The sequence below is a fragment of the Agromyces sp. CCNWLW213 genome (assembly GCF_037199545.1).
Lineage (GTDB): Bacteria > Actinomycetota > Actinomycetes > Actinomycetales > Microbacteriaceae > Agromyces.
In genome coordinates, this window is record NZ_JBBBDX010000003.1 from 170,057 (window position 1) to 278,726 (window position 108,670).

At 71.7% G+C, this 108,670-nt stretch carries 123 protein-coding genes and 2 pseudogenes (1 of these 125 only partly in view); 64 read left to right on the forward strand and 61 right to left on the reverse strand.

Features of this window, described 5'->3' with window-relative positions; genetic code table 11:
- Positions 1–801, reverse strand: the 5' portion of a protein-coding gene (locus tag WBQ80_RS08040; protein WP_336571423.1) for a S66 family peptidase. 252 nt of this gene lie to the left of the window's left edge; only the first 801 of its 1,053 coding nucleotides appear in the window; the start codon lies at positions 799–801; its stop codon lies off the left edge, out of view.
- Between the two features lie 37 nt (positions 802–838).
- Positions 839–1,060, reverse strand: coding sequence for an amphi-Trp domain-containing protein (locus WBQ80_RS08045; protein WP_336571422.1), 222 nt, complete (start codon positions 1,058–1,060; stop codon positions 839–841).
- A gap of 179 nt (positions 1,061–1,239) precedes the next feature.
- Here WBQ80_RS08045 and WBQ80_RS08050 point away from each other — a divergent pair, with 179 nt between their 5' ends.
- Positions 1,240–1,824 carry an RNA polymerase sigma factor gene (locus tag WBQ80_RS08050; protein ID WP_336571421.1) on the forward strand — a complete coding sequence of 195 codons (585 nt, stop codon included), beginning with the start codon at positions 1,240–1,242 and terminating at the stop codon, positions 1,822–1,824.
- Between the two features lie 11 nt (positions 1,825–1,835).
- A complete protein-coding gene (locus tag WBQ80_RS08055; RefSeq protein WP_336571420.1) occupies positions 1,836–2,618 on the forward strand; it encodes a peptidase M56 family protein in 783 nt (260 codons plus the stop codon).
- Positions 2,619–2,820: 202 nt separating this feature from the next.
- On the opposite strand, the gene WBQ80_RS08060 is transcribed toward WBQ80_RS08055, so the two are convergent.
- The 4 genes from WBQ80_RS08060 to WBQ80_RS08075 form a co-directional block, all read right to left on the reverse strand.
- Positions 2,821–3,108, reverse strand: coding sequence for a hypothetical protein (locus WBQ80_RS08060; protein WP_336571419.1), 288 nt, complete (start codon positions 3,106–3,108; stop codon positions 2,821–2,823).
- Between the two features lie 175 nt (positions 3,109–3,283).
- A complete protein-coding gene (locus WBQ80_RS08065) occupies positions 3,284–3,625 on the reverse strand; it encodes a type II toxin-antitoxin system PemK/MazF family toxin (protein ID WP_336571418.1) in 342 nt (113 codons plus the stop codon).
- A complete protein-coding gene (locus WBQ80_RS08070) occupies positions 3,622–3,822 on the reverse strand; it encodes a hypothetical protein (protein ID WP_336571417.1) in 201 nt (66 codons plus the stop codon). The genes WBQ80_RS08065 and WBQ80_RS08070 overlap by 4 nt, the downstream gene beginning before the upstream one ends.
- 109 nt (positions 3,823–3,931) lie before the next feature.
- Positions 3,932–4,288 carry a hypothetical protein gene (locus WBQ80_RS08075; protein ID WP_336571416.1) on the reverse strand — a complete coding sequence of 119 codons (357 nt, stop codon included), beginning with the start codon at positions 4,286–4,288 and terminating at the stop codon, positions 3,932–3,934.
- 292 nt (positions 4,289–4,580) lie between these two features.
- Between WBQ80_RS08075 and WBQ80_RS08080 the strand changes: the two genes are divergently transcribed.
- Positions 4,581–5,132, forward strand: coding sequence for an RNA polymerase sigma factor (locus tag WBQ80_RS08080; protein ID WP_336571415.1), 552 nt, complete (start codon positions 4,581–4,583; stop codon positions 5,130–5,132).
- Positions 5,122–5,721: a hypothetical protein gene (locus tag WBQ80_RS08085; RefSeq protein WP_336571414.1), complete on the forward strand. Its 600-nt coding sequence runs from the start codon at positions 5,122–5,124 to the stop codon at positions 5,719–5,721. Before WBQ80_RS08080 ends, WBQ80_RS08085 begins: the two co-directional genes overlap by 11 nt.
- A 723-nt stretch (positions 5,722–6,444) precedes the next feature.
- On the opposite strand, the gene WBQ80_RS08090 is transcribed toward WBQ80_RS08085, so the two are convergent.
- Both WBQ80_RS08090 and WBQ80_RS08095 read right to left on the reverse strand, forming a co-directional pair.
- Complete coding sequence (locus tag WBQ80_RS08090) at positions 6,445–6,822, reverse strand: hypothetical protein (RefSeq protein ID WP_336571413.1); 378 nt, start codon at positions 6,820–6,822, stop codon at positions 6,445–6,447.
- On the reverse strand, positions 6,819–7,193 hold the full coding sequence (locus WBQ80_RS08095) for a hypothetical protein (protein WP_336571412.1): 375 nt from the start codon (positions 7,191–7,193) through the stop codon (positions 6,819–6,821). Before WBQ80_RS08095 ends, WBQ80_RS08090 begins: the two co-directional genes overlap by 4 nt.
- 69 nt (positions 7,194–7,262) lie before the next feature.
- Here WBQ80_RS08095 and WBQ80_RS08100 point away from each other — a divergent pair, with 69 nt between their 5' ends.
- From WBQ80_RS08100 to WBQ80_RS08110, 3 genes are read left to right on the forward strand one after another with little or no spacing between them, the layout of a single operon-like run.
- Positions 7,263–7,643, forward strand: coding sequence for a hypothetical protein (locus tag WBQ80_RS08100; RefSeq protein ID WP_336571411.1), 381 nt, complete (start codon positions 7,263–7,265; stop codon positions 7,641–7,643).
- A 57-nt stretch (positions 7,644–7,700) separates the two neighbouring features.
- A complete protein-coding gene (locus tag WBQ80_RS08105) occupies positions 7,701–7,946 on the forward strand; it encodes a CopG family ribbon-helix-helix protein (protein ID WP_336571410.1) in 246 nt (81 codons plus the stop codon).
- Positions 7,940–8,287 (forward strand): type II toxin-antitoxin system PemK/MazF family toxin, encoded by a 348-nt coding sequence (locus tag WBQ80_RS08110; RefSeq protein ID WP_336571409.1) that lies wholly within the window; start codon positions 7,940–7,942, stop codon positions 8,285–8,287. Before WBQ80_RS08105 ends, WBQ80_RS08110 begins: the two co-directional genes overlap by 7 nt.
- A gap of 33 nt (positions 8,288–8,320) precedes the next feature.
- Here WBQ80_RS08110 and WBQ80_RS08115 read toward each other — a convergent pair whose 3' ends face one another.
- The gene (locus WBQ80_RS08115; RefSeq protein ID WP_336571408.1) at positions 8,321–9,115 is read right to left on the reverse strand and encodes an alpha/beta fold hydrolase; all 795 of its coding nucleotides are present in this window, start codon (positions 9,113–9,115) and stop codon (positions 8,321–8,323) included.
- A gap of 18 nt (positions 9,116–9,133) precedes the next feature.
- Between WBQ80_RS08115 and WBQ80_RS08120 the strand changes: the two genes are divergently transcribed.
- The 4 genes from WBQ80_RS08120 to WBQ80_RS08135 all read left to right on the forward strand — a co-directional run bounded on the left by WBQ80_RS08120 (position 9,134) and on the right by WBQ80_RS08135 (position 12,495).
- Entirely contained in the window at positions 9,134–9,934 is an 801-nt protein-coding gene (locus WBQ80_RS08120; RefSeq protein WP_337282514.1) for a hypothetical protein, read from the forward strand.
- A 101-nt stretch (positions 9,935–10,035) separates the two neighbouring features.
- Positions 10,036–10,566 carry a DUF2510 domain-containing protein gene (locus WBQ80_RS08125; RefSeq protein WP_336571406.1) on the forward strand — a complete coding sequence of 177 codons (531 nt, stop codon included), beginning with the start codon at positions 10,036–10,038 and terminating at the stop codon, positions 10,564–10,566.
- A gap of 206 nt (positions 10,567–10,772) precedes the next feature.
- Positions 10,773–11,369, forward strand: coding sequence for an RNA polymerase sigma factor (locus tag WBQ80_RS08130; protein WP_337282515.1), 597 nt, complete (start codon positions 10,773–10,775; stop codon positions 11,367–11,369).
- Positions 11,335–12,495 carry a CU044_5270 family protein gene (locus tag WBQ80_RS08135; RefSeq protein WP_337282516.1) on the forward strand — a complete coding sequence of 387 codons (1,161 nt, stop codon included), beginning with the start codon at positions 11,335–11,337 and terminating at the stop codon, positions 12,493–12,495. Before WBQ80_RS08130 ends, WBQ80_RS08135 begins: the two co-directional genes overlap by 35 nt.
- A 177-nt stretch (positions 12,496–12,672) precedes the next feature.
- Here the strand turns inward: WBQ80_RS08135 and WBQ80_RS08140 are convergent, their stop codons facing one another.
- From WBQ80_RS08140 to WBQ80_RS08155, 4 genes are all read right to left on the reverse strand, one after another.
- Positions 12,673–13,173 carry a hypothetical protein gene (locus tag WBQ80_RS08140; protein ID WP_337282517.1) on the reverse strand — a complete coding sequence of 167 codons (501 nt, stop codon included), beginning with the start codon at positions 13,171–13,173 and terminating at the stop codon, positions 12,673–12,675.
- A gap of 202 nt (positions 13,174–13,375) precedes the next feature.
- Positions 13,376–14,545: an ATP-binding protein gene (locus WBQ80_RS08145; RefSeq protein WP_336571735.1), complete on the reverse strand. Its 1,170-nt coding sequence runs from the start codon at positions 14,543–14,545 to the stop codon at positions 13,376–13,378.
- A 171-nt stretch (positions 14,546–14,716) separates the two neighbouring features.
- Positions 14,717–15,271 carry an HIRAN domain-containing protein gene (locus tag WBQ80_RS08150; RefSeq protein WP_336571734.1) on the reverse strand — a complete coding sequence of 185 codons (555 nt, stop codon included), beginning with the start codon at positions 15,269–15,271 and terminating at the stop codon, positions 14,717–14,719.
- 127 nt (positions 15,272–15,398) lie between these two features.
- On the reverse strand, positions 15,399–15,989 hold the full coding sequence (locus WBQ80_RS08155) for a hypothetical protein (protein WP_336571733.1): 591 nt from the start codon (positions 15,987–15,989) through the stop codon (positions 15,399–15,401).
- A 678-nt stretch (positions 15,990–16,667) separates the two neighbouring features.
- Between WBQ80_RS08155 and WBQ80_RS08160 the strand changes: the two genes are divergently transcribed.
- From WBQ80_RS08160 to WBQ80_RS08170, 3 genes are read left to right on the forward strand one after another with little or no spacing between them, the layout of a single operon-like run.
- On the forward strand, positions 16,668–17,306 hold the full coding sequence (locus WBQ80_RS08160) for a hypothetical protein (RefSeq protein WP_336571732.1): 639 nt from the start codon (positions 16,668–16,670) through the stop codon (positions 17,304–17,306).
- Positions 17,303–17,833 (forward strand): RNA polymerase sigma factor, encoded by a 531-nt coding sequence (locus WBQ80_RS08165; RefSeq protein WP_336571731.1) that lies wholly within the window; start codon positions 17,303–17,305, stop codon positions 17,831–17,833. Before WBQ80_RS08160 ends, WBQ80_RS08165 begins: the two co-directional genes overlap by 4 nt.
- Entirely contained in the window at positions 17,830–18,300 is a 471-nt protein-coding gene (locus WBQ80_RS08170) for a hypothetical protein (protein WP_336571730.1), read from the forward strand. The genes WBQ80_RS08165 and WBQ80_RS08170 overlap by 4 nt, the downstream gene beginning before the upstream one ends.
- A gap of 9 nt (positions 18,301–18,309) precedes the next feature.
- Here WBQ80_RS08170 and WBQ80_RS08175 read toward each other — a convergent pair whose 3' ends face one another.
- Positions 18,310–18,657, reverse strand: coding sequence for a hypothetical protein (locus WBQ80_RS08175; protein WP_336571729.1), 348 nt, complete (start codon positions 18,655–18,657; stop codon positions 18,310–18,312).
- A 295-nt stretch (positions 18,658–18,952) separates the two neighbouring features.
- Between WBQ80_RS08175 and WBQ80_RS08180 the strand changes: the two genes are divergently transcribed.
- On the forward strand, positions 18,953–19,423 hold the full coding sequence (locus tag WBQ80_RS08180) for a DUF4304 domain-containing protein (RefSeq protein WP_336571728.1): 471 nt from the start codon (positions 18,953–18,955) through the stop codon (positions 19,421–19,423).
- Between the two features lie 21 nt (positions 19,424–19,444).
- Here WBQ80_RS08180 and WBQ80_RS08185 read toward each other — a convergent pair whose 3' ends face one another.
- From WBQ80_RS08185 to WBQ80_RS08200, 4 genes are all read right to left on the reverse strand, one after another.
- Positions 19,445–19,639, reverse strand: coding sequence for a hypothetical protein (locus tag WBQ80_RS08185; RefSeq protein WP_336571727.1), 195 nt, complete (start codon positions 19,637–19,639; stop codon positions 19,445–19,447).
- On the reverse strand, positions 19,636–19,914 hold the full coding sequence (locus WBQ80_RS08190; RefSeq protein ID WP_336571726.1) for a hypothetical protein: 279 nt from the start codon (positions 19,912–19,914) through the stop codon (positions 19,636–19,638). The genes WBQ80_RS08185 and WBQ80_RS08190 overlap by 4 nt, the downstream gene beginning before the upstream one ends.
- Positions 19,915–20,074: 160 nt before the next feature.
- Positions 20,075–20,443, reverse strand: coding sequence for an SdpI family protein (locus tag WBQ80_RS08195; RefSeq protein WP_336571724.1), 369 nt, complete (start codon positions 20,441–20,443; stop codon positions 20,075–20,077).
- A 160-nt stretch (positions 20,444–20,603) separates the two neighbouring features.
- Entirely contained in the window at positions 20,604–21,344 is a 741-nt protein-coding gene (locus tag WBQ80_RS08200; protein ID WP_336571723.1) for a PH domain-containing protein, read from the reverse strand.
- Between the two features lie 187 nt (positions 21,345–21,531).
- On the opposite strand from WBQ80_RS08200, the gene WBQ80_RS08205 reads away from it, so the two are divergent.
- Positions 21,532–21,951: a hypothetical protein gene (locus WBQ80_RS08205; protein WP_336571725.1), complete on the forward strand. Its 420-nt coding sequence runs from the start codon at positions 21,532–21,534 to the stop codon at positions 21,949–21,951.
- A 108-nt stretch (positions 21,952–22,059) separates the two neighbouring features.
- On the opposite strand, the gene WBQ80_RS08210 is transcribed toward WBQ80_RS08205, so the two are convergent.
- Complete coding sequence (locus tag WBQ80_RS08210; protein WP_336571724.1) at positions 22,060–22,428, reverse strand: SdpI family protein; 369 nt, start codon at positions 22,426–22,428, stop codon at positions 22,060–22,062.
- A gap of 160 nt (positions 22,429–22,588) precedes the next feature.
- Positions 22,589–23,329 (reverse strand): PH domain-containing protein, encoded by a 741-nt coding sequence (locus tag WBQ80_RS08215; protein ID WP_336571723.1) that lies wholly within the window; start codon positions 23,327–23,329, stop codon positions 22,589–22,591.
- A gap of 271 nt (positions 23,330–23,600) precedes the next feature.
- Here WBQ80_RS08215 and WBQ80_RS08220 point away from each other — a divergent pair, with 271 nt between their 5' ends.
- The 3 genes from WBQ80_RS08220 (at position 23,601) to WBQ80_RS08230 (ending at position 25,441) form a co-directional block, all read left to right on the forward strand.
- Complete coding sequence (locus WBQ80_RS08220; protein WP_336571722.1) at positions 23,601–24,050, forward strand: hypothetical protein; 450 nt, start codon at positions 23,601–23,603, stop codon at positions 24,048–24,050.
- A gap of 117 nt (positions 24,051–24,167) precedes the next feature.
- Entirely contained in the window at positions 24,168–24,908 is a 741-nt protein-coding gene (locus tag WBQ80_RS08225) for a hypothetical protein (protein WP_336571721.1), read from the forward strand.
- 29 nt (positions 24,909–24,937) lie between these two features.
- Positions 24,938–25,441 carry an RNA polymerase sigma factor gene (locus WBQ80_RS08230; RefSeq protein ID WP_336571720.1) on the forward strand — a complete coding sequence of 168 codons (504 nt, stop codon included), beginning with the start codon at positions 24,938–24,940 and terminating at the stop codon, positions 25,439–25,441.
- Between the two features lie 36 nt (positions 25,442–25,477).
- Here the strand turns inward: WBQ80_RS08230 and WBQ80_RS08235 are convergent, their stop codons facing one another.
- A complete protein-coding gene (locus WBQ80_RS08235; protein WP_336571719.1) occupies positions 25,478–25,741 on the reverse strand; it encodes a hypothetical protein in 264 nt (87 codons plus the stop codon).
- Positions 25,742–26,127: 386 nt separating this feature from the next.
- On the opposite strand from WBQ80_RS08235, the gene WBQ80_RS08240 reads away from it, so the two are divergent.
- A complete protein-coding gene (locus WBQ80_RS08240; RefSeq protein WP_336571718.1) occupies positions 26,128–27,033 on the forward strand; it encodes an alpha/beta fold hydrolase in 906 nt (301 codons plus the stop codon).
- Positions 27,034–27,304: 271 nt separating this feature from the next.
- On the opposite strand, the gene WBQ80_RS08245 is transcribed toward WBQ80_RS08240, so the two are convergent.
- The 5 genes and pseudogenes from WBQ80_RS08245 to WBQ80_RS08265 form a co-directional block, all read right to left on the reverse strand.
- On the reverse strand, positions 27,305–27,913 hold the full coding sequence (locus WBQ80_RS08245) for a recombinase family protein (protein WP_336571717.1): 609 nt from the start codon (positions 27,911–27,913) through the stop codon (positions 27,305–27,307).
- A 145-nt stretch (positions 27,914–28,058) separates the two neighbouring features.
- Positions 28,059–29,051 carry an ABC transporter permease gene (locus WBQ80_RS08250; protein ID WP_336571716.1) on the reverse strand — a complete coding sequence of 331 codons (993 nt, stop codon included), beginning with the start codon at positions 29,049–29,051 and terminating at the stop codon, positions 28,059–28,061.
- Between the two features lie 11 nt (positions 29,052–29,062).
- Positions 29,063–30,094, reverse strand: a pseudogene (locus tag WBQ80_RS08255) (aliphatic sulfonate ABC transporter substrate-binding protein).
- 66 nt (positions 30,095–30,160) lie between these two features.
- On the reverse strand, positions 30,161–31,027 hold the full coding sequence (locus tag WBQ80_RS08260) for an ABC transporter ATP-binding protein (protein ID WP_336571715.1): 867 nt from the start codon (positions 31,025–31,027) through the stop codon (positions 30,161–30,163).
- 156 nt (positions 31,028–31,183) lie between these two features.
- Positions 31,184–31,654, reverse strand: a complete 471-nt coding sequence (locus tag WBQ80_RS08265) for a GNAT family N-acetyltransferase (RefSeq protein ID WP_336571714.1) — start codon at positions 31,652–31,654, stop codon at positions 31,184–31,186.
- A 120-nt stretch (positions 31,655–31,774) separates the two neighbouring features.
- On the opposite strand from WBQ80_RS08265, the gene WBQ80_RS08270 reads away from it, so the two are divergent.
- Positions 31,775–32,563 (forward strand): DNA alkylation repair protein, encoded by a 789-nt coding sequence (locus WBQ80_RS08270; RefSeq protein ID WP_336571713.1) that lies wholly within the window; start codon positions 31,775–31,777, stop codon positions 32,561–32,563.
- A gap of 49 nt (positions 32,564–32,612) precedes the next feature.
- The gene (locus WBQ80_RS08275; RefSeq protein WP_336571712.1) at positions 32,613–33,449 is read left to right on the forward strand and encodes an SDR family oxidoreductase; all 837 of its coding nucleotides are present in this window, start codon (positions 32,613–32,615) and stop codon (positions 33,447–33,449) included.
- Positions 33,450–33,461: 12 nt separating this feature from the next.
- Here the strand turns inward: WBQ80_RS08275 and WBQ80_RS08280 are convergent, their stop codons facing one another.
- The 6 genes from WBQ80_RS08280 to WBQ80_RS08305 all read right to left on the reverse strand — a co-directional run bounded on the left by WBQ80_RS08280 (position 33,462) and on the right by WBQ80_RS08305 (position 38,797).
- On the reverse strand, positions 33,462–33,911 hold the full coding sequence (locus WBQ80_RS08280) for a hypothetical protein (RefSeq protein WP_336571711.1): 450 nt from the start codon (positions 33,909–33,911) through the stop codon (positions 33,462–33,464).
- A complete protein-coding gene (locus tag WBQ80_RS08285; protein WP_337282518.1) occupies positions 33,908–35,254 on the reverse strand; it encodes a serine/threonine-protein kinase in 1,347 nt (448 codons plus the stop codon). Before WBQ80_RS08285 ends, WBQ80_RS08280 begins: the two co-directional genes overlap by 4 nt.
- A 46-nt stretch (positions 35,255–35,300) precedes the next feature.
- Positions 35,301–36,140 carry an exodeoxyribonuclease III gene (locus WBQ80_RS08290; protein ID WP_336571709.1) on the reverse strand — a complete coding sequence of 280 codons (840 nt, stop codon included), beginning with the start codon at positions 36,138–36,140 and terminating at the stop codon, positions 35,301–35,303.
- 98 nt (positions 36,141–36,238) lie between these two features.
- Positions 36,239–37,759 carry a cell wall-binding repeat-containing protein gene (locus tag WBQ80_RS08295; protein WP_336571708.1) on the reverse strand — a complete coding sequence of 507 codons (1,521 nt, stop codon included), beginning with the start codon at positions 37,757–37,759 and terminating at the stop codon, positions 36,239–36,241.
- Between the two features lie 98 nt (positions 37,760–37,857).
- A complete protein-coding gene (locus WBQ80_RS08300) occupies positions 37,858–38,370 on the reverse strand; it encodes a DUF6328 family protein (RefSeq protein ID WP_336571707.1) in 513 nt (170 codons plus the stop codon).
- Positions 38,371–38,425: 55 nt separating this feature from the next.
- Positions 38,426–38,797 (reverse strand): hypothetical protein, encoded by a 372-nt coding sequence (locus WBQ80_RS08305; protein WP_336571706.1) that lies wholly within the window; start codon positions 38,795–38,797, stop codon positions 38,426–38,428.
- Between the two features lie 104 nt (positions 38,798–38,901).
- On the opposite strand from WBQ80_RS08305, the gene cofE reads away from it, so the two are divergent.
- Genes cofE through fgd form a run of 4 tightly spaced genes read left to right on the forward strand, consistent with a single transcriptional unit; the run spans position 38,902 to position 42,684 of the window.
- Entirely contained in the window at positions 38,902–39,684 is a 783-nt protein-coding gene (gene cofE / locus WBQ80_RS08310) for a coenzyme F420-0:L-glutamate ligase (RefSeq protein WP_442892691.1), read from the forward strand.
- Between the two features lie 53 nt (positions 39,685–39,737).
- On the forward strand, positions 39,738–40,736 hold the full coding sequence (locus tag WBQ80_RS08315) for a TIGR03557 family F420-dependent LLM class oxidoreductase (RefSeq protein WP_336571705.1): 999 nt from the start codon (positions 39,738–39,740) through the stop codon (positions 40,734–40,736).
- Positions 40,733–41,662 carry a 2-phospho-L-lactate guanylyltransferase gene (locus WBQ80_RS08320; RefSeq protein WP_336571704.1) on the forward strand — a complete coding sequence of 310 codons (930 nt, stop codon included), beginning with the start codon at positions 40,733–40,735 and terminating at the stop codon, positions 41,660–41,662. The genes WBQ80_RS08315 and WBQ80_RS08320 overlap by 4 nt, the downstream gene beginning before the upstream one ends.
- Positions 41,659–42,684 (forward strand): glucose-6-phosphate dehydrogenase (coenzyme-F420), encoded by a 1,026-nt coding sequence (gene fgd / locus WBQ80_RS08325; protein ID WP_336571703.1) that lies wholly within the window; start codon positions 41,659–41,661, stop codon positions 42,682–42,684. The genes WBQ80_RS08320 and fgd overlap by 4 nt, the downstream gene beginning before the upstream one ends.
- Positions 42,685–42,772: 88 nt before the next feature.
- Here fgd and ggt read toward each other — a convergent pair whose 3' ends face one another.
- Positions 42,773–44,587, reverse strand: coding sequence for a gamma-glutamyltransferase (gene ggt, locus WBQ80_RS08330; protein ID WP_336571702.1), 1,815 nt, complete (start codon positions 44,585–44,587; stop codon positions 42,773–42,775).
- A gap of 141 nt (positions 44,588–44,728) precedes the next feature.
- Here ggt and WBQ80_RS08335 point away from each other — a divergent pair, with 141 nt between their 5' ends.
- From WBQ80_RS08335 to WBQ80_RS08345, 3 genes are read left to right on the forward strand one after another with little or no spacing between them, the layout of a single operon-like run.
- Positions 44,729–46,039, forward strand: a complete 1,311-nt coding sequence (locus tag WBQ80_RS08335; RefSeq protein WP_336571701.1) for a LolA family protein — start codon at positions 44,729–44,731, stop codon at positions 46,037–46,039.
- Positions 46,040–46,049: 10 nt separating this feature from the next.
- Complete coding sequence (locus tag WBQ80_RS08340; protein WP_336571700.1) at positions 46,050–47,030, forward strand: ABC transporter ATP-binding protein; 981 nt, start codon at positions 46,050–46,052, stop codon at positions 47,028–47,030.
- Positions 47,017–47,934 carry an ABC transporter permease gene (locus tag WBQ80_RS08345; protein WP_336571699.1) on the forward strand — a complete coding sequence of 306 codons (918 nt, stop codon included), beginning with the start codon at positions 47,017–47,019 and terminating at the stop codon, positions 47,932–47,934. Before WBQ80_RS08340 ends, WBQ80_RS08345 begins: the two co-directional genes overlap by 14 nt.
- Here the strand turns inward: WBQ80_RS08345 and WBQ80_RS08350 are convergent.
- From WBQ80_RS08350 to WBQ80_RS08395, 10 genes are all read right to left on the reverse strand, one after another.
- Positions 47,871–48,545 carry an SAM-dependent methyltransferase gene (locus WBQ80_RS08350; RefSeq protein ID WP_336571698.1) on the reverse strand — a complete coding sequence of 225 codons (675 nt, stop codon included), beginning with the start codon at positions 48,543–48,545 and terminating at the stop codon, positions 47,871–47,873. The genes WBQ80_RS08345 and WBQ80_RS08350 overlap by 64 nt on opposite strands.
- A 91-nt stretch (positions 48,546–48,636) precedes the next feature.
- Positions 48,637–49,263: an MSMEG_1061 family FMN-dependent PPOX-type flavoprotein gene (locus WBQ80_RS08355; protein ID WP_336571697.1), complete on the reverse strand. Its 627-nt coding sequence runs from the start codon at positions 49,261–49,263 to the stop codon at positions 48,637–48,639.
- Positions 49,264–49,292: 29 nt separating this feature from the next.
- Positions 49,293–49,775, reverse strand: coding sequence for a hypothetical protein (locus tag WBQ80_RS08360; protein ID WP_336571696.1), 483 nt, complete (start codon positions 49,773–49,775; stop codon positions 49,293–49,295).
- Positions 49,776–49,811: 36 nt separating this feature from the next.
- The gene (locus tag WBQ80_RS08365; protein ID WP_336571695.1) at positions 49,812–52,430 is read right to left on the reverse strand and encodes a N,N-dimethylformamidase beta subunit family domain-containing protein; all 2,619 of its coding nucleotides are present in this window, start codon (positions 52,428–52,430) and stop codon (positions 49,812–49,814) included.
- A 134-nt stretch (positions 52,431–52,564) separates the two neighbouring features.
- Positions 52,565–53,428 (reverse strand): ABC transporter ATP-binding protein, encoded by an 864-nt coding sequence (locus WBQ80_RS08370; RefSeq protein WP_336571694.1) that lies wholly within the window; start codon positions 53,426–53,428, stop codon positions 52,565–52,567.
- The gene (locus WBQ80_RS08375; protein WP_336571693.1) at positions 53,425–54,513 is read right to left on the reverse strand and encodes a putative F420-0 ABC transporter permease subunit; all 1,089 of its coding nucleotides are present in this window, start codon (positions 54,511–54,513) and stop codon (positions 53,425–53,427) included. The genes WBQ80_RS08370 and WBQ80_RS08375 overlap by 4 nt, the downstream gene beginning before the upstream one ends.
- Positions 54,513–55,523 (reverse strand): putative F420-0 ABC transporter substrate-binding protein, encoded by a 1,011-nt coding sequence (locus WBQ80_RS08380; RefSeq protein ID WP_336571692.1) that lies wholly within the window; start codon positions 55,521–55,523, stop codon positions 54,513–54,515. The genes WBQ80_RS08375 and WBQ80_RS08380 overlap by 1 nt, the downstream gene beginning before the upstream one ends.
- A gap of 82 nt (positions 55,524–55,605) precedes the next feature.
- Entirely contained in the window at positions 55,606–56,685 is a 1,080-nt protein-coding gene (locus WBQ80_RS08385) for an NAD-dependent epimerase/dehydratase family protein (RefSeq protein ID WP_336571691.1), read from the reverse strand.
- 69 nt (positions 56,686–56,754) lie between these two features.
- On the reverse strand, positions 56,755–57,819 hold the full coding sequence (gene cofD, locus WBQ80_RS08390; RefSeq protein ID WP_336571690.1) for a 2-phospho-L-lactate transferase: 1,065 nt from the start codon (positions 57,817–57,819) through the stop codon (positions 56,755–56,757).
- Positions 57,820–57,888: 69 nt separating this feature from the next.
- Positions 57,889–58,878 carry a zinc-dependent alcohol dehydrogenase family protein gene (locus WBQ80_RS08395; RefSeq protein ID WP_336571689.1) on the reverse strand — a complete coding sequence of 330 codons (990 nt, stop codon included), beginning with the start codon at positions 58,876–58,878 and terminating at the stop codon, positions 57,889–57,891.
- Between the two features lie 110 nt (positions 58,879–58,988).
- Between WBQ80_RS08395 and WBQ80_RS08400 the strand changes: the two genes are divergently transcribed.
- The 5 genes from WBQ80_RS08400 to WBQ80_RS08420 all read left to right on the forward strand — a co-directional run bounded on the left by WBQ80_RS08400 (position 58,989) and on the right by WBQ80_RS08420 (position 64,372).
- Positions 58,989–60,338 carry a phosphoribosyltransferase family protein gene (locus WBQ80_RS08400; protein WP_336571688.1) on the forward strand — a complete coding sequence of 450 codons (1,350 nt, stop codon included), beginning with the start codon at positions 58,989–58,991 and terminating at the stop codon, positions 60,336–60,338.
- A gap of 237 nt (positions 60,339–60,575) precedes the next feature.
- Positions 60,576–60,860 (forward strand): hypothetical protein, encoded by a 285-nt coding sequence (locus WBQ80_RS08405; protein WP_337282519.1) that lies wholly within the window; start codon positions 60,576–60,578, stop codon positions 60,858–60,860.
- A gap of 4 nt (positions 60,861–60,864) precedes the next feature.
- Positions 60,865–61,224 carry an Ig-like domain-containing protein gene (locus tag WBQ80_RS08410; RefSeq protein ID WP_337282520.1) on the forward strand — a complete coding sequence of 120 codons (360 nt, stop codon included), beginning with the start codon at positions 60,865–60,867 and terminating at the stop codon, positions 61,222–61,224.
- 56 nt (positions 61,225–61,280) lie between these two features.
- A complete protein-coding gene (locus WBQ80_RS08415) occupies positions 61,281–62,159 on the forward strand; it encodes an LLM class flavin-dependent oxidoreductase (protein ID WP_336571686.1) in 879 nt (292 codons plus the stop codon).
- A gap of 152 nt (positions 62,160–62,311) precedes the next feature.
- Positions 62,312–64,372 (forward strand): elongation factor G, encoded by a 2,061-nt coding sequence (locus tag WBQ80_RS08420; protein ID WP_336571685.1) that lies wholly within the window; start codon positions 62,312–62,314, stop codon positions 64,370–64,372.
- 133 nt (positions 64,373–64,505) lie between these two features.
- Here WBQ80_RS08420 and WBQ80_RS08425 read toward each other — a convergent pair whose 3' ends face one another.
- A complete protein-coding gene (locus tag WBQ80_RS08425; protein ID WP_336571684.1) occupies positions 64,506–65,900 on the reverse strand; it encodes an aminotransferase class I/II-fold pyridoxal phosphate-dependent enzyme in 1,395 nt (464 codons plus the stop codon).
- A gap of 262 nt (positions 65,901–66,162) precedes the next feature.
- On the opposite strand from WBQ80_RS08425, the gene WBQ80_RS08430 reads away from it, so the two are divergent.
- From WBQ80_RS08430 to WBQ80_RS08470, 9 genes are all read left to right on the forward strand, one after another.
- Entirely contained in the window at positions 66,163–67,011 is an 849-nt protein-coding gene (locus tag WBQ80_RS08430) for a nitrilase-related carbon-nitrogen hydrolase (protein ID WP_336571683.1), read from the forward strand.
- 24 nt (positions 67,012–67,035) lie between these two features.
- The gene (hydA, locus tag WBQ80_RS08435; RefSeq protein ID WP_336571682.1) at positions 67,036–68,472 is read left to right on the forward strand and encodes a dihydropyrimidinase; all 1,437 of its coding nucleotides are present in this window, start codon (positions 67,036–67,038) and stop codon (positions 68,470–68,472) included.
- 8 nt (positions 68,473–68,480) lie between these two features.
- Positions 68,481–69,497, forward strand: a complete 1,017-nt coding sequence (locus WBQ80_RS08440; RefSeq protein ID WP_336571681.1) for a TIGR03842 family LLM class F420-dependent oxidoreductase — start codon at positions 68,481–68,483, stop codon at positions 69,495–69,497.
- Positions 69,494–70,498, forward strand: coding sequence for an ABC transporter permease (locus WBQ80_RS08445; protein ID WP_442892690.1), 1,005 nt, complete (start codon positions 69,494–69,496; stop codon positions 70,496–70,498). Before WBQ80_RS08440 ends, WBQ80_RS08445 begins: the two co-directional genes overlap by 4 nt.
- Positions 70,495–71,379, forward strand: a complete 885-nt coding sequence (locus WBQ80_RS08450; protein WP_336571680.1) for an ABC transporter ATP-binding protein — start codon at positions 70,495–70,497, stop codon at positions 71,377–71,379. The genes WBQ80_RS08445 and WBQ80_RS08450 overlap by 4 nt, the downstream gene beginning before the upstream one ends.
- On the forward strand, positions 71,379–72,191 hold the full coding sequence (locus WBQ80_RS08455) for an ABC transporter permease (RefSeq protein ID WP_336571679.1): 813 nt from the start codon (positions 71,379–71,381) through the stop codon (positions 72,189–72,191). The genes WBQ80_RS08450 and WBQ80_RS08455 overlap by 1 nt, the downstream gene beginning before the upstream one ends.
- Before the next feature lie 133 nt (positions 72,192–72,324).
- Entirely contained in the window at positions 72,325–73,485 is a 1,161-nt protein-coding gene (locus tag WBQ80_RS08460) for an ABC transporter substrate-binding protein (protein ID WP_336571678.1), read from the forward strand.
- Between the two features lie 106 nt (positions 73,486–73,591).
- Positions 73,592–74,911 carry an aspartate aminotransferase family protein gene (locus WBQ80_RS08465; protein WP_336571677.1) on the forward strand — a complete coding sequence of 440 codons (1,320 nt, stop codon included), beginning with the start codon at positions 73,592–73,594 and terminating at the stop codon, positions 74,909–74,911.
- Positions 74,912–74,984: 73 nt separating this feature from the next.
- Positions 74,985–76,523, forward strand: coding sequence for a CoA-acylating methylmalonate-semialdehyde dehydrogenase (locus tag WBQ80_RS08470; protein WP_336571676.1), 1,539 nt, complete (start codon positions 74,985–74,987; stop codon positions 76,521–76,523).
- Between the two features lie 119 nt (positions 76,524–76,642).
- On the opposite strand, the gene WBQ80_RS08475 is transcribed toward WBQ80_RS08470, so the two are convergent.
- Positions 76,643–77,110, reverse strand: a complete 468-nt coding sequence (locus WBQ80_RS08475) for a CinA family protein (protein WP_336571675.1) — start codon at positions 77,108–77,110, stop codon at positions 76,643–76,645.
- 56 nt (positions 77,111–77,166) lie between these two features.
- On the reverse strand, positions 77,167–77,955 hold the full coding sequence (locus tag WBQ80_RS08480) for an enoyl-CoA hydratase/isomerase family protein (protein WP_336571674.1): 789 nt from the start codon (positions 77,953–77,955) through the stop codon (positions 77,167–77,169).
- Between the two features lie 49 nt (positions 77,956–78,004).
- On the opposite strand from WBQ80_RS08480, the gene WBQ80_RS08485 reads away from it, so the two are divergent.
- Entirely contained in the window at positions 78,005–78,871 is an 867-nt protein-coding gene (locus WBQ80_RS08485; protein WP_336571673.1) for a restriction endonuclease, read from the forward strand.
- Between the two features lie 11 nt (positions 78,872–78,882).
- Here WBQ80_RS08485 and WBQ80_RS08490 read toward each other — a convergent pair whose 3' ends face one another.
- The gene (locus WBQ80_RS08490; protein WP_336571672.1) at positions 78,883–79,845 is read right to left on the reverse strand and encodes a LysR family transcriptional regulator; all 963 of its coding nucleotides are present in this window, start codon (positions 79,843–79,845) and stop codon (positions 78,883–78,885) included.
- A gap of 137 nt (positions 79,846–79,982) precedes the next feature.
- Here WBQ80_RS08490 and WBQ80_RS08495 point away from each other — a divergent pair, with 137 nt between their 5' ends.
- The 9 genes from WBQ80_RS08495 to WBQ80_RS08535 all read left to right on the forward strand — a co-directional run bounded on the left by WBQ80_RS08495 (position 79,983) and on the right by WBQ80_RS08535 (position 88,451).
- Complete coding sequence (locus tag WBQ80_RS08495; protein ID WP_336571671.1) at positions 79,983–80,105, forward strand: hypothetical protein; 123 nt, start codon at positions 79,983–79,985, stop codon at positions 80,103–80,105.
- A 184-nt stretch (positions 80,106–80,289) separates the two neighbouring features.
- On the forward strand, positions 80,290–81,690 hold the full coding sequence (locus WBQ80_RS08500; protein WP_336571670.1) for a threonine/serine ThrE exporter family protein: 1,401 nt from the start codon (positions 80,290–80,292) through the stop codon (positions 81,688–81,690).
- A 55-nt stretch (positions 81,691–81,745) separates the two neighbouring features.
- Entirely contained in the window at positions 81,746–82,315 is a 570-nt protein-coding gene (gene pyrE, locus WBQ80_RS08505) for an orotate phosphoribosyltransferase (RefSeq protein ID WP_336571669.1), read from the forward strand.
- Positions 82,312–84,984, forward strand: coding sequence for a septum formation family protein (locus WBQ80_RS08510; RefSeq protein ID WP_336571668.1), 2,673 nt, complete (start codon positions 82,312–82,314; stop codon positions 84,982–84,984). The genes pyrE and WBQ80_RS08510 overlap by 4 nt, the downstream gene beginning before the upstream one ends.
- 1 nt (position 84,985) lies before the next feature.
- Entirely contained in the window at positions 84,986–85,957 is a 972-nt protein-coding gene (locus tag WBQ80_RS08515) for a ribokinase (RefSeq protein ID WP_336571667.1), read from the forward strand.
- A complete protein-coding gene (locus WBQ80_RS08520) occupies positions 85,954–86,901 on the forward strand; it encodes a nucleoside hydrolase (protein ID WP_336571666.1) in 948 nt (315 codons plus the stop codon). The genes WBQ80_RS08515 and WBQ80_RS08520 overlap by 4 nt, the downstream gene beginning before the upstream one ends.
- A 10-nt stretch (positions 86,902–86,911) precedes the next feature.
- On the forward strand, positions 86,912–87,061 hold the full coding sequence (locus tag WBQ80_RS08525; RefSeq protein ID WP_336571665.1) for a hypothetical protein: 150 nt from the start codon (positions 86,912–86,914) through the stop codon (positions 87,059–87,061).
- A gap of 13 nt (positions 87,062–87,074) precedes the next feature.
- Positions 87,075–87,734: a M23 family metallopeptidase gene (locus tag WBQ80_RS08530; RefSeq protein ID WP_336571664.1), complete on the forward strand. Its 660-nt coding sequence runs from the start codon at positions 87,075–87,077 to the stop codon at positions 87,732–87,734.
- Between the two features lie 9 nt (positions 87,735–87,743).
- Positions 87,744–88,451, forward strand: coding sequence for an NUDIX hydrolase (locus WBQ80_RS08535; RefSeq protein WP_336571663.1), 708 nt, complete (start codon positions 87,744–87,746; stop codon positions 88,449–88,451).
- Between the two features lie 36 nt (positions 88,452–88,487).
- Here WBQ80_RS08535 and WBQ80_RS08540 read toward each other — a convergent pair whose 3' ends face one another.
- From WBQ80_RS08540 to WBQ80_RS08555, 4 genes are all read right to left on the reverse strand, one after another.
- A complete protein-coding gene (locus WBQ80_RS08540) occupies positions 88,488–89,285 on the reverse strand; it encodes an HAD-IIA family hydrolase (protein WP_336571662.1) in 798 nt (265 codons plus the stop codon).
- A 62-nt stretch (positions 89,286–89,347) separates the two neighbouring features.
- Positions 89,348–89,692, reverse strand: a complete 345-nt coding sequence (locus WBQ80_RS08545; protein ID WP_336571661.1) for a UBP-type zinc finger domain-containing protein — start codon at positions 89,690–89,692, stop codon at positions 89,348–89,350.
- Positions 89,689–91,335, reverse strand: coding sequence for an FAD-dependent oxidoreductase (locus WBQ80_RS08550; protein ID WP_336571660.1), 1,647 nt, complete (start codon positions 91,333–91,335; stop codon positions 89,689–89,691). The genes WBQ80_RS08545 and WBQ80_RS08550 overlap by 4 nt, the downstream gene beginning before the upstream one ends.
- Positions 91,336–91,395: 60 nt before the next feature.
- Positions 91,396–92,055 (reverse strand): metal-dependent transcriptional regulator, encoded by a 660-nt coding sequence (locus tag WBQ80_RS08555; RefSeq protein WP_336571659.1) that lies wholly within the window; start codon positions 92,053–92,055, stop codon positions 91,396–91,398.
- A 158-nt stretch (positions 92,056–92,213) separates the two neighbouring features.
- Here WBQ80_RS08555 and WBQ80_RS08560 point away from each other — a divergent pair.
- Positions 92,214–92,717 (forward strand): annotated as a pseudogene (locus WBQ80_RS08560) (rhamnogalacturonan lyase family protein); the annotation flags it as partial.
- An 84-nt stretch (positions 92,718–92,801) separates the two neighbouring features.
- Here WBQ80_RS08560 and WBQ80_RS08565 read toward each other — a convergent pair.
- From WBQ80_RS08565 to WBQ80_RS08575, 3 genes are read right to left on the reverse strand one after another with little or no spacing between them, the layout of a single operon-like run.
- Complete coding sequence (locus WBQ80_RS08565) at positions 92,802–93,713, reverse strand: metal ABC transporter permease (protein WP_336572146.1); 912 nt, start codon at positions 93,711–93,713, stop codon at positions 92,802–92,804.
- A 2-nt stretch (positions 93,714–93,715) separates the two neighbouring features.
- Positions 93,716–94,501: a metal ABC transporter ATP-binding protein gene (locus WBQ80_RS08570; RefSeq protein ID WP_336572145.1), complete on the reverse strand. Its 786-nt coding sequence runs from the start codon at positions 94,499–94,501 to the stop codon at positions 93,716–93,718.
- On the reverse strand, positions 94,498–95,412 hold the full coding sequence (locus WBQ80_RS08575) for a metal ABC transporter substrate-binding protein (protein WP_336572144.1): 915 nt from the start codon (positions 95,410–95,412) through the stop codon (positions 94,498–94,500). The genes WBQ80_RS08570 and WBQ80_RS08575 overlap by 4 nt, the downstream gene beginning before the upstream one ends.
- Positions 95,413–95,586: 174 nt before the next feature.
- Between WBQ80_RS08575 and WBQ80_RS08580 the strand changes: the two genes are divergently transcribed.
- From WBQ80_RS08580 to WBQ80_RS08590, 3 genes are all read left to right on the forward strand, one after another.
- Complete coding sequence (locus tag WBQ80_RS08580; RefSeq protein ID WP_336572143.1) at positions 95,587–95,892, forward strand: hypothetical protein; 306 nt, start codon at positions 95,587–95,589, stop codon at positions 95,890–95,892.
- Positions 95,893–95,967: 75 nt separating this feature from the next.
- Positions 95,968–96,648, forward strand: a complete 681-nt coding sequence (locus tag WBQ80_RS08585) for a TrmH family RNA methyltransferase (RefSeq protein ID WP_442892697.1) — start codon at positions 95,968–95,970, stop codon at positions 96,646–96,648.
- Positions 96,649–96,704: 56 nt separating this feature from the next.
- On the forward strand, positions 96,705–97,349 hold the full coding sequence (locus WBQ80_RS08590) for a TetR/AcrR family transcriptional regulator (RefSeq protein ID WP_336572142.1): 645 nt from the start codon (positions 96,705–96,707) through the stop codon (positions 97,347–97,349).
- A 9-nt stretch (positions 97,350–97,358) separates the two neighbouring features.
- Here WBQ80_RS08590 and WBQ80_RS08595 read toward each other — a convergent pair whose 3' ends face one another.
- Positions 97,359–97,766, reverse strand: a complete 408-nt coding sequence (locus WBQ80_RS08595) for a DUF2256 and DUF3253 domain-containing protein (protein WP_336572141.1) — start codon at positions 97,764–97,766, stop codon at positions 97,359–97,361.
- A gap of 91 nt (positions 97,767–97,857) precedes the next feature.
- On the opposite strand from WBQ80_RS08595, the gene WBQ80_RS08600 reads away from it, so the two are divergent.
- Together WBQ80_RS08600 and WBQ80_RS08605 are read left to right on the forward strand one after the other, a co-directional pair.
- Entirely contained in the window at positions 97,858–98,877 is a 1,020-nt protein-coding gene (locus WBQ80_RS08600) for a magnesium and cobalt transport protein CorA (protein ID WP_336572140.1), read from the forward strand.
- Between the two features lie 16 nt (positions 98,878–98,893).
- Positions 98,894–99,262 carry a DUF4440 domain-containing protein gene (locus WBQ80_RS08605; RefSeq protein WP_336572139.1) on the forward strand — a complete coding sequence of 123 codons (369 nt, stop codon included), beginning with the start codon at positions 98,894–98,896 and terminating at the stop codon, positions 99,260–99,262.
- Positions 99,263–99,304: 42 nt separating this feature from the next.
- Here the strand turns inward: WBQ80_RS08605 and cls are convergent, their stop codons facing one another.
- From cls to WBQ80_RS08625, 4 genes are all read right to left on the reverse strand, one after another.
- A complete protein-coding gene (cls, locus tag WBQ80_RS08610) occupies positions 99,305–100,777 on the reverse strand; it encodes a cardiolipin synthase (protein ID WP_336572138.1) in 1,473 nt (490 codons plus the stop codon).
- A 140-nt stretch (positions 100,778–100,917) separates the two neighbouring features.
- The gene (gene argG, locus WBQ80_RS08615) at positions 100,918–102,345 is read right to left on the reverse strand and encodes an argininosuccinate synthase (RefSeq protein WP_336572137.1); all 1,428 of its coding nucleotides are present in this window, start codon (positions 102,343–102,345) and stop codon (positions 100,918–100,920) included.
- Between the two features lie 81 nt (positions 102,346–102,426).
- Positions 102,427–102,663 carry a helix-turn-helix domain-containing protein gene (locus WBQ80_RS08620; protein ID WP_336572136.1) on the reverse strand — a complete coding sequence of 79 codons (237 nt, stop codon included), beginning with the start codon at positions 102,661–102,663 and terminating at the stop codon, positions 102,427–102,429.
- Positions 102,664–103,161 (reverse strand): DUF2975 domain-containing protein, encoded by a 498-nt coding sequence (locus WBQ80_RS08625; protein ID WP_336572135.1) that lies wholly within the window; start codon positions 103,159–103,161, stop codon positions 102,664–102,666.
- A 97-nt stretch (positions 103,162–103,258) separates the two neighbouring features.
- Here WBQ80_RS08625 and WBQ80_RS08630 point away from each other — a divergent pair, with 97 nt between their 5' ends.
- From WBQ80_RS08630 to WBQ80_RS08640, 3 genes are read left to right on the forward strand one after another with little or no spacing between them, the layout of a single operon-like run.
- Positions 103,259–104,146: an NAD(P)H-hydrate epimerase gene (locus tag WBQ80_RS08630; RefSeq protein WP_337282521.1), complete on the forward strand. Its 888-nt coding sequence runs from the start codon at positions 103,259–103,261 to the stop codon at positions 104,144–104,146.
- Between the two features lie 2 nt (positions 104,147–104,148).
- The gene (locus WBQ80_RS08635; RefSeq protein ID WP_336572133.1) at positions 104,149–104,697 is read left to right on the forward strand and encodes a DUF3151 family protein; all 549 of its coding nucleotides are present in this window, start codon (positions 104,149–104,151) and stop codon (positions 104,695–104,697) included.
- A 1-nt stretch (position 104,698) separates the two neighbouring features.
- Entirely contained in the window at positions 104,699–105,985 is a 1,287-nt protein-coding gene (locus WBQ80_RS08640) for an adenylosuccinate synthase (RefSeq protein WP_336572132.1), read from the forward strand.
- Here WBQ80_RS08640 and WBQ80_RS08645 read toward each other — a convergent pair.
- Positions 105,982–106,782, reverse strand: a complete 801-nt coding sequence (locus tag WBQ80_RS08645; RefSeq protein WP_336572131.1) for a hypothetical protein — start codon at positions 106,780–106,782, stop codon at positions 105,982–105,984. The genes WBQ80_RS08640 and WBQ80_RS08645 overlap by 4 nt on opposite strands.
- Before the next feature lie 141 nt (positions 106,783–106,923).
- Complete coding sequence (locus tag WBQ80_RS08650) at positions 106,924–107,145, reverse strand: hypothetical protein (RefSeq protein ID WP_336572130.1); 222 nt, start codon at positions 107,143–107,145, stop codon at positions 106,924–106,926.
- 164 nt (positions 107,146–107,309) lie between these two features.
- Between WBQ80_RS08650 and WBQ80_RS08655 the strand changes: the two genes are divergently transcribed.
- Both WBQ80_RS08655 and WBQ80_RS08660 read left to right on the forward strand, forming a co-directional pair.
- Positions 107,310–107,975: a GNAT family N-acetyltransferase gene (locus WBQ80_RS08655; protein WP_336572129.1), complete on the forward strand. Its 666-nt coding sequence runs from the start codon at positions 107,310–107,312 to the stop codon at positions 107,973–107,975.
- 65 nt (positions 107,976–108,040) lie between these two features.
- The gene (locus WBQ80_RS08660; RefSeq protein ID WP_336572128.1) at positions 108,041–108,604 is read left to right on the forward strand and encodes a hypothetical protein; all 564 of its coding nucleotides are present in this window, start codon (positions 108,041–108,043) and stop codon (positions 108,602–108,604) included.
- The last annotated feature ends 66 nt before the right edge of the window (positions 108,605–108,670 follow it).

Genomic DNA, 108,670 nt, shown 5'->3' on the forward strand with positions numbered 1-108,670 from the left:
CGCGTCGAGCACGCCGCGCTCGCCGAAGGCACGGACCCACCGCGCGACCTGGCCCGCCGACGGGAGCTCCTCGCTCGTCTCGAGCAGCAGGACGGCGCCGGCGAGGTCCTCCGTCAGCGGCATCCGACCGGCCAGGGCGAGCTGGTCGACGACCTCGAGGCATCCGCCCCAGGTCGGGCCCTCGACGGCGCGCTCGGGACCGGCCCACGCCCACGGCTCGGTCGGCTCGCGCTCGCCGAACTCGACCAGGGCTCGCGGGTCCGTCCAATCGACGCCGAAATCCTCCGATTCGCCGGGCTCGGTCAGCTCGATCACCCCGCCGTCGAGGAGCGCCGCGCGGAGGGACACCCGGTGCACCTCGTCCACATGCGGTCCGGGGCCGAGGTGCACCTGCGTCGATCCACCGTAGAAGCTCGGCACGCCCACCGACCAGAGCAGGTTGTGCAAGCTGGTGTTGTCGCTGTACCCGAGGAAGGGCTTCGGGTCCGCCGCGAGCGCGTCGGCGTCGACATGCGGCACCACCGTCACCTGGTCGTCGCCGCCGATCGTCGCGATGACCGCGCGGATCGACGGATCGGCGAACGCCGCGGTGACATCGGCCGCGCGGGCCTCGGCGCTCGCGCCGAGCTGCCGGGTCGTCGGGAACTCGACGGGCACGAGGTCCGTGGTCGCCGCGAGCCGCTCCAGCGCCCGCTCGTGGATGCGCTCGGACGCGGCGGGTGCCGCGAACGCCGGGGACAGGACGGCGATGCGGTCGCCGGGCCGGGCTTTCGGGACGTGCGGGAATCGTCGGGCGCTCATGCCCTCGATCAAATCAGTCGGCGGCGCGGCCTACCCATCACCAGGTGAGCTCGACCTCCAGCTCGTTCTCGCCCTCGTCGCCGATCTCCACCTCCACCTTGAGATCGACCTGGTCCGGGACGTGCACGGTGATCCGCCGTCCCGCGCGATCGAACTCGATCGAGTTGTTCTTCGCCAGGGCGTCGGCGAGGAGACGGAGCTTGGCGGCTGCCTCCTCGCGGCTCATCCGTTGGGTGTCGTCGATGTCGAACAGGTCCATGGTGTCTCTCCTCGGTGGCGTGTTCTCGACCGTAGCGACCTCCGACTGCCGCGCACCAGCGCTCGGCGTGGACGCCGACGCGCTGCTCGGGGACGATTCCTCAATGAACGCCGTCGGGCTTCTCCGGGGCAGTGACCGTCGGTGTGCAACATCTTGTCGAGTGCCGGACACTTCAGGGTATGGAGCGTGAGGTGTCGGAGGCCGTGTTGTGGTCTCGCGCGCTTCGTGGCGATGGTTCGGCGCTGGGCAGGGTGTTCGACCTGCATGCCGATCGGGTGTTCCGGCATGTGTTCGCGGTGCTGCGGAATGTGCATGATGCGGAGGACGCGACGGCGGCGGCGTTCCTCGAGCTCTGGCGGCGGCGCGCTGCGGTCCGGGTGATCGAGGGTTCGGTGCTGCCGTGGCTGCTGGTCACCGCGGCCAACTGCGCCCGCAACCTGGACCGATCCCGCCGCCGCTACCGGGCCCTGCTCGGTTCGCTGCCCCGCGGCGAGCACAGCCAGTCCGCCGAGACGTCTGCGTTCGCAGGCCTTCCCCTGGTCGAGACCGTCGATGGGGATCTCGCGGCGCAACTGCGGTCGCTGCCACGGACGGAGTACCTGCTGCTGATGCTGACCGCGGTCGAGGGGTACTCCACCAGCGAAGCCGCCGCTGCGGTGGGAATCACGGCATCCGCAGCCCGGACCCGGCTGTCCCGGGTCAAGGCCAGGCTCCGTCCCGCGCTTGCGTCTTCGCGGACGCCGATCGGTGAGGAGGTCGGATGATGCCACCGGTCATGTCCGAGGAGTTCCGGCAGGCTCTTCGCACCGAACTCGTGCACCGCGCCGAACACGCCCAGGCGGACACTCGGACCCGCCACTGGCGGTGGACCACCGGTGGCACGCTCGGGGTGCTGCTGGCCGGCGGCGCCACGTTCGCTGCCGCGGACCTGTTCAACCAGCCCGGCGCCCCGGTCACCTCCACCGTCGCCGAGGAGGTCACGGTCACCGGAATCGGAACCCGGACGATCGACCTCGGGCCGGCTCCAGAATCCGCGACCGGCGTGTGGGTCGACATCCGGTGCCTGACCGCCGGCACCTTCGAACTCGGCGGCGGCGGTGCTGCGCTCGGCTGCACCGACGCGGACGCCGGCACCGAACAGGGCCGGGCCTTCGGGTCGTTCCCGATGAGCGTGCTGCGCGGTACTACGTTCACGTTGACCGCCGACGCGGACGCCGAGTGGGAACTCACCCTCGCCTACGTGAAGGAAGAACTCACCGACTGGGCCACCAACGAATCCGGTCAGACGTACGGCGCCGAGAACCCCGACGGCACCCCCGACCTGATCGCCGTCGTCGCAACCAATGGACGCGAAGGCTACGTGTATCGCGCCGAACTCGAGGAAGCCAACGGCACCGCCGCCGCGCGTGAATTCACTTCACCGGAAGACGCGATCAGGTGGCAGGAGGAACGCGCCGGCAAGACCTTCACCGTCCCGGTCTACGAAGCCGACGGCACCACCCAGATCGGCGAATTCGTGATCGAAAGCGGAGTCGGCGCGGTCATCGGCCCGGAGTAGTCCGCCTCGGCCACTCGGGATCCCTCAGCGGGCCGTCGCGACGATCGTTGCGCTCGCGCTTCGCGCGTGAGACGGTCGGGCGTGGACTCTTTCGTTGTGTGGAACACCCTGGTCCTCGGAGGCGCTGCAGTCGCAGCGGCAGGGATCGTGGCTGTGGCCGTGTGGGTCAGAAGCCGCAAGCGCCAGTCCTGATGGGATCGCTTTATGCGAGATGCCCGATGGCCTTGAGGACGTCGCCAAGCCACACCAGTTCCCACTGGACGGATGCATCGTCCCGCTGGAGGTTCTCCCAGGACTCGGTGAGCTGGCCGACCGTGAGTTGCGGTGCGGCGCCCAGCACGTCGTAAAGCTCGGGGAACGGCACCGAGTAGAAGAAGTCCTCCGGCAGGGTCACCGCCTCGCCATGCGTCGCTTCGAGATCATCTAGGAGTCGAGTGACCGTTTCGCGAAGCGCGGCGACTTCGATCCGCAGGCCGTTCCATGTGTCCACGATCCGAAGGTAGTGCGCGCTGTCGAATCTCGACGCCCGCCGCCCGGTAGCCGGTCCCAATCAGATCCAGTTCCGAAGTGTGGACGGTTTCTGCGGGTGCGCGGCAGTCGACACCCGCAAGGACTGTTCGTAACCGTACTTCGGCCGCCCGGTACACGGTCGTTCTCCGGACGTTCTATGGCGCCCGTGGTGGCATCACGTCTTGGACGCCGAGATAGTGGGCGAGTGCCGAGTCGACTTCGGCAAGTTGGTCTCGGGTGAGGTAATCGACGGGGTCTCCGACGACGTAGTCGACGTCGATCGAGCGGATCTGGTCGACGAGCAGCTTCGTTGGGCGGCCCTCGATCTCCAGCTCGGGCCGGTGGATAGAGCTTCCGGCCGAGGTCGAGGTGGGCACGACGGTGACAACGGACAATGGCGAGTCTGACGGTGATACGACGAGTCCGAGCCGTCTTCCGCCCTGCTCGTGTCCGCGGGGGCGACCCAGGTCGATCCGGTAGACGGCGCCGCGGATCACCAGGCCTCAGGCTCCGCGTTGAGGTTCTCGTCCTTCAACGTGTCAGCGTCCGCGCGGAACTGCTCCAGCCAACGCTCGTGATCCAGCAACCGGAGCGCGCGGCGGAGCGTGTCGGACGTGCTCTCGCCAGGCTGCGCGGCCTCGCGGAGAATGCGCTCATCGTCCTGCGTGGGACGGAATCCGATCGTGGTACCCATGACTTCATGCTATCGCGTGTTCAACAAATGTTGAACAGCTTGGCCGGATCCAGCACCGCCCACGGACGATCCCTCATTGAGGATTGCGCGTGCACATGCCGGATGCGGGTCAGCCTCGCCCAACGCGCTCGGTGAACTCCTCGGCGCTCAGCTCCGGAGGTAGCGCCAGCAGGAAGTGCTCGCCTTCAAGCGGTTCGGCAACGGCCACCGCAGAAAGCACCTCGCCCCCGACTTTGATCACCAAGCGAGCGTCGTCTCCAGCCTGCGCGGCGTTGGTCGTGGCTGACTCGAGGAGTTCTGCACCCTCGCTCGTGAGCGTGACGTCGACAGCGTTGCCCGCCTCCTCGCCGGCGGCCGCAACGGACTCGACTCCAGCCCGCGAGAAACCTGCATCGGGCACCACCACGTACTCGCCATTCACGTCGACGCACTCCGACGCGGAGTCTGCAGCGCAGGTCTCCGACACGGCACCGCTACGGCTGTTGCTTGCGACCCCGCACGAGCCGCGCCACGAGCGCGATGAGACCGACGACAGCCGCCGCGGCAACGAGCAGAACGACGCCAGCGGTGATGAGCAGCTCGTTGCCAAACATGGGAGTCACCTTATCCGCCATAGTCATGTCGGATCCGCAGACTGTGCACCCCCGGTCCTTCAACGAAGCAACGGCGAGGCGTGACCTGCGACTGGGCTCAAGTGGTTCTGTTCGGATATGTCATGATCGGGCGCCGGTCGACATTGCCTAGTCGAGGAGGTGCCGATGAGCCTGACCGATGAGACGGAGTCGGAACTGCTTCGGCGAACGGTCGAGGGTGACCGTCGAGCGTTCGAGGTGCTGTTCGACCGTCATGTGCGCGCCGTCACCCGGTATGCGTGGGCGCTGGTCGGCACCCGGCAGGACGTTGAGGAGGTCGTACAGGACACCTTCCTCGCCGGCTGGCAGAAAGCGGCCCGGATCGGACTCCGCGGGGAGTCGCTGCTGCCGTGGCTTCTGGTGACCTGTCGGAACCAGTCGCTCAACCTGCTCCGGCGGCGCCGTCGACACGCCCACGACTCTCTCGAGGAGGAGCGGTTACTGCGCCGGCTTGCGTCGCATGAGGACGAGAACTTGGCGCGGGCCCGACTGGAACTGGTGGTCACCGAGATGGACAAGCTGAACGAACTCGACCGGCGCATCTGCGAGTTGTGCCTGGTCGAGGGGCGCTCGTATCGGGAGGCGGCGCAGCTGGTCGGGAAGAGCGTGGCCGCGGTCGGCAAGCGCCTGGAGCGGTCCCGGCTTCGATTGAGAAGGGCGGTGGAAGGTGAGTACTGAACAGCAGGAGACGGGTGAACGGCCGATCGCGCCGTCGGATGCGGTGCTCGACGAGATCGTGTCGGCGGTCAAGGCCAGCACGTTCGCGCGTCTCGCACCACGACGCCGGACATTCCGGATCGGGTTGGCTGGGATCATCACCGGCACGATCGCCCTACTCGGGGTGGGCGCTGCCGGCGGCGCGATCGCGACGAACCTGATCAGTTCGCAGGCCGACGCCGTCTCCATGGTGGTCGCGTGTCTTGAGTCACGGGGGTGGGATCCGACCGTGCACGATGACGGCGTGTCGTTCGAGGGGCCGGCCGAGATGGGCGCGGCGTTCGCCGAGGACAGCCGGGAGTGCAACGAGAGCGTCGGGCCCGAACCCCGAACACTCAGCGAGGAAGAGTTGGATTCGGTCTACCAATCTCAGCTTGCGGTGCGGGAATGCCTCATCGACCAGGGGCTCGACCTTCCTGCGCCGCCACCGCTCGATGAGTACACCGCCGGCGGTGGCGCCTGGAGCCCATACCTCGACCTCGACGAGTCCGTGGGAGTCGAACGGTTCGCAGAACTCGACGCGACCTGCCCGCAAGCCTCGCGGTGGTGACGGAGGCCCTAACCAAGCGGCGCGGCTACTGCCGCGTTCCCGAGTAGCCCGAGGCTGTAGAGGACGATCAACGCAGCGATGATGATCACCGTAAGAGCGATGACCATGACGAAGGTCTTCCTCGGCATGGCGTCAGTCCATCACAGCAAGAGGTAGTTCGCGCTGGCCGAAGCACCGCAGTCCACGGAATCTCGGCCGCTGATCGGCGCCGTTCTGCATCCGGCGACGCGCCCGGTAGCCGGCCCGCCGACGATCGCTATGCGGGCAGTGACCGTCGGTGGGGCGTTGCGGGTGACGTCTAGGGCGTGTCTCCCAATTTGGGGCGCGGCGCGGGTGGTGCCGCCTCGCGAGATCAGGTTTCGGATTGTCAACAGTGAGACCTCGGGCCCGACCGTATGGATGCCGGCTTCAGCGGTCCCAGAACCAGTACGATTGAGCCGACATTGGTGCCACCGTGGCGGGAGGTTGGCTACGCTCTGTGGCCCCGTCTTGATCGAAGAGCGGCGTTAATGAGCATGGTTAGGCCACTCAAGATCAAGGTGACCATCACCCAGAAGACCGCTACCTCTAACGGTGGAATTCCGGGCTCGACCTGTCCCTCATCGAGCTGGTACGCGCGAATGATCACGAGAATCCCGAGCGCGGCCGCGCAGAGGCCGCCGACGCCGATGAGGATCCAACCGATTCGCTTCATTCCGTCTGCCCCTATCAGTTGCACCAGTGTTACGCGATGGTCGAGGCCCAGCCGCTGTAGTTGTACCGGCTCTTCTCCAGGTTCCAGGAATCTGGCTTCAGCAGAGCGTAGATGGCGTGGAGGTCCATGTCGAACAGGACTTCGGGGCCGGCGCATAAATCGAGTTGTACCCCCGGCGAAAGGACGACTGAGAAGGTTTCGTTAAGCGCGGTACGCTCTCCCAAATCCTCTTCCAGGACGGGGGCATGATCGCTCGCCCAGATCGCTGTGGCTCTGTCTCCTGTGATCGCCGCGAGGACGACCGGCCAGTCCTCCGCGCTTGATTCCTCGATCCAACCGTCAGGAAGAACGACGGCGTCCGGGCCGAAAGCTACATGGAGGTCGTCGGCGCGAAGTTCGGCGGTCACGAGGGCAGTCTCTCGCAGATCAGGTCGGCGCCGCCCGAAAGCCGGTCCGCCAGCGACGCACGGACGATCCCTTGACGGACTCGATTGCGACGTGCGCGGGCTCGGTAGTGTGGCGCCATGCAGCGGATGCGTCCAGCCCTACTGACCGCGCTGATCGTCTCGGCCCTTCTCGCCGCCGGCGGGATCGCGCTCTTCGCAATCACCAGCCGCATGCCCGTGTCGTTCGGGTTCGTCGCGTACGCGCCGCTCACCGGCTCGTGGTTCGCACCGGACGGTTCATCGTCCTGACGACGCCTGCGATCATCGCCGCCGTCATCGCGGTGGTCGGCGCCGTCGGAGTCGCCGGCACGGCCGGCTTTGCCATCGGCCACGGCCGCAGCCGCGGGCGCGCCGAATAGGCGATCCCTCAACGCGACCGCTGCCTGAGACATCATGGCTCCATGAGCTTTGATGTCTATCTGCAGGACTTCTCGGATGAACCTGCGGATCGCAGTGCGTCGGTTGGGCGCCGGGTGCTTGCGCCGCTCCTTGACGCGGATGGAGAGAATCTCGTGACCGCCGACGGTTCGGTTGCGGTGTATGGGGCAACCGATGCGCCGCTGGAAGGGCTGATGTTCAATCACATCGAGGGTGACCGTGCGTGGGATGTCATCTTCGACGCTGCGGTGGCCGGCGACTGGGTGATCATGCCAGTCGGTGCGCCGCTGTGTATCGTCCGCGACGAACAGCGAAAGTCGGTGCCGAACGAGCTCAAGGACGAAGGGATCGTCCTCGTGCGCTCCGGAAGCGAGTTGCGCGACGCGGTGGTGACAGCCGGCTGAACCGCTCGGCGACGATCCGTCAGTGACACTGGCGGTATGACTGGTTATACTCGGAACATGAAGACCGCGATCTCGATTCCCGACGGCGACTTCGAGCGCTTCGAGCGTGTCGCAGCCCGGCACGGCATGAACCGCTCGGAGTTCTTCCGGCGCGCGGGCCGTCGTTTCGTCGAGGAGCTCGAGGGTGAAGCAGAGCTGACCGCCCTGGCCGACGCAGTGATCGAACGCGTCGGGCAGCCCTCGGCAGACAGCCCCTTCCTGCCTGAGTCCGAGCGCAACATGCTCGAGGCGACCGAGTGGTGATCGCCCATGGCGACGTGGTGTGGGTCGACTTCGGCTCGCCACGCGGATCGGAACCGGCGAAGCGACGACCCGCCGTCGTCATGCAGGAAGACTGGCTGCTCGCCACGCAGATCGCCACCGTCCTGGTGGTACCGCTGACGTCGAACGTCGCGCTCGAAGCATTCCCGGGCAACGTGCTCGTGCCCGTCGACGCATCCGGGCTGGGCAAGGACTCGGTAGCGATCGTGTCCCAGGTCGGACCGGTCAGCCGGGAGTTTCTCGAACCGTTTCCCGTCGGCCACGTTCCAAGCTACGTCCTCTCGAAGATCGCTGAGGGCATCCGCCTCGTCATGGGGATCTGAGCGACGACGACGAGGGTGACTCGCACCGATCCCTCAGCGAGAACTGACGAAGTCGACGAGGACAGCGCTCCAATCGTCGAACGTATCCAGGTGCGCGTCGTGCGATCCCGCATCGAGGTCAACCCGCGTGACGTTCCTTCCGCGCTCCACGAACCGGGATTTCTGCGCCTCCGTGAACATGCCGGACTCGGCGTAGACGACGAGCGTCGGCGCCTCGACTCTTGCCCATTCATCCCAGCGAGGCACGGCGACTTCAGCGAGGATCGCTACCATCACGTCGGGGTCGAACCGGGGATGCAACCCATCGGCACGCTCTTCCAGATCGTCGATCCAGGCGCGCTGCAGCGGTCCGTCCCCGAGGAACTCTTGTGCCGTAGCCCGGTCGCGGAACGGCACCGGCCAAGACCGGAAGTAGTCCCCGAGAGCTTCGCGCTCCGCAACCGTCCCATGCCCTTCGGCGCCTTCCAAGAGGACGAGCGAGCGGACCAACTCCGGGTGAGCCGCGGCGACGAGCATCGCGGTATGCGCGCCCATCGAGTGGCCAACCAGGTGCACCGGCTCCGACGTCGATGCTCGGATCACGGCAGCGACATCCCTGACGAACGCATCCCGCGTCACGCTGGGCGGGATCCGGGTGCTCAAGCCGTGTCCACGCTGATCGATGAGCACGGCCTTCCGCCCGGTGAGCGCTTTCGCCGTGGCGACGAACTCTCCGCCGCTTCCGGCCAGTCCGTGCAGGACCACGACGGCGGGCTCCTCACCAGCCCCGACTCGATACGCGACCGTGCATCCGTCGTCCGCAGTCACCGAATGCATGGCCAGGTCCATGACTCGAGCCTACGGATCGTGGCCCAGACGATCGTCGTGTGCGAAAGCGGGTCGGCCGGAGGAGTAGCCCGTTGGCGGCCTGCGTCTGTCGTGAGGCAGGCTGTCCAGGTGCCCCCTATCAACCAGAGAGCCGCGTTGGCCGCCGACCCGGACACCGCTGCGTCGATCCTGCGGGAGCTCGCATCCGACGCCTCTCCAAAGGTACGCGAGGCCGTCGCGAGCAATCCGGCTACCCCTGCCGATGCGCTAGAGATGCTGGTCGCTGATTCAAAACCCATGGTGCGCTGGGCGGTCGCGACGAACCCCAACCCGCTCGCGCGGCCCATCGCGATCGCTGCGTCAGATGCGCACACGCGCGAACTGGCGGCCGCACGCGGTGACCTCGATTCCGAAGACCTCCGCCGGCTTGTCGATGATCCGGTCCGAAGTGTCCGGCTGCAAGTGGCGAATGTGACGACCGACGCCGAGCTCGCACGCCGTCTTGCCCGGGACCCGGATCCACGGATGCGCGCGATGATCATCCACAACCACGCGCTGCCGGACGCCGAGGTAGAACGCCTCGCGCACGATCCGGTGGCCTCGGTTCGATCGTCGGCTGCAGCCTCACGGCGGCTCCAACCCGAGACGCTGACGACGTTGGCGACCGACAAGTCCGCGGTCGTCCGGTGGCACCTGCTAGTGAATAATCCCGAGCGGATCGATCTCGCACGCGTGATCGTCGATGACCCCGACGAGATGAATTCCAACCAAGCGAAGGCGCAACTCGCGAGCCCACGACAGTTCACAGCCTTCCTGGGGCCCATCGACCTAGTCGAGTAGCCGACGGCTCGCAAACGGTCCGCCAGCGACGCCCGGACGATCCCTCACTGAGACGAGGGCCACGGCCTAGCCTCGGCGTACGAGAAGGTACGGTTCATGGCATGACTGGGGTCGATCGCGAGAGGCTCGAGCCTGGTGCGATTGCGGCGGGTTGGTATGAGGACCCGGAAGCGCCTGATCTTGAGCGCTGGTGGAACGGCACCGAATGGTCTTACACGGAGCTCCGACCCAGACGCGAGGACTCCGAGCTTGTGGCGTACGTGAGGCGCTACCGGGACCTCGATCCGACGTCTCCGACGAACTGCCTCGCGGTGTCGGCGCTGGTCCAGGCAATGATCGCCCTTGCGGTAACGGTCGTGTGTTGGGCCGTCGCGGTTGCCTTGCCTACTGCGTTGTCGACGCTCGTCGGCTCGACGTCCCTGATCGCCACGGCAGGGGTCGCGGTCCTCGTCGGCGTCTGGTCGGCCGCCCTTGGAATCATCACGTTCCGCAACGCACGCCGGAACCAGAACCGGCGCTTAGGGCATGCCGTCGGCGCGATCGTCATCGCGGTTGCCGCTGTCTTGGGTGCGGTCGCGCTGCTGATCGCGCACGCACCCGCCTGGTGGGCAGACTCCGGCCTCGCCGGGTGAACGCGGTTCTTGGGCGCGAAACGACGTATCGAATCCGGAGAGCGACTCGACGCGCCCACGATCCCTCAACGAACGCCATCGGTTCGCCTGGGATGAGGGCCCGGTGGCAGCGCATCGCTGTGTTCGGCGGGCCAGTCGGTTGAGGCTGGGGCTGAGATGCAGAGTGGGATCGTGAACTCGATCGCGCTGATCCGACAAGACCTGATGTGAGCGACGATGACGAGGTTCTCGAGCGGTCGGTCGATGAGCCGGCCGTGTTCGCTGAGCTGTTCGACCGGCACTCGGGCATGGTGCACCGGTACGTCGCGCGTCGAATCGGGGTCGGGGTAGCCGACGACATCCTGTCGGAGACGTTCCTGGTCGCGTTCGAGCAGCGCGAGCGGTTCGATCCGTCGCTGGGGAGTGCTCGGCCGTGGCTGTTGGGGATCGCGACGTTGCTGATGAAGCGTCACGCGAGGTTGGAAGCGCGAGCCTGGCGGGGCATGGTCGCCGGCACGGCCGCACAGATCGTGCCGGACGCGATCGAGCTCGCGAACGATCGCGTCGACGCGGCGCGGATGTCGCGGAAGCTTGCGGCCGCGCTGCGGTCCTTGCCGGCGCGCGACCGGGACACGCTGCTGCTGTACGCCTGGGGCGACCTCGACTACGAGGGCGTGGCTGCCGCGCTTGAGGTGCCGGTCGGCACCGTCCGCTCACGCCTGAATCGGGTCCGCCGCGTCCTGCGAGCCGCGGCCGGACGTTCTGCAGATGAAGAACCGGAGATGGACCATGGACGAGTTGACCCTGCTCCGCAACGCGCGTAGCGACGTGCCGCCGCCGAGCGAGGCGGCGTTGACCAACGCCCGCGCGGCACTGTTCGATCGCATCGCACTCGAGGTCGACCCGGGCGCTCGCACCGCGCGTGCCCGCGCCGCGGGTCGGACGCGCCGGCTGGTCCGGCACCGGCCATGGCGCTCCGCCGGGTTCGCCGGTATCGGCACCGTCGCGGCCGCCGGGCTGATGGCAACGCTGGTGATGACGAACGTGGTCGGCCTCGCCGGGTGGCGAGGCGGCGCGGACGCCGCAGCCGCCGCGGTCCTACAGGAGGCATCCCTCGCCGCCATTCGGAGCGCCGACCCGGTGGTCGCGCCTGGCCAGTATCTGAAGGTGGAGACCACGGCCGTCTACGGCGCCACGGTCGTCGACGAGGACGGCACTGCCGCCAGCTACCTCACGATCACGGACGAGGACCTGTTCATTCCCGCCGACCGGAATGACGAGTGGATTTGGTTGCGTCCGCTGTCGCGCCCGTACCAGACGTTCGGGCCGGAATCCGAGCGGTTCGCGGCCGCCTCGTGGGAAGGCGTGGTCGCCGAGCGTGGTGAGGACTACGGCGAACACCTTCGCGCGCCCGGCGGCGAGTTCTACGGATCGCCGAACCTGAACGACCCGGAGTCGCTTGCCGACCTGCCCCGGGACCCGCACCGGCTGTTGAACCACATCTACCGCACCACGATCGGGCAAGGCCCCTCGCCTGACGGGGAGGCCCTGGTCTGGATCGCTGACCGTCTTCGGATCGGCGCCATCCCAGCCGACCTGCGAGCGGCGATGTACCAGGCAGCCGCGTTGATCCCCGGTGTCACCGTGACCGAGGAGCAAGCAAACCTCAACGGCCGCACCGGCATCGCGATCGGACGTCTCGAGGGTGCGAACGGTCTGCGCCAGGACCTCATCATCGACCCGGACACCGGGCTGCTCATCGGCGAACGCGAGGTGCTTGTCGAGGACCCCGGCGACAGCACGTTCCCGATCGGCACAGCAATCGCGTGGACCGCCGTCGAGACCTCGGTCGTCGATTCCGCCCCCGCCGGCGGCACACCCAACGGCGCCCTCGATGACCAGGGATGCACCTCGACCGGCAACGGCTCGTTCGCCTGCCCATCCAACTGACCCGGCTGAGAGGAATCACCATGACCCACGCGATCGATCCCGCCACAGCAGCCCTACCGCCGACGCAGCCGATCGACATCAGCGCCTACCTCCCCGACCCCGCCGACGAGCCCAGCGGCTGACCGATTCACGGACGATCCCTCATTGAGGATTGCGCGTGCACATGCCGGATGCGGGTCAGCCTCGCCCAACGCGCTCGGTGAACTCCTCGGCGCTCAGCTCCGGAGGTAGCGCCAGCAGGAAGTGCTCGCCTTCAAGCGGTTCGGCAACGGCCACCGCAGAAAGCACCTCGCCCCCGACTTTGATCACCAAGCGAGCGTCGTCTCCAGCCTGCGCGGCGTTGGTCGTGGCTGACTCGAGGAGTTCTGCACCCTCGCTCGTGAGCGTGACGTCGACAGCGTTGCCCGCCTCCTCGCCGGCGGCCGCAACGGACTCGACTCCAGCCCGCGAGAAACCTGCATCGGGCACCACCACGTACTCGCCATTCACGTCGACGCACTCCGACGCGGAGTCTGCAGCGCAGGTCTCCGACACGGCAACCTCAATGGCTCCCGCCGTCGCGCCCGGATCTGCCGCTCCCGCCCCGCCCGCGCAGCCGCTGAGAAGGAGCACTGCTACTCCGACACCACTGACCTTGCCGACAAGAGATCTCACGGACGACGCCTCCTCATTGAGCACCGGTGCGAGCGCAGGTGCGCGCGAAGCCATCACGCTACCGGTCGGAGGCTCCAGACGGCGGCCCGACCGCGATGCATGTGAGGAACTTCGCACGGTTCCTCCCGCCAGGAAGCCGAGCCCGCCGGAGTGCACGGACGATCCCCTTCTGCGACGAAGGTCGCATCAGGTGCTGTGGGTTGGGTTCGTCGTCGATGGTGGCCGATCAGGCGTCGATTTGTCGTTCGATGAATGCGGCCATCCCTGGCACGGTGAAGGCGACGATGCCGTGCTCTGGCGCGTACACGAGGCCCTTCGCGATGAGCGCTGCACGTGTCGGGCCGAGGCTTCTCGGTTTCCGCTTCAATCTTGCTGCGACTTCACCGGAGGAGCTCCCAGCATCGCCATCCGCAGCCATCGCGCGCAGGTATCGCTGTTCTGCAGGCGTCGCGCGGTCCCATCGCGCACGGAAGAACCCGTTGTCGAGTTGATTGTTGCCTCGCAGGATTCCGATCTGGGCGTCCTGTTTGCCGATGATCGGCCCCTCAGCAACGTTCCACGTCTCCTGCCCGAACTGTTGGAGAAAGTAGGGGTACCGTCCGGAGGCTGCGACGACGAGGGCGACGGCTTCGTCGTGCCAGCCGGCGTCCTCCTGGGCGGCAGGGATCGTGAGAGCCTCAGTAACGACGTCCGGGGCGAGCTGCTCGATCTTTGTGTACTGAAACCGCTCTGCGTAGGACTTTGCTTCGGCAAGGATTCGGGGAAGGCTCGGGAGACCCGCGAATGCGAACAGCACGCGCCAGTTGTCCTGGGCAGCAGCGTGGGCGATGATGCAGAGCGTCGTCAGCTCATCGACCGTCAGGTCCTGGGCCTCGTCGACGAGAATCGCCAGGCCGCTACCTTCCTCTTCGGCGGCGTCAGCCAAGTCATGAACAAGCTTCTTCAGGTCGGTGTCAAGGATTCCCGTGTCGGCGCCGCCACCGGACGCGCCGGCAAGGTCGAGTCCGAAAGTCCACGTCCCCGTCGTGTCGTATGACGCCTTGAAACTCAGGGCCGTCTTCAGAGCCTTCAGGAGTCGTCGGCCGGCCGAGGGACGCGCGAGATCCGAAAGCGGGGCGTACAGGGCCTCCCCCAGAAGCTCCCGGAGGCTCTTGCCGGTCCCCGCCTCGATCTGGGCGACGATCCACCCCTTCTTGGTCGCGGCCCGACGGAACTCAGAAAGCAGCACGGTTTTCCCCACGCCGCGGAGCCCGTAGAGCACGAACGGTTGATCGATGCGGTCAAGTTCGGCTCGTGCGAGCGAGATCGCCCAAGCATGCAACGCGTCATCGCGGCCAACGAGCGCCGCGGGCTTCCTCCCGGCACCCGGGGAGTAGGGATTACGGACCGCATCCATTGCATCTCCGATGTCTAGGAATATCTATGCAAGTATACCGATTCGGTAACCCTTGACAGATTTCACTAGGTTCGACTGTGTCGATCAGCACTCGGGCCAAGGCGCCCGCTGGGCGCGCAGACGATCGCCGAGTGAGACCTTGTTCGTCAGCCCCGGACCGGTATAGCCGAATCACCGCATTCGGCGGACAAGGTGTTCCATGATCGCAGGAGATGAGGCGACGACCTTCGGAGGGTCGGCAGCGATGCCGATCGCTTGCAACTCGTCGCCTCGATCGAGCACCTTTGCGACCCCGGCAGCCATGCCCTTGTTGAAGTACCCGACACGCTGACCGTCCTGATGGATCGCGACAGCGTTCCTGTCGTACGGGTTGTCGGGCTCTCGGACGAGCTCCACAACCCCAATCCTCAGCGCCCTGGGAGCATACGCATCCCCGCGGATCCGGCAACTCCAGATTCCGAGCCCGCGAAGCTGCCTCGTCGCCACGTTGACGAGCTTCCCGGTCGAGTTCTCCGCCAGCCACCATGCACCGCCGTGACGCGTGAAGTACAGCGGCGGCATCCCCTCGGCATCAGCCACAAGTAGCTCGGGCATGAGTTCGGCACGGAGGTACGGTGACTCGTATCCGTCCGGAGGACTCTTCGAGGGCCCCTTCATCGTCGCTCGAACCTCGACCGCCGCTGGCGCCTCAGCAGAACGCTTCTTGAACCAGTCTCTTACCCCCATGCCCGGGAGCGTACAAGCCGACCAGGACGATCAGCGTGCACGCTCGGCGCGTCCAGTTCGAGCGCAGCCGCAGCTGAACTGAGCCCACCGGGTCCTTTGACTCGCCGCAGCACTGATGCGGGACGCTCTACTCCGTGGACCACCAGTCCCACTTACCGTCTTCAACTACGAGGGTGACCGCGACCTCGTCGCCGTCATCGAAGAACGTTGTGCACGGCCACTCTGTGCCGTCATCCAGAGACGTGACGCCGTCGCATATGGTCTCGACGGCACGCCAGGGTGCGTCGTCTTCCGCAGCTTGCTCGTTCCATCGAAGCGTGATGGTGTCCTCTATCTGATCGACATCGCTGGCGATCCATCCAGCTCTGAAGGCGTCAGTGCTGATCACGAAGAGCACACCTGCGCCAAGGACTGTCAGGGAGCCAACCACAAGGGCTGTGATGCCGCCCGCTCTACTTGACTCTGGGCGCCTCGGTCGCGCAACCGCTAACACCCCGAGCGTTAGAACTGCGGCACCAGACAAGGCCAGCATGCTCGGCGCAAGGGACTGGAAGGGCGCGGACAACACGGCCGCGACAGGCGCGACGGCGATGCCCGTAATCGCCCATGCCCTGGTGAAGACCGATCCGTTCGATAGCCACAGCGCGACGAGACCCATCACCAGAGCAACGCCGCCACCGAGAACGCCGATACCAGGAAGAGGGATGCCGAGCGGCACGCTGGCTATCGCGAGTACTCCCGCTGCCAACGCGAGTGCACGCGCACCACTTGGCGTGGGATTCGGCGCGTATGAATTCCACGGCCGTCCGGGCGGCTGGGGTTTCGACCCCGCGTACGGGTTCCACGTCGGATTGGTCGGCGGCGGACTTGTCGGCAGGCTGGTGCTGAACTGCGGCTGGAACAGGTTCCCGACAGCAGGAGGCGCCGGGGCACTTGGAGCGAAGGTCTGCTGATCCGCGGCTCCAGTAGCCCACTGGGGTGAAGCCAACTGGTCCGCTGGCCCCCGTGGGACGGCCGACGCATCGGCATTCTTCGGCGCGGCCAACCATGCCGTGTACGCCCCCTCGAGGCGCCCATGGTCAGCCAGCAGCCAAGAAGCTTGCTCGTCGGTGTACATCAATCCGAGTAGCTGCCGTGCAGCGGGATTCGACATCGCGTTGCGGAACTGTTCTAGATCGGTGCCGCTCACCCGAACGCCTCTCGTCGTACTGCTGTGCTCAGTGACCCCCGGGTCATTTCGAGAGTAGTGGCCAGGTGCCAGTAGTGATCGGTTTGGATCGTCAACCGGGCGCGGAAAAGCATCTTCGACGGCTCGCAGTTTGTTTGATCGGGTCGTTAAGGTTAGGCCGGTTCCGGACATGTACTTCTCGAGGGCAGATCGGACGAAAGGTTCGCGGTGGGACAGCTGGACGACGTGATACGGCGCGCAGCGCCGCCGCCGCTCGGCACGGATGCCGTGCTCGCAGCGGAATCGCAGGAGGTGGCACGCAGCGTGGCGGCGACGGCTCGGCCGCATGTCAGGAAGTGGCGCCACGCGTTCGGCGCGTCAGCGCTCACGCTGGGGTTGCTCGGGCTGGGTGTGACCGGTGCAGTCGCGGGTCCTGCGTTGTTCGAGTGGGTAGGCTGGGCACCGGACGCCTCGGCCCAGCGCACCTTCGTCATCGACGAGAACTCGACGCTTGGACCGTGCGAGGTGGTCGCCCGGGTGGTCCAGGAGGGCGGCGTCACCGAGGATGTCGCGGAGCGACGGACTGAGGCAGCCCGGCGGTTCCTGGCGGAGCAGGACTGGGATGTCCTGACGGCCTCGATCACCGCAGACGACATCGCAGCGGAGATGAAGGCCGAGCAGGTCCACCGGATGGGGGCGAGCGCGGAGGGCGCGGAGCCGCCCGAGGTCTCGGCCGGCCTCGCTGCGAGCATGCTGATGGGCGACCGGATGCGTGACGAGTTCATGCGGGCCGGGCACCTGCAGCCCGGGGTTTCCCTGGAGATGAGTGGGCGCTGTGAGACTCCGGTCGAAGGCCGCGATCAGTGACGGTGGGAGGGGTGCGACCGGGCGGAAGCACGCTGCTGGAGAGCGCGTTCGTCGCGAACTCCGCCGACTTGTTGTCCTACTTCGGCCGGAGGGTGTGCGTGCCGGCCGATGCGGCGGACCTGCTCGGCGAGACGTTTCTCATCGCGACCAGACGCGTTCAACGGATGCCGTCTACGCCGGAGGAAGGACGGATGTGGCTGTTCGGCATCGCCCGCCGCGTGCTCGCGAACAGCAACCGGTCCATCGTGCGTCACGCGAGCCTGGTCGCGAAGCTTCAGGAGCGATTACGCACATTACCGACCGAGCAGCCCGACGTTGAAGCGCTCGACGTTCGAGCCGCCCTCGAAGCGCTCCCGGCGGGCCAGTCCGAGCTCGTCCGGCTGGTCCTGTGGGATGGGTTCACACTCCCCGAGGCCGCTGCCATCCTCGGCGTCAGCGAGTCGACCGCGCGAGGCCGGTACCAGCGCGCCCGAGCCAAACTCGCCGCAATCCTCGGCGAGCAGCGATACGAACGGATCAGCAGATGACCCAATCCATCCACCACTCGGCCGCCGCGGCCCTACACCGACCCCTGCCCCGCCGCACCGGCATAGCCCTCGCCGCCGTCCTCGCGGCATCCGTGTTCACCGCCTGCGCCACAGGGAACGGCGGTGGATCGGAACCACAGCGGGACGACGCCGACGCCGTCACAGCAACGGATGCCTCACCCGAGCCGACTTGGCCGACGATCAAGGAGTCCGGTACCGGATCCACCGTTGTCGCGTTCACGCGCCCCGACGAGCGAGCCCGGTATCTCAAGTTGAACTTCACCTGCACAGCGGGCACCAGCCGCGTAGAGCTCAGGGAGGACCCCCGCGTTCGGATGAGCGGCACATGCGACGGCGGTCAGGGTTACCAGATGAACCTCCCGCCCGGCGTCGACGACCTCCACCTCGACATCACGCTCGATCCCGGCGCGTCGTTCGAACTGCGCGGCCGGTTCACCCAAGAGTGAGCGCCATGGTCAGTCGAGGATCACGGACCAGTTCAGAGCCAGCGGTATCGCAGCCAGCACGGCGAGAACGATGCCAGAGACGAGAACCTTACGATGTCGAGCCTCGACTGCAATCAGTACGGCAAGCAGCCCGATCGCGACTGTGATCAGGACGGCCGTCGTCCATAGCATCGGATCCGTTCCGGGATCGATGGGGTCGGTCGGCGAAGTACCGAAGAGCCGAGCGTTCTGCACACCGATGATGGACAGTCGCACCGCTGCGACCACGGCGGGAACGAAGACACCTGCAACGAACACGACGAACGACAGCAGCCGAGAAAGCTCCGTATCACGTTCCAGATCTAGAGAACCCGCCACACTGTCCCCTTCGATGCACTTCGCCTATGTCTACTAGCAACGGCGTTGACGCGCACCGTTTGAATCATCGACGTCGACTGCAGGCACCGCCCGCGGCGTGCGAATACCGCCCGGTGGCCGGACGTATGTCGTCCACTCTGACGGCTACCCAACCCCACGACGACGCCGTCGCAATTTCAGAGAACGTCTACCGGAACTAAGGCGCCCGGATCACGCATCGGCGACGCCACGGACGATCCCTCAACGGGCATCGCCCGCGGCGGCGAGTCCTCCCCGCTGTATCGTGCGAGACACCATGGTGACGCGGAGAGATCCAGTACAGGCGACGTTTGACGAGTTCGGCGCGAAGCTCGGGCTGGAGAAGCGGGCTCGGACTTGGTATCGCCGTTCGCCCGACGTGGTGAGCATTCTCAACCTGCAGAAAAGCCAGTGGGGGGCGCAGTACTACGTCAACGTGGCGTTCTGGTTCACCGCTTTGGGAGCGGAGGGATTTCCGAATGAGCGTGAGGCGCACGTGAGATCACGCTTGGACGCCCTGCTTGGACAGGCGGATGCAGCGGAGCTGACAGCGTTCCTCGACCTGGATGCACCGATTCGCGAGACTGAGCGAATGGCGGGACTGCTCCGGGTGCTCGACGGCGAGCTTGCACCGCTGTTCGGGACGTTCACCTCGGTCGCCGCGTTCAAGTCTCCCTCCGGACGCGAACTCTTGATGCGCGCCCTGGTTCGCCGCGAGGCGCAGCCGCTCGTCGGTGCGGACACCTGACGCACGACCCGAGGGGATCCCCTATCGCTCTCGGCGCAGGACCCACAGCAGGATCACAATGAAGAGGGCCAGAACGCCCAACCCAGCGAGAAACAATCCCCAGCCCCAGGGTGCACTCGAGATGACCAGCCCCAGTCCGAACAGTGTGATCGACCCGCTGATGACGACGTTGAAGATCGCGCCGTGCTTTGACAACGGGCTGAGATCGAGGTTCATTCGCCACCCCACAGCGACGGCCCCAGCCAGACCGCCACCGCGAACGTCACTAGTGCCAGACCCGACAGGATGAACAGCGTCCCGCCGCCGACGGCGAGCCAACTCACAGTTCGGCCGATGGTGGTCTGCTCGTCTGCCGTGGGATCGATCCTCGTCGCTATCCGAGATCTCCTTCGGATGACGAGTGTGCCGACACTCAGGGCGAACGCCGCGATCGCAAGCAGCCCAATCACCTTCTCGGGGGTGGGGTCAAGGATTGTCGCGCCCAAGCTCATTCCGTTCGGGTCAGTTGCGCGCGGCGAGGAGGAGGCAGCGCACTCAGGTACGGTATCGGAACCGCACCGCCGCTCCATGTCCGGTAACCGGTCCGCCGACGATCCCTCAACGAGATCCCTCAGCGGACAGGTGCGGTTAGCTGGCGCGAGTACGTTCGCACTATCTGATGCCGGCCGCCGCGTAGGCGGAACCCTCTGCGCCGATCTTGAAGATCAGCACCGCTGCGGTGCCTGACGCTCCGCCTGCGATCGTCAACCACCAGCCGAGCCCGTCTTCCGCGCCCGCCAAGAGGCCTGCTCCTGCGAGCAGGGACGCCAGTAGGGCTGGCACCGCAGAGCGGAGAATCCACGGCGCGGCAGCCTTGTGCGCGCGTTCCCAGACGTTTCCGTTGCGGCGCGTCACGCTCGTCGCGACACCGAGCCACCGGTTCGGGTAGAACCGACCTGCACGAACGCGCACGTACATGAAGAAGCAGCAGGCGGCGCCCAACCCAAACCCCGCACAAATGACGAATGCAAGCCGATCCACCGGGAAATCATAGATCGTCGGGCGTCCCGACCCGGACGCCGTTGCGATCCTCGGCCCGCCCTCAGTATCGAGCCCTGGAGCGGGTCGAGGTCCGCTCGCGACGCCTGGACGATCCCTCAGCGCGACGACCGGGAGCAGAACGGCGTCACCTGATCACGGTCTAGATCACTTGCGATACGGGGACGTCCCGCCAGGCTCGGATGACCGCTGCCCCGCGTTCAACGACGTTCGCGTGGGCGTTGCTCGCGTAGAGAACGTGTTGCGTGCCATCGGCGAGCGTGAGCCGCAGGGCACTGTCCACGTCCATACGCAAGAAGAACGTGAACATGAACGACACCCACCAGTTCGCCTCGACGACACGTACGTCGATCACATGTCGCCGTTCAAATCGCTGGGAACGGAAATACCCATGCGCCACGAGCTTCGATGGTGTGAGCTCGACGCCGTGCAGGATGCTCCGCATCACGAGCCAAATCAGCAGGACAGATCCGACCGTGAGCGAGACCGCGATGAGCAAGCCGACGAGGTTTGGCGGAATCGTCGGATTCCAGCCGAGCGCAGTCGGGATCGTGAACGGGACGAACGCACCGAGCAGCCCGCACACCGGTGCGGCGATGACGGTCCAGAATCGCCACCGATTGCCGAGCTCCCATACCACCAGCGGCGCGTCAGCGACCGGTCGCGATGGGTGAGCGAGCACGCTGGCGGGCGGCATCATCAGCGCGAACATCGCACCCGCCCACAACAGGACCACAACGGCGGAAAGCGGAATGTCTGCGCCGAACGCATACTCGCGGCCGCCGACCCCCCACACGAGGATCGCGCGGATGAGGAACCACCCGGATGCCGCCATTCCAACCGCCATGATGAGCGGCGACAAGCGACGCAGAATCCAGTACACCCGCGGAGGTGTGGCCCACTCGCGGCGCCGCACGCGAGCCCTGGTCATCACCCGAGGAGCATACGTCACGTCGAACCGCCCGCCGACGACACGACTTTACGGGATCCCTCAACGCGTCACTCTGGTGCGGGTCGCCCTCCCGCGGCATCAGCGATGATGGCTGTGAGCCAAGCGGAAGGGTCGCATCGTGGAGGTCCCGAGGGTTGAGGCGGCGCTGCGCGCACTCCAGCCCCGACAGGAGGGAGTGAACACTGATCTCGGAATCCGTGACGGCGCCGGATTTCTTCGGATGAGGCGCACTACTGCACCTGAACGATGGGCAGTTGTCTGGACTCCGGGAGACAGGTGGATCGCTCTTGACGTCGATGGTGGCTTCTCGCTGAACCACTTCGATGAGGAGATCACGGATGACGAGCTTCGACGGGTGCTCGAGCAGTACGTCGATATTGGTCTCGCCTACGTCGTCGGAGAAATGGCGCCAACGTCTCCTGGACTGTTCAGAGCGCGCGTGCTTCGCGTGAAGACGGATGCCGGCCATTTCGATCTGCGGCAGAGCATCGCGGCAGCCGTCAAGGACGTCTTCGGGGTAGGCAGAAGTCGGCGCTGAATGCGATCCCGGTTCCGCGCCGACCCGGGACTGTCCGCGCCGCACGGCGATCCCTCAACGAGATCCCTCAGCGGACAGGTGCGGTTAGCTGGCGCGAGTACGTTCGCACTATCTGATGCCGGCCGCCGCGTAGGCGGAACCCTCTGCGCCGATCTTGAAGATCAGCACCGCTGCGGTGCCTGACGCTCCGCCTGCGATCGTCAACCACCAGCCGAGCCCGTCTTCCGCGCCCGCCAAGAGGCCTGCTCCTGCGAGCAGGGACGCCAGTAGGGCTGGCACCGCAGAGCGGAGAATCCACGGCGCGGCAGCCTTGTGCGCGCGTTCCCAGACGTTTCCGTTGCGGCGCGTCACGCTCGTCGCGACACCGAGCCACCGGTTCGGGTAGAACCGACCTGCACGAACGCGCACGTACATGAAGAAGCAGCAGGCGGCGCCCAACCCAAACCCCGCACAAATGACGAATGCAAGCCGATCCACCGGGAAATCATAGATCGTCGGGCGTCCCGACCCGGACGCCGTTGCGATCCTCGGCCCGCCCTCAGTATCGAGCCCTGGAGCGGGTCGAGGTCCGCTCGCGACGCCTGGACGATCCCTCAGCGCGACGACCGGGAGCAGAACGGCGTCACCTGATCACGGTCTAGATCACTTGCGATACGGGGACGTCCCGCCAGGCTCGGATGACCGCTGCCCCGCGTTCAACGACGTTCGCGTGGGCGTTGCTCGCGTAGAGAACGTGTTGCGTGCCATCGGCGAGCGTGAGCCGCAGGGCACTGTCCACGTCCATACGCAAGAAGAACGTGAACATGAACGACACCCACCAGTTCGCCTCGACGACACGTACGTCGATCACATGTCGCCGTTCAAATCGCTGGGAACGGAAATACCCATGCGCCACGAGCTTCGATGGTGTGAGCTCGACGCCGTGCAGGATGCTCCGCATCACGAGCCAAATCAGCAGGACAGATCCGACCGTGAGCGAGACCGCGATGAGCAAGCCGACGAGGTTTGGCGGAATCGTCGGATTCCAGCCGAGCGCAGTCGGGATCGTGAACGGGACGAACGCACCGAGCAGCCCGCACACCGGTGCGGCGATGACGGTCCAGAATCGCCACCGATTGCCGAGCTCCCATACCACCAGCGGCGCGTCAGCGACCGGTCGCGATGGGTGAGCGAGCACGCTGGCGGGCGGCATCATCAGCGCGAACATCGCACCCGCCCACAACAGGACCACAACGGCGGAAAGCGGAATGTCTGCGCCGAACGCATACTCGCGGCCGCCGACCCCCCACACGAGGATCGCGCGGATGAGGAACCACCCGGATGCCGCCATTCCAACCGCCATGATGAGCGGCGACAAGCGACGCAGAATCCAGTACACCCGCGGAGGTGTGGCCCACTCGCGGCGCCGCACGCGAGCCCTGGTCATCACCCGAGGAGCATACGTCACGTCGAACCGCCCGCCGACGACACGACTTTACGGGATCCCTCAACGCGACGGCCGTGAGCGTCGGGAACGGGTGTTGTCACGTTTCCGTCGTGGTGGACATGCCTAAGGTGTGAGCCTTGTTCGTGTGAATGTCCGGGTAGTTCGAGCAGCCGGGGCTGGGATCGCTTTGCTCGCGGCCCTGCTAGCGACGGTGGCTGCCTTTATGAACTTCTTGATTCCCGCGACGAGTCGATGGGGCTGCAGCGAGGCCATTGGCCAGACGTGGGAGTTCTACTGGCAAGGTGTCGGATTCATGCTGACCGGTGCGGCGCTCTGGTGGTCGGGTCGCGCGATGGGGTGCGGCGTGCGCTGGGTCGCAGAGCTCGCAACGGCGATCGTGGTGGTCATCGCAGTGCTCGCCGCGCTGACATGGGGGTTGTCCACACTCGAGTTCACCGTTCCGGATCAGGGCCCCAGATGTCCTGGCGGCCGCCCCGTCGAGGTCTGGGTGGCTGTGGCGCTTCTCGCACTGGGTCCGTTCCTAGCGATCTTGATCGCGGCGGCGACCGTCTCCGCAAGAAGGTTGCCCTTCTGGGCAAGGCTCGTGGTCGGCGGAGCTGGCGTTGTAGCGCTGGCCGTGTTGCTCGGAGCCGTTCTGGAGCCCACACGGTGACCCGAGTTTCAGTCCGGCACACTGGAATCTTCCTCTCTGTAGAGTGCGAAGCTCAGCCGATCCCCTATGAGAGCCGGCGGGCTGTCACGTTCCGCGGTTTCCCCGACATGGAGAGGTATGACCGACACCGAAGATGATGCGGACGCGAGGATCCAGGCGCTCGGGGCACTTCGCTTGTCCCCGCCCGTTGCCCGGGAACTTGGCGAGCTGACCCGGGCCTTCGAGGATCCGCGGCTGCGCGCATCGCTCGATCGTGCAAGCCGTCGCGAACGCACGGTGGTCCGGGCGCGAAGGATCATCGCCGGAGCGGTCGTCGCGTTGGCAGGGGTGGGCCTCGCAGTGCCAGCGGCAGCTTTGACATCTTGGCTGGCCAGGACAGGCGAGTTCGGAAACCCGGCGGTCAATACCGAGGAAGACGCCACCGAGTGGATCGACCTTCGCGCACCGGATGCACCCGAGGTGGTGGTCGAGGCATATCCCGCCGAACTGCGCCTGCCCGAAGGTGTTACTCCGGAGGACGCCATTGCCAGCGTCACCCGGGTCTTCGAGAAGATGAGTGACGGTTTCGCGCAGGAGGGGCTGATGACCTCGACCTACGAGAACTTCGCTCTCTGCGCATGGACCGCGGACTGGCTCGACGCCGACGCTGATGCCGACTCTGCGCGGGGGAACCGCGCCGCGGACTGGCTGTCCGATCCGGCGAACTACCCAACCATGGTCTCGCAGGACATCACCGGAGACATCGTCGCCTCGATCCTCGAGTACACCGCAGCCGGGCGGGCCGGCCAGATGGACTCGGTGAGCCAGCTCTACAAGGTGGCGTCGTGTAAGGGGTTGCTCGAGGGAGTTGAGTGGTGACGGCCGACGCGGTGAAGGATTCACCTTCCGTGACCGCCACCTTCGACGACAACACTGAGCAGTTCATCCGATCGGTCGCAAGCGACCTGCTGGGCTACTTCGCTCGCCGGGTCAGCCCCGCTGAGGACGCCGCCGACTGTCTCTCCGAGACTCTCCTTGTCTTGTGGCGGCGCCGTGATCGACTTCCGATCGAACACGACCAGCGGCGGGCATGGAGCTTCGGCATCGCCCGAAACGTCCTCAACGCTCACCGCCGCACTGCCGCGAAACGGCTCGCGATCACCGAACGGCTGCGCACTGAGCTTCGACAGCACCCGATCGCACCGGCCAGCGATGACGACCGGGCCATCACCGCGCTAGCGTCGCTCTCGCGCCGCGACCAAGAGCTCATCTGCCTGATCGCCTGGGAGGGCTTTGGCGTCGCCGAGGCAGGCGCAGTGCTCGGACTGCGCGCCGACGCAGCCAGAGCGCGCTACTCGCGAGCTCGACGACGCCTCCGCGCCGAACTCAACGAACGCCCGAGCGTCCGATAGCCGGTCCGCTCGCGATGCACACCCGATCGTCAATCGCTACGCATTCGGGAGCGTCGGCACCACTCCAAAGATGAGGAGTGCGCCCCACAGTGCAGTGGAGAGTCCGGCAACGATGTAGATCACTCCCATCGTTCTGTACCAACGCTCGAGGCCCTCGACCGACGTTTCTCCGTGGACCATGCGAAGGAATCCGTTGCGGTAGTTCCTTCGCGCCAACGCGAGTGCGCGCCAACGCATCCACGCGCCAACCCCGATGATCAGACCGGGGAAAGCGATCGCGGCGAGCACGGACGACTGCATGTCGGAAGCGTAACGCCAGCGCGATCGTGCCCGGCGCGCCCGATAGCCGGTCCGTCGGCGACGCATGGACGATCCCTCGACGCGAACATCTAGATGGCGCGAACGGGATCAGAACCGAGCGGATCTGCTCCGGTCAGAACGGACGCTTCCATGCCGTGCCGGCATGCGCGGAAGCGTCGGGGTCGACGTATCAACGCTCGCCGTGCAGCGATTCGTCCGTGTCGCCATGCCGGCTACGCATTCGCCGTCCGCGAATGGCGAGCCAGATCATAACCACCGCAAGGCGCGCTCGTGCTCGGGGATCCAGTCGGCGATGCCGGCATTGACGGCCCGATTCACGAATATCTACTATGGCCATAGTGCACCCCGGGCCGAAGGGGGTCGTCATGACTTCACCCGAGCCACACATCACTCCAATCGACGTCGCGGCATGGTCGCCGCCGCTGCCGGAGGCCCCCGGCTTCGACCACCTCGTCGTCGCGACGCCCGGCCTTCGTACTCACGTCGCTGCGGTCGGCGGGGGCGAACCTGTGGTGATGTTGCACGGGTTCCCCCAGCACTGGTGGCAATGGCACGCCATCGCGCCGGTCATTGCTGCACGGGGCTACCGCGTGTACTGCCCTGATCTGCGCGGAGCCGGCTGGACCGCGGCCGACGATCCTCGCATCGAACGCGAGAGCCGGCTGCGCGACCTGCTCGCCCTCCTCGATGCGCTCGACATCGAGCGCGTGCACCTCGTCTCCCACGACATGGGCGTGATCACTGCCATGCAGATGACCTATGACCATCCGGATCGGGTTCGAACGGCGGTGCAGCTCTCCGTGCCCCCGGCCTTCATCAGGTTCAGCATCAAGGTCGCCCCGGCCTTCCGGCACCTGCCCCCGTACTTCTGGCACCGCCCCGGCGCCTCACTGCGCGCAACCTTCTCCGAGGAGTTCGTCGCCCACCCGATGCCGCAGCACGTCGTCGAAGCCCATCTCGCCCCGATGCGCCGCTCCGACATCGACGCCGCGGTGCGTCCACTCTTCCGCGGCATGGCACTACCCGAAGCGATGCGCATGGCCCGCGGCGTCTACCACCGGCGGAGGCTCACGGTACCGACGCTCGTCGTGCTCGGCCGCCCCGGTCATCCCTGGACCGAGGAGATCATCGGGCGAGTCTGCCGAGATCCGGAGCGGTACGCCGATCACGTCGAGTTCGCCTACGTCGATGACGCTGCGCACTTCATCGCTGACGACGCCCCCGCCGAAGTCGCCGGCCTTGCGATCGACTGGTTCGAACGCGCCGCCTGAGCCGGGCCAGGTCGTGCACCGGATGCCGGTGGTACGCGATTCCCTACGTTCACCGACGCCCTACCGGCGGGCGACAAGCCTCGATGTCGTGCCATTGCCACCAGTGCTGGGGGAACCCGTGCAACATCACCACAGGTTCGCCCCCGCCGACCGCAGCGACGTGAGTACGAAGGCCGGGCGTCGCGACGACGAGCCGGTGGACTATCGACGACGGCGAACGGACGACGGTCTAGCGAAATCGCTGCCCCGCGCGCAGCTCGCCGCCGCCCGGTCACGTCACCGACGGTTCGTCGTGCCCCTCGACGCCACCAGCGTGTCGCTGAATCGTGCGGTACACCGTCGCTCGCGACACGTTGAAGATGTCGCTCAGCTCGGCGCTCGTATGCGTGCCGTCCCGATAGACCTGCATGAGCAGTTCCTGCTGCGCGATCGACAGTTTCGGTGCCCGCCCGCGCAGCCGGCCCTTGGCGCGCGCGACCTGCATGCCCTCCCGCGTGCGGGCCCTGATGAGGTCGGATTCGAACTCGGCGACCATTGCCAGCACGTTGAAGAGCAATCGACCGACCGGGTCGTTCGGGTCGTGGATGGACCCGCCGAGGTTGAGTCGGACGTTCTTCGCCGTCAGCTCATCGACGATGTCCCGCGCATCCCGGAGGGATCGTGCCAGTCGGTCGAGCTTCGTCACGACGAAGGTGTCCCCGTCGCGACAGGCGGCCATGGCCTGTCGGAGACCCGGGCGGTCGCGGTTGGTCCCCGTCAGGCCCTGATCCGTGTAGATGCGGTCGGCCGTCACCCCGAGACGTTGAAGTGCCTCGCGCTGCACCGTGAGGTCCTGGTCCTGTGTCGATACGCGGGCGTATCCGATGAGCAACTCGTTCATCCTCGCAGCGTGCGCGCGCCCTCGAAGACCGGCAACCGATGGGGTCAGCAGATCGGTGTTCGCAGATGACCCGCCCGAGAAACTGCCCGGTGAGGGCGCCCCGTGCGAGACGGTGTCCGGATGCCCGCCGCGCCGTGCGTGCGGCTCACGCCCAGCGGCGGATCGCCCACCGCTCGAACAGCCCGACGATCGAGTCGGTGAGCTTGCCGAGCACGGCGAGCAGGATGATCGCGAGGAAGATCCGGTCGATGCGGCCGTTCTGCCCCGAGTCGAGCAGCAGGAACCCGAGGCCCATCGACGACGCGATGAGCTCGGCGGCCACGAGGAACAGCCAGGCCTGCGCGAGCGCGAGGCGCAGCGCCGAGATGACGGATGGCACGACCGCCGGCAGCTGCACGGTCGCGAACAGCGGCACGCCGCGCAGGCCGAAGGCGCGGCCGGCCTCGAGCAGGCGCCGGTCGACGTGCCGCAGCGCCGCCGAGACGATCGTGTAGACGGGGAAGAACGCGCCGATCGCGATGAGGATGATCTTCGACTCCTCGCCGATCTTGAACCACAGGATCAGCAGCGGCACCCACGCGAGCGACGGCACGGCACGCAGCGCCCCGAGCGTCGGCGCGAGCAGGATGTCGCCGAGCCGCGACAGCCCCACGATCGCGCCGACGAGCAGGCCGAGGGCTGCACCGAATGCGAACCCGAGGAACACGCGCTGCGTCGAGATCGCCACGTACTGGCCGAGGAGGCCGCGCTCGGCGAGGTCGACCGCGGCGAGCCACACCATCTCGGGCGAGGGCAGCATCGACACGGGCACGAGCCCGCTCGTCGACACGAACTGCCACGTCGCGAGCAGCGCGACCGGCAGCAGTGCGCCGCCCACGACGACGAACCAGCGGCGTCGGGTCAGCGGGCGCCGGTCGCCCCGTCCGCGCGACCGGCGGGCGACGGATGCCGCGGCGCCGGCGTCCCGACCGTCCGCCTCCGGTCGGGCGTCGACGCCCGAGGGCCCGTATCCGCCGTCGACCGCGACCGCCCGTCCGGAGACGACGACGGGCGCCGCGAAGTGCGGGTCGACCGAGCCGTCGGGCAGGCCCGCGGCATCCGTCGTCGTCGTCTTCGCGGCATCCGTCGTCATCGTCATCTCCCGGAGGGCTACTTCGCGAAGCGCGCCGGGTCGGCGTTGGTCGCGAACTCGTCGTGGATGATCGTCTCGAGCGCCTCGTCGACCTGCTGCTGCGACGCGACGTCGCCGAGCTCGACGAACACCGGGCCGATCTTCTCGAGCACGGCCACCTGGGCGTCGCCGGGCACGTTGTCGATGTCGAGGTTGGCGCGCTCCTCGATGACCTTGGTGGCCACCGCGAGGTCGAGGCCGGCGACCTCGGCGAGGATCTCCGCAGTCTCCTCGGGGTTCTGCTCGGCCCACTCGCGCGCCCGCTCGTACGCGTCGACGACGAGCTGCGCGACCTCGGGCTTCGACTCGATGAACGACTCGGTCGCGTTGAGGAAGCCGTAGCTGTTGAAGTCGACGTTGCGGTAGATCAGGCTCGCGCCCGCCTCCTCGGCGCCGGCCATGATCGGGTCGAGGCCCGCCCACGCGTCGACCGAGCCGTTCTGCAGCGCGGCCCAGCCGTCGGCGTGCTGGAGGTTCTCGACGGTGACGTCGTCGGCCGACAGGCCGGCCTCCTCGAGCGACTGCAGCAGGAAGAAGTACGGGTCGGTGCCCTTCGTCGCGGCGACGGTCCTGCCGGCGAGGTCCTCGACGTCGTCGATGTCGCTGCCCGGCCCCGCGACGACCGCGGCCCACTCGGGCTGCGAGTAGATGTCGATGACCTTGATGGGCGAGCCGTTCGAGCGGGCCAGCAGTGCGGCCGAGCCGGCCGTCGAGCCGACGTCGATCGCGCCGGCGCGCAGCGCCTCGTTCGCCTTGTTCGAGCCGGCCGACTACACCCAGGTGACCTCGACGCCCTCGGCCTCGAGCCAGCCCTGGTCCTTCACGATGAGGCTGAGCGGGTTGTAGGTGGCGAAGTCGATGTTGAGCGTCTGGCCCTCGACCGAGGCGGCCTCGTCGGCGACCGCGGGCTCGGCGGCCTGGTTCTCGCCGGCCACGCAGCCCGAGAGCAGCAGGGCGGACGTGGCGGCGCCCGCGACGAGCGCGGTGCGGAACAGGTGGGTGCGGGACATTCGGTGCTCCTTCGGTGCGGGTGGTTCCGGCCGGCGCGGCGGGTGCTGTGGTCGCGCCGCCGGTGGTCAGTACGGGAAGTGGGGGATGGTCGTGGTGGCCTGGATGCCGCGGGCGGTGCCGTGGCGGTCGATGCCGAGTCCGTCGAGCAGGCGCCCGCGGAGCTCGGCGAGCTCGGCCGACCCGCGGTCGCGCGGGCGGCTCCCCGGCACGACGACGGTCTGGCGGATGCCGGCGCCCGGCGTCTCGCCGTCGGTGCCGAGCAGCACGATGCGGTCGGCGAGCTGCAGGGCCTCGTCGACGTCGTGCGTGACGAGCAGCACGGTGGTCGGCTCGGCCCGATGCACGTCGAGGAGGAGGTCCTGCATCTTCAGGCGCGTGAGCGCATCGAGTGCGCCGAACGGCTCGTCGAGCAGGAGCACCTCGGGATTGCGGGCCAGGGCGCGGGCGAGCGACGCGCGCTGCGCCATCCCGCCGGAGACCTCGTGCGGGCGGTGGCCCGCGAAGTCGGCGAGCCCCACGAGCCCGAGCAGCCGCGCGACGTGCTCGCGGCCCTCGCGCCGGTCGGTGCCGCGCGGCAGGCCGAGTGCGACGTTCCGCTCGATGCTCCGCCACGGCAGCAGGCGCGGCTCCTGGAAGCCGACCGCGCAGCGCACGTCGTACGGCGCGACGGGCGCGTCGCCGATCGCGACCTCGCCCGAGGTCGGGCGGTCGAGTCCGCCGGCGATCCGCAGCAGCGTCGACTTGCCGCATCCGCTCGGCCCGAGGATGGCGACGATCTCACCCGCCGCGACCTCGAGGTCGATGCCGCGGAGCACCTCCCGCTCGCCGCCGTCGGGAGCGGCGAACGCGCGCCCGAGCCCGCGGAAGGCGACGGTCGCGGCCGTCCCGCGCCCGGCGTGAGCGGCCGGCGCGGCGGGTGCGATGGTCGACATGGCGGGCTCCGGTGGATGCGAGAGGGTACGGTCCGGTCGACGCTACCCAGCCCGCCCACCCGCGGCAGGAGGGCGCGAAGCACGGCGTAACCTCAGCCGCAACACGGCGTCACAGAGCCACCGGATGCCACGGGCCGGCCCCGCGGCATCCGGTCGTCAGAGGCGCTTGGCCATGTGGAGCGACGCCGGCAGGTAGCCGAGCGCCCGGTACAGCGCGATCGCGCCCTCGTTGTACGCGAACACGTTGAGCATGAGCGAGCTCGCGCCATGGGAGCGCGCGACCTCCTCGCCCGCGATCATCGCGCGGCGTGCGACGCCGCGGCGGCGGAACGGCTCGTGCACCATGAGGTCCCACACCCACCAGACCGAACCCTCGTCGTCCCACGGGCCGATCCACAGCCAGCCGGCCTCCTCGTCGCCGAGCCGGACGGTGTGCAGCAGCTGGCCCTCGACGATCCGGCCGTCGGGGAAGAACCGCTCCTCCGACGCCCGCCGGCCGGCCGCCGCCTGCTGAGGCGTGTCGCCCGCCTCGCGTCGTGCCTGCTCGTAGTGCGCCATCGCGACGGGCAGCCACGCCGTCACCTGCTCGTCGGACATCCTGACCAGGGTCACCCGCGGTTCGCTCATCGACTCATCGTGGCACCGCGCGGGCGCGCGGGCCAGAGGATGCGAGCCGGCGAGGGCACTCCACCGCCTCGAGGGCGGAGGACCCGCCGGCACGTCCGAGGGCGTCGCTAGCATGCGGGCATGGCCCCGCCGACGGATGCCGCGAGCCCCACCGCCGACGACGTGCGTGCGGCGCTCGCCGAGGCCGCCGACCCCGAGCGCGCCGCGGCGACCGCGCGCTACTTCAAGACCGGCCCGGGCGAGTACGGGGAGGGCGACCGGTTCATCGGCGTGCCCACCCCCCAGTTGCGCGCCGTCGCGCGGCGATTCGCCGAGCTCCCTCTCGCCGGCATCGGGGCACTGCTGCGCAGCCCGGTGCACGAGCATCGCGCGGTCGCGCTCGTGCTCCTCGTCGCGCGGTTCGATCGGGCGAGCGCCCGTCGCACCCGCGACGACGGCGAGCGTGCACGGCTGGCCCGCTTCTACCTCGACGCGGTGCGGGCCGGGCGGGTCGACAACTGGGACCTCGTCGACCTCTCCGCCGACCGCGTCCTCGGCGAGTTCGTGCGCGATCCGGGGGCGACGGAGGCCGCGTCGCAGGCCGGCCTCGACCCCGACCTCCTCGACGAGCTCGCCGCGAGCCCGGAGCTCTGGGAGCGCCGGGTGGCCGTGATGTCGACGTTCGCGTTCCTGAAGCACGGCGACGCCGCGCCCACGCTGCGCCTCGCCGAGCGCCTGCTCGACGACGCGCACGACCTCATCCACAAGGCCACCGGATGGATGCTCCGTGAGGCCGGGCGTCGCGTCGGCCGCAGCACGCTGACCGGCTTCCTCGACCGGAACGCCGCACGGATGCCGCGCACCATGCTCTCGTACGCGACCGAGCACCTCGATCCCGCCGAGCGGGCGCGCTACCGCGCGATGCGCTGATCCGGGTCCCGGCAGCCGGCGGCGTCGGCGGCTTGCGAGAATGGTCGGCATGGCGAAAACCGCGCGGGGCGCGAACATCCTGATCACCGGGGCCGCGGGCGGGATGGGCCGCATGTACGCGCAGCGGGCGGTGGCCGAGGGCGCGGCATCCGTCGTGCTGTGGGACCGCGACGCCGCCGCGCTCGCGCGCACCGCCGACGAACTCGGCGACACGGCGCGAGGGCTCACGCAGGTGCGCTCGTACACGGTCGACGTGTCGGAGCTCGGGGCGATCGCGAAGGCCGCGCACAAGGTCCGGCGCGAGGTGGGCGATCCCGACGTGCTCGTCAACAACGCCGGCATCGTGCGGGGCAACCGGTACTTCTGGGAGAGCCACGCCGGCGACGACGTGCGTCCGACGATGCTCGTCAACGCACTCGCGCCGATGTACGTCACGCACGAGTTCCTGCCCGGAATGATCCGCTCGGATCGCCCGGCCCGCATCGTCAACATCGGCAGCGCGGCCGGGACGCTGGCCAACCCCCGCATGGCGGTCTACGCCGCGTCGAAGGCCGCGCTCAACGGGTGGAGCGACTCGCTGCGGCTCGAGCTCCGCCAGGCGGGGCACGACCACGTCGCCGTCACGACGGTCACGCCGTCCTACATCTCGACGGGCATGTTCCACGGTGCGCGCGGGCCGCTGCTGGCTCCGATCCTCGAGCCCGAGTACGTGGTCGACCGGGTGTGGCGGGCGATGCTCGACGGGCGTGCGCTGGTCGAACTGCCCCGCAGCGTGCGGCTCTCCCGCGCACTGCGCGGCCTCCTGCCCACCCCGGTCTTCGACCGCGTCGTCGGCGAGGGCTTCGGCGTCTACCGATCGATGGAGGAGTTCCGCGGGCGGGACTGAGCGGACCGCGCCTCAGTCCTTGTCCTTGCCCTTGCCCTTCCCCTTGCCCTCGTCGCTGTTGCCGCGGCCGCTGTCGTCGTCGTCGTCACCGTCGTCGTCCTCGGGTGCCGGCGCCGGGGCGGGCGCCGGCTCGGGCTCGGGCTCGGGCGGGATCGCGGCGATGGCGGCCTCGAGGTCGGCGCGCACGAGCGCGATCGCGTCGCGGATGCGCTGCTCGCGCCCGCCGTCGAGCTCGCCCTCGGCGACCGCCTGCTCGAGCTCGGCCTCGAGCGCCTCGACGGCGGCGAGGGCGTTGGCGTACTCCCCGCGCGCCGACGTGTCGGCGATGGCGACGACCCGGCTCCGGAAGGCCTCGGCCTGTCCGGCGGTGAGGTCGGCGGCCGGTGCGGCGGTGCAGCCGGCGAGGCCGACGGCGACGGCGACGGATGCCGCGGCCAGCGCGGCTCGGATCCTCATGCTCATGGCGTGACCGCCTCCTCGAGCTCCTTCAGGTGGTCTCCGAGTTGACCCGGCACGCTCGGCAGCGGCGTGGCCGGAGGCGTCGGCTCGGCATCGGAGGCGAGCCCGCCGACGACCGTCGGCACGAGCACCGCGAGCAGCAGCAGGGCGGCGCCGATCGCCGCCGCCGGGAGGAGCCACGGCGGGCGCTCGCGCCACCGCTCGGCCATCGACGGGGTCCGGCGGCGCTCGCGAGCGGGCGCCGCCGCCGGAGCGGTCGGAGCGGTGAGGATGCGCGTCGCGGCCGTCCCGTCGTCGTCGTCGACGTGGTGGGTGGCCGGCGCCGGTGTCGGTGCAGGCATCGTGCCCCCGCGCGTCGCGGGGAGCACCTGCGTGTCGCCCAGAGTGCCGGACGGGTAGGTCATAGCCGTCGCGCCCCCGTCTCCGGGCGGGGTGGTCGCGACGCCCTGCGCGACGTCGCCTGCGACCGTGATGTCGAGCGACTGGGCGGCGAGCGCGACGTCGAGCGCAGTGGGGCGGTCGGCGGCGTCGCGCGCCGTCATCGCGCGGAGCAGGTCGACCCAGTCGGGGCCGAGCGTGGTCGGGATCTCCGGGTCGCGCACGAGGCGCGCGCTGGCGGACTCGAGGGCGGGCCCGGGGAACGCCTGCACGCCGGTCAGCGCCTCGAGGATCACGAGGCCCAGCGAGTAGATGTCGGCGGCACTGCCGAGCGCCTCGCCGCGCACCTGCTCCGGGCTGAGGTATCCCGGGGTGCCGATGATCCGGCCCGTCGCCGTCAGCCGCGACTCGTCGAGGAGCCGCGCGATGCCGAAGTCGGCCAGCTTGGCGTTCCAACGTCGCGTCGGCAGGTGCGCCGGGGCGAGCAGCACGTTCGCCGGCTTGACGTCGCGGTGCACGATGCCGCGCGAGTGGATGACGTGCAGGCCCTCGGCGAGGTCGCCGAGCATGCGCGCGACCTCCTCGCGGGAGATCGGGCCGGAGCGCAGGATCTCGCGGAGGTCACGGCCCTCGACCAGTTCCATGACGAGGAACTCGCGATGCGTGGCGCCGTCCTTGGCCGCGTCGTACAGGGTGACGAGCGAGGGATGGGTGAGGCTCGCCAGGAGCGCCGTCTCGGACTTGCGCCGGTCGGCGTCGTCGATGCCCTCGGTCGCGGGCGAGAAGACCTTGACCGCCACCTTGCGCCCGAGTGCCAGGTCGTCGGCCCGGTACACGGCGGCCATGCCGCCGCGACCGATCAGCCCGTCGATGCGGTAGCGGTCGTCGAGCACGGCATCGAGCAGTGGATCCGCGGTGCCGACGGCCGACGGCACCGGCTCGGGCAGGTGTTCGGTGGAGGAATCCATCACTGGAAGGGTAGCCCCGATGGCTGGGAGCGCCACCGGGTTGCGTTCAGCCGAAGATCATCGGCAGGTCCTCGTCCTCCGGGTCGAGGTCGAGTTCGACGAGCACCGGCACGTGGTCGCTGGGGGCGTCGCCCTTGCGCTCGTTGCGGTGGATCGAGGCCGCGGTGACGGCATCGGCGAAGGGAGCGGAGCCCAGGATGAAGTCGATGCGCATCCCCTCGTTCCGCGGGAACTTCAGCTGCTTGTAGTCCCAGTACGTGTAGCCGGTCGGCACGAGCGGACGCACCACGTCGACCACGCCGGCCTGTTCGAGTGCGGAGAACGCCGCGCGCTCGGCGGGCGACACATGCGTCGTGAGGCCCTCGACCACGACCGGGTCGCCGTTGTCCTCATCGGTCGGGGCGATGTTGAAGTCGCCCATGAGCGCGAACGGGCGGTCGGGATGGGCCCCGGTCTCGGCGCGCGCGTGCTCGGCCAGCGCCGCGAGCCAGTCGAGCTTGTAGACGTAGTGGGGGTCGGCCAGCGACCGGCCGTTCGGTACGTAGAGGCTCCACAGGCGCACGCCGTCGACGGTGGCGCCGATCGCGCGCGCCTCCTTCGGCAGGTCCGGACCCTCCTGGCCCTTCAGGAACCCGGGCATGCCGGGGAACTCGACGGCCACGTCCTCGATGGGGCGCCGGCTCGCGATGGCGACGCCGTTCCACTGGTTGAGCCCGTGGATCGCGAGCTCGTAGCCGGCGGCCTCGAACGCCTCGTGCGGGAACTGCTCGTGCGTGCACTTGATCTCCTGCATCGCGAGCACGTCGACGTCTTCCCGTACCATCCAGTCGACCACGCGGCCGTAACGGGTGCGGATCGAGTTGACGTTCCAGGTGGCGATGCGCATGGTCACCAGCCTAGGCATGACCGACGACCCGGGCGGACCCCGGAGACGGCGACGGGCGCGCCCCGCGAGGGAGGCGCGCCCGTCGTTCGCGGGGCCGATCAGCAGGAGCGGAACGGCTCCCACGAGTCGTAGTACAGCGGCTGGTACTTGCCGAGCACGAAGAAGTCCGCGATCTGGAGCGCGGCGACCTGCGCCTGGATGCCCTCGCTCGTGCACGCCTCCGAGGTGATGTACAGCGGCGCCTGCAGCCATCCCGCGACGGGAGCTCCCGCGAGCGCATCCGGGAAGTTCGAGCCGCTGGCGGTGAAGCCGTAGATCGCCCAGTCGCCGGTCCAGACGTACTCGACGATCGCGAGCGCCGTCGAGTACCGGTCGGCGCCCGCGAGGCGGACGACCTCCGGGGCCGTGGACAGCTTGCCGATCGCGGCCTGGATGCCGTTCGACACGACCGCGGCGCTTCCCGCGATGCCCACCTCGACGGCGCCGAGCTTCGTGAGCGCGCTCGCCGAGGCGACGTCGAGCGTCGACGACGAGCCCGGCACGATCAGCACCGGCACGTCGGCGGCCGCCGCGGCGCCGCTGGCCGACAGCGCGTCGGGGAAGTTGGCGCCGGTCGCGACCCACGCGGCCTGCGCGGTGCCGAACTCGCCCGCGACGATCCTCCGGGACGTGTCGTAGCGGTCGGTGCCCGCGTAGCGGGTCACGGGGGCGATGCCCTTCAGCGCCGACTCGACGCCCGAGGAGACGACGGCCGCGCTGCCCGCGATCACGATGCGCTCCGGGGCGAGGCGCTGCAGTTCCTCGAGGACGATCGGGGGGATGGTCGTGCCGGGCACGAGCAGCAGCGGTCCGCCGCAGTGCGCCGCGGCCGGTCCGGCGCTGAGCGCGTCGGGGAAGTCGGCGCCGGTGGCGATGAACGCGCACGGCACCCCCTCGCCGAAGGCGGTCTGCGACGCGAGGACCGCGGTCTCGTAGCGGTCCTTGCCCGCGATGCGCCACTTCTGCAGGGGCTCGAGCTCCTCGTTCGCCCCGTCGAACGACTCGCCGTCGGCGAGCGTGATGACGTTGGCCCACGACACGTGCTGCGCGTCCTCCCAGAACTCCGGGATCAGCGGGGTGCCGGCGGCGAGGTCGTAGGCCAGCACGACGTACTCGCCCGCGGGCAGCCCCGCGAGCGTGTACGCGCCCGACGCGTCGGTCTGCGCGACGCTGAATCCCAGCCAGTCACCGCTCGCGTCATCCCACTTCACGGCCAGCGCCTCGCCCGTGGGCAGGCCGCCCTGCGAGGCGCCCTTCGCCCAGTGGGTGATGGTGCCGCTGATCGACGCGGTCGCGGTCGCGGCCGACGAGTCGGACGACTCGGCGGAGAACGACTTCGCGCGCGCCTCGCCTGCGACGGGGGAGCCCGACAGGAACGAGGCGGGCGTGCCTTCGGCGGGACGCGCGAGCAGTCCCGAGGCGGCGTCGTCGGAGGTCGCCTCGCTCGCCGTGGGCGGCGGGGCGACGTCGGGGAGGGCGGGCTCGGCGGCGTGGGCCGGCGCGATGCCGCTGGCGAGGAGGGCCAGGGAGGCGACGAGCACGGCGGCTCGACGCATCCCGGCCGGGGGCGCAGGGGCCATGGGGGTCCGTTCGGGGTCGGGGGTGCGCAGCCCGGGCGGACCGCCAGCCCATGCTAGGCGCGGCGGGCCGGTTCACGCCAGAGCCGCGCGCCCCGCCATCACTCCCGGGGCTCGCGCCGGCCGATGCGCGGCACCACGATCCAGAACACGAGCAGCAGCACGAGCGAGACGACGCCTGCGACCCACCCGGCCTGGCGGCTCACCGCGACGTCGAAGATCAGCATCGCGACGCCGGCCGCCACGAGCGACACCACCACGAGCAGGGTCAGCAGCAGCGCGTTCGCGAGGCGCACGACGCGCTCCTTCTGCTTCTGCCCGCTGAGCTGGCGGTGCAGGATGACGGGCGCGAGCCCGAGCATGGTCGAGATCGTCGCGAGCACGACCAGGACGAGGTACAGGTTCACCTCGTAGCGCTCGAGCTCGGCGAACTTGGGCTGGAAGACCACGGCGAGCAGGAAGCCCGTGATGAGCTGCGTGCCCGTCATCACCACGCGCAGCTCCTGCAGGATGTCCTGCCACTTCCGGTCGAGTCGCTCGCCGGGTGTCTCGTCCCGGATCTCGTTCGGATCGCCGTCGTCGGGGAGCGTGCCGCGTGGGGAGTCGTACGTCATGAGCGGATGCTACTGCCGGGGCATCCGCTCGTGACAGGCCCTTGCCACGGCGGGGTCAGCCCGACATCGGGCGGACGCCCGAGCCGGCGATCGAGGCGCCGATCCAGAACGCCGCGATCATCAGCGCGATGCCGACGAGCGGGACCCAGAACGCGATGCGCCGCAGCACGAGCACCACGATCGCCCCGAGGAGCGCGGCGAGCCCGGCGAGGATGACGCCGCCCACCGCCGTGAAGGCGCCCGTCGTCATGACGTCGTAGTCGCACGTCGACGACGCGCCGCACGAGTCGCCGCCGAACGCGAGCAGGAGGAAGGCGAAGACGGCCAGGACCAGTCCGCCCCCGACCATGAGGACGAGCAGGACGATCGTGAGCACGAGGTCCCACACGATCACCGGACGCCGTCCGGGTGCCGCCGTGCCGGTCATGGGCCACCTCCCGCAGCGCCCGCCGCTCGCGCGCCTCGAGCGCAGTCTGTCAGCGCCCGCCGCCTGCTGCCAAGATGTGAGGAGGGCCGGTGGAAGGGGTGCGCGTGCGGTACAGCATCGAGGGCGTCGAGGGGCTGCCCGAGATCACGGCGGGCGTCGACCTCGCGGCGCTGATCGTCGGCGCGCTGGACGAACCGCTCGCCGACGGCGACATCCTCGTCGTGACCTCGAAGATCGTCTCGAAGGCCGAGGGTCGCGTCGTGCGCGCCGACGACCGTGAGCAGGCCATCACCGACGAGACGGTGCGCGTGGTCGCCACCCGCCGCACCGGCGACTTCGTCACCCGCATCGTCGAGAATCGCCTGGGCGTGATCGGCGCGGCCGCGGGCGTCGACGCCTCGAACGCTCCCGAGGGCACCGTGCTGCTGCTGCCGGTCGATCCCGACGCGTCCGCGCGCGCGCTCGCCACCGGCATCCGCGCGTTGACCGGTGCGCGCGTCGGAGTCCTGCTCTCCGACACGCTGGGCCGCCCGTGGCGCGAGGGCCAGACCGACATCGCGATCGGCGCGGCCGGCGTGCACGTGTTCGACGACCTCAGGGGCCAGACGGATGCCGCGGGCAAGCCGCTCGCCGTGACCATGCCGTGCGTCGCCGACGAGCTGGCAGGGGCGGCCGAGCTCGTGAAGGGCAAGGCGGCGGGGGTGCCCGTCGCCGTCGTGCGCGGACTCGGTCGCCTCGTGGGCGACCTCGACCTGCCGGGCGCGCGGTCGATCGTCCGGCCCGCCGACCGCGACCTGTTCCGCCAGGGCGCCGAGGAAGCGTACGACGAGGGGTACCGTGCGGGATTCGACGAGGCGCAGGCGGAGGGGCCGCTGCGCGGGGCGTGAGCGGATCCGCCCGATCGGGTGCCCGCGGCCCCGCGGCGGGGCAGGATGGAGGGGTGCCAGTCCGAATCGGCTACGCCGCGATGCTCGAGCAGTTCGCTCCGTCCGAGGCGATCGCCTACGCCGAACTGGCCGAGCGGCACGGCTTCAGCGGGGTCATGGCCACCGATCACTTCCAGCCCTGGCTGCCGCAGCAGGGGCAGTCGGGGCACGTCTGGAGCGTGCTCGGAGCGGTCGGCGCCCGCACCGCCGGGGACTTCGGCCCGGGCGTGACCACACCCACCTTCCGCACGCACCCGGCTGTCGTCGCGCAGGCCAGCGCGACGCTCGCGTCGATGTACCCCGGGCGGCACTGGCTCGGCATCGGATCGGGCGAGGCCCTCAACGAGCACGTCGTCGGCGAGTACTGGCCCGAGGCCCACGAGCGCATCGCCCGGATGTTCGAGGCGGTCGAGGTCATCCGCAAGCTCTTCACGGCGTCCCTCGCCGGCCGTGAGGTGCGCCACCACGGACCGCACTTCCGACTCGAGACCACCCGGCTGTGGACCATGCCGCAGGTCGCGCCGCCCATCCTCGTCGCCACGGCGGGACCGGTCACCGCCCGCCGCGCGGGCAGGGTCGCCGACGGGCTCATCACGACGGGGGCGCCCTACGACCGGCTCGCCGCCCTCGTCGCGCGGTTCGCGGAGGGCGCGCGCGAGTCCGGCCGCGACCCGGGCGGCCTGCCCCGGGTGCTGCAGTTGCACGTGTCGTGGGCGCCGACCGACGAGGAGGCCATGCGGAACGCCCTCGCCGAGTGGCCCATCGGCGGGATGCGCTTCTCCCGCAGCGACATCCGCTCGCCGTTCGAGTTCGAGCAGCTCGCCCGGATCGTACGGCCCGAGGACTTCGAGGGCCGCATGCTCGTCTCCGCCGACCCCGACCGGCACCGCGCGCACATCCAGCGCCATCTCGACCTCGGCTTCGACCGCGTCTACCTGCACAACGTGGGCCGCAACCAGGCCGAGTTCCTCGAGGTGTTCGGCCGCGACGTCCTGCCCGGGCTGCGGGCATGAGCCGGGGTCCGGCCGGTGCCGGCTCGCTGCCGCCGGAGGAGTTCGCGCGCACGGGAGGTGCGATCGCGGGGTCCCGCCCTCCCGAGCGTGCGTCATCCTCCGCCATTGCGATCGACCCCCTGCGAGCGGATGCCACGCGATGGACGGTCGTCGTGCCCGTGAAGTCGCTGACCGGCGCGAAGACGCGGCTCGCTCCCGAGCTGTCGCCGCCGGAGCGCGCCGCACTCGCGCGCGCGTTCGCCCTCGACACGATCGAGGCCGCCGCCGGGGCGGAGCTCGTGGCGCGCGTGGTCGTCGTGTCCGACGAGCCCGCGATCGAGGGTGCACTGCGCGAGATGCCCGGGGTCGAGGTGGTGCCCGAGGTGGGGCCGCGCGGCCTCGGCGCGGCCATCGCGCACGGCGTCGCCGTGGCCCGCACCCAGGCGCCGGGATCTCGCGGTCGGAGGCAGGCATCCGCCGGTCCGGAACGCGCGGCCTCCGCACGGGATGCCGGCGACGCGGACCCCGTCGCGGTGGCGGTGCTGCTCGGCGACCTGCCGAGCGTGCGGGCGACGGACCTCGACGCCGCGCTCGAGGCCGCGGCGCGGCATCCGCTCGCCTTCGTGCCCGACGCCGAGGGCGCCGGGACGACCCTCGCGACGGCCCGGCGGGGTGAGCCGCTCGTCGCGCACTTCGGCGCCGATTCGGCCGCCCGCCACGCCGCCGCGGGCTTCGCCGACCTGGTCGCCGAGCATCCGACCGCGATCGCACCGCGGCTGCGACGCGACGTCGACACGGCGTCCGAGCTCCGCGAGGCCGTCGCGCTCGGCGCCGGCCCGCGCACCGCCACCGTCGTCCGCGACATCTCCGCCGCAGCCCCCGGACCGCGGCATCCGTTCGAACCGCCGGCCCCGACGGCCGGCGCAGACAGGAAGGCAGCATCGTGACCCTGACCCTCGGATACAAGGCCAGTGCCGAGCAGTTCGATCCGCGCGAGCTCGTCGAGATCGCCGTCGCGGCCGAGGCCCACGGCATGGAATCCGTGTGGACCAGCGACCACTTCCAGCCCTGGCGGCACACGGGCGGGCACGCGCCGTTCTCGCTGACGTGGATGGCCGCGGTGGGCGAGCGGACCTCGACGGTGAAGATCGGCACGAGCGTCATGACGCCGACGTTCCGGTACAACCCCGCCGTGCTCGCGCAGGCCTTCGCGTCGCTCGGGGTCATGTACCCCGACCGCGTCATCGCGGGCTTCGGCACCGGGGAGGCGCTCAACGAGGTCGCGACCGGGTTCCGAGGTGCCGGCGAGCAGGAGTGGCCGGAGTTCCGGGAGCGATTCGCGCGCCTGCGCGAGTCGGTGCGGCTCATGCGCGCGCTCTGGAACGGCGAGCGGGTCAACTTCGAGGGCGAGTACTACTCCACGCACGACGCGTCGATCTACGACAAGCCGGAGGGCGGCGTGCCCGTCTACATCGCGGCCGGCGGACCGACCGTGGCCAAGTACGCCGGCCGCGCAGGCGACGGGTTCATCTGCACGTCGGGCAAGGGCCCCGAGCTCTACGTCGACCAGCTCATCCCCGCGGTCAAGGAGGGCGCCGAGGCCGGCAAGCGCGACTACGACGCCATCGACCGGATGATCGAGATCAAGCTGTCGTACGAGGAGGACGAGGACGACGCCCTCGACAACTGCCGCTTCTGGTCGCCGCTGTCGCTCTCGAAGCAGCAGAAGCACGACATCACCGACCCCGTCGAGATGGAGCAGGCGGCGGACGCGCTGCCGATCGAGGAGATCGCCGGGCGGTGGATCGTCGGCACCGACCCCGACGACGTCGTCGACGAGATCGGCCAGTACATCGACTGGGGCTTCAACCACCTCGTGTTCCACGCGCCCGGCCACGACCAGCGCCGCTTCCTGGAGCTGTTCGAGCGCGACCTCGCGCCGCGGCTGCGCGCCCGCGCCGGCGTCTGACCGCCGCCGCCCGCGCCGCGGGCCGTATCGAGACCCCGGACGCCGGGTCTCGATACGGCCCGACAGAGCGAACCGACCACGAGGGGGATCACTCCGCCGGTTCGAGCACCAGCCCCGTGCCGCCCCCGCGGCGCACCGGTTCGGCCGCCGCGGTCATGAGTCCGTCGGGATCGACCTCGATCGCCGCGACCGCGCCGATCTCCGCCGCGGTGACGAACGTGTGACCGTACGCCGCGAGCTCGGTCTCGTACGCCGCGCGGAACGCCGCCTCGGCCGAGACCGCCGCCGTGTTCCGTTGCGACGCGCGCGGCGCCGCCACCGCCTCGGGCAGCGACATGCCGAGATCGATGCGGTTCAGCAGCACCTGCGTCACGGTGGTGATGATCATCGAGCCGCCCGGCGAGCCGACCACGTAGCGCACCTCGCCGTCGTCGAGCACGATCGTGGGCGACATCGACGAACGGGGCCGCTTGCCGGGCTCGACGGTGTTCGGGTCGCCCGGGAAGGCGGGCGCGAAGTTGAAGTCGGTCAGCTCGTTGTTCAGGATGAACCCCCGGCCGGGCACGGTCATGCCCGATCCGCCGGTCTGCTCGATCGTGAGCGTGTACGCGACGGCGTCGCCCCAGCGGTCGACGACCGACAGGTGCGTGGTCGAGACGCCCCGGTCGCCGGATGCCGCGGCCGCCGCCGCCTCGCACCCGGTCGCATCCAGGTCGCCCGCCGCGACGGGCTTCGGCAGGGCCTGCTGCGGGTCGATCTCGCACGCGCGCGAGTCCGCGAACTCCTGGCTGAGCAGCGTCTCGGTCGGCACGTCGACGAATGCGGGATCGCCGACGTACTCGCGTCGGTCGGCGAACGCCAGGGCCGTGGCCTCGAAGTAGAGGTGCAGCGCCTGCCCCGCGTCATCCGCCGACAGGTCGAAGTTCTCGAGGATGTTGAGCGACTCGCCGACGGTCGTGCCGCCCGACGACGACGGCGCCATGCCGAAGACGTCGAGGCCGCGGTACTCGACGTGCGTCGGGTCCTGGAAGAGCACCTCGTAGTCGTCGAGGTCCTCGGCCGTCATGAAGCCGGGGTAGGCGGGGAGCTCGCGGTCCTCGACCGTGGCCGGCTCCTGCACGAGCGCGGCGATCTCGTCGGCGATCGCGCCCTCGTAGAACGCATCGGTGCCGCGGAGCGCGATCTCCCGGAGCGTCTTCGCGAGGTCCGGGTTGCGGAACGTGGAGCCGACCGCGGGCGGGGCGCCGCCGGGCAGGAACAGGTCGGCGGTGGCCGGGAACTGCGAGAACCGCGCCTGGTTCGCCGCGGTCTGCGCCACGAAGGTCTCGTCGACCGTGAACCCGCGGGTGGCGAGCAGGATGGACGGCTTCAGCAGGTCCTTCAGCGACCGCGTGCCGTACTCGTCGAGCGCCGCCTCCCACGTCGCGACCGTGCCGGGCACGCCCACCGAGAGGCCCGACGAGACGGCGTCGTCGAACGCGTACGGCGTGCCGGTGGCGGGATCGATGAACGCGTCGCTCTCCATGCCCGCCGGCGCCGTCTCACGGCCGTCGATCGTGGTGACCTCGCCGGTCTCGGCGTCGAAGTGCACGAAGTATCCGCCGCCGCCGATGCCGGCGCTGTACGGTTCGGTGACGCCCAGCGCCGCCGCGGTGGCGACCGCGGCGTCGGCCGCGTTGCCCCCCTTGCGCAGCACCTCGAGCCCGACGCGACTGGCCTCGGCGTCGACGGACGACACGGCGCCGCCGTATCCCGTCGAGGTGGACGGTGCCGGCGGCGCGGGTCGGCCGGCTGCGACGGCGTCGGCCGGCGTCGCGACGGCGGCACTCCCGAACGACACGGCCGCCGCGAGGGCGAGGGCGGATCCGCGGATCACGGACCGCCGATGGACGAGCTCGACCATGAGACAGACCCCCCGAACTGGTGACGACAGTGGTCCGCACCCTAGACCCGTCCCGCAGCCGCGGCAACCGTCGCGCGCCGGGATCCTGTGGGTTCGCCGCGCGACCGGTCGCGCCGTCCCCCGCAGGCGTAGCCTGATGGCATGAGCCCACGCACCGGCGGGCCGTCCCGATTCCGTGCCCGCGTCCTCGTGCCGGCGATCGGCGTGCCCGTCGCCGTCACGGCCGCGGTCCTCGTGCCCCTGCAGGCGACCGCCGCGGTCGACCTGCCCGACAAGACCGTCGAGGAGCTCATCGAGTTCGCCGAGTCGAGCGACGTCGACGCGCTGTCGGGGACCATCGAGCAGCGGTCCGAACTCGGGCTGCCCGGCCTGGGCGGGTTGACCGGCGGCGGGGACGACGACGACTACGGGTCGGATGCCGCGGCGTCCGCCGGGCTCGACGAGCTGCTCGCACTCGCGACCGGCAGCTTCGACGCGAACGTCTACCTCGACGGCGACCTGGCACGCCTGCAGGTGCTCGACCGGATGGCGGAGCGGAACGTCTACCTCGGCCCCGACGAGGCGTGGTTCGTCGACTCCGAGACCGAGACCGCCACACGGCTCACCGTGCCGGACGATGCCGACCTCGAGGGCATCGAGGCGGATCTCGAGGCGGAGGCCGACCGGCTCGCGGCCGAGGCGAAGGCGAAGGCCGAGGCCGAGCTCCCCGACGGCGAGGAGCTGCCGACCCCGCAGCAGCTGCTCGACCGCGCGCTCGAGCGACTCGACGAGACCACCGAGGTGTCCGTGGGCGCCGACGGGCGCGTGGCCGGGCGCGACGCGTACGAGCTCGTGCTCGAGCCGCGGACCGACGAGACCCTCATCGGCGAGATCCGCGTGGCCGTCGACGGCGAGAACGGCGCCGCGCTCGCGGCATCCGTCACCGCTCGGGGTGCGATCGAGCCCGCGTTCTCGACCGGCTTCACCGACGTGTCGTTCGCCGCGCCCGATGCCTCGGTGTTCGCGTTCGAGCCGGCCGACGGGTTCGCGGTCACCGAGGAGGAGCTCCCCGTCCCGACCGCCGAGGAGTGGGCGCAGTGGAAGGCCGACGCCGAGACGCGCGCCGAGGGCGACGACGGTGCCGCCCCCGACGCGCCCGGCGACCTGCCCGAGCCCGTCGTGCACGGCGAGGGCTGGGCGACCGTCGTCGAGCTCGACGCCGCCGCGGCCATGCAGGCGCTCGGCGAGCACGCGGCCGAGGCCGAGGGTGGTGCCGGCGCCGCGGCCGCCGGCCCGAGCGAGGAGCAGCTCGCCGAGGCATCCGACGCCTTCGAGGCCCTGACGACCCCGGTCGACGGCGGCCGGGCGCTGCAGACCTCGCTCCTGTCGGTGCTCATCACCGACGACGGGCGCGTGCTCGCCGGTTCGGTTCCCGTCGACACGCTCGTCGAGTACGCCGCGTCGGGTCGCTGACGGGACGCCGGTGACCGAGCTCGCGATCGAGACGCACGGGCTCACCAAGCGCTTCCGCGCGCAGACCGCCGTCGACGGCATCGACCTCGCCGTGCCGCGGGGGTCGGTGTTCGGCTTCCTGGGCCCGAACGGCTCGGGCAAGACCACGACGATCCGGATGCTGCTGGGCCTCGTCGGCGCGACGGCCGGCGGCGCGCGCGTGCTCGGCGGCGACATGCCGCGCGCGCTGCACGACGTGCTCCCGCGGGTCGGCGCGCTCGTCGAGGGCCCCGCGTTCGCGCCGTTCCTCTCGGGCGCGGCGAACCTGCGCCGCTTCGACGCCGCCGACCGCCACGCGCCGCCGGCCACCCGGGCGGCCCGGGTCGCGGTCGCGCTCGACCGCGTCGGGCTCTCGCACGCGGCGCGCAAGAAGGCGGGCGCGTACTCGCTCGGCATGAAGCAGCGGCTCGGGCTCGCGAACGCCCTGCTCATGCCGCGCGACCTGCTGGTGCTGGACGAACCGACGAACGGCCTCGACCCGCAGGGCACGCGCGAGGTCCGCTCGCTCATCCGCTCGTTCGCGGCGGACGGCACGACCGTGTTCGTCTCGAGCCACCTGCTCGCCGAGGTCGAGCAGCTCTGCACGCACGTCGGAGTGATGAGCGCCGGGCGGCTCGTCGCCCAGGGCACGCTCGAGGAGTTCCGCCGGTCCGGGGAGTCGCGCATCGAGGTCGTGACGCCCGATCCGGGGCGGGCGCGGGGCACGCTCGCGCGGCTGGGCCTGGTGACGGATGCCGCGGACGCGGCACTCGACGCCGAGGCGGGGCCGTCCGACGCCGTCGTGACGGCGCTGCTCGGCGACGCGGGCGAACGCGGCGAGGTCGCACCGGACGAGATCGTGGCCGCGCTGGTCGCCGACGGCGTGCGCGTCCGGGGGTTCGCGGTGCGGCGCACGAGCCTCGAGCAGCGCTTCGTCGAGCTCACGGGGGAGGGGTTCGATGTCGTCGCCTGAGGCGCCTGAGGCGCCTGAGGCGCCAGAGGCGCCCGCGGCGATCCGGACGGCCGAGCGTCCGGCCCGTTCGCTCGGCGCGGCCCGCCCCGGGATCGGGCTGTCGTTGCTCGCCTCGGAGCTCGTCACCCTCTTCCGGCGCTGGCGCACGTGGGCCATGCTCGCCGCGCTCGGGCTCATCCCGGTCCTCATCGGCATCGCCATCCGCCTGGCCGGTCCCGCCGGGCCCGGTCGCGGACCGGCGTTCCTCGACCAGATCGCGGGGAACGGCCTCTTCGTCGGGGTGACGGCCCTCGTCGTGGCGACGCCGCTGTTCCTCCCGCTCACGATCGCCGTCGTCTCGGGCGACGCGATCGCGGGCGATGCGAGCCTCGGCACGCTGCGCTACCTCGTGATCGCCCCGGCCGGCCGCATGCGCCTGCTCGTCGTGAAGTACCTCGTCGCCGCGGCGTTCTGCCTCGCCGCCGCGCTCACCGTCGTGGCGGTGGGCACGATCGTCGGGTGGGTGCTGTTCCCCGTGGGGCCGGTCACGCTGCTCTCCGGCGGGCAGATCGCGGTCGGCGAGGGGCTGCTGCGCTTCCTCGCGATCGGCGCCTACGTCGCCGTGTCGATGCTCGGGCTCTCGGCGATCGGACTCTTCGCCTCGACGCTGACCGTCGTGCCGGTCGGCGCCATGGCGGCCACGGCGATCCTCGCGGTCGCCGCGCAGATCGCCGGCGCGATCCCCCAGCTCGAGTGGCTCCACCCGTTCCTGTTCACCGACCGGTGGTTCGACTTCGCCGACCTGCTCCGCTCGCCGCCGTCGTGGGCGTCGTTCGGCGAGAACGCGCTCGTGCAGGCCGCCTACGTCGCGGTGTTCGGCGGGCTCGCGGCGTGGCGGTTCGCGACGCGCGACATCCTGTCGTAGGCGCCGCGAGAGGAGATCGCGGGCTCGGGCGGGCGACTCCGGGCGAAGGCTCCTCCCGCGCGTCCGATGTCCTCCGCGACCTCGGTGCGCTCGGCGAGCACGCCCGACCCGTGCTCCGCCTCGAGGCGCTCGCGCACGCGGAACCACGGCGTCGCCCGGATCGCGGCCTCGACCCCGTCGAGGTGTCCGGCGTCGGCGAGGGGGACCGGCCCGATGCCGTACGCCACCAACAGGCGGCCTCCCGGTCGGACTGCGCCGGCGAGTGCGCGCAGCTCGGGCAGGGCGGCGGAGGTCCAGAACACGTTGACGTTCACCCCGATCGCCGCATCGAACGGGCCGAGCGACGGATCGAGTCCGGCGAGCGGGGTCAGCACCACCTCGACGGCCCCGGATGCCGCGGTGCCGGCGACCCGCTCCCGGATCCGTTCCACGGCGGCCGCCGACCGGTCGATCGCGACGATCGGCGGGCGGCCCGCGGCATCCGTCGACACGGCCTCGCACAGGAGCTCGACCGAGGCGCCCGTCCCGGAGCCGATGTCGAGGAGCCGCTCGCCCCGCCGCGGGGCGAGCACGTCGATCGCCCAGCGCACGCGGTCGGGGACGGAGGTCATGCGTCGCGCAGCCCCGCGCCGTCGTGAGCCCTGGACGCGAGGCTCGCGATGACCCTCACGCGACCCACCTCACGCCGGTCCCCCTCGACGCTCATCGGTAGATCCGCTCGGCGTACGACGGGCCGTAGTACGCGTCGAGCTCGGCGAGCTCGGCCGCCGGCTGCTCGATGGCCTTCGCGATGAGCGCGCGGCGACGCACGGCGTCGGGCTGCCACGTCTCCGGGTCCCACGCCCGCGAGCGCAGGAACGCCTTCGAGCAGTGGAAGAAGACCTCCTCGACGTCGACCACGAGGGCGAGCTGCGGCCGATGCCCCCTCACCGCCATCCCGTCGAGGAACGGTGCGTCGCGCACGATCGTCGCGCGACCGTTGATGCGGAGGGTGTCGCCCCGGCCGGGGACCGCGAACAGCAGCCCGACCCGCGGATTGCGGAGGATGTTGTGGAACCCGTCGGCCCGCCGGTTGCCGGGCCGTTCCGGCACCGCGATCGTGGTGTCGTCGAGCACGAGGGCGAACCCCGCCGGATCGCCCTTCGGGGAGACGTCGAGCCGGCCGTGCTCGTCGCTCGTCGCCACGACGGCGAGGGATGCCGCGGCGAGCCATTCCCGGTCGACCTCGTGCAGCCGGTCGCGCGTCTTCTCGGCGACGCGCGGGATCGGCGTGCCGACGATCGCCTCGAGCTCGTCGGCGGTCGTGACCGGGATGCCGCGTGCGCTCATGCCACCATCCTGCACCCCGGCCGCCGACGTCAGGAGACGGCGCGGCGCTCGCCGATGCTCGGCGGGAGCTTGCAGAGGTCGTAGAAGTAGCGCTTGGGCGAATCCTCCGCGGTCACGTCGACGTCGACGTTCACGCCCGCGTGGGGGAGCTCGTCGCCCGCCAGGGTCCACACCGTGAAGTGCCAGATCCCGCGGACCGCGTCGTTCAGCAGGCGGCGTCCGTCGACGACGAGCACCGTGTCGTCGCCCTCCGCGCCGGGCAGCGTGCCAGCCCGGAACGGCTCGACGGTGCCGCTGCGGAGCGTCGCCTCGTCGATGTCGCCGACCGAGACGCGCACCGCGGGCTGCCCGCGCTCGCCGAGGACGGTCGCCAGGTCGTCCGCGAAGCGCGCGGCCGGCGCATCCGATGCTCCCTCGACCGCGACGAGGCGCCGCCCCTGCCGGGAGTTGTGCAAGAACTCCTCGGCGACCGACTCGAGGAGTGTCCGCCGGTTGTCGCTCAGCCGTCCCATGGACCTCAGGCTACGCCCGAGGTCCATGGGAGCGGATCAACCGCCGTTGCGCTTGAGCATCCATACGGGGTCGTGCGACGTGTCGATCTTCGGCTCGGCCTCCTCCGGGCTCACCGGCGACGGCGCGGGCGCAGGGGCGGTCGGCGCCTCGGGCGGCGGTGCCGCGCCCTCGGTCGGTGCGGGAGCCATCTTCGCCCCGGCTCCGTCGACGACGTCGAACAGCGCCTTGGCCTGGCTGATCACCGCGTTGGACACCACGGCGGCGCTGCCGACCGCGATGACCTGCGAGACCCGGTTGCGCACGATCTCCTCCGCGGCGCCCGCGCCGAGCGCGTTGCTCACGAGCACGAGGACCCCGCCGGACGACGCCACGGCGGGCGCGGCGGCCAGCGCGTCGGGGAAGTCGAGGCCGGTCGCCAGGTAGGCCGTCGGGGCTTCGGACGGGCCGCGCAGGTCGCGGGTGATGGCGCGCGACGTCTCGTAGCGATCCTGCCCGGCGAGCCGGACGACCTCGGGCGCGAGCGACCGCAGTTGGGTGAGCACGCTCTCGCTGACGACTGCGGCGCTGCCCGCCACGACGATGCGCTGCGGCTGCAGGCGCTGCAGCTCGGCGAGGGTCGGCGTCTGCAGGGTGTCGCCCTTGTTGAGCAGGACGGGGCCGCCGAGGGCGGCGCCGGCCGACCCCGCGGCCAACGCGTCGGGGAAGTTGAGTCCCGTGGCCACGTAGGCGACCGGAACCCCCGGTTCGAAGGCGCCCTTCGACAGCTCCGCGGCCGTCGCGTACCGGTCGGCGCCGCCGCGGCGCTCCACGGTCGCTCCCGTCAGCGTCTCGATCTCGGCGGCGACGGCGTCGCTCACCACGGCCGCCGAACCGGCGATGATCACCTTCGACGGGGCCAGGCGCGTGAGCTCGTCGCGGACGACGGCCGGCACCTCGTCGCCCTTGACCAGCAGGATCGGTCCCTCGCCGCGCGTCACCGGCGTCGCGCTGAGCGCGTCGGGGAAGTCGCTGCCCGTCGCGACGACGACCGTGCCGCCGGTCGCCTCGAAGTGACGGCGGGAGACCAGCACAGCGGTCTCGTAGCGATCGCTGCCGCTGTCGCGGGCGAAGTCGGCCGAGAGCTCGAAGTCGCTCGCCCTCGCGATGACGTTGCCCATGACGGTGCGGATCCACGGGTTGTCGTACCCGGCGACGCCCCCGAGCGCCTGGTTGATGCGCCAGGTGCCGGCGCTGAACACGTTCGCGCCCGACGGGGCCTTGTACATCCACGACTCCGCGATGCCGGAGTGGCCGTGGACGTCGACGAACGGCGACCGGGCGAGGAGCGTCCGCGACGTCGCGCTGGGGGCCGGGAAGTTCGACATGTACTTGTCGACCTCGCCGCCGACGAGGTTCGCCAGGCGGGATCCCGCCACGAGTCCGGTGCCGCGGTAGGCCCAGTGGGACGGGTTCTGCACGACCCAGGCCGCGTTGGCGCGCGTCTCGCCGTGCGGGTCGTCGTACTGCACCCCCACGAGCCGCTGTTCGGCGCGTCCCGTGCTGCGGAAGAGGATCGTCTCGTCGGCGAGCGTGGTCACCGGGTCGATCGAGGCGTTCTTGTAGCTGACGACGACACGGCGGTCGACCCCGGCGGCGGACGGCTCGTACCGCACCTGCCAGAAGACCGAGTTGCCGCCCAGGAAGGAGAGGTCGACCCCCGCGTCGCGGGCCTGCTCGGCCGCGGTGTACATCGCGCCGGTCCAGTACTCGTCATGGCCGACCGAGAGCATGGCCCTCTGGCCGAGCGGGATCGACGGGTCGCGGTCGAGGTCGGCGTTCGTCACGTACTTCACCGGCCAGCCGCGGGACTCGAGGTAGGCCCCCGTCCACACCGGCTCCCAGATCTTGTGGCTCACGCCCGACCACGCGTACGGCCGGTCGAAGCTGACCTTGACGGCCCGCGTCGTGCCGGCGACGGTCTTCGCGCCGGAGGAGTTGAACTCGTAGAGGCTCTTGCCGGCGCCCTCCGGATAGCTGTTGTAGGCCTGCATCGTGTTGACGGGCAGCATGGCGACGACGGCGTCCTGCTGGGCGTCGTCGCGGACGACGAACTGCGCCCAGTTCTGGTACTGCCCCTTGGTGAGGACGACGAGGTAGATGCCGGACATCCACTCCTCGTCGGTGTCGAACGTGAGGGTCGTCGACCAGGGGCAGGTCAGCATCCCCGTGCTCGTGTTCGTCTGGCACGCGGGCTGCTTGATGCCCGGCGCCGTCCCCTTGGTGATGAGCCGACCGCCGTGCCCCTGGTACCAGCCCATGCGGAACACGGAGTACTCGAACTCGCCGGCGCTCGCGACGCTGACCTTCAGGTCGATCGACTCGCCCACGTCGATGCTCGTCGCGGACATGAAGCCCTTGATGGGGCTCGTCGTGTCGGCGCCGATCTGCTTGCCGGCCGCGGGGATCCGCCACGCGGACGAGCCCGGCTTGCGGTTCTCGAGGACCACGGGGTTGGTCGTGTCCGGAAGCGCGGCGGCCGCCACGGCGGTCGCGGATGCCGCGGGCGCGGCAGCGGGGACGGGCTCGGCCTGGGCGGCCGGAGCGGCGAGGCCCGCGTGCGCAAGGGACACCGTGAGGGCGGCGACGACGAGCGCGCGGGCGGTCCTGAGACCCATAGGTTCCTCCATTGGGGTGCGCTGAACGCGCGGATGTCGATCGCTCGACGAGGTTCGGTCCTGTGCACCCTAGGCCCCCGCGGAACACGGCGCCACCCCGCATACGGGGTAGAAGGCGCGGTCGGGCGGGTGCCTCAGCCGCGGACGTGGAGCCCGTCGCTCGGCGCCGGCTCCTCAGCCGGGTCGGGCGCCGCCGCATCGGCGTCCGGTTCGGCGAACGCGATCAGCGGCCGTCCGGTCGCGGGATGCGCCATCACGTGCGCCTCGACCCCCCACACGGCGCGGATGAGCGCGGGGGTGAGCACCGCGGTCGGCGCGCCGGCCGCGACCACGCGGCCGCGCGCGAGCACCACGACGTGATCGGCGTACGACGCGGCGAGCGACAGGTCGTGGAGTGCCGCGAGCACGCTGAGCCCGTCGGCGGCGAGTCGTCGCAGCAGCCCGAGCGTCGAGAGCTGGGCACGGATGTCGAGGTGGTTCGTGGGTTCGTCGAGGAGCAGCAGCTCGGGTTGCTGTGCGAGGGCGCGGGCGAGGTTCACGCGCTGCCGCTCGCCGCCCGACAGCTCGTCGTAGCGCCGCGCCGCGAACTCCGCGGCTCCCGCGGCGACCAGCGAACGCGTGACGACCTCGCGGTCGCGCGAGGTGCCGCCGCCCCACGCGGACTGGTGCGGGATGCGGCCGAGGCCGACCACGTGCTCGACCCGGAGGCCGTCGGGCGCCTGCGCGTCCTGCTCGACGAGGGCGATGCGGCGGGCGCGCTCCCGCCGGCGCAGCGAGACCAGGTCGTCGCCGTCGAGCGTGAGCGCCGCGACATCCGCCGCCTCGACGCCGGCGACGAGGTGGAGCAGCGTCGACTTCCCGGCGCCGTTCGGTCCGAGCAGGGCGCCGACCGCCCCGCGGGGCACGGTGATGTCGACGCCGTCGACGACGAGGCGCGAGCCCCGTGCGAAGGAGACCCGCGACCCCTCGAGGCCGGCCCCCGGCCGCAGCGCGCTCACGAGGCCCTCCGCGCGCGCAGCATCAGCGCCGCGAACACCGGTCCGCCGACGAGGGCGGTCAGGATGCCGACCGGCAGTTCCCGCGGATCGAACAGCGTGCGCGCGCCCGTGTCGACCCACACGAGGAACACCGCGCCCGCCAGCGCGGAGAGCGGCAGCAGGGCGCGGTGGCGCGAGCCGACCACGAGCCGGACGGCGTGCGGCAGGATCAGCCCGACGAAGCCGATCGCGCCGCTCACGGCGACGAGGGCGCCGGTGAGCAGCGCCGTCGCGATGAGCAGCAGCGCCCGCGTCCGCGGCACGTGCACTCCCAGGGCGGATGCCGCGGTGTCGCCGAACGCGAAGGCGTCGAGCGTGCGCCCGGTCGCGAGCAGCGGCACGCCGACGAGGAGCAGGGCGCCGCCGGCGAGCGCGACCGCAGGCCAGTCCGCCCCCGAGAGCGACCCGAGCAGCCAGTTGAGGATCTCGCGGTAGCTGTCGTTGGTCGCACTCCAGAAGATCACGAGGCTCGTGATCGCGCCGAACACGGCCGAGACCGCGAGGCCCGCGAGCACCGTCGTGGTCGGGCCGAGCCCGCCCGCCGCGCGCGCGAGGCCGAGCGTCGCCGCCAGCGCGGCGAGCGCGCCCGCGAACGCGGCCACCGGCAGCGCGACGGCCATGCCGAGCACCAGCACGATCACGGCGCCGACCGACGCACCCGACGACAACCCGAGCAGGTACGGGTCGGCGAGCGGGTTGCGCGTGAGCGCCTGCATGACCACGCCGCAGATCGCGAGGCCCGCGCCGACCGCGGCGGCGGTGAGCACGCGCGGCATCCGAAGCTCCCACACGATGCCGTCGCGCAGCGGCGACAGCGTCGGCTCGCCGAGGCCGAGGTGCGCGGCGATCGAGGCGAGCACGTCGGCGGGTGCGAGTCCGGCCGGTCCGATCGTGACCGCGAGCACGACGGATGCCGCGAGCAGCCCGACGAGCGCGACGCCCGCACCGACCGCGGTGGCGGTGCGGGTGCCGCCGCCGGGCGTCGGCGCCGCGGGAGCGGTCGCCGGCCCCGAGGCATCCGTCGCCGTGCTCGCCCGCATCGTCATCAGAGGCTCCCGAGCTGCTCCACGATCGAGGCGACCGCGTCGACGTTGCGCACGCCGGCCTCGGTCGCGGGGAAGTCGACGATCACGTACCGACCCTGCTGCACGGCCGGCATCGCGGCGGTGGCCGGGTTGGCCTCGAGCTTCGCGATCTTCGACTCGGCCGTGTTCCACGCGGCATCGACGAGCACGATCACGTCGGGATCCGCGTCGACGACGGCCTCCCACGACAGCGAGGTCCACGAGTCGCGCACGTCGGCGACGACGTTCTCGAGCCCGGCGGCCTCCATGATCATCTGCGGCGCGCCCGTGCCGGCGCCGACGAAGGGCTGGTCGTCGCCCGACGAGTACCAGAGCGCGGTGAGCCCGGCCCTGCTCGGCTCGATCGCGGCGAGCGCGTCGCGCTGCTCGGCGACGAGGTCGGCCGCGGCATCCGTCACGCCGAAGATCTCGCCGGCCTGCTCGAACCCGGCGAAGACCCCGTCGAAGGTGAGCGGGTCGGGCCGGTAGCCCTCGCCCTGGCACGCCGCCGGCGCGACGTAGGTGCGCACGCCGAGCTGCTCGAGCGTGGCCCGGTCGCCGGCGCCCTCGGCCGTGAGGTTCGACTCCCAGCCGGCGAACACGAGATCCGGCTCGGCGGCGAGCGTGGCCTCCTGGGAGGGCACGCGGTCGGACAGGATCTCGATGCCCGCGGCGGCGTCCGCGTACTCGTCGGGGACGGGGCCGTCGGTGAAGGCCGCGCCCACGACGCGGTCCTCGAGGCCGAGGGCGAGGAGCAGCTCGAGCGTCGAGGACTTGACGGCGACGACGCGTTCGGGAGCCTGCTCGAAGGTCACCTCGGTGCCGCAGTTGTCGATCGTCAGCGGGAACCCGGATGCCGCGGCCGCGGGTTCGGCCCCTGTGCCGGTGTCGGCGTCGTTCGCGCACCCGGCGAGCAGGACGACGGAAGCGGCGGCGGCGGCGAGCGCGGCGGCGCGTGCTGCTCGGCGGGGACGACGGGGGACGGCGGGCATGGGGACCTCCGGGACGGCGTGCGTGTTCGTGGTCCGACAGTCGTCGGCGAATCGCGGCCCAATCCCGGGCCGACTCCGCCGGTCAAGCCCGACCGGCGGTCGCACCAAGTCTATGCCGATGGCGCGGTGCGGCGGCAGCCCGGCCGCCCTGGCGGGCCAGGGGCGGCGACGCCGGCAGGTGCGCCGCGTCCCCGACGCCGTCGAGCATCTCCCGGAGCGCGTCGGTCGAGCGCCGCTGCGGAGTCCAGCCGAGGTCGCGGCGGGCCCGCTCGGTCGACATGACGGGCACGTTGGTCGCGATGTCGAGCCATCCCGGGTCGGCCGCCTGCACGCCGAGGACCCATCCCGTCCACATCGCCGCGCGAACGACGGCGCGCGGCACCGGGACCACCGTGCGGGCGCCGATCACCCGGCGGACCTGCTCGGGATCGAGGACGGGCTCGCCCGCGATGTTGAACGCGCCGGGCGCACGGAGCTCGATGATGCGGGCGAGGGCGTCGGCGAGGTCGTCGGCGTGCACGGCCTGCGAGATCACCTCGCGCGGCATCGGCAGGACGGGCGGGCGCAGCCGGCCGATCCAGCGTCGCGGTCGCCGGGCGCCGACGAACAGTCGACCGACCTCGGTGGCCGCGTCGCGCTGGAACACGAGGCCCGGCCGAACCCGGGTGAGCACGACGTCCGGATGGCGCGCCTCGAACTCGTCGAACAGCCGTTCGGTCGCGGCCTTGTGCCGGCTGTAGTGCGAGCTGTGGATGCCGCCGGTCGGCCAGTCCTCGCCGACCCTCGTGGTCTTCGGCCCCGCGCTGTACGCCGCGACGGACGAGACGACCACGACGTGCGGCACGCCCGCCCGCGCGGCCGCCGAGAGCACCTGCCAGGTTCCGTCGACGTTGGTGGCCCGCATGACGGCCTCGCGCCGGTTGGGCTGCAGCAACCACGCGAGGTGGAGGACCGCGTCGGCCCCGGCGAAGGCCCGCTCCAGCTGGAGGGCGGCCTCGGGCTGCGCCACGTCGACGCGGTGCCAGTCGACTCCGTCGTAGGGCGCCGCTCCCTCGTCGGGCGGCCGGCGCACGGCGCCGACCAGCTCGTGGCCGACTCCGTGCAGGCGACGCAGCACGGCGGTCCCCACGTTGCCCGTCGCTCCGACGATGACGATGCGCATCCGGGCCCCCTCCGGTCCCCGGCGACGGTACGCGCCGCCGGGCTCGCAGGGAACGGGCTTGACGCGCGGTCAGGCGCCGGTGCGCAACCGGGCGGCGAGGTCGAGGGCGTCGCCCGCGAGCGCCGCCGAGGAGTCGAGGTCGCGCATCCACAGCGGCACGGAGGTCGCGGCGATGCCGTCGGCTGCGAGCCCGGGCACCGCCGCGGCATCCGCCTCGTCGACGAGCCAGCCGTCGAGCAGGCCGGTCGCCGCCGGGTCGACGTCGGCCGCGCGACGCGCGCCGTAGTGCCGGGCGACGGCCGCGGCATCCGTCTCGACCCCGATGGCCGCGAGGCACGCGTCGGCCATGCCGCGCACCACCCTGCCGCCGATGATCGGGGACACGCCCACGACCGGGGCATCCGTCGCGGCGAGCGCCTCGCGCAGGCCGGGGACGGCGAGGATCGTGCCGATCGACACGACCGGGTTGGACGGGGCGAGCAGCACCACGTCGGCGTCGGCGATCGCCGGCTCGACCCCGGGCGCCGGGCGTGCCGCGGCGAGGTCGCGCTGGACGAACCCCAGGGCGGGGATCGACGCGCGGTGGCGGGTCCACCACTCCTGGAAGTGCAGTTCGCCGCGTCCCTCCGCCTCGGGCAGTTCGGGGTCGATGCGCACGTGCGTGTCGACCTCGGCGTCGGTCGCGGGGATGAGGCGGACGCCGAGCGGCCACCGGCGCTGCAGCCGCTCGCCCACCTGCGACGGCGTGAGGCCCTCGCGGAGCCAGGACGTGCGCGCGAGGTGGGTGCCGAGGTCGAGGTCGCCGAGCGTGAACCACGGCCACCCGACGCCCCACTCGCGCAGCTCGGCCGCGACGCGTTCCGTCTCGCCCGCGCGCCCCCACCCGCGCTCGGCGTCGTTGACGCCCGCGAGCGCGTACAGCAGCGAGTCGAAGTCGGGCATGAGCCGCACGCCCGCGAGCCAGAGGTCGTCGCCGGTGTTGACGACGACGGTGATCTCGGCGGATGTCGCGGGCGTGCCGTCCGCCGCGGCCGGCGTGCCCGGCTCGGCCGGCCACCGCCGGGCGCACTCCTCGCGCAGTCCGCGCACGAAGCGCGCGCCTCCGACCCCGCCCGCGAGCACCGTGACCTTCACCGTTCCACGGTATCGCCGCGCGGTGGTGTCGTCGGGCCCCGGGCCCGCCCGGATGATCGTGCCGGGGGCTCAGGCGTCGCGCACGAGCACGAGCGAGCCCGAGGCGCGACCCGCCCGGAGGTCGCCGACCGCCTCCGGCGCCCGGGCGAACGGATACGGCGTCGCGGTCGGCCGCAGGTCGAGCGCCACCGCCAGGCGCAGGAACTCGTCGCCGTCGGCGCGCGTGTTCGCGGTGACGCTGCGCAGGTCGCGCTCGAGGAACAGGTGCTCGGGGTAGGTCATCGCCGGGATGTCGGTCATGTGGATGCCCGCCAGCACGACCGTCCCGCCTCGCGCCGTCGCGTGCAGGGCGGCCGGGACGAGTCCGCCCGCCGGTGCGAACACGATCGCCGCGTCGAGCGGCTCGGGCGGTTCGGCGACCTCGCCGCCGACGAACTCCGCGCCGAGCTCGCGGGCGAGCGCCCGGTTGCCCTCGCCGCGGGTCATGGCCGAGACCCTGGCGCCCTCGGCCATGGCGAGGCGCGCGGTCAGGTGCGCACTCGAGCCGAACCCGTAGATGCCCAGCCGTCCGCCGGGCGGCAGGTTCGCGCGCCGCAGCGCGCGGTAGCCGATGATCCCCGCGCACAGCAACGGCGCGATCCCGGCCGGATCGGCGTCGCGGGGAAGGGGGTACGCGAACGACTCGGGCACGGTCGCGAGTCCGGCGTAACCGCCGTCCGCATCCCACCCCGTGAAGGTCGCGTCGGGACAGAGGTTCTCGCGGCCCCACCGGCACCAGCGGCACGAGCCGCACGTCGAGCGGAGCCAGGCGATCCCCACGAGGTCGCCCTCACGCGACCGACGCACCCGCGGGCCGAGCCCGACGATCCGGCCGACGACCTGATGGCCCGGCACCACGGGCGAGCGGTGCGGTGCCAGTTCGCCGTCGATGACGTGCAGGTCGGTACGGCACACCCCGCACGCGATCACCTCGACGACGAGCTCGTCCCCGGCCGGCTCCGGCTCGGGCAGCGCCGACGCCGTCAGGTCGCCGTCGCCGACGGTGGTCCAGCCCTCCATGCGGGCCCCCTTCCGCGCGGGTGCGCCCCTCCAGCGTGCGACGGATGCCCGCGCCGCCGCCGGGACCAATGACACTCGCTGCGCGGCATCCGTCGACGCACGCTGGGAGGGTGTACCGCGATCGGCTCGATGCGGCGGCGCAGCTCCTCTCCCGCCTGGAACGGTTCCGCGGCGAACGGGCCGTGGTGCTGGGGCTTCCCCGCGGCGGCGTCCCGGTCGCCGCGGCGGTCGCCGAGGGACTGGGCTTGCCGCTCGACGTGATCGTGGTCCGCAAGCTCGGCATGCCCGCCGAGCCCGAGGTCGCGATGGGGGCGATCGGCGAGGGCGGCGCCAGGCTGGTCGACGCCGAGCTGCTCGGCGCCGCGGGGGTCTCCATCGGCGAGCTCTCCGACGTGGAGCGGCGCGAGCGTGCCGTGCTCGAGCGCCGCGTCGCCCTCCTCCGTCGCGGCGAGCCGCCGCATCCGCTCGTCGGCGTCACCGCGATCGTGGTCGACGACGGCGTGGCGACGGGGGCCACCGCCGAGGTCGCCTGCCGGGTCGCGCGATCGCTCGGCGCCCGTCGCGTGGTGCTCGCCGTTCCGGTCGGGCCCGCGGATGTCGCGGCGCACGTGCCGTCGGCGGGCGAGGTCGTCTGCGCGACCGTGCCGCGCCGGTTCCATGCGGTGGGGCAGGCGTACGGGGACTTCTCGGCGACGAGCGACGACGAGGTCGTGCTGCTGCTCGACGCCGCCCGGCGCCGCATCCGCGGGGAGGCGTGGCGGCCCGCGGCATCCGCTCGCGCTTCTGACGAGCGCGTTCCGCACGGGACCATCGAGCTCCCCGCCGACCTGCGGGTGCCCGATCGGCCGACGGGGTTCGTCGTCTTCGCGCACGGCAGCGGCAGCAGCCGGCGCAGTCCGCGGAACCGGCTCGTCGCCGAGGCGCTCGAACGCGCCGGTCTCGGGACCCTGCTCCTCGACCTGCTCGTGCCGGGCGAGGAGGGCGAGGAGTCGGACCGCGCGAACGTGTTCGACATCCCGCTGCTCGCGTCACGACTGGGAGTGGCGGTCGCGTGGCTGCGCGAGCGGCCGGAGGCCCGTGGACTGCCGGTCGGGTGCTTCGGCGCGAGCACGGGCGGCGGCGCCGCCCTGTGGGCGGCGGCCGAGCCGGGCGTCGACCTCCGTGCGGTCGTCTCGCGCGGGGGACGCCCGGACCTCGCGGGGGAGCGGCTCGGCGACGTGCGCGCGCCGACCCTGCTCATCGTGGGCGGCGCCGACGACCGGGTGCTCGAACTGAACCGCGACGCGCAGCGGCGACTCGCCGCGCCGAGCGAGCTCGCCGTCGTGCCCGGCGCGACCCACCTGTTCGAGGAGGACGGGACGCTCGCCGAGGTCGCGATCCTCGCCCGGGACTGGTTCCTGCGCTGGTTCGACGAAGCGGCGGCGGATGCCACGGCGGACGGGGTCGGCGGAGGCCCGTGACGTGCCTCGTTCCGGGGGCAGTTCAGCGCTTGTGGGGCGCCCGCGGTTCTGGGATCCTGACCGCGACCCGGCCGACGAAGGAGTCCGGCGATGTACTCGGTCCCAGCCCCTCAGTCCCCTCGCGGCCCGAGCGGCCGATCGATCCGCGCGGCCGCCGCGGCCGCAGCACTCGCGCTCCTCTCCGGCGCCGCCGCGATCACCGCGCTGCCGGCCTGGGCGGATGAGGTGGCGCCGACCGTGACCATCGACCAGGGGTCGGGTCAGGCGGATCCGAGCGGCACCTCGCCGATCGTGTTCGATGTGGTGTTCTCGGAGCCGGTGACGGGGTTCGAGACCGGTGATGTGCTGTTGTCGGGGACGGCGGATCCGACGGTCGGTGTGGTGGTGCCGGTGTCGTCGACGGTGTACACGGTCGAGGTCGGCGGGATGTCGCTGTCGGGCACGGTGATCGCGGCGGTGCCGGCGGACGTGGCGGCCGACGGGACGGGGGAACCTGAACGTCGCGTCGACGTCGACGGATGACACCGTGGTCTTCGCGGTCGACGGCACGTCGCCGACCGTGACCATCGACCAGGGATCGGCCCAGCCCGATCCGAGCGGCACCTCGCCGATCGTGTTCGACGTGGTGTTCTCGGAGCCCGTGAACGGGTTCACCGGTGCAGACGTGCAGCTGCGCGGCACCGCGAAGCCCGCCGGTGCGACCGTCGTCGCCCTCTCCGCCACGCAGTACCGGGTGCAGGTGACCGGCATGAGCAAGGGCGGCACGGTGACCGCGAGCATCCCGGCCGGGGCGGTGGTCGACGCGGCAGGCAACCCCAACGTCGCATCGACCTCGACGGACGGCACGGTGACGTTCAACAAGTCGGGCCGACCGGGTCGCCCGTGACATCCGGCCGGGTCGGCCTGCGTGCGAGCGCGGTCGCCCCCGCGTAGCGTGGCGTCATGCCCGACTACGGCCGGCCCCTCGAATTCGGGACGTTCATCACCCCGTCGGCGCTCGACCCGGAGCGGACCGTCGCGCTCGCACTCGCGAGCGAGGAGGCAGGGTACGAGTTCGCGACGTTCCAGGACCACCCGTACCAGCCGCGGTTCCTCGACACGTGGACGCTCATGAGCTGGGTCGGCGCGCGGACGAGCCGCATCCGCATCTCGGCCAACGTGCACAACCTGCTGCTCCGACCGCCTGCGGTCCTCGCCCGTGCGGCGGCATCCCTCGACCTGCTCACCGGGGGGCGCGTGGTGCTCGCGCTCGGCGCCGGCGGCTTCGCGCAGGCCGCCGAGGCGATGGGCGCGCCCGTCCGCACGCCGGCCGAGTCGGGCGACGCGCTGGCCGAGGCGATCACGGTCATCCGCGAACTGCACGACACGGATGCCGCGGGCGGCGTGTTCCTCGACCACCGGTTCCATCCGATCCGGGGCGCCAAGCGCGGGCCGGCGCCCGTGCAGCGGCCGCTGCCGATCTGGCTCGGGGTGCTGAAGCCCAGGGGATTGCGGCTCGTCGGTCGCTCCGCCGACGGATGGCTGCCCTCCTTCGCGCGCCTCGAGGGCGGGACGGAGACGCTCGACGCCGGGAACGCGGTGATCGACTCGGCGGCGACGGCCGCGGGGCGGGACCCCCGTGGCATCCGCCGACTGCTGAACGTCGGACCGCGCGAGGCCCGGCCGGACGTGCTCGCCGACCTCGCGATCCGCCACGGGGTCGACACGTTCATCGTGACCGGCGACGACGAGGCGTTCCTCGGCGACGTCGCGGCTCGCGTCGTGCCCGAGACCCGTGCACTCGTCGCGGATCGTCGCGGGGCCGCCCGAGCGGTCGGGTAGCCGCCGGCGGCCGCGCATCGCGACCCCGGCCGGTCCCGAGACGGCCGTGGGCGGCCTCCTCGGCCCGCGGACGAAGGACCTCCGGCCTCTGGCGTTCGCGGCCCGTCCGCGACACGATGGAGGCACGGATCCGCAGCGGCGCGGGAGGCCTCATGAACGACGCATCCACTCCGACCCACCGGACCATCGCCCTCGTGGGCGGGGCGGGCTCGGGCAAGACCACGCTCGCAGAGGCGCTGCTGCATCGCGCCGGCGTCATCCCGAGGGCGGGCAGCGTCGAGAACGGCACGACCGTCTGCGACCACGAGCCCGAGGAGATCGCCCGGCACACGAGCCTCGGGCTCTCACTCGCCTGCGTCGACTGGACCGGTCCCGACGGGACGCGGTACGCGATCACGCTCGCCGACACCCCGGGGCACCCCGACTTCGTGGGCGGTGTCGACGCGGCGCTCTCGGTCGCGGATGCCGCGGTGGTCGTGGTGAGCGCGGTCGACGGCGTCACCGGGGGCACGCGCGCCGCGTGGGCCGCCGCGGAGGCGGCGGGGGTGCCGCGCGTGGTCGTGGTGACGCAGGAGGACAAGGCGCGCGCCGACTTCCGCCGGGTGCTCGCCGAGCTGCGCGACGCCTTCGGCGACCACCTGTGGGCGCTCGAGCTGCCGCTCGGCGAGGAAGCGGGGTTCCGCGCGATCGCCGACGTGCTGAGCGAGCAGGCCCACGTGTACGACGACACCGGGCACCACCACGACGAACCGCTGCCGCCCGAGGCGGAGGCGGAGGAGCACCGCATGCACGTCGAGGTGACGGAGGACATCGTCTCGCACGACGACGCGCAGCTCGAGTCGTACCTCGAGGGCAACGAGCCGTCGGTCGCCGACCTCGAGCGGACGTTCGCGCGCGAGGTCGCCGCGGGCGAGGCCGTGCCGGTCCTCGTGTGCTCCGGACTCACCGAGACGGGGGTCGACCGGGTCGCGGATCTCCTCTGCGAACTCACGCCCGCCGCCACCGATCGCGACGGGCGCATCCGCGTCGGGGAGGGCACGGGCGGCACCGAGGTGAAGGTCGCACCGAACCCGTCGGGCGAGACCGTCGTGCACGTGTTCCGCACGGTCGCCGATCCGTTCGTCGGCCAGGTGTCCATGCTCAAGGTGCTCTCGGGCACGCTCCGCACCGGCGACAAGCTCCGGAACGCCACGACCGGCGTCGACGAGCGCATCCACGGGCTGTTCCGGCTGCGAGGCAACGAGCACCTGACGGCCGGGACGCTGTCGGCCGGCGAGGTCGGCGCGGTCGCGAAGCTCACCGGGTCGCCGTCGGGGTCGCTGCTGTGGTCGCGTCCCTCCGGCACGGCGCGCCCGGCGGCGCTGCCCGCCCGCCCGCCCGTCTACGCCGTGAGCCTCGACCCGGCGTCGCAGTCCGACGACGAGAAGATGTCGGGCGCGCTCGCACGCCTGGTCGCCGAGGATCCGACCCTCGTGATCGACCGCGCGGGCGACCAGACGGTGCTGCGCGGCCTCGGCGACACGCACCTCGCCGTCGCCGTCGAGCGGCTCGCACGCGTGTTCGGCGTGCACGTGAACACCGGGCGGGCGCCCGTCGCCTACCGCGAGACGATCGCCGGATCCGCGCAGGTGGAGGGCAAGCTCAAGAAGCAGTCGGGCGGGCACGGCCAGTTCGCCGTGGTGCAGCTGCGCGTGTCGCCCCTGCCGCCCGGCAGCGGGTTCGAGTTCGTGGACTCGGTGACCGGCGGCGCGGTCCCGCGGCAGTACATCGGCGCGGTCGAGAAGGGCGCGCGCGACGCGCTCGCGGCCGGGGGACCGCAGGGCCATCCCGTGGTCGACGTGCGCGTCGAGCTGTACGACGGCAAGTCGCACTCGGTGGACTCGTCCGAGATGGCGTTCCGGACCGCGGCATCCATCGGCGTGAAGGCCGCGCTCGCCGAGGCGGGCACGGTGCTGCTCGAGCCCGTGTCGGCCGTGACGGTGACCGTGCCGAACGACCTGCAGGGCGCCGTGCTCACCGACCTGTCGGGGCGGCGCGGGCGCGTGCACGCGACCGAGTCCGCCGACGGTGGGCGGGCCCGCGTGGTGGCGCACGTGCCCGAGGCCGAGCTCGCGCGCTACGTGCTCGACCTGCGCTCGATCACGGCGGGCCAGGCCGAGCTCACCATGGCTCCCGACCACTACGCGAAGGCGCCGAACCACGCCCGCGCGTGATCGCACGCCCGGCGAGTGAGACCGTTCGCGCCGAGTGATGCCGGTGCAACGCCATCACTCGGCGGCAACGGCATCACTCGGCGACAGGGTGCGACGTCAGTAGCCGCCCGCGGCGAGGCGACAGGGTGCGACGTCAGTAGCCGCCCGCGGCGAGATGGCGGGCCGCGCCCGCGAGCGCGTCGGCCACGGATGCCGCATCCTCGCGCACGACGCCGACGGTGACCCGGACGAACTCGCCCTCCGGCCCGCGGCGAGCGCCCGCGACTGCGCCGCCGCCCGCCGACGCCGCCAGGAACGGCGTCCCGCCGGCGACCCGGATCCCCGCCGCGGCGAGCTGCACCAGCGTCGACCGCTCCGAGAGCACGGGCATCCACAGGTTGATGCCGTCGGCGTGCGAAACGGGGACCCCGCGCGACCGCAGCGCGTCGCCGAGCGCACGCTGGCGGGTGTAGTACGCGCGCCGGGCCTCGGCGACGGCGTCGATCGCGGCGCCATCCGTCAGCAGGTCGAGCAGGATCGACTGCAGCAGCCGCGAGGTCCAGCCCGGGCCGAGCATGCGGCGGGCAGCGATGCGGGCCATGAGGTCGCGCGGGCCGCCGACCGCGGCGATGCGCAGGTCCGGGCCGTGCGACTTGGCGAAGCTGCGCACGTGCACGACTCGGTCGGGCAGGTGCGTGCCCAGGGTCACGTCGCCCTCGGTCGAGATGAGCCCCGAGTGGTCGTCCTCGATGACGACGAGGTCGTCGACGCCCTCGGCCGAGCGGATGACGCGGGCCAGCGCCTCGACGCGCGCCGGGGTCATCGACGCTCCCGTCGGGTTCTGCGCGCGCGGCTGCAGCAGCACCGCGCTCGGGCGCCGGCGGAGCGCTGCGGCGAGCCCGTCGGGCGACATCCCGTGCTCGTCGATCGCGACGGGGACGGCCTCGGCGCCGATCAGGTCGAGCAGGTCGAGGAACGGCGGGAAGCCGGGGTGCTCGACGACCACGCGGTCGCCGAAGCGCACGGCCTGGTCGAGCGTGCGCGAGATGGCGTCGAGCGCGCCGTCGACGACGGCGATCGCGTCGGCCTCGCTCGGCCACGAGCGGCGCAGCACCGCGGCGAGCGCCGGCAGCACGGGCTCGTCCTGGTAGCTGCCGACGTCGGCGCGGGCCGAGATGCGCGAGATCGCCGGTCCGAGCGAGGGCAGCAGCAGGGGGTCGGGCGTGCCGCGCGACAGGTCGAGCCGCACCGGATCGTCGGGCGCCGCCATGCCGCGCATGCGCGTCGCCGGTCCGTCGGCGGCGCCGCGCCGCACGAAGCTCCCCGCGCGGCCCCGCGACTCGATGAGCCCGGCGCGCGCGAGCGCCTGCCAGGCCTGGCTGACGGTGGCGGGGCTCACCCCCAGTTCGGAGGCCAGCTCGCGCACCGTCGGCAGGCGCACCCCGCCGCCGAGCTCCCCGCTGTTCACCAGTCGTGCCAGGTCTCCGGCGATGCCGCGAGGCGTCGTGTCGTCGAAGGGGGCGAGCGATCTCAGCTCGGAGACGTCCATGCGAAGAGCAGATCCCACCATTGCCTCCTCACGCAGCACGCGACAGGATGTTTAACCACCACGTCACAGACTGAAACATAAGGGAAATGTTCACGCCGAAGAATAACAGAACGGGTCGCAAGCCCCGTTCGGCACTCGCCGTCGGCCCCCGGCCGACGTCGATCCTCGGCACCACTGCTCGGCGTCGCGGCACGCGAGACAGGCACTAGCTCCACGGCCTGTCCAGCGGGCGGCAACGGCGCCGACCGATTCAGGAGGCAACATGACGATCGTTCGAGCGGCCATCACCCAGACGACCTGGACGGGCGACAAGGAGTCGATGCTCGACAAGCACGAGCAGTTCGCCCGGCAGGCCAAGGAGCAGGGCGCCCAGGTGATCTGCTTCCAAGAGCTGTTCTACGGTCCGTACTTCGGCATCACGGAGGACGTGAAGTACTACGACTACGCCGAGCCCGCCGACGGTCCCATCGTGCAGCGCTTCGCGAAGCTCGCGAAGGAGCTCGGCATGGTCGTGATCCTCCCGATCTACGAGGAGGAGCAGCCCGGCGTCTATTACAACACCGCGGTCGTCGTCGACGCCGACGGCGAGATCCTCGGCAAGTACCGCAAGCACCACATCCCGAACCTCGACAAGTTCTGGGAGAAGTTCTACTTCCGCCCCGGCAACCTCGGCTACCCGGTGTTCAACACCGCCGTCGGCCCGGTGGGCGTCTACATCTGCTACGACCGGCACTTCCCCGAGGGATGGCGCGAGCTCGGCCTCAACGGCGCGCAGATCGTGTTCAACCCCAACGCCACCAAGCCCGCGCTCTCCAACCGCCTGTGGGAGATCGAGCAGCCGGCTGCCGCCGCCGCCAACGGCTACTTCGTCGCCGCGCCCAACCGCGTCGGCAAGGAGGACAACGAGTACGGCGAACTCGCCGTGACCTTCTACGGCAAGAGCCAGTTCGTCGACCCGCGGGGCAACCTCGTCGGCGAGTACGGCTCGGAGGACCATGAGGAGGTCGTCGTCCGCGACCTCGACCTCGACCTCATCCGCGAGGTGCGCAACACCTGGCAGTTCTACCGCGACCGCCGACCCGACTCCTACACGTCCATCCCGAGGCCGTGACGACGAGTCGCGAAGGAGCGAGACATGACGACCACCCTCATCTCCGGCGGCACCGTGGTGAGCGCGACCGGCCGCGTCGAGGCCGACGTGCTCGTCGACGGCGAGCGCATCGTCGCCGTCCTGCAGCCCGGCAGTCCGCTCATGGGCACGGATGTCGCGGCATCCGTCGACCGCGTCGTCGACGCCACCGGGAAGTACGTGATCCCCGGCGGCATCGACGCGCACACGCACATGCAGCTGCCGTTCGGCGGCACCGAGGCATCCGACACCTTCGAGTCGGGCACCCGGGCCGCGGCGCACGGCGGCACGACCTCGATCATCGACTTCGCCGTGCAGACGTACGGCCAGCGCATCGAGGACGGCCTGGCCGCCTGGCACGAGAAGGCCGGCGGCAACTGCGCGATCGACTACGGATTCCACCAGATCGTGGGCGACGTGCACGAGGCGTCCCTCGCGGCCATGCGCAAGCTCCCCGACGAGGGCATCACGAGCTTCAAGATGTTCATGGCCTACCCGGGCGTCTTCTACTCGGACGACGCGCAGATCCTCAAGGCCATGCAGGTCTCGCGCGACACCGGGCTGCTCACGATGATGCACGCCGAGAACGGTCCCGCGATCGACGTGCTCGCGCAGCAGCTCGTCGACCAGGGCAAGACCGACCCGTACTACCACGGCATCGCCCGCGCCTGGGAGATGGAGGAGGAGGCCACGCACCGCGCGATCATGCTCGCGAAGGTCACCGGTGCGCCGCTGTACGTGGTGCACGTCTCGGCGAAGCAGGCGGTCGAGCAGCTCGCGTGGGCGCGCGACCGCGGCCAGAACGTCTACGGCGAGACCTGCCCGCAGTACCTGTACCTCTCGCTGGAGGACCAGCTCGGCGCGAGGAGCGACGAGTGGGGCGCGTTCGAGGGCGCGAAGTGGGTGTGCTCGACGCCGCTCCGCAGCCGCGCCGAGGGCCACCAGGACTCGATGTGGCAGGCGCTGCGCACCAACGACCTGCAGATGGTCTCGACCGATCACTGCCCGTTCTGCATGAAGGACCAGAAGGAGCTCGGGCTCGGCGACTTCCGGAAAATCCCGAACGGCATCGGGTCGATCGAGCACCGGATGGACCTCATGTACCAGGGCGTCGTGACGGGCGAGATCACGCTCGAGCGGTGGGTCGAGCTCACGAGCACGACCCCGGCTCGGATGTTCGGGCTCTACGGCACCAAGGGCGTCATCCAGCCCGGCGCCGACGCCGACATCGTCGTGTACGACCCGAACGGCCACACGTCGATCGGCCTCGAGAAGACCCACCACATGAACATGGACTACTCGGCGTGGGAGGGCTACGAGATCGACGGCAAGGTCGACACGGTCATGAGCCGCGGCAAGGTCGTCGTCGAGAACGACACCTACGTCGGCGCCAAGGGCGACGGGCGCTTCCTCAAGCGCGGACTCAGCCAGTACCTCATCTAAGGAGCGAGATGGAATTCGGAGCGGTCCTGCAGACCAACCCCCCGGCATCGCGGACCATCCAGCTCGCGAAGCTCGCCGAGGTGCACGGCTTCAGCCACGTGTGGACGTTCGACTCGCACATCCTCTGGCAGGAGCCCTACGTCATCTACAGCCAGATCCTCGCGCAGACCCGGCGCATCAAGGTCGGGCCGTTCGTGACGAACCCGGCGACGCGCGACTGGACGGTCACGGCATCCGTCTTCGCGACCCTCAACGAGATGTTCGGCAACCGCACGGTGTGCGGCATCGGCCGCGGCGACTCGGCGGTGCGCGTCACGAACGGCAAGCCGACGACGATGACCGAGCTGCGCGAGTCGATCCACGTGATCCGCGAGCTCGGCAACTCTCGGTCGGTCGAGTACCACGGCGCGAACATCCGGTTCCCGTGGAGCACGGGGTCCGAGCTCGAGGTGTGGGTCGCCGCGTACGGTCCCATGGCGCTCCGCGTCGCGGGCGAGGTGGGCGACGGGTTCATCCTGCAGCTGGCCGACCTCGACATCGCCGAGTGGATGATCAAGACCGTCCGCGACGCCGCCGAGAAGGTCGGCCGCGACCCGATGTCGGTGAAGTTCTGCGTCGCCGCGCCCATGTACATCGGCGACGACTGGTCGCACATGCGCGACCAGTGCCGGTGGTTCGGCGGGATGGTGGGCAACCACGTCGCCGACATCGTCGCCAAGTACGGCGCGCACGGCACGGTGCCCGACGCGCTCACCGACTACATCCGGGGTCGCGAGGGGTACGACTACAACACCCACGGCAGGGCCGAGAACGACCACGTCGACTTCGTGCCGGACGAGATCGTCGAGCGGTTCTGCGTGCTCGGCTCGGCCGACCAGCACATCCGGAAGCTGAAGGCCCTCGCCGAGCTGGGCGTCGACCAGTTCGCCGGCTACCTCCAGCACGACAACAAGGAGGAGACGCTGCGGGTCTACGGCGAGACCGTGATCCCGGCGCTCTCCGAGCACGTCGCGGCGAAGTCATGACCGGCACCGGTGGTCGAGTGGCGAGCCGCGAAGCGCCTCGCGTGTCGAGTCCTGCGGAGACCGAGGCGGAGGCCCCGGTACGCTCGCCGGGACTCGCTGCCCGACCACCGACGAGCCGCTCGCGCCGCGCGGGCCGGACCGCCGCGGTCTGGGCCTGGGGGCTCGCCGGCATCCTCGTGATCGCCCTCCTCTGGGAGGCCTACAAGCTCCTCGCGCCCGACGACGGCGTGGTCATCGGCGACACGCGGGTGCTCCCCCGGTCGACCGACCTCGCCATGCCGCACGTCTGGGACATGCTGTCCCGGCTCGCGGAACCCGTCACGCGCTCGCCGTCGGCGCAGCCGCTCTGGCTCGTGGTGCTCCTCGCGGCGCTCACGACGCTCGGCATCGCCGCAGCCGGATGGCTCGTGGGCGTCGTCGTCGGCATCGGCCTCGCGCTCGTCATGCAGCGCTGGCGGATCGCCGAATGGGGGCTGCTGCCCTGGATCGTGCTCAGCCAGACGGTGCCGCTCATCGCGTTCGCCCCCGTCGTCAAGAGCTGGGGCTCGCGCGTCGAGGTCGGCTCGTTCGAGTGGCAGGACTGGATGTCGGTGGCGCTCATCGCGAGCTACCTCGCGTTCTTCCCGATCGCGATCGGCGCCCTCAAGGGGCTGCAGTCGCCCGACCGGATGCACACGGAGCTCATGCAGTCCTACGCGGCCGGCTACTGGCAGACGCTCGTCAAGCTCCGGTTCCCGGCCGCCGTGCCCTACCTGCTGCCCGCGCTCCGGCTCGGCGCGGCGAACGCGGTCATCGGCGCCGTCGTCGCCGAGGTCTCGACGGGCCTCCAGGGGGGCATCGGCCGCATCCTCATCCAGTTCGCCGGACAGGCCTCCGGCGACCCCGCCAAGGCGTGGGGCCCGATCTTCGGCGCCATCCTGCTCGGCCTCGTCGCCGCCGGCTCGGTCGCGGTGCTCGGCGTGATCCTCAAGAACTACCGACGATCGGAGGAGTCCGCATGACGGACGTGCAGCACTCGGGGTCTCGAGGGCCTCGACCGGCAGGGGAAGTCCGGCCCGCGGCGTCGCCGGCCGCCGTCGAGGTGCGGGCCGTCGACAAGGTGTTCGAGACGCGCACCGGCCAGGTGCACGCGCTCGAGGCCATCGACCTCTCGATCGCGCCGGGCGAGTTCGTCTCGCTCATCGGCCCGAGCGGATGCGGCAAGTCGACGCTCATGCGCCTCGTCGCCGACCTCGACCAGCCGAGCGGCGGCACGCTCACCGTCTTCGGCAAGTCCGCGAAGCAGGCCCGGCTCGACCAGGACTACGGCATCGCGTTCCAGCAGGCGGGCCTCCTGCCGTGGCGCACGGTCGCCGCGAACGTCGCCCTTCCGCTCGAGCTGCACGGGGCGGCATCCGCCGACCGCCGGAGCCGCGTCGCGCACCTGCTCGAGATGGTCGGCCTGTCGGACTTCGCCGACCGCTACCCCGACCAGCTGTCCGGCGGCATGCAGCAGCGCGTGGCGATCGCGCGCGCGCTCGCCGAGCAGCCCCGGCTGCTGCTCATGGACGAGCCGTTCGGCGCACTCGACGAGATGACGCGCGAGAAGATGCAGACCGAGCTCGTGCGCATCTCGGCCGAGACCGGCGCCGCGGTCGTGTTCGTGACGCACTCGATCCCCGAGGCGGTCTTCCTCTCCGACCGCGTCGTCGTGATGTCGCCGCGGCCGGGTCGAATCCAGCAGGTCGTGCCCATGCGCCTCGGCGCCGAGGCCGAGCGGGCCGCCCGGACCGAGGAGCTCCGCGAGGAGCGCGCCTTCTTCGACATGGTCACCGCGGTGCGCGAGGCGCTGCACGGCGGCGCCCCCGCGCCATCCGTGCCCCGCGGGGTGGAGAATCGCTGATGACCGCCACGACCGCCGGACGCCCGAGCCGCATGAGCCCCCGCACCGAGGCGACGCTGCGCATCGTCGCGCCCATCGCGGTCGGGCTGATCGTGCTGGGGCTGTGGCAGTTCCTGGTCAGCGTGGTCGGGGTCTCCGACTACCTGCTGCCGAGCCCCGCGTCGATCATCGAGGAGTTCGTCGAGTTCTGGCCGTCGATCGTCTCCGCGACGATCGTCACCGGCACCAACGCGCTCATCGGCCTCATCGTCGGATCGCTGCTCGGCATCCTGCTCGCGGCCGTCGCCGCGCGCTGGAAGGTCGTCGACCGCATGAGCGCGCCGGTCGTGGCCGCGCTCGCCGTCGTGCCGATCGTCGCCCTCGCCCCCGTGCTCAACTCGATGTTCGGTGCCGACAGCCAGTTCGGCCGGCAGGCGATCGCCGCGCTGGCCTCGTTCGTGCCGGTGTTCATCAACACCCTCCGCGGGTTCCGGCAGACCGCGCCCGTGCACCGGGACCTCATGAAGGCGTACGCCGCGAGCCCGCAGCAGGTGCTGCGCAGCCTCACGCTGCCGACCGCCGTCCCGTTCGTGCTCACCGGCATCCGGATCGCCTCGTCGCTCGCGGTCATCTCCGCCCTCGTCGCCGAGTACTTCGGCGGGCCGCGCGGCGGCCTGGGCGCGCTCATCTCGACGTCGGCCGCGTCGAGCGCCTACGCCCGGGCCTGGGCGTACGTCCTCGCGTCCATCGCGCTCGGCCTGGCGTTCTACCTCGTCACCCTCGGACTCGAACGGCTCGTGCTGCGCCGCGGACCGGCCGGAGGTGCGCGATGACGCGCACCCGGCCGGCCCCGCGGCATCCGCTCGCCCGCACCGCCCACCACGCGGTCCGGCACAGGCGTCCCCGCCCTGCAGGGGATGGCACCACCAGCACCACCGCACGCACCGAGAACCAGGAAGGACCGACATGAAGCACAGCACACGCCGCGGACTCGCGGCCGGAGCGTTCGCCGTCTCGGCGGCACTGCTCCTCTCCGCCTGCGCCGGAGGCGGGGACGACTCGGGCGACGGCGGCGACGCCGGAGGCGGCGGAGGCGGCGACCTCACGCCCGTCAAGCTCCAGCTCCAGTGGCTCCCGCAGGGCCAGTTCGCCGGCTACTTCGCCGCCGTCGAGAACGGCTACTTCGAGGAGGAGGGCCTCGAGGTCGAGATCATCCCGTCCGGCGGCGACATCGTGCCGCAGGACGCGCTCGCCAACGGCGACGTCGACTACGCGATCGCCTGGGTGCCGAAGGTGCTCGGCTCGATCGAGCAGGGCGCCAACCTCACCAACATCGCGCAGATCTTCCAGCGCTCGGGCACGCTCCAGGTGTCGTGGGCGGACTCCGACATCGAGTCGGTGGCCGACTTCGAGGGCAAGAAGATCGGCTCGTGGGGCTTCGGCAACGAGTGGGAGATCTTCGCCGCCATGGCCGCCGAGGGACTCGACTCCTCGACCGTCGAGATCATCACGCAGGACTTCAACATGAACGCGTTCCTGCAGGGCGACATCGACGCGGCCCAGGCGATGACCTACAACGAGTACGCGCAGCTGCTCGAGACGGTCGACCCCGACACCGGCGAGCTCTACACCGAGGACGACTTCAACGTCATCAGCTACCAGGACACCGTCGGCGCCATGCTGCAGGACGCGATCTGGGCCGACACGGAGCGTCTCGAGAGCGACGAGGAGTACCAGGAGACGACGGTCGCGTTCCTCAAGGCCGTCATCAAGGGCTGGGCGTTCGTGCGCGACAATCCCGAGGAGGCATCCGAGATCACCATCGCGGCCGGCTCCGGCTGGGGCCCGAGCCACGAGCTGTGGATGGTCAACGAGACCAACAAGCTCATCTGGCCGGCCGAGAACGGCATCGGCGTGATCGACGAGGAGGCCTGGAACCAGACCGTCGAGGGCGCGCTGTCGGCCGTGAACGAGTCGGGTGCGAGCCCCATCACCGAGGAGCCGCCCGCATCCGCGTGGACGAACGAGTACATCGAGCAGGCCATCGTGGAGCTCGGCGACGAGGTCGACACCACGGGCGAGTCCTTCGAGCCCATCGAGGTCACCCTCAACGAGGGCGGCAACTAGCAGGAGCATCCGGTGGTCGAGTAGCGAGCGCAGCGAGCGCATCGAGACCCGGGTCTCGACACGGGCCTACTCGACCACCGGACCGACACGGAAGGGCAGCGACGCCATGACCGACAACCTCACCGAAGGGCTCGACCAGCTCGCCCGCGAGCTCGACGCCGGGCACGTGTTCCACTCGTGGTCGGCGCAGGGCAGCCCGCCGCAGCTCGTCATCGCGAGCGGTCGCGGCACGACCGTCTGGGACCACGCGGGCCGGGAGTACCTCGACTTCTCGAGCCAGCTCGTGAACGTCAACATCGGCCACCAGCATCCGGCCGTCGTGCAGGCGATCACGGAGCAGGCGGGACTGCTCGCCACGGTCGCGCCCTCGGCCGTGAACCTGGCGCGCGGCGAGGCGGCCAAGCGCGTCGTCGCCCGCGCCCCCGAGGGGCACTCCAAGGTCTTCTTCACGAACGGCGGCGCCGACGCCAACGAGAACGCGATCCGGATGGCGCGGCTGCACACCGGCCGCGACACGGTCCTGTCGACGTACCGCTCGTACCACGGCAACACGGGCGCCGCGATCGTCGCGACGGGCGACTGGCGTCGCGTGCCGAACAACTTCGCGCGCGGGCACGTGCACTTCTTCGGCCCGTACCTCTACCGCTCGGAGTTCTGGGCGACGACGCCCGAGGAGGAGTCGGAGCGCGCCCTGCGGCACCTGCGCCGCGTGATCGAGGCGGAGGGGCCGGCGTCGATCGCCGCGGTCCTCATCGAGACGGTGCCGGGCACCGCGGGCGTGCTCATCCCGCCGCCCGGGTACCTCGCCGGCGTGCGCGAGCTGTGCGATCGGCACGGCATCGTGCTCATCCTCGACGAGGTCATGGCGGGCTTCGGCCGCACCGGACGCTGGTTCGCGTTCGACGGATACGACGTGACGCCCGACCTCATCACCTTCGCCAAGGGCGTGAACTCGGGCTATGTGCCCGCGGGCGGCGTCGTCATCAGCGACGAGATCGCGGCCGACTTCGACGAGCGCGTCTTCCCCGGCGGACTGACGTACTCGGGCCACCCGCTCGCGATGGCGTCGATCGTCGCCGCGCTCGACGCGATGGAGTCCGAGGGCATCGTCGACCACGCCCGCGAGGTCGGCGCCGAGGCCATCGCACCCGCGCTGTCGGAGCTGGCCGAGAAGCATCGCGTCATCGGCGAGGTCCGCGGCGAGGGCGTGTTCTGGGCGATGGAGCTCGTGGCCGATCCCGAGACGCGCGAGCCCCTTCCCGCCGCCGAGATGGGGCGCATCAAGGGGGCGCTCGTCGAGCGCGGTCTGCTGCCCTTCATCGCCGACAACCGCATCCACGTGGTGCCGCCGTGCGTCGTCACCGCCGACGAGGTCGCGCAGGCGGCCGCGATCTACGACGAGGTGCTCGGCACCGTCGCCGTGTGAGGCGGATGCCGCGGCATCCGTTGACCCACCCACCCTGCGAAGACCCGGACACTCGACCGAGAGGAACGAGACCATGACCGACACGACCACCGACCAGGCCACGCGCGACGGCGCGCCCGCCGCCGAGGTGCTCGACCACTGGATCGACGGCGCCCCCGCCGCCGGCGCGTCCGAGCGCACCGGGCCCGTCTACGACCCGGCTCGCGGCGTCGTGCAGCGCGAGGTGCGCTACGCGACCGCCGACGACGTGGATGCCGCGGTGCAGGCCGCCGCACGCGCGTTCCCGATGTGGCGCGACACCTCCATCGCGAAGCGCCAGCAGGTGATGTTCAAGTTCCGCGAGCTGCTCGCCGCGCGCTCGACCGAGCTCGCCGCGATCCTCACGAGCGAGCACGGCAAGGTCACCTCCGACGCGCTCGGCGAGATCGCGCGCGGCCTCGAGGTCGTCGAGCTCGCGTGCGCGATGCCCGAGTACACCAAGGGCGAGTACTCCGAGAACGCCTCGTCGGGCGTCGACGTCTACACCGTGCGCCAGCCGCTCGGCGTCGTCGGCATCATCAGCCCGTTCAACTTCCCGGCCATGGTGCCGCTGTGGTTCTTCCCGCTCGCGGTCGCGACGGGCAACACGGTCGTGCTGAAGCCCTCCGAGAAGGACCCGTCGGCGTCCGTGTGGCTCGCGCGCCTGCTGCAGGAGGCCGGCCTGCCCGACGGCGTGTTCAACGTCGTGCACGGCGACAAGGTCGCGGTCGACGCGCTGCTCGAGCACCCGACGGTGCGGGCGATCTCGTTCGTCGGGTCGACGCCCATCGCGAAGTACATCTACGAGCACGGCACGGCCGCCGGCAAGCGCGTGCAGGCCCTGGGCGGGGCGAAGAACCACATGCTGGTGCTGCCCGACGCCGACCTCGACCTGGCCGCGGATGCCGCGGTGAACGCGGGGTTCGGCTCGTCGGGCGAGCGCTGCATGGCCATCTCGGTCGTGCTCGCGGTCGACACGGTGGCCGACGCGTTCGTCGACAAGGTGCGCGAGCGGATGGCGACGCTCACCGTGGGCGACGGCACGCGCGGCACCGACATGGGTCCGCTCATCACGCGCGAGCACCGCGACAAGGTCGCCGGGTACGTCGACACCGCCCGCACGGACGGCGCCGAGGTCGTCGTCGACGGGCGCGAGCACCGCATCGACGGCGAGGCCGACGGCTTCTGGATGGGGCCGACCCTGTTCGACAAGGTGCCCGTCTCGTCGTCCGTGTACCGCGACGAGATCTTCGGACCCGTGCTCTCGGTCGTGCGCGTCGAGGGCTACGAGGACGGCCTGCGGATCATCAACGACTCCCGCTACGGCAACGGCACGGCCATCTTCACCAACGACGGCGGCGCCGCGCGTCGCTTCCAGCGCGAGGTGACGGTGGGCATGGTCGGCATCAACGTGCCGATCCCCGTACCGGTCGGCTACCACTCGTTCGGCGGATGGAAGGACTCCCTGTTCGGCCACGCGAAGGCGTACGGCCCGCGCGGGTTCGACTTCTACACGCAGGAGAAGGCGATCACGTCGCGCTGGCTCGATCCGAGCCACGGGGGGCTGAACCTGGGCTTCCCGCAGCACGACTGACCCGCTGGAGTCCCGTTTCCGCGATGGAGTCGCGGTTGTTCCGGCCCTCCACCGCAGAAGCGGTACTCGGTCGCGCCGGCGCGCGGCGCGCGGCGCGCGGCGCGCGGCGGCCGGGGCGGTCAGGCGAGCGCGTCGCGCACCATGCGGAGGGCGGCGAGCACGGTCTGCTCGACGACGGCCGACGGGTCGCCGTCGAACCGCCACGCGGCATCCGTCACGCCCTCCGCGGTACGGACCGCGGCGTAGACGGTGCCCGGCGGCAGGCCCTCCTCGGGGTCCGGGCCGCCCACGCCCGTCACGGCCACGACCACATCCGCCCCGAGCACGTCGGCCGCGCCCGTCGCGAGCTCGCGCGCGCACTGCGGCGTCAGCACAGACTCGGCCGTCACGCCGAGCACCTCCCGCTTGACCCGTTCGGCGTAGGCGACGACGCCCCCCGCGAACCACTCGGACGCCTGCTCGCCGCGCCCCAACGCGCTCGCGATCGCGCCCGAGGTGAGGGACTCGGCTGCGGCGACCGTGGCGGACCGGTCGCGCGCGAGCCGGCCGATCTCGTCGGTCAGGGACTGGAGGTCGTCGTCGGTCATGGGCCCATCGTGCCCGGCGGATGCCGCGCCGTCAGCGGGTTGACGGGCCGGCCGCTTCAGTGCCTGCCGGTCGACGCCGCGAACGCGGCGACCGCGCGGCGCGCGTACGGCGTCTCGATGGCGGCGCCGATCGTCCGCGCCTCGTCGTCCAGCGCGTCCTGGAACGGGCGCCCGAGCCCCGAGTGCATGAGCCGCTTGGTCTGGCCGAAGGCGGCCGTGGGGCCCGTGAGCCAGGCGGATGCGACGGCGCGGGCCCGCGCGTCGAGCTCGTCGGGCGCGACGACCTCGGCGACGAGGCCCCACTCGAGCGCCTCGGCGGCGGTCAGGGTCCGCGAGGTGAGCGTGAGCTCGAGGGCGCGGCGGACGCCGACGGCCTCGGGCAGGAGGGTGCTGACGCCGCAGTCGGGCGTGAGCCCGATGTCGGAGTAGCGGCTCGCGAAGGTCGCGCGATCGGAGGCGATGACGAGGTCGGCGACGAGCATGAACCCGAGCCCGCCGCCCGCGACGGGCCCCTGCACGGCGGCGACGACGGGCTTGGTGCTCTCGCGGAGGACCCGATGCCCGTCGTGGATCCGGTCGGCGAGGTGCCGCACGATCGCGCCGGCGGCCTCGTCGCCGCTGCCGGCGAGCTCGGACATCGCCACGACGTCGCCGCCGGCGCAGAACGCGCGGCCGTTGGCGTCGAACAGCACGGCGCCGATGTCGTCGCGCTCGACGATCTCGTGAGCCAGTCGCTGCCAACGCGCGATCGCGTCGGGGTCGACGGCGTTGAGCCGGGCGGGCCGGTTGAGCGTGAGGTGCGCCAGGCCGTCGCGCACGTCGAAGAGGATCACGTCGTCGGGCATCCTCGGATGCTACGCCACGCGTGTCGTATGCCGCTCCTAGTATGCGAGCGTGCTGACCGAGACGCTCCACCGCGCCGCCGTCGACCTCGGTCGCCGGCTGGGCACGCGCGTGCCGCTCGGCCTGGCCGAGGTCGCGGTCCGCGAGACGGTCGCCCGTGCGGCGACCGTGGCTGCGCCGCGCATCGTGGCCGACGCCGGGCCGCCGCGAGCGCGCACCTGGTGGTGGTGGATCGGGTACGGCGGCGCCTGGGTCGTGGCGTTCGGCGCGACGCTGTCCCTGGCCGAGCGGCCGGGATTCCCCGTGCCCCTCGCGGCGGGCCCGATCGCGTTCGCGGCCCTGCTGGCGCTCGCGGCCGGCGTGCTCGCGATCGTCCAGCGCTGGGTGCGCGAGTCGCACGCCGAGCGGGCCGCGCTGCTCGCACGGGCCGTGGTCGCCGTCGCGACTCGGGCGGGGGTCGACGAGGCGGTGCTCCCCGGGCGCTCGGAGCCCGTGTGGCCGCTCCCGGTGGCCTGGCCGCGGCCCGGCCCCCAGCCCTACGGCGTCTCGCACCGGGGGGCCGAGCTGCTCGTGGCCGACTGGATGCGGCACCTCGGCGCGACGGACGCCGAGGCGACCCGCTTCACCGGCGACGGCGGCGTCGACGTGGCGAGCGCGCACTGGATCGCCCAGGTCAAGAACCTGGCGGAGCGCACGACCGTCCCCGTGGCGCAGGTGCGCGAGCTCGCCGGCGTCGCGGCGCACGACGGCCGTCGTGCCCTGTTCTTCACCTCGGGCGCGTACTCTCCCGGCGGCGTGGCCTTCGCCGACCGTGCCGGACTCGCCCTCTTCGAGTACCACGCCGAGGGTGGGGCGCTCCGTGCGGCCAACGCGCACGCGCGGCTGATGGTCACCGAAGGTCTGCGGCCGCCCGCGTGAGTCCGGGCCCGCTAGGCGGCGGAGCCTGCGCTCGGCGCGGGCTCGCCGCCTCCGCGGGCAGGGGGCGCGTACGACCGCTCGAGTCGCGCCGCCCGGTCGACCAGCACCTCGAGCACGGTCCGCACGGCGAGGCGCTCGGCGACATCCGGCCGCACCAGCGCGAAGATCCGGCGAACGGATGCCACGCCGCGGAGCGGCTTGAGCACGAGCCCCTCGGGCAGCACGCCCGAGGTGTACCGCGGCACGAACGCGACGCCGAGGCCGGCGCCGATGAACGCCTCGACGATGCGCATGTCGCTGAACCGCTGGCTGATCTCGACCCGCTTGCCCCCGGCCTGCTCGATGGCGTGCAGGATCCGCTCGAAGGGGAAGCCGGGCGGCACGCCGAGCCAGGTCTCCTCGACGAGGTCGGCCGGCGTGAGGTGCGTCCGGGCGGCCAGGCGATGGTCGGCGGGGATGCCGATGTCGAGCGGTTCGGTGAGCAGCGGCACCGCGCGGAGGCCGCGGCCGCCCCACGGCAGTTCGCCCGGCATGGTGTGGGCGAGCACGATGTCGTAGTCGTTCGTGAGGTCGGGGAACTCCGCGAGCCCGGGATCGAGATCGGTGGCGCGGACGACGAGTCCGGCGACGGAGGCGAGATCGCGGAGCACGGCGGGCAGGAGCGACGCGCCGACCGTGGGGAACGTGAGCAGGGAGACCTCGCCGCTCGGGTGGTTGCGGAACTCGTCCCACAGCGCCGACGCGCGCTCGAGGGCGATGGCGACCTCGGTCGCGGAGCGCGCGAGCGCCTGGCCGGCGCTCGTGAGCGCGATGCCCCGGCCCACGCGCTCGGTCAGCGGCATCCCCGCCTCGCGCTCGAGCACCTTCAGCTGCTGCGAGACCGCGGACGGCGTGCGGCCGGTCGCCTCGGCGACCGCGGTCACGCTCCCGCGTTCGGCCAGTTCGCGGAGGAGGTCGAGCCGGTTCACATCCATGTAGTCACGCTACATGATCACTGTAGTTCGGTCAGATTGTGCTGAAGGGTTAGAACGGTCACAATTGAGGAGTCGGACACGTGCAAGGGCGCACCGAGTCGCCCGACATTCCAACGAACTCCTTGAAAGGAACCGCCGTGTTCAGCCTCACCGTCCTCCTCGTCAGCGTCTCCATCGTCGGCATCGTCGGCTCGCTCCTCGTCACGGCCCGCGACGGATACCGTCGCCAGCCGCGCGAGACGTTCGCGCGCACCGTCTGAGTCGCGCGTCCGCGGAGCCGCCCGGCTCCGATGCAGGGCCGCCGCGCGGGGGAGGGACACCCCGCGGGGCGGCCCTTCGTCGTTCCGGGCCCGCCTCGACATCCGTCGCGGTCGCGGATAGCGTGACGACACCCCGGGGGCTCGGGGTCCCGCCCGGCGCCCCGCGAGACGACGGAGCGAGCGGATGCCGATCACCCCGACCCCACCACACGTGCCCGACGACGCCGATCGGACGGTGCACGACCCCGCGCTGCTGCGCACGTTCCTCCTCGGCCTCGCCGAGGGGATGACCGCGTCCGCCGAATCGGTCGACCGCATCCGCACCGACGTCGTGCAGATCGCCCGGGCGTACGGCCTGCAGGACGTCGACCTCGTCGTGCTGCCGACCATCGCCTTCGTGCAGACCGGCCGAGGCGACACGGCACGTGTCGCGCTCAAGTCGGTCCGGGCGTCGTTCCGCTTCGACCAGATCGCCGAGATGGGACGACTGCTGCGCCGAGCCCGCGCCGCCGAGATCTCGCCGGGCGAGGGCATCCGCCGCCTGAACGAGATCGGCGCGATGCCGCCGAGCCGCCACTGGTTCATGCGGACGCTCGGCCATGCGATCCTCACCGCCGGCCTCGCGCTGCTGCTCGCACCGAGCTGGCAGGCCGCCGTGGTCGGCTTCGGGCTCGGTGCGCTGATCGGCGCGGCCAAGCTCGTGCGCTCGCAGACGCTCCTGCTCGTGCTGCCGATCGTCGCGTCGTTCGCGTGCGCGCTCATCGTCTTCCTCCTCGCGCCCCACGTGGAGCTCGGCGACCCCCTCAGGGTCCTGATCGCGCCGCTGGCGACCTTCCTGCCCGGGGCACTGCTCACGACCGGGGTGCGCGAGCTCGCGGCGGGCCAGATGGTCGCCGGCACCTCGCGGCTCGGCACCGGCTTCGTGCAGCTCGGCCTGCTCGCCTTCGGCATCCTCTCGGCCGGCACGATCGTCGGCGTGGGCGGCGAGGACTACATGCCCCTCGACGCGTCGACCACGCTGCCGTGGTGGGTGGCCGGCATCGGCCTCGCGCTGTACGGGCTCGGCAACTACCTCCACTTCGCCGCACCGGGTCGGAGCTACGGCTGGGTGCTCCTCGCGCTCGTCGTGGCCTACGGCGCCCAGCAGCTCGGTGCGCTGGCGTTCGGGTCCTCCGTGAGCGGCCTCATCGGCGCGCTCGCGGTCACGCCCTTCGTGCTCTGGGTCGAGGACCTGCGCCGCGGGGGAGTGCCGTCGCAGATGATCTTCCTGCCCGCCTTCTGGGTGCTCGTGCCCGGGGCCTCCGGCCTCATCGGCGTCACCGAGGGCGCCGTCGCGGCAACCGCGGGCATCGCGGACTTCTCCGCCGCCTTCGTCACGGTCATGTCGATCTCGCTCGGCGTGCTCATCGGCTCGGCGCTGTACCGGTTCGTCCGCCGCAGCGCCGAGGAGATCTCGGAGTTCCACATCGACCTGCCGACGGTGCTCGCGCCGTCCGACGAACCCATGCTGACGCGCATCGCGGAGGCCACGACGACGCGGTCGTCGCGGCGACGGGCTGCCGAGGAGCGCGACTCCGGCGCATGAGCGGTCGGCGGGATCGACCCCGCGGCACCCAGGGACCACGACGTAGAGTATTCGGGTGACTTCCCGGAACCCCCAGTCCGCCGAGGCCCGCCGACAGCTCATCGAGTACATCTCGAGCGAGGCGGTGTTCCACGGCGACTTCACCCTCACCAGCGGCAAGCGGGCGTCGTACTACGTCGACCTGCGCAAGGTGAGCCTCGATCACCGCGTCGCGCCGCTGATCGGCCAGGTCATGCTCGACCTCATCGCCGAGGTTCCGGATGTCGCCGCAGTGGGCGGCATGACGATGGGCGCCGACCCCATCGCCACCGCCGTCCTCCACCAGGGTGCGGCCCGCGGCCTCGCCTACGACGCCTTCGTCGTCCGCAAGGAGCCGAAGGACCACGGCCGCGGCAGGCAGGTCGAGGGCCCGGACGTCGCGGGACGGCGCGTGATCGTCCTCGAGGACACCTCCACGACCGGCGGCTCGCCCCTCAAGGCCATCGAGGCCCTGCGCGCCGTGGGTGCCGAGGTCGCTGCGGTCGCCGTCGTCGTCGACCGCGACACTGGCGCACGCGAGGTCATCGAAGCCGCGGGGGTTCCGTACCTCGCGGCAATCGGATTGAAGGATCTGGGACTCTCATGAACGGACGCGACGGACGCTACGACTCGGGCGACATGAACGACGCCGACTGGCTGCTCAGCCAGTTGGGCAGCGGACGTCGCCCGGACCTCGAGGGCCGTCAGGCCCCGCCGCAGCCCGTCGCGCCGCCGCCGCAGCACCAGCCCGCCGATCCCGTCTCGCCGCCCCCCACGGAGCGGCCGCGTCGCCGGAGCGAGGAGTCGCTCGAATGGTTCTCCCTGGCCGAGGGCCAGGCCGAGTCGGATGCGGCGACCCGAGCCCTCCCCGTCGTGGGCGAGCCGTACCAGCGTCGTGACGAGCCGCAGCGCCCGCCCGCACCGGCATGGGAACCGCAGGCGCCGGCGTGGAACCAGCCGCCGGCCTGGGACGACCGGCGGCCGCCGGTGCCGCCCCGCGAGGACCCGCGCGACCGGCTCACCTCGGTCGAGCCGCCCGTGGGCGCCCCGGTGCCGCCTGCGTTCGGAGGCCCCGCGGCGCCGCCGCCGCCCGCCGCCCCGCCGCCCGGCCCGGTCACCCCGCCGGCGAACTTCGCGCTCACGTGGGGCGAGCAGCGGCCCCTCGGCACCGAGGACGACCTGCGCGCGGCGTTCCGCCAGCTGTCGGATCCGCCCGGACCGGTGCCGCCGTCGCCGCCCGTCGCCCGCCAGTCGTTCACGCCGGCCGTGCCGCCGACGGGAGCCGCCTTCCCACCCGCGCGCACCGACTTCGATGACGAGCTCTGGTCCGCGTTGCACGAGGAGTCGCCGCGATCCGATCCCGGACCGCGCGACTGGGAGTCGTACGACGACAACCGGGGCTACTCCGACGAGCAGGCGTACGCCGACGCCTCGGGCCAGCAGTCCTACGGGGACGAGCGCGGATTCTCGCCCGACTGGTACGCCGACGATTCGCAGTACCGCGCCGAGGGCCCGGGCGGGCAGACGCCGCAGGCGGATGCGCCGTTCGATCCGCGCGTGTTCGAGGAGCCGGGTCGCGACGAGCGCGGATACGAGCAGCGCGGCTACGACGAGCGCGGCGATCACGACGCGCAGGGCGCGTACGACGAGCGCGGATACGACGCGCAGGGCGCCTACGACGAGCGCGGATACGACGCGCAGGGCGCGTACGACGAGCGCGGATACGACGTGCAGGGCGCGTACGACGCGCAGGGCGCCTACGACGCGCGCGGCGTCTCCGACGAGCGGGACGACCACGGTGCCGACGCGCCGGCGGAACCCGTCCGCGACCGCCGGGAGGAGGCCGACTGGTACGCCGGGCTCGGCGCACGTGACGAGCGCGCGGACGACCCGCGCCGCGACGAGCCCGGCCGGCAGGGCCTCGACGGCGACGCGCACGACGGATCGTCCATGGCGCGCGAGCTCGCCCGGACCGGGTACTTCTGGAACCTCACCCCCGACCCGACCGCCCCCGACCCCAAGGCGCTGGGCGACGACGAGCCCGGGCCGCGCCGGCGCGGGGGCGACCAGGGAGCCGTCTCCTGGGACTCGCCTGCGGACCACGCCCCGGCGGACGCCCGATTCGACGAGCGGGACGCCGGCGAGTGGCGCGATCCCGCGCACGGCACCGCGGACGCGTACGGCCGACGCGACGCGTACCGCCAGGACGACCCGTACGACCATGACGACGCGTCCCACGGCGACGACGCCTCCCACGGCGACGGCGCGTACGACCGCGGCGACGACGACTGGTTCGCGCAGGTCGGCGCACGTGACGACGCGTACGGCCCGACCGAGGAGTGGGAGGACGATGGTCGCCGCGAGGGACGCGACCGCTTCGACTCGCGCGACGACCAGGCGCGCGGATACGCCCACGACCTCGACGACCGCGACCGGGCCGACGCCGAGGACGACGGCCTCGCTTCGCTCTTCGGCGGCGCGGGATTCGGTGCGACCGCGCCCACCCCGCTGGTCGGCGGTGCGGCGGCTACGCGGGGCCGGGACGCCGACCCGTTCGGCTCGCTCCGCGACGACCGATACGACGACGACCGCGGGGACCCGTATCCGAACGGCGGCAGGTACGACCGCGACGGCGGGTACGACCGCGGCGACCGGCACGGCCGGGGCGACGACGGCCGCCCGGGACGCGGCGTCGCGCCGGTGCGCGACAGCCGCGACGATGACGAACGCGGCGGGCGCTCGCCCGTCAAGCTCCTCGCGTGGATCGCGGGCGGGCTCGCGGCGGTCCTGCTCGTGGTGGCCGGCGTGGCGTTCGGCGCCCAGCTCCTCGGCGGCGGGGCGGCCGACGGCGGAAGCGACGCCGCGCCCGAGCCGACGGCGATCCAGCCTCCCGGCACCTACGCGTGGAACGAGCTGTACGGCGGCGAGTGCCTCGATCCGTTCGAGAGCGTCTGGGCGCAGGAATTCACCGTGATCGACTGCACGACGCCGCACGCGGCGCAGCTCGTGCTGCGCGGCGAGGTCTCGACGGACGAGGCGGCACCGTTCCCGGGCGAGGCCGAGGTCGCGGCCCAGGTCGCGGCGCTCTGCGGCGCCGAGAACGTCATCAACCCCGAGATGGCGGCCATGGCGGGCGACCTGCAGGTCGAGGGATCATACCCGGCGACCGAGGAGCAATGGAACGCCGGCGAGCGGACCTTCTACTGCTTCGTGACGCGCGGCGGCGGAACCCAGATCACGGCGGACGTCCAGGGCACGGCCGGACAGCAGGGATGAGGTGACCGGCTCAGCCGCCCCCGATGGCGGCCGTCGGGACGCCGTCGTGGTCTTCGGCTCGGTCAACGTCGACGCGACGAGCTACGTCCGCGCATTCCCGCTCCCGGGCGAGACCGTGCACTCGAGCGCGTTCCGGGTCGCCCTGGGCGGCAAGGGAGCCAATCAAGCGGTCGCCGCGCACCTCGCGGGGGCTCGCGTCGAGCTCGTCGCACGCGTGGGCGACGACCCCCATGCCGACGTCGCACGCGCGGCGTTCGCCCGGTTCGGCCTGCCGGCGGATGCCGTGGCGACCGTGCCGGGCGTCCCGACCGGCGTGGCGCAGATCACCGTCGCCGAGACCGGTGAGAACACGATCATCGTGACCGCCGGGGCGAACGCCGCATTCGACGTCGGGGCGGTGGGGGCCGAGCAGCCGCGACTCGCCCGAGCGGCGGTGGCCCTCACGCAGGGCGAGCTTCCGGTGCCGTCCATCGAGGCGGTGGCCGAGGGATGCGACGCCGCCGGGGTCCGGTTCGTCCTCAACCTCGCTCCGCCGGTCGCCGTGGGATCGGCGACGCTGGGCGTCGCCGATCCGCTCGTCGTCAACGTGCACGAGGCCCGCACGATCGGGCTGGGTGCCGAGCTCGCCGACGACGCGCCGGTCGCGGACTGGTTGCAGGTCGCGGCATCCGCCGTCGGCGCGGTCGCGCGCTCGATCGTCGTCACGCTCGGCGGCCGGGGGGCGGTCGCCGCGGATGCGACGGGAGCCTGGAGCGTCGCCGCCCCGCGCGTCGACGCGGTCGACACCACGGGGGCCGGGGATGCCGCGACCGGCGTGCTCGCCGCGATGCTCGCCGAGGGCCGCGACCTGTCCACCGCCGTCCGGGCGGCCGTCGCCGCGGGCGCGCTCGCGGTGCAGCGCCGCGGCACCGTGGACTCCTACGCGATGCGAGCCGACGTGCTCGCGCTCGCCGACCGGACGGAGGCCGTGTGACCGTTCCCGTGATCGTCGACTGCGACCCGGGCCACGACGACGTCGTCGCGCTGTGGCTGGCCGCCGGGCATCCGGCGCTCGAGCTGCTCGCCGTCACGACGGTGGGCGGCAACGTCCCGCTCGAGCACACGAGCCGCAACGCGCGGATCGCGCTGTCGGTCGCGGGGGTCGCCGACGTCCCGGTCGCGGCGGGCGCGCCGGGCCCGCTCCTGCGCGAGCTGGCGACGGCCGAGTGGATCCATGGCGAGAACGGCCTCGGCGGGCCGGAGCTGCCCGACCCGGACACCGGCCCGACGGCCGTGCCCCTCGACCCGCGCAGCGCGACGGAGCTCATCGCCGACACGCTGGCCGCGGCATCCGAACCGGTGGCGATCATCGCGACGGGCCCCATCACGAACGTCGCCGTCCTCCTCGGCGAGCGGCCCGAGCTGGCCGACCGGGTCCGCGAGATCGTCTGGATGGGCGGCTCCACCGAGCGGGGCAACGTGACCCCGTACGCCGAGTTCAACGCCTGGGTCGACCCCGAGGCGCTCGACCGGGTGCTCTCCAGCGGCATCCGCTTCACCATGGTCGGGCTCAACGTGACGCATCGCGCACTCGTGACCGCCGACGTCCGGGCGCGGCTGGCGGCGGTCGGCAACCGGACCGCGGCGTTCGGGGACGAGCTGCTGGAGTTCTTCTGCCGCACCAACGACGAGGTGTTCGGCATGCCGGACGGGCCGCTGCACGACCCGGTCGCGGTCGCCGTGCTCGCCGACCCCGCTGCGGTCGAGGTCGTGCACACGCGACTCGACGTCGAGTTGGCGGGGGCGGAGACGGTCGGCGCGACGAGCGTCGACCTCGACGGGATGCTCGCTCGGGAGCCGAACGCGCGGGTCGCCGTGGGACTCGACGTCGAGCGCTTCTGGACGGGCGTGGAGTCGGCGTACCGCCGGCTGGCGTAGCGGGGCGACGGTGGACTGGACGTTCTGGGTCGGCGGGATCGTCATCGTCGTGCTCGTCGTGGTGACGCAGGTGTTGCTGCACGAGAGCCGATGGTCGCAGCGCCGGCGTCCCGACGAGTACGACGAACCCGAGTGGACCGACCGTGCGCCGGGCGAGTGAAGGGGCGGACCCCATGGCGACGACTCCGGTGGTGCTCGAACTGCCGTTCCGCGGCCGGTGGCGGGCGCGGAACAGCCCCGCGCGTCGGGTGCCGAGTCACGGCACGCATGCCCTGGGCACCACCTTCGCCGTCGACTTCATCGCGGTCGACGAGCGCGGACGTTCCGCGCCGGCCGGCTGGCGCTCGGCGTTCTCGGTCGAGCCGCCCGACGCCTTCGTGGGCTTCGGGCGCCCGATCCTCGCACCGGCCGCCGGCGCCGTCGTCGACGTGCACGACGGCGAGGAGGACCACGCGGCCCGGAGGTCGCAGCTGACGCTCGTGCCCTACCTGCTCGGACAGGCCGGCCGCCTCCGCGAGGGGCCCGCCGCCATCGCGGGCAACCACGTCGTGGTCGCGCTCGGTCCGGCCGGTCCGTACGTCGCGCTCGTCCACCTGCGCCGCGGCACGGTCGGGGTCCGGGTCGGCGACGTGGTGGCTCCGGGCGACCCCCTCGGCGAATGCGGCAACTCGGGCAACAGCACGCAGCCGCACGTGCACGTGCAGGTCGCCGACTCGCTCGACTGGTCGCGCGCCCGCGGGCTGCCCATGGCGTTCCGGTTCCGCCGGGCGGCGACCGACGACGTGGTGGTCGGGATGCCGGCGGAATCCGAGATCGTGCGCGACCCGGGCTAACCTCGACGGGTGACCCCACGCGACGACGCACCCGCATCGGCGCGGGCGCAGCTCGCGGCGCTCGCGACCGACGCCGATGCGCGCGACCTCTGGCGCGGCGAACGCGAACCCGTCGGCGACGACGCGCGACCGGCGGCGGTGCTCGTGCTCTTCGGCGTGCTCGACCACCTGCCGAGCGATCACGCGGCGCAGGCTCGTGCCGTCTCGCGCGACCTCGACGTGCTGCTGCTCGCGCGCGCGACGACGCTGCGTTCGCACGCCGGCCAGATCGCGTTCCCCGGCGGTCGCGTCGACGACGGCGAGGACGGTCCGGTCGCCGCGGCGCTCCGCGAGGCGCAGGAGGAGACCGGGCTCGATCCGGCGGGCGTCGAGGTGCTCGGCACGCTCGAGGAGATCCCCCTGGCCTATTCGGCGCACCTGGTGACGCCGGTGCTCGGGTGGTGGGCGGCGCCCACGCCCGTGGCGCCCGTCGATCGCGCCGAGTCCTCCGCGGTGTTCCGCACGCCCGTCGCGGACCTGCTCGACCCGGCGAACCGCTGCACCACGGTCATCCGCCGGGAGGACCGCGAGTGGCGCGGTCCGGGGTTCACCGTCACCGCGGGCGGCGAGGAGCGGCTCGTCTGGGGCTTCACCGGGCTCGTGCTCGATGCGATGTTCGACCGCCTCGGCTGGACCGAGCCGTGGGACCCGGCGCGCGAGGTCGAGATCGAGCGCTGACGCGACGCACCGCGGGACGGCGCCACGCGGCATCCGCTACAGCTCGACCTCGACCGGCTCGGCCGGCAGGAGCTCGGCGACGCCCGTGAGGATCTCATCGGGCCGGAACGGGTACTTCTCGATCTCGGCCCGGTCGCTGATGCCCGTCATGACGAGGATGGTGTGCAGCCCCGCCTCGATGCCGGCGACGATGTCGGTGTCCATGCGGTCGCCGATCATCGCCGTGTTCTCGGAGTGCGCGCCGATCTTGTTGAGCGCCGAGCGGAACATCATCGGGTTCGGCTTGCCGACCACGTAGGGCTCGCGTCCGGTCGCCTTCGTGATGAGCGCGGCGATCGCGCCGGTCGCGGGCAGCGGGCCCTCGGCCGACGGGCCGGTGGCATCCGGGTTGGTCACGATGAACCGCGCGCCGTTGCCGATGAGTCGGATCGCCTTCGTGATCGCCTCGAACGAGTAGTTGCGGGTCTCGCCGACGACCACGAAGTCGGGGTCCGTCTCGGTCATGACGAAGCCCGCATCGTGCAGTGCGGTGAGGATGCCGGCCTCGCCGATGACGAACGCGGTGCCGCCCGGCAGCTGCTGCTTCAGGAAGTCGGCCGTGGCGAGCGCGGAGGTCCAGATGCGGTCCTCCGGGACGTTGAGCCCCGACGCGCGCAGGCGCGCCGAGAGGTCGCGCGCGGTGAAGATCGAGTTGTTGGTCAGCACGAGGTAGGGCGTGCCCGCGTCCTCCCACTGCTGCAGCAGTGCGGCCGCGCCGGGGAGGGCGTGATTCTCGTGCACGAGCACGCCGTCCATGTCGGTGAGCCAGCACTCGACGTCATCACGCTTCGCCATGCGCACAGCCTAGGGCGCGCACATCACAGCCCGATGAACGGCGGATGCCGCTCGCGCACCGGTCACTGCGAGAGGAGGAGGTCCCGCCAGTTCGGCGGCACCTTGCCCTCCGGGCCGGGTGACGGCTGGTCCTCGGGGCGCGCGAGCGGCGGCGACAGCGGGATCCGCTTGGCCGAGGTGTCGGCCAGGTAGTCCCAGAACCAGCTCTCACCGGGCTCGAACGAGGCGGCCACGGCGTGACCGGTCTCGTGCGCGTGCCGGTTCGCGTGCTGCTCGGGCGACGAGTCGCAGCATCCGATGTGCCCGCACTCGACGCATCGCCGCAGGTGCCACCACCAGCCGCCGCCTTCGAGGCACTCCACGCAGCCCGTTCCCGACGGGGCGGGGGGCAGGTCGTCTTCCGTCATGCGAACACCTCCATCGTTGCCAGCGCCTGGTGGACCGAGGCGACGGCGCTCGAGCCCTCGCCGACCGCCGCCGCGACGCGTTTCATTGAACCTCGACGGACGTCGCCGGCGGCGAAGACGCGCGGCATCGACGTCTCGAACGGCAGGGGCATGCGGCCGAGGTCGCGCCAGCCGTCGCCGAGTGCGACCACGTCGGCGCCCGTGCGGAGGAACCCGTCCTCGTCGCGCTCGAGGCCGGCGAGCCAGTCGGTCGCGGGGACCGCCCCGATGAAGCAGAACAGCCCGGCGCACTCGACCGTCTCATCCGTCCCGCCGCGCAGGGTGACGCCCGTCAGCCGGTCGCCGCCGTGGAGCGCCGCGACCTGGGTTCCCGTGCGCACCTCGATGCGCGGGTCCTCGCGGATCCGGTCGACGAGATAGCTCGACATCCGCTCGGACAGGTCGCCGGAGCGCACCACGAGACGCACGCGGCACGAGCTCGCGGCGAGCGCGAGGGCCGCCTGCCCCGCCGAGTTCGCGCCGCCGACGACGACGACGTCGGATCCCGCGACCTGCCGCAGCTCGAGCGCGGAGGCGGCGTGGTGGATGCCGGCGCCCTCGAAGTCGTCCCAGCGCTCGAGGGGCAGCCCCCGGTAGGCGACGCCCGTCGTGACGACGACCGCTCGAGAGCGCACGATCGCGCCGTCCGCGAGGAGCAGCCGGTGGACGCCCGAGTCGGGGTCGAGCCGCACGACCGGGCACGGCGCCGCGATGCGCACGCCGAACTTGAACGCCTGCAGCGACGCCTGCGAGGTGAGGGCGTCGCCGCTCACGCCGAACGGGAACCCGAGGTAGTTCTCGATGCGCGAGGTGGTCGCCGACTGGCCGCCGGGGGCGACGGCGTCGAGGAGCACGGTCCGGAGTCCCTCGGAGGCGCCGTAGATCGCCGCGGCGAGTCCCGCCGGACCCGCGCCGACGACCGCGAGGTCGAACTCGAGGTCGTCGTCGGCCGTGTAGGCGAGCCCGAGCAGGTCGGCGACCTGCCCGGGCGTGGCGTTGCGCACGATCTCGCCCTGGACGATGGCGACGGGGAGGTCGTCGCGCGTGTAGCCATGGGACCAGACGTCGTGGTCGAGGTCGGGATCGTCGACGTCGACCCACGTGTGCACGAGCTCGAGCCGCTCGGCGTAGCGGCGCAGGGCGAGGGAGTCGGGCGCCCCGGACGAGCCGACGATCTTCAACGTCCAGGCCGCGGGGCCGTGGCGCAGCAGCTCGCGGCGCGCCCACAGCGTGCGGAGCATGAGGTCGCACAGCTCGTCGTCCTCGGCCATCATCCGCTGCAGCGCGTCGTGATCGACGCGCAGGACGCGCCCGGGTCCGGTGGCCCGTGCGGTGAGGAACGCGCGCTGGCCGTTGAGCAGGCCGAGCTCGCCGACGAAGGTGCGCGGCCCGAGCGTCGCCACCCGCGCCTCCTCGGTCCACCACAGCGCCTCGCGCACGACCTCCACCTCGCCGGTCTCGACGAGGATCAGGTCGTAGCGCCGGTCGCCGGCGCGGAACAGCACGTCGCCCGCCTCGATCGCGTGCGGGGTTCCGTACCGTCGCAATCGCGCCCACTGCGCATCAGTGAGTTCGGGGGTGATGGTCTCGCCGGCAGCGCCCATGTGAGCCATCCTCGCCCACGAACGGCGGGTCGGGAAGGGGGCGTGCGAACCCGGCAGGGCTCAGGCGCTGATCCAGATGCCCGCGGCGGCGTCGCGGTCGATGGTCCGCGCGGTCCCGCCGACGGTCACCGCGATGCCGGCGGGGTCGGCGGCATCCGTCACCCGCAGCTCGCTTCCGGGGCCCACGCCCGCGCCGTCGAGCTCGCGGAGGACCGCCGGGTCGCGATCGCTGATGCGGATGACGCGGCCGACGTGGCCGGCGGACGCCTCGTCGAGGCGCACCCACGGCTCGGAGACGAGGCTGCCGTCGGCGGCGGGGATGGCGTCGCCGTGCGGATCGCGTGGGGGCCGGCCCAGGCGGGCATCGATGGCCTCGAGCAGCCGGTCCGAGCGGGCGTGCTCGAGGACCTCGGCCTCGTCGTGCACCTCGTCCCACGCGTATCCCATCTCGCGCACCAGCCAGGTCTCGATGAGCCGGTGCCGGCGCACGACCGCGAGGGCGCGGCTGCGCCCGGCCTCGGTCAACCGGATGGCGCCGTAGGGCACGTGCTGCACGAGCCCCTGGGCCGCCATCTTCTTGACCATCTCGGTCACCGACGACGGGGCCACGCCGAGCGCGGCGGCGAGGGCCGACGGCGTGATGGGGTCGGGCTGCCATTCGGTGTGCGCGTAGACCGTCTTGAGGTAGTCCTCGACGGCGGGGCTGGCGGAGGCGGGCATCGGCCTCAGGATATCGGCCGCGTCGCGCGTGCCCCGGGCGACGTCGGTGGCCACGGTCTCCGACAGCACCGACTACGCCGACCCCGACGGGTCGGCGGGGGCCCGGTACGCGGTGGCGCCCATCGTGAACGGCATCGAGCTCGAGGCCGGCCCGGACCGGGACGCGCACCAACAACGGCACCAAGGGCAACCCGTCGCTCGTCGCCGACGTCTTCGGCGACTGGCGCGAGGAGCTCCTGGTGCGGACCGCCGACTCGACCGCGCTGCGCATCCACACGAGCACCGAGGACACCGGGCACAAGCCCACGACGCTCATGCACGACCCGCAGTACCGCGTGGAGGTCGCCCGGCAGAACACCTCGTACAACCAGCCGTCGTACACGTCGTACCACCTCGGGAGCGACATGGACTTCGGCGCCGTGCCGCTGCTGACGACGCCGTCCGCTCCGGTCGGGCCGGACTTCAAGGACCGCCCGGGCACCGAGCACGACGAGGTGCAGATCCCGCACGACCCGGCGTTCGCGTACTACGTCGACGGCGAGCGCGCCGAGAAGGGCAAGCACCCCGCCGCGGGGGAGGCGGCGGTGGTCGCGGTCCCGAAGGCGTGGGTGTCCATCGCGGACGGCGCCGACACGGAATGGTCGTCGACCTTGAAGGGCTGACGACGGGGGCGTCACCCGATCACGACCCCGCCCCGGGCTCCGCGAATTCCCGTGCCGGCGTCCGGGGCGGCTCCGCGTCCTCGGTCAGCGTGCCGCGGCCGATGCCGACGAGCGGTCGGCCGACGCGGTCGCCGATCCGGCGCGGCGTCGACGAGCGGCCAGCACGCGCCGCGCGATGATGCCGTGGCGGGGTGCGAACAGGTAGGCGAGCGCGAACGCGATGCCCATCGTCAGCACGACCATGCCGCCCGAGGCCGCGTCGAGGTAGTAGCTCGCGTAGATGCCGACGAGCGCGCACGCGGCGGCGAGCACGGGGGCGATGACCATCATCCGGGCGAACCGGTCGGTCAGCAGGTAGGCCGTCGCGCCGGGGATGATGACCATCGCGACGACGAGGACGACGCCGACGGCCTGCAGCGCGACGACGACGGTGAGCGCGAGCAGGCCGAGCAGCAGCGCGCCCAGGGCCTTCGGGTTGAGGCCGATCGCGTGCGCGTGCGTGGGGTCGAACGCGTAGAGCGTGAGGTCGCGTCGCTTGAGCACGAGGATCGCGAGCGTGACCGCGCCGAGCGCGAGCACCTGCACGAGGTCGGCGAGGCTCACGCCGAGCAGGTTCCCGAAGAGGATGTGCCCGAGATCGGTCTGGCTCGGCACGACCGAGATGAGCACGAGTCCGAGCGCGAACAGCGTCGTGAAGACGACGCCGATCGCGGCGTCCTCCTTCACCCGGCTCGTCGCCCGGACGAGGAAGATGAGCGCCACGGCGCCGAGCCCGAACACGAGCGCGCCGACGGCGAAGGGCGTCCCGATCAGGTAGGCGATCACGACGCCCGGCAGCACCGCGTGCGAGACCGCGTCGCCCATGAGCGACCAGCCGATGAGGACGAGCCAGCAGCTCAGCACGCCGCAGACGATCGCCGCGGTGACCGTGACGAGGAGCGCGCGCTGCATGAAGTCGTAGGCGAGGGGCTCGAGCAGGAAGTCGACGACGGGCATGATCACTCCTCTCCCCGCCCGGTCAGGTCGAGTCCGAACGCGCGCGCCAGCTGCTCGGGGTGCAGGGCCTCCTCGGGGCTGCCGTGCAGGAGGACGCGTCGCAGCAGCAGGATCGCCTCGTCGGCGAGCCTCGGCAGGGCCTCGAGGTCGTGCGAGGACACGAGCACGGTCGCGCCGCCGGCCGCGAGCTCGCGGAGCAGGGTGCTGATCGTGCGCTCGCTCCGCCGGTCGACGCCCGCGAACGGCTCGTCGAGCAGCAGCACGTCGGCGCCCTGGGCGAGCCCGCGGGCCACGAAGGCGCGCTTGCGCTGCCCGCCCGAGAGCGCCCCGATGCGCCGGTCGGCCAGGTCGGTGAGCTCGACCCGCTCGAGCGCCTCGGCGACGGCCTCCCGGTCGGCCGGGCGCGGTCGTCGCGTGAACCCCTGGAACCCGTAGCGCCCCATCATCACGACGTCGTGCACGCTGAGCGGGAAGGCCCAGTCGACCTCCTCGCTCTGCGGCACGTAACCGACGAGGCCCGCGCGTCGCGCCTGCCGCGGGGTGAGCCCGGCGATCGCGACCGAGCCCCCGTCGGGGCGGAGCGTGCCCATGATCGCCTTGAACAGCGTCGACTTGCCCGAGCCGTTCATGCCGATGAGTCCGCACACCGTGCCCCGCCGCAGCGTGAGGCTCACGTCGTCGAGCGCGAGGACGTCGCCGTAGTGCACGGTCAGGCCGTGCACGTCGATGGCGGGCGCGTCGTCGGCGCTCCGGGGTCCCGGGCGGGCGGACGCGGCGGCGCCGGTCATCGCGCGCCTCCCGTGAGTCCGTCGGTGATGACCTCGACGTCGTGCCGGAGGAGGTCGAGGTAGGTCGGGACCGGGCCGTCCGGCTCGGACAGCGAGTCGACGTAGAGCACGCCGCCGAACGCGGCATCCGTCGCCTCGACGACCTGCCGCATCGCCTCGTCCGAGACCGTCGACTCGCAGAACACCGCGGGCACGCCCTGCTCGTCGACGAACTCGATCGTGCCCGCGATCGACTTGGGCGTCGCCTGCTGTTCGGCGTTGACCGCCCAGAGGTACTGCTCCGTCAGGCCCGCGTCGCGCGCCAGGTAGGAGAAGGCGCCCTCGCACGTCACGAGCGCCCGCTCGTTCTCGGGGAGGGTCGAGAGATCGGCGACGAGTTCGTCGTGGACCGCCTGCAGCTCGGCGCGGTACGCCTCGCCGTTCGCCGCGAAGTCGTCGGCGTGCTCGGGGTCGAGTTCGCTGAAGGCCTCGACGATGTTGTCGACGTACACCTGCACGTTGAGCGCCGACATCCACGCGTGCGGGTTCGGCAGGCCCTCGGCCGCGCCGTCGCCGATCGGGATGGGCTCGACACCCTGGCTGACCACGACGTGCGGCGCCTCGAGGCCCTCGACGAACCGGGCGAACCACGCCTCGAGTTCGAGCCCGTTGTCGAGGATGAGGTCGGCGCCCGCGGCTCGGCGCAGGTCGCCCGGAGTCGGCTCGTACCCGTGGATCTCGGCCCCCACCTTGGTGATCGACTCGATCCGCAGGTGGTCGCCCGCGACCTCGCCCGCGATGTCGGCGAGCACCGTGAAGGTCGTGAGCACGACGGGTCGGTCGTCGGCCCCGCCGTCGGCGGGTCCCGCGGCGCATCCGCTCAGCGCGAGCGCGGCGACGGCGAGGATGGCGGCGACGGAACCTTTCGGCATACCGAAATCGTATCGGGTTTTCGGCGTGCCGAAACCGGGCCGGGCCCGCTGTGCCTCTTTTGGGGACTGCGTCCGGGAGAAGCGGAGGGGTAACTTTCGATTCCTGACACGACGACCGGTGCGCGCGCCTGCGCGACCCCGCCTCTCGGCCGTCTCGACACGGAGGTCAAGCAGATGAAGCGAATCGCGATCGGGTGTCTCGTGGCGCTCGGGCTGGTCGTCGGCGGCGCCGGCGCCGCGCACGCCGGCGAGTACAACGGCAAGGGCGAATTCGTCCCGGGCGGTGTGAACGGCAAGTCGGAGTGCTCCTACTCGGGACGCGACGTCGCGGACAACCTCGAGAACCAGCCGAACTTCCCCGACGACGCGTACACGATCCACGGCGTCCAGAGCTACGGCCAGTTCAAGAGCCAGGGGCTGGACGTCGCGTTCGACCTCCCGAACCCGGGCATCGCCTGCCGGGGCAACCTCGGCGGCTGAGCGCAGCGAACGGGGCGGTGCGGCCACCGGCCGCGCCGCCCCTCCGGCGTGCCGGCGGTTAGCGTAGGAGCCGTGGTGGAGGAGCGAACGGATGGCGCGCGCAGAGCGGACGCGCCCGGCGAGACGGCGCACGACGAGCCGCAGCTCCCGCTCCACGGCGTGGGGCCCTGGCCCGGAGGACCCGACGCCTGGCCCTCGGACGAGCACTACGACCCCGACCTGCTCGAGCACGGCGACCGACGCAACGTGGTCGACCGCTACCGCTACTGGCGCCTCGAGGCGATCGTCGCCGACCTCGACTCGCGGCGCCATCCGTTCCACGTCGCCATCGAGAACTGGCAGCACGACCTCAACATCGGCTCGATCGTGCGCACCGCGAACGCCTTCGCCGCCGAGGCGGTGCACATCGTGGGCCGGCGCCGCTGGAACCGCCGCGGCGCGATGGTCACCGATCGCTACCAGCACCTGCGGCACCATCCGGACGTCGCCGACCTCGTCGAGTGGGCGCACGCCGAGGGGCTGCCGATCGTCGCGGTCGACAACGTCGAGGGCTCGCAGCCGGTCGACGCCGCCGACCTCCCCGAACGGTGCGTGCTCCTGTTCGGCCAAGAGGGCCCCGGGCTCAGTCCGGAGGCGATCGCGGCGGCGGACCGCGTGGTGGAGATCACGCAGTACGGGTCGACCCGCTCGATCAACGCGGCGGCCGCGGCCGCCATCGTGATGCACGAGTGGGCGCGCCGGCACGCGAGGCGCTGAGCCGGGGCAGGGTCGCCGCGCGTTGGCCGCACGGACAAGACCACTACGATGGGCGCGTGGCCACCCGACTCGATCCGGCGCGACGACGCGAGCAGATCCTCGCGGCGACCCTGCGACTCGTCGCCCGCGACGGCTTCGCGAGCGTCACCCTGCGTGACGTCGCCGCCGAGGTCGGCGTCGTGCACGGGCTCATCCGGCACTACTTCGCCACGCGCGAGCAACTCGTCGCCGCGGCGTTCGACGCGGCCGTGCTCGGCGAGCTCCGCGCCGACGCCGAAGCCGAGGAGGGCCTCGAGCCGGTCGCGGCCCTCGCCGACTGGCTCTCGACCACGCCGCGCGGGCACTACCTGGTCTGGATCGACGCGTGGAGCGAGGCCCCGCGCAACCCCGAGCTGCACGCCGCGCTCACCCGCCACCACCGCGACTCCGACCGGCATCTGGCGGGCGTCATCCGGCGCGTGGTCGACGCCGGCGAGGCGACGAGCGCCGATCCGGCCGCGGACGCGCGCATGCTCACCGCCCTCGTCGACGGCGTGGCCGTGCAGCACCACGCCATCGGGCTCATCGACGAGGCCGAGGCCGACCGCATCGTCTACCGCGCGGCCGAGGAGCACCTGCGCATGCAGCCCGGCGCGCTCTCGCGCACGCGCCCCACCCCGACCCGCGGCCTGTGGGCGACGCCGCCGGTCGCGCCCGACTGAGCGCCCGGCTCACCTCGCCGCGCGGCGGATCCGGATCGGGCCCTTCGCGGTGGACGGGTCGACGACCTGCCCGCGCTGCGTGATCTCGACCTCGCCGGATGCCACGAGCCGGCGTGCGGCGCGCCGCGCGGGTTCCATGAGCTCGCGCCATCCGTCGTCGCCGCCGACGCGCCGTGCCGCCTCGGAGGGGCAGATCGTCGCCGACGCGGCCCGGTCGGCGAGCAGCGCGCGGATGGCCTCCTCGAGCCGGTGGTCGACCGAGCGAACCCCGCGCCGCCGGCACGCGTCGCTGCAGTACCGGACGGACTCCCAGTCGCGGGACCACCTCGCCCGCCACTCGATGCGCCGCCCGCACGAGGCGCAGGTCTTCTCCTCGGCGGATGCCGCGGCGTCCGCCTCGCCTCGCTGCCGGCCCATGACGGCAGCCTGCCGCCTGCGCCCGGGGGTTCGCTGAGCGCCACCGGCGCGCCCGAACGACGGCGACCGCGAGGGGGAACACACTGGACCCGTGCCGCTCATCGACAACGCCGTGTACCGCGACGGACATCGCGTCGCGACGCCGCCGACCCTCGAGGAGACCTTCGAGACACTCGCCGAGCACCCCGGCGGCTTCGCGTGGATCGGACTGTACCGGCCCACCACCGCGGAGCTCGCCGCCGTGACCGAGGAGTTCGGGCTGCACCCCCTCGCGGCCGAGGATGCCGCGAAGGGCCACCAGCGCCCGAAGCTCGAGCGGTACGGCGAGACGCTGTTCGTCGTGCTGCGCCCGGCGCGCTACCTCGACGCGACCGAGGAGGTCGAGTTCGGCGAGCTGCACGTGTTCATCGGCGCGAACTTCGCCGTCACCATCCGGCACGCCGAGTCGCCGGACCTCGCGCGGGTGCGCCGGCGCCTGGAGGCCGCACCGGAGCTGCTCGCGCGCGGACCCGAGGCCGTCGTCTACGCGGTGCTCGACGAGGTCGTCGACGAGTACGCGCCCGTGCTCACGGGTCTCGAGAACGACATCGACGAGATCGAGCAGCAGCTCTTCGACGGCGACCCGGCGGTCACGCGGCGCATCTACGACCTCGCGGCCGAGGTCATGGACTTCCAGCGGGCGACGCGGCCCCTCGTCGGCATGTTCGAGGCCCTCGAGCGCGGGTTCGAGAAGTACCGCGTCGACCTCGAGCTGCAACGGCACCTGCGCGACGCGTTCGATCACGTGCTGCGCGTCGTCGACCGCGGCGAGGCGTACCGCCAGCTGCTCCAGAACGCCCTCGCCGTGCACTCCGCGCTCGTCACGCAGCGCCAGAACGACGAGATGCAGCGGCTCACCGAGACGAGCCTGAAGCAGAGCGAGGAGGTCAAGAAGATCTCGAGCTGGGCCGCGATCATCTTCGCGCCGACCCTCATCGGGACCGTGTACGGCATGAACTTCGAGGCGATGCCCGAGCTGGACCATCCGCTCGGCTACCCGTTCGCGCTCGCCGCGATGGTCGGCTTCGGCCTCGTGCTCTACCTCATCTTCAAGCGCCGCAACTGGCTGTAGCGGGTAGCGTGGCCGCATGACCGAGATCACCGACGATCTGCCCGCCCGCCTGCTGCACGAGGAGCACGCCGGATGGCGCGCCATCCTCGCCGGACACGGGGGAGTGCACTACGCGCGCGCGATGACCCGCGACGGGATCATGATCGTCGAGGGCGCGGTGCTCGGTCGCGACGACATGATGCGGGCGTTCGCGAGCACGCCGCCGTGGGACGCCTACGAGATCCACGAGCCCGCCGTGGTGCGGCTCGGCGATCACGCGGGCATCCTCGCCTACCGGGCGGTCGCCCGCCGCGGCGACGAGGTCGCGAACCTGCGGATGTCGACCACGTACCTGTACGACGACGGGGCGTGGCACGTGGCCGCGCACCAGCAGACGCCCGCCTAGCGGCCGCCCCGCGTCCTCCGCGAGCCCCCGCCGGCCCGCCGCCTACTGGACCGCCGACGTCAGGCGCGCGACGCCGTCGAGGAACGTCGCCGTCGCCGGCTCCCGATCCCACTCCTCGAGCGTCAGCTCGCGGCCCAGGTCGCGGTACTTCGCCTCGACCTCGCGCATGCCCGCCACGAAGGAGGCGCCGCGCACGAGCAGCGTGACCTCGAAGTTCAGGGCGAACGAGCGGATGTCCATGTTGCTCGACCCGATGACGGCGACGTCGTCGTCGATCGAGAGGTGCTTCGCGTGCAGGATGTACGGGCCCGGGTACAGCCAGATGCGCACGCCGGCCCGCAGCAGCGCGCGGTAGTAGGAACGCTGCGCGTGCCACACCCCGCCCTGGTCGCCGATCTCCGAGACGAACAGCTGCACGTCGAGGCCCCGCAGCCTGGCTGATGTGATCGCGTAGACCATCGCCTCGTCGGGCACGAAGTACGGGCTCGTTATGATCACGCGCTCCTGGGCCGAGTTGACGAGCGTGAGGAACTGCCTCAGGTTGTTCTCGCTCTCGAACGCCGGCCCGCTCGGGACGACCTGGCAGTCGAGGGCGTCGGCCGACGTGTCGACCGGGATCGCGGTGGCCGGCGTGTTCGCGTCGTCGCCGAGCACCTCGCCCGTCTCCGCGTACCAGTCGGAGCGGAACACCGCGTTCAGCTCGGCCACGGACGGACCGACGACGCGGGCGACGAGCTCCTGCCACATCAGCCCGCGCTTGAGGTTCTTGGGGGAGTCGTAGCTGCGGTCGATGAGGTTCTGGGACCCCGTGTGACCCACCAGCCCGTCGACGACGACGATCTTGCGGTGATTGCGGAGGTCGGGGCGCTGCCACTGGCCCTTCAGGGGCCGCACCGGCAGCAGGTAGTGCCACTCGACCCCGATGCGATCGAGCTCCGCGACCGTCGCCTTGTGGAGCGGCACCTTGGCCGACGCGATGTGGTCCATGAGCAGCCGCACCCGCACCCCGCGGCGCACCGCGGCCTCCATCGCCGCGAAGAACCCCCTCGTGGTGTCGTCGAACGCCACGATGAAGAACTCGACGTGCACGAACCGGGTCGCGGTCGCGACATCCGCCGCCATCGCGTCGATCGAGCCCTGGTAGTCGTCGATCAGGGTCGCACGGTTGCCCGACGTGACGGGAAGGCCCGTGAGGCGGGTGTTCTGCGCGACGGCGGTCGCGAACCATGCGGGCCACGCATCCTGGTCCGCGACCAGGTCGACGCCCGCGGTCCGCTCGGCGATCATGCGGTCCGCGTCGCGCTGGCGCGCCATCCGCTGCTTCGGCAACCGGATGTTCCCGATGAGCAGGTACAGCAGGATCCCGATGTAGGGGATGAGGAAGATCGCGAGGAGCCACGCCATCGCGGCGGTCGGCTTGCGATCGCGCGGGATCAGGATCAGCGCGGCGATGCGGATGATCCAGTCGACGAGGAGCGCGATGCCGACGATGATCGCCGTCCACTCGCCGCTCACGTTCGGCTCGCCGCCGGTCCGGACCCGTCCGCAGTCATCGCACCCTCCCCGGAGCCCTGCGTCCCGCAACCCGCTTCCGGTGGGTGCGGCCGATGCCCGAGTATGGCACCCGGGAATCGGCGGGGTGGGGGACCTTCGACTCAGTCGGTGCCGAGGTCGAACGCGGCGGCCTCGTTCGCCGCATCCGTCGCCGCGTCGAGGTCGGTCTCGGCCTCGCCCGCGAGGATCTGCGCCGCCTGGCCCGCGGCGATCTCGCCCACGAGCTGCGCCGTCGCGCCGCCGACGATGCCGAGGTGCGCGTACTGCTCGAGGCGCGCGCGCGAGTCGGCGATGTCGAGGTTGCGCATCGTGAGCTGGCCGATCCGGTCCTCGGGGCCGAACGCCTGGTCGCCCACGCGCTCCATCGACAGCTTGTCGGGGTGGTAGCTGAGCGCCGGACCCTCGGTGTTCAGGATCGTGTAGTCGTCGCCGCGGCGCAGGCGCAGGGTGACCTCGCCCGTCACCGCGGAGCCCACCCAGCGCTGGATGGACTCGCGCAGCATGAGCGACTGCGGGTCGAGCCAGCGGCCCTCGTACATGAGGCGGCCGAGGCGGCGGCCCTCCTGGTGGTAGTTCGCGATCGTGTCCTCGTTGTGGATCGCGTTGAGCAGCCGCTCGTACGTGATGTGCAGCAGCGCCATGCCGGGCGCCTCGTAGATGCCGCGCGACTTCGCCTCGATGATGCGGTTCTCGATCTGGTCGCTCATGCCGAGCCCGTGGCGTCCGCCGATGCGGTTCGCCTCGAGGACGAGCTCGACCGGGTCGTCGAACTCGACGCCGTTCAGGGCGACCGGCCGGCCCTCGACGTAGCGGACCGTGACGTCCTCCGCCTCGATCGCGACCGACTCGTCCCAGAAGCGGACGCCCATGATCGGCTCGACGATCGTGATGCCCGCGTCGAGGTCCTCCAGCTTCTTCGCCTCGTGCGTGGCGCCCCAGATGTTGGCATCCGTCGAGTACGCCTTCTCGACCGAGGCGCGGTAGGGCAGGTCGCGGGCCTGCATCCACTGGCTCATCTCGGTGCGGCCGCCGAGCTCGGTGACGAACGCGCTGTCGAGCCACGGCTTGTAGATGCGCAGGCGCGGATTCGCGAGCAGGCCGTAGCGGTAGAACCGCTCGATGTCGTTGCCCTTGTAGGTGGAGCCGTCGCCCCAGATGTCGACGCCGTCCTCCATCATCGCGCGCACGAGCAGCGTGCCCGTGACCGCGCGACCGAGGGGGGTCGTGTTGAAGTACGTCTTGCCCCCCGAGCGGATGTGGAACGCGCCGCACTGCAGCGCGACGAGCCCCTCCTCGACCAGAGCGGACTTCACGTCGACGAGGCGGCTGAGCTCGGCGCCGTACTCGAGCGCGCGGCCGGGCACCGCCTCGACGTCGGGCTCGTCGGGCTGGCCGAGGTCGGCCGTGTAGGTGCAGGGGATGGCGCCCTTCTCACGCATCCACGCGACCGCCACGGAGGTGTCGAGACCTCCCGAGAAGGCGATGCCGACGCGCTCGCCGGCGGGCAGGGAGGTGAGGACCTTCGACATGGCCTCCAGCCTACGGGAGCCGCGGAATGCTCGCGTTCGCGTGCCGGGTCGCCTGCGGACCCCGCGGAGCGGGCACGTCGGTCAGCCGGATGACGCCGAGCCGACGGTGTCGTCCTCGGCCACCCATTCGAGCAGGTCGCCGGGCTGGCAGTCGAGCACGCGGCACATGGCGTCGAGCGTGCTGAAGCGCACCGCCTTCGCCCGGCCGTTCTTGAGCACGGCCACGTTGGCGGGCGTCAGGCCGACGCGCTCGGCGAACTCGCCCACGCTCATCTTGCGCTTCGCGAGCTCGACGTCGATGCGCACGACGATCGGCATTCAGATCACCTCTTCGAGGTCGCTGCGCATCGCCGCGGCCTGGTGCAGCAGCGCGCGGAGCACGACGACGACGAGCACGACGACGCCGCCGATGAGCACGAGGCCCGTGAGCACCACGCCGTTGCCCGGATCGCGCAGCTCGGGGGTCGTGAGGAACACCGTCATGAGCCACGCCGCGACGCCGAAGAGCATGAGCCACGCGGCCGCGATCGCCCAGGCCATGACGTCCACCCACACGAACGCCCGCTCGCTGAAGATTCGGTCGGAGCGGATCAGGGTGAGCAGACGCCAGATGCACACGAGCACGACCTGGACGCAGACGACCTCGAGGATCGCGAAGGCGAGCAGGATCCACGGCACGGGTCCGAGTTCCGGCGCCTCCCTCGCCTGCTGCATGAACTCGCCCGGCAGGCTCATGACCTGCGCGACGACGAGCCCCGCGAAGACGAGCACGATGAGCACCCGGAGGGGGACGATGATCCGATTGAGCGAGGTCATGCGTCGAATATCGCGCATTATCTATCGAATGTCAATCGACACTGATCGAGTCCCAATGCGGTGGTCGCCGCGGGTGCCACGGCGTAGGCTCGGCCGCGTGACCGCACCGTCGATCGATCCGGGCCCGCCGTCGCCGCTCGCGGGCTACACGGCCGCGCAGGTCCGCGCGGCCGAGGCGCCCCTGCTCGCGGCGGGGGAGCCGCTCATGCAGCGCGCCGCCGCCGCGCTCGCCGACGAGATCACGGCGCTGCTCCCACAGGGTTCGCATGGCCGAGCGGCGGCCTCCGCGCCGAGTGATGCCGCGGCGACCGCATCGGCCGGCGCGACGGGCATCACCCGCGAGGTCCCGGGGGATGCCGCAGGGCGGCCGCTCGTCGTCGTGCTCGCCGGGCCGGGCGACAACGGCGGGGACGCGCTCTTCGCGGGCTCCCTCCTCGCAGGGCGCGGCGCCGACGTGCGGATCGTCGCGACCGGGACGCGCCTGCACGAGCAGGGCGCCGCCGCGGCGCGTCGCGCCGGCGCGACCGACCTCGATCCCGACGCCGACCCCGACGCGTTCGCGCGCGCGGTGCGCGAGGCCGACGTCATCGTCGACGGCATCCTCGGCATCGGCGCCGCCGCGAGCCCCGCGCTGCGGGGCCGGAGCCGGGAGCTCGTCGCACGGACGCTCGGGCTGCTCGGGCCGGGGTGGGCGGCCGGAGCTGCCGGGACGCGGCATCCGCTCGTCGTCGCCGTCGACCTGCCGAGCGGGATCTCGCCCGACGACGGCGCCGTGCCCGACCCCGTCGTGCTGCCGGCCGACGTGACGGTGACGATGGGCGCGGTGAAGGCCGGGCTGCGGGTCGGACCCGCCGTGGCGTACGCCGGACGCGTGGTGCTCGTCGACCTGGGGCTCGGCCCGGCGCTCGCCGACGTGCCGCCCGTCGTGCGTCCCGGGCGGCGGCACGACCTCCCGGAGCGCGGAAACCCCATGCGTTACGGTTGAGTGTGACTCAGGAACAGACCCCACCGGAGGCCGAGGCGGTGCTCGCCGACGAACCCGAGGTCCGGCAGGCGCTGACCGGGTCCGACCGCGCGGGCGTCGCCGGGGTCGTGGCCGAGCACCCCGCATCGCCGCTCGCCTGGGCCGAACTGGCCGACCTCGCCGACTCCGAGGGGCGCGCGCTCGACGCGTTCGCGTACGCCGTCGTCGCCGTCGACCTCGCGCGCGAGCAGCTCGCCGCGTCCGGCTGGACCCCCGGCAGCCCCGTCCCGTGGTCCGAGGAGCCCAACCGCGCCTACCTGCGCGCCCTCGACGCCGAGCGCCGCTCCGCCGAGCGCCTCGGCCTCGCCGACCGCGCCGAGCGGGCCGCCGCCGACCTGGCCGCCGCCGACCCCGAGGCGGGCGCGCGCATCGCCTCCGAGTTCACGCCCACCCAGCTCATCACCATCGTCGGTGCCGGGGCCGGTGCGTTCGCGCCGATCCTCGACACCGAGGCACGCACCGGCGATCCCGTCGCCGAACCGACCGCCGCCGACGCGGCAGGAGAGGACTGAGATGCCCGCAGTCGTACTGATCGGTGCACAGTGGGGCGACGAGGGCAAGGGCAAGGCGACCGACCTGCTCGCCTCGCGCCTGGACTACGTCGTCAAGTTCAACGGCGGCAACAACGCCGGGCACACCGTCGTCGTCGGCGACGAGAAGTACGCGCTGCACCTGCTGCCGAGCGGCATCCTGACGCCGGGGGTCACCCCGGTCATCTCGAACGGCGTCGTCGTCGACATCGAGGTGCTGTTCGAGGAGCTCGAGGGCCTCGAGACCCGCGGCGTCGACACGTCGAAGCTGAAGATCTCGGCGAACGCGCACGTCATCACGCAGTACCACCGCACGCTCGACAAGGTCACCGAGCGGTTCCTGGGCAAGCGCCAGATCGGCACCACCGGTCGCGGAATCGGGCCGACCTACGCCGACAAGATCAACCGCGTCGGCATCCGCATGCAGGACCTCTTCGACGAGAACATCCTGCGCCAGAAGGTCGAGGGCGCGCTCGACCAGAAGAACCACCTGCTGGTCAAGGTGTACAACCGTCGTGCGATCGGCGTCGACGAGGTCGTCGACGAGCTGCTCGCCTACACCGACCGGCTGCGTCCGATGGTGACCGACACCTCGCTGCTCCTGCACCGCGCGCTCGAGGCCGGCGAGACCGTGCTGTTCGAGGGCGGCCAGGCGACCATGCTCGACGTCGACCACGGCACCTACCCCTTCGTCACGTCGTCGAACGCGACCTCGGGCGGCGCCGTCACGGGCTCCGGCATCGCGCCCAACCGCATCGACCGGGTCATCGGCATCGTGAAGGCCTACACGACCCGCGTCGGCTCGGGGCCGTTCCCGACCGAGCTGTTCGACGACTGGGGCGAGTTCCTCGCCGACACGGGGCACGAGTTCGGCACGACCACGGGTCGCCGTCGCCGCACCGGATGGTACGACGCCCCGATCGCCCGGTACACCGCGCGCATCAACGGCGTCACCGACTTCGTGCTGACCAAGCTCGACGTGCTCACCGGCGTCGACCGGATCCCGGTCGCGGTCGCCTACGACGTCGACGGCACGATCCTCGACGAGGTGCCCGTGTCGCAGTCCGACTTCCACCACGCCAAGCCGGTCTACGAGGAGTTCCCGGGATGGACCGAGGACATCTCGGGCGCACGGTCGTTCGACGACCTGCCGCCGAACGCGCAGAGCTACGTGCGCGAGCTCGAAGCCATCTCGGGTGCGCGGTTCTCGGCGATCGGCGTCGGCCCGGGCCGTGACGAGATCGTGCAGCTGCACGACCTGCTCGACTAGACGGGCGAGGCGGCCGGGCGCGCGGCGTCCGCGTCGGGCGCCGCGGGCCCGTCCGGCGCTGCCGCGGCCGCGGGAGCGCCGTGGGTCCCGGCGAACCGCGCCGAACCGTCGCGCCCGCCGTAGGCGAGCCCGAGCGCGAACACCGCGATGAGCGACATGACGGCGATCTCGCCGCCGTCCTCGAGGGCGATGAAGATCGGGTCGATCACCGGCGCGTCGATGAACGGCGCGTGCACGATGTCGATCGCCCCGCCGAAGAACGCGAGGGCGGCGAAGAGCAGCGCGAGGGTGCGCGCCATGCGCCGCACCTCGGGTCGCGCGAGCCGGTAGGCGACCAGGAACGCGGTCACGACGACGACGCCGACCGCGGCGAGGTAGAGCGCCTCGCCGAGGTGGGTGGCCAGACCCTGGAGATAGACGACCTCGCGATCGAACCACCGCCCGAACGCGGTGCCCGAGCGCTCGTGCAGCTGGAAGTAGTCGTCGACCAGCAGGTACGCGGCGAAGCCCGCGAAGACGACCAGGATGCCGGCCCGGCGGCGGACGGCGGCGACGACGAGCAGCAGGATCGACCACCCGGTGAGCATCTGGAAGAACATCTCGGCGTAGCCGCGCTCGGTGCCGAGGTTGAAGAACGGATGCCACGGCGCACCCGCGAGCGTGTGCGTGAGGTGCACGGCGACGTACGCGGCGCTCGTCGCCCAGAGGAGGATGAGCAGGCCCCGCAGCAGCGGGTCGTCGAGGCCGAGGGCGGAACGCAGGCGCGCGACCCTCGACCCGGGGGCGCGCATCTCCATCGATGTCCTCTCGCTTCGGGTGGGACCATGCTCGCACATCGACACGGCGGAGCCGCACGCGGGTCGTCGGCGATCCGCCGCCGCGACGACGAAGGGGGCGGATGCCGCGGCATCCACCCCCGTTCGCCGTGCCCGCGCGGCCTACGGCTCGGTGCCGATCGACTTGTCGAGGTTCGCCCGCACCTCGTCGACCTTGGCGTCGTGCTCGTCGGGCGTGACCTTCTTGGCCGCGTCGGCGACGGCGTCGAAGACCTTGTCGCTGATGTCCTCGGCCTGCTCGCTGTCGAGCGCCTCGTTGATCTTGTCCTTGTTCTGCTCCACGAAGTCCTGCGCGTTCTTCGCGAGGTCGTCGAGTGCTCCCATTCCCCCGGGTCCCTTCTCTGCGACGGTCGGTTGCGCTCATCGTATGCAGTCCGGATGCCGCCTGCGCCGTTTCCACAGCGAACGCCCGGACTGCGCGGCATCCGTCGCCTGCGCGTCACCGGACGGACACCGCGCGGTCCCGCCCGGCGTGCGAGACTCGATCAGTGCCCGCGACCCGACCGATCGACGCGCCGCTTCCCGGGAGGACGGTGACGCTGACCCCGATGACGGCGGCCGACGTGCCCGCGCTCGAGGCGGCGATCCGACGCCCGGAGGTGTTCGCGGGCGGCTTCGCCGGCGGGCCCAGCGGCCTCCCGCCCGATGCCGAGGCCTTCGCCGCGTTCGCGCGCACGTCCTACGCGTCCGAGGCCGACGCGGTGCCCTTCGCCGTGCGGCTGCGCGGCGGGCCCGACGACGGGGTCGTCGTCGGCGCCACGAAGCTCGGCGACCTCGATTTCGCGAACGAGTCCGCGCACCTCGGATGGACCGCGTACGACCCGCGCGTCTGGGGCAGCTCGGTGAACCCCGAGACGAAGCTGCTCGTGCTCTCCCTCGCCTTCGGCCACGGCTTCGGACGGGTGAAGCTGCAGGCCGACGCCGTGAACGCGCGGTCGCGTGCCGCGATCGAGAAGCTCGGCGCCCGGTTCGAGGGGGTGCTCCGCCGCCACAAGCGCCGGCCGGACGGCAGCTGGCGCGACACCGCGGTGTACTCGATCGTGGTCGACGAGTGGCCCGCCGTGCGGGCGGGGCTCGAGCGACGGCTCGACGCGTGGGGAGACCGGCCCGTCGAACTCGCTCGGGGCGCAGGCGCAGGCGCAGGCGCCGGCTAGCGGCGCCCGGCGCCCTCCCGCGACGACGCCGTCGTTGGTACCGTGATCCCAGGCAGGTCACGAGCATGCGTCACCTCGAGCAGGCCGGTCCCGAGCTGCTGACCGGTCTCTGGACTCCGCTCGTCGTCGCCCTCATCACGACCGCGGCGAGCGTCTTCATCGCGCTCCAGAACGTGCGCTCCGACGATCTCAAGCGCGCGGAACGGCTCGGCACGGTGCTGTCGCAGATGCCGCCGTCGCCCGAGCGGAACGTCGTGGCGACCGTGCGCGACGACCTCGCGGTGTCGTGGGCGCTGCGGCAGGCCGCGCCCGTCGACCGCCGCCTGCGACGTGCCGCGACGGTGCTCTCGACGCTCGGCGGTGTCGCGCTCGTCGGCGCGATCCTGGTCGGCCTGTACGTCGGACTCGGCTACGGGCGGGTGAGCGACTGGTTCTTCTGGGTCTACTACTCCGTCGGGGTCGTGCTCCTGCTCGGCGCGGCGGTGCTCCGCCGTCTCGCCCGGCGGCACGCGGGCGCGTGGATCGCCGCGGAGCGGGCGCGTCGGGGGCTCCGGCCGCCGCTGCACACGGGGCTCCGGGCCGAGGCGGAGGTGCAGGCGGAGCGCCCGACGCGGCCAGGCAGCCGGTGAGGGACCTTCGGCCCGGCGCGCCGCTCCGGCGGTCCGGCAGAATCGGCGTCCGAGGGCGGAGGAGGT

What these genes read in the sequence shown, in the direction of transcription:
- WBQ80_RS08045 (WP_336571422.1), bottom strand. Translation starts at nt 1,060, where the DNA reads ATGGACCTGTTCGACATCGACGACACCCAACGGATGAGCCGCGAGGAG.
- WBQ80_RS08050 (WP_336571421.1), top strand. Translation starts at nt 1,240, where the DNA reads ATGGAGCGTGAGGTGTCGGAGGCCGTGTTGTGGTCTCGCGCGCTTCGT.
- WBQ80_RS08055 (WP_336571420.1), top strand. Translation starts at nt 1,836, where the DNA reads ATGTCCGAGGAGTTCCGGCAGGCTCTTCGCACCGAACTCGTGCACCGC.
- WBQ80_RS08070 (WP_336571417.1), bottom strand. Translation starts at nt 3,822, where the DNA reads ATGGGTACCACGATCGGATTCCGTCCCACGCAGGACGATGAGCGCATT.
- WBQ80_RS08080 (WP_336571415.1), top strand. Translation starts at nt 4,581, where the DNA reads ATGAGCCTGACCGATGAGACGGAGTCGGAACTGCTTCGGCGAACGGTC.
- WBQ80_RS08100 (WP_336571411.1), top strand. Translation starts at nt 7,263, where the DNA reads ATGAGCTTTGATGTCTATCTGCAGGACTTCTCGGATGAACCTGCGGAT.
- WBQ80_RS08105 (WP_336571410.1), top strand. Translation starts at nt 7,701, where the DNA reads ATGAAGACCGCGATCTCGATTCCCGACGGCGACTTCGAGCGCTTCGAG.
- WBQ80_RS08115 (WP_336571408.1), bottom strand. Translation starts at nt 9,115, where the DNA reads ATGGACCTGGCCATGCATTCGGTGACTGCGGACGACGGATGCACGGTC.
- WBQ80_RS08125 (WP_336571406.1), top strand. Translation starts at nt 10,036, where the DNA reads ATGACTGGGGTCGATCGCGAGAGGCTCGAGCCTGGTGCGATTGCGGCG.
- WBQ80_RS08135 (WP_337282516.1), top strand. Translation starts at nt 11,335, where the DNA reads ATGGACGAGTTGACCCTGCTCCGCAACGCGCGTAGCGACGTGCCGCCG.
- WBQ80_RS08145 (WP_336571735.1), bottom strand. Translation starts at nt 14,545, where the DNA reads ATGGATGCGGTCCGTAATCCCTACTCCCCGGGTGCCGGGAGGAAGCCC.
- WBQ80_RS08150 (WP_336571734.1), bottom strand. Translation starts at nt 15,271, where the DNA reads ATGGGGGTAAGAGACTGGTTCAAGAAGCGTTCTGCTGAGGCGCCAGCG.
- WBQ80_RS08170 (WP_336571730.1), top strand. Translation starts at nt 17,830, where the DNA reads ATGACCCAATCCATCCACCACTCGGCCGCCGCGGCCCTACACCGACCC.
- WBQ80_RS08180 (WP_336571728.1), top strand. Translation starts at nt 18,953, where the DNA reads ATGGTGACGCGGAGAGATCCAGTACAGGCGACGTTTGACGAGTTCGGC.
- WBQ80_RS08185 (WP_336571727.1), bottom strand. Translation starts at nt 19,639, where the DNA reads ATGAACCTCGATCTCAGCCCGTTGTCAAAGCACGGCGCGATCTTCAAC.
- WBQ80_RS08190 (WP_336571726.1), bottom strand. Translation starts at nt 19,914, where the DNA reads ATGAGCTTGGGCGCGACAATCCTTGACCCCACCCCCGAGAAGGTGATT.
- WBQ80_RS08220 (WP_336571722.1), top strand. Translation starts at nt 23,601, where the DNA reads ATGAACTTCTTGATTCCCGCGACGAGTCGATGGGGCTGCAGCGAGGCC.
- WBQ80_RS08225 (WP_336571721.1), top strand. Translation starts at nt 24,168, where the DNA reads ATGACCGACACCGAAGATGATGCGGACGCGAGGATCCAGGCGCTCGGG.
- WBQ80_RS08235 (WP_336571719.1), bottom strand. Translation starts at nt 25,741, where the DNA reads ATGCAGTCGTCCGTGCTCGCCGCGATCGCTTTCCCCGGTCTGATCATC.
- WBQ80_RS08240 (WP_336571718.1), top strand. Translation starts at nt 26,128, where the DNA reads ATGACTTCACCCGAGCCACACATCACTCCAATCGACGTCGCGGCATGG.
- WBQ80_RS08245 (WP_336571717.1), bottom strand. Translation starts at nt 27,913, where the DNA reads ATGAACGAGTTGCTCATCGGATACGCCCGCGTATCGACACAGGACCAG.
- WBQ80_RS08250 (WP_336571716.1), bottom strand. Translation starts at nt 29,051, where the DNA reads ATGACGATGACGACGGATGCCGCGAAGACGACGACGACGGATGCCGCG.
- WBQ80_RS08260 (WP_336571715.1), bottom strand. Translation starts at nt 31,027, where the DNA reads ATGTCGACCATCGCACCCGCCGCGCCGGCCGCTCACGCCGGGCGCGGG.
- WBQ80_RS08265 (WP_336571714.1), bottom strand. Translation starts at nt 31,654, where the DNA reads ATGAGCGAACCGCGGGTGACCCTGGTCAGGATGTCCGACGAGCAGGTG.
- WBQ80_RS08270 (WP_336571713.1), top strand. Translation starts at nt 31,775, where the DNA reads ATGGCCCCGCCGACGGATGCCGCGAGCCCCACCGCCGACGACGTGCGT.
- WBQ80_RS08275 (WP_336571712.1), top strand. Translation starts at nt 32,613, where the DNA reads ATGGCGAAAACCGCGCGGGGCGCGAACATCCTGATCACCGGGGCCGCG.
- WBQ80_RS08280 (WP_336571711.1), bottom strand. Translation starts at nt 33,911, where the DNA reads ATGAGCATGAGGATCCGAGCCGCGCTGGCCGCGGCATCCGTCGCCGTC.
- WBQ80_RS08285 (WP_337282518.1), bottom strand. Translation starts at nt 35,254, where the DNA reads ATGGATTCCTCCACCGAACACCTGCCCGAGCCGGTGCCGTCGGCCGTC.
- WBQ80_RS08290 (WP_336571709.1), bottom strand. Translation starts at nt 36,140, where the DNA reads ATGCGCATCGCCACCTGGAACGTCAACTCGATCCGCACCCGTTACGGC.
- WBQ80_RS08295 (WP_336571708.1), bottom strand. Translation starts at nt 37,759, where the DNA reads ATGGCCCCTGCGCCCCCGGCCGGGATGCGTCGAGCCGCCGTGCTCGTC.
- WBQ80_RS08300 (WP_336571707.1), bottom strand. Translation starts at nt 38,370, where the DNA reads ATGACGTACGACTCCCCACGCGGCACGCTCCCCGACGACGGCGATCCG.
- WBQ80_RS08305 (WP_336571706.1), bottom strand. Translation starts at nt 38,797, where the DNA reads ATGACCGGCACGGCGGCACCCGGACGGCGTCCGGTGATCGTGTGGGAC.
- WBQ80_RS08320 (WP_336571704.1), top strand. Translation starts at nt 40,733, where the DNA reads ATGAGCCGGGGTCCGGCCGGTGCCGGCTCGCTGCCGCCGGAGGAGTTC.
- ggt (WP_336571702.1), bottom strand. Translation starts at nt 44,587, where the DNA reads ATGGTCGAGCTCGTCCATCGGCGGTCCGTGATCCGCGGATCCGCCCTC.
- WBQ80_RS08335 (WP_336571701.1), top strand. Translation starts at nt 44,729, where the DNA reads ATGAGCCCACGCACCGGCGGGCCGTCCCGATTCCGTGCCCGCGTCCTC.
- WBQ80_RS08345 (WP_336571699.1), top strand. Translation starts at nt 47,017, where the DNA reads ATGTCGTCGCCTGAGGCGCCTGAGGCGCCTGAGGCGCCAGAGGCGCCC.
- WBQ80_RS08350 (WP_336571698.1), bottom strand. Translation starts at nt 48,545, where the DNA reads ATGACCTCCGTCCCCGACCGCGTGCGCTGGGCGATCGACGTGCTCGCC.
- WBQ80_RS08355 (WP_336571697.1), bottom strand. Translation starts at nt 49,263, where the DNA reads ATGAGCGCACGCGGCATCCCGGTCACGACCGCCGACGAGCTCGAGGCG.
- WBQ80_RS08360 (WP_336571696.1), bottom strand. Translation starts at nt 49,775, where the DNA reads ATGGGACGGCTGAGCGACAACCGGCGGACACTCCTCGAGTCGGTCGCC.
- WBQ80_RS08365 (WP_336571695.1), bottom strand. Translation starts at nt 52,430, where the DNA reads ATGGGTCTCAGGACCGCCCGCGCGCTCGTCGTCGCCGCCCTCACGGTG.
- WBQ80_RS08375 (WP_336571693.1), bottom strand. Translation starts at nt 54,513, where the DNA reads ATGACGATGCGGGCGAGCACGGCGACGGATGCCTCGGGGCCGGCGACC.
- WBQ80_RS08380 (WP_336571692.1), bottom strand. Translation starts at nt 55,523, where the DNA reads ATGCCCGCCGTCCCCCGTCGTCCCCGCCGAGCAGCACGCGCCGCCGCG.
- WBQ80_RS08385 (WP_336571691.1), bottom strand. Translation starts at nt 56,685, where the DNA reads ATGCGCATCGTCATCGTCGGAGCGACGGGCAACGTGGGGACCGCCGTG.
- WBQ80_RS08395 (WP_336571689.1), bottom strand. Translation starts at nt 58,878, where the DNA reads ATGGAGGGCTGGACCACCGTCGGCGACGGCGACCTGACGGCGTCGGCG.
- WBQ80_RS08415 (WP_336571686.1), top strand. Translation starts at nt 61,281, where the DNA reads ATGCCCGACTACGGCCGGCCCCTCGAATTCGGGACGTTCATCACCCCG.
- WBQ80_RS08420 (WP_336571685.1), top strand. Translation starts at nt 62,312, where the DNA reads ATGAACGACGCATCCACTCCGACCCACCGGACCATCGCCCTCGTGGGC.
- WBQ80_RS08425 (WP_336571684.1), bottom strand. Translation starts at nt 65,900, where the DNA reads ATGGACGTCTCCGAGCTGAGATCGCTCGCCCCCTTCGACGACACGACG.
- WBQ80_RS08430 (WP_336571683.1), top strand. Translation starts at nt 66,163, where the DNA reads ATGACGATCGTTCGAGCGGCCATCACCCAGACGACCTGGACGGGCGAC.
- hydA (WP_336571682.1), top strand. Translation starts at nt 67,036, where the DNA reads ATGACGACCACCCTCATCTCCGGCGGCACCGTGGTGAGCGCGACCGGC.
- WBQ80_RS08440 (WP_336571681.1), top strand. Translation starts at nt 68,481, where the DNA reads ATGGAATTCGGAGCGGTCCTGCAGACCAACCCCCCGGCATCGCGGACC.
- WBQ80_RS08445 (WP_442892690.1), top strand. Translation starts at nt 69,494, where the DNA reads ATGACCGGCACCGGTGGTCGAGTGGCGAGCCGCGAAGCGCCTCGCGTG.
- WBQ80_RS08450 (WP_336571680.1), top strand. Translation starts at nt 70,495, where the DNA reads ATGACGGACGTGCAGCACTCGGGGTCTCGAGGGCCTCGACCGGCAGGG.
- WBQ80_RS08455 (WP_336571679.1), top strand. Translation starts at nt 71,379, where the DNA reads ATGACCGCCACGACCGCCGGACGCCCGAGCCGCATGAGCCCCCGCACC.
- WBQ80_RS08460 (WP_336571678.1), top strand. Translation starts at nt 72,325, where the DNA reads ATGAAGCACAGCACACGCCGCGGACTCGCGGCCGGAGCGTTCGCCGTC.
- WBQ80_RS08465 (WP_336571677.1), top strand. Translation starts at nt 73,592, where the DNA reads ATGACCGACAACCTCACCGAAGGGCTCGACCAGCTCGCCCGCGAGCTC.
- WBQ80_RS08470 (WP_336571676.1), top strand. Translation starts at nt 74,985, where the DNA reads ATGACCGACACGACCACCGACCAGGCCACGCGCGACGGCGCGCCCGCC.
- WBQ80_RS08475 (WP_336571675.1), bottom strand. Translation starts at nt 77,110, where the DNA reads ATGACCGACGACGACCTCCAGTCCCTGACCGACGAGATCGGCCGGCTC.
- WBQ80_RS08480 (WP_336571674.1), bottom strand. Translation starts at nt 77,955, where the DNA reads ATGCCCGACGACGTGATCCTCTTCGACGTGCGCGACGGCCTGGCGCAC.
- WBQ80_RS08490 (WP_336571672.1), bottom strand. Translation starts at nt 79,845, where the DNA reads ATGGATGTGAACCGGCTCGACCTCCTCCGCGAACTGGCCGAACGCGGG.
- WBQ80_RS08500 (WP_336571670.1), top strand. Translation starts at nt 80,290, where the DNA reads ATGCCGATCACCCCGACCCCACCACACGTGCCCGACGACGCCGATCGG.
- WBQ80_RS08510 (WP_336571668.1), top strand. Translation starts at nt 82,312, where the DNA reads ATGAACGGACGCGACGGACGCTACGACTCGGGCGACATGAACGACGCC.
- WBQ80_RS08530 (WP_336571664.1), top strand. Translation starts at nt 87,075, where the DNA reads ATGGCGACGACTCCGGTGGTGCTCGAACTGCCGTTCCGCGGCCGGTGG.
- WBQ80_RS08540 (WP_336571662.1), bottom strand. Translation starts at nt 89,285, where the DNA reads ATGGCGAAGCGTGATGACGTCGAGTGCTGGCTCACCGACATGGACGGC.
- WBQ80_RS08545 (WP_336571661.1), bottom strand. Translation starts at nt 89,692, where the DNA reads ATGACGGAAGACGACCTGCCCCCCGCCCCGTCGGGAACGGGCTGCGTG.
- WBQ80_RS08550 (WP_336571660.1), bottom strand. Translation starts at nt 91,335, where the DNA reads ATGGGCGCTGCCGGCGAGACCATCACCCCCGAACTCACTGATGCGCAG.
- WBQ80_RS08555 (WP_336571659.1), bottom strand. Translation starts at nt 92,055, where the DNA reads ATGCCCGCCTCCGCCAGCCCCGCCGTCGAGGACTACCTCAAGACGGTC.
- WBQ80_RS08565 (WP_336572146.1), bottom strand. Translation starts at nt 93,713, where the DNA reads ATGCCCGTCGTCGACTTCCTGCTCGAGCCCCTCGCCTACGACTTCATG.
- WBQ80_RS08570 (WP_336572145.1), bottom strand. Translation starts at nt 94,501, where the DNA reads ATGACCGGCGCCGCCGCGTCCGCCCGCCCGGGACCCCGGAGCGCCGAC.
- WBQ80_RS08575 (WP_336572144.1), bottom strand. Translation starts at nt 95,412, where the DNA reads ATGCCGAAAGGTTCCGTCGCCGCCATCCTCGCCGTCGCCGCGCTCGCG.
- WBQ80_RS08580 (WP_336572143.1), top strand. Translation starts at nt 95,587, where the DNA reads ATGAAGCGAATCGCGATCGGGTGTCTCGTGGCGCTCGGGCTGGTCGTC.
- WBQ80_RS08595 (WP_336572141.1), bottom strand. Translation starts at nt 97,766, where the DNA reads ATGGGCCGGCAGCGAGGCGAGGCGGACGCCGCGGCATCCGCCGAGGAG.
- WBQ80_RS08605 (WP_336572139.1), top strand. Translation starts at nt 98,894, where the DNA reads ATGACCGAGATCACCGACGATCTGCCCGCCCGCCTGCTGCACGAGGAG.
- argG (WP_336572137.1), bottom strand. Translation starts at nt 102,345, where the DNA reads ATGTCGAAGGTCCTCACCTCCCTGCCCGCCGGCGAGCGCGTCGGCATC.
- WBQ80_RS08620 (WP_336572136.1), bottom strand. Translation starts at nt 102,663, where the DNA reads ATGCCGATCGTCGTGCGCATCGACGTCGAGCTCGCGAAGCGCAAGATG.
- WBQ80_RS08625 (WP_336572135.1), bottom strand. Translation starts at nt 103,161, where the DNA reads ATGACCTCGCTCAATCGGATCATCGTCCCCCTCCGGGTGCTCATCGTG.
- WBQ80_RS08640 (WP_336572132.1), top strand. Translation starts at nt 104,699, where the DNA reads ATGCCCGCAGTCGTACTGATCGGTGCACAGTGGGGCGACGAGGGCAAG.
- WBQ80_RS08645 (WP_336572131.1), bottom strand. Translation starts at nt 106,782, where the DNA reads ATGGAGATGCGCGCCCCCGGGTCGAGGGTCGCGCGCCTGCGTTCCGCC.
- WBQ80_RS08650 (WP_336572130.1), bottom strand. Translation starts at nt 107,145, where the DNA reads ATGGGAGCACTCGACGACCTCGCGAAGAACGCGCAGGACTTCGTGGAG.
- WBQ80_RS08660 (WP_336572128.1), top strand. Translation starts at nt 108,041, where the DNA reads ATGCGTCACCTCGAGCAGGCCGGTCCCGAGCTGCTGACCGGTCTCTGG.